The 111293-nt window shown below is 68.4% G+C and carries 110 protein-coding genes, 3 tRNA genes and 1 pseudogene (2 of these 114 cut by a window edge); 47 read left to right on the top strand and 67 right to left on the bottom strand.

The annotated features are described in order from the left end of the window. The 3 genes in view from ACFVIV_RS04700 to ACFVIV_RS04690 are tightly spaced (each overlapping or abutting the next) and all read left to right on the top strand, a layout consistent with a single transcriptional unit that may run on beyond the window. On the top strand, window positions 1-834 hold the 3' portion of the coding sequence (locus ACFVIV_RS04700; protein WP_379193416.1) for an NADH-ubiquinone oxidoreductase-F iron-sulfur binding region domain-containing protein. Its footprint begins 756 nt before the window's first position; 834 of the gene's 1590 nt are visible here — the last part of the coding sequence; the start codon falls outside the window, past its left edge; its stop codon occupies window positions 832-834. Continuing rightward, the gene (fdhF, locus tag ACFVIV_RS04695; RefSeq protein ID WP_379193415.1) at window positions 834-3545 is read left to right on the top strand and encodes a formate dehydrogenase subunit alpha; all 2712 of its coding nucleotides are present in this window, start codon (window positions 834-836) and stop codon (window positions 3543-3545) included. The genes ACFVIV_RS04700 and fdhF overlap by 1 nt, the downstream gene beginning before the upstream one ends. After that, window positions 3542-4462: a 1-phosphofructokinase family hexose kinase gene (locus tag ACFVIV_RS04690; protein ID WP_379193414.1), complete on the top strand. Its 921-nt coding sequence runs from the start codon at window positions 3542-3544 to the stop codon at window positions 4460-4462. Before fdhF ends, ACFVIV_RS04690 begins: the two co-directional genes overlap by 4 nt. A 9-nt stretch (window positions 4463-4471) precedes the next feature. On the opposite strand, the gene ACFVIV_RS04685 is transcribed toward ACFVIV_RS04690, so the two are convergent. Beyond that, the gene (locus ACFVIV_RS04685) at window positions 4472-5119 is read right to left on the bottom strand and encodes a response regulator (RefSeq protein WP_379193413.1); all 648 of its coding nucleotides are present in this window, start codon (window positions 5117-5119) and stop codon (window positions 4472-4474) included. Between the two features lie 126 nt (window positions 5120-5245). Next, window positions 5246-6241, bottom strand: coding sequence for an Acg family FMN-binding oxidoreductase (locus tag ACFVIV_RS04680; RefSeq protein ID WP_379193412.1), 996 nt, complete (start codon window positions 6239-6241; stop codon window positions 5246-5248). A 166-nt stretch (window positions 6242-6407) separates the two neighbouring features. On the opposite strand from ACFVIV_RS04680, the gene otsB reads away from it, so the two are divergent. Next, the gene (otsB, locus tag ACFVIV_RS04675; RefSeq protein WP_379193411.1) at window positions 6408-10088 is read left to right on the top strand and encodes a trehalose-phosphatase; all 3681 of its coding nucleotides are present in this window, start codon (window positions 6408-6410) and stop codon (window positions 10086-10088) included. Here otsB and ACFVIV_RS04670 read toward each other — a convergent pair. Beyond that, window positions 10073-10279, bottom strand: a complete 207-nt coding sequence (locus tag ACFVIV_RS04670; protein WP_379193410.1) for a hypothetical protein — start codon at window positions 10277-10279, stop codon at window positions 10073-10075. The two genes, otsB and ACFVIV_RS04670, sit on opposite strands and share 16 nt — an antisense overlap. A 249-nt stretch (window positions 10280-10528) precedes the next feature. On the opposite strand from ACFVIV_RS04670, the gene ACFVIV_RS04665 reads away from it, so the two are divergent. The 5 genes from ACFVIV_RS04665 (at window position 10529) to ACFVIV_RS04645 (ending at window position 16367) form a co-directional block, all read left to right on the top strand. Then, window positions 10529-11470 (top strand): universal stress protein, encoded by a 942-nt coding sequence (locus tag ACFVIV_RS04665; protein ID WP_379193409.1) that lies wholly within the window; start codon window positions 10529-10531, stop codon window positions 11468-11470. Between the two features lie 16 nt (window positions 11471-11486). Beyond that, window positions 11487-13850, top strand: coding sequence for a phosphoketolase (locus tag ACFVIV_RS04660; protein ID WP_379193408.1), 2364 nt, complete (start codon window positions 11487-11489; stop codon window positions 13848-13850). Between the two features lie 216 nt (window positions 13851-14066). After that, on the top strand, window positions 14067-15131 hold the full coding sequence (locus ACFVIV_RS04655; RefSeq protein WP_379193407.1) for a methyltransferase domain-containing protein: 1065 nt from the start codon (window positions 14067-14069) through the stop codon (window positions 15129-15131). A gap of 106 nt (window positions 15132-15237) precedes the next feature. Further along, window positions 15238-15867 carry a class I SAM-dependent methyltransferase gene (locus ACFVIV_RS04650; RefSeq protein ID WP_379193406.1) on the top strand — a complete coding sequence of 210 codons (630 nt, stop codon included), beginning with the start codon at window positions 15238-15240 and terminating at the stop codon, window positions 15865-15867. 2 nt (window positions 15868-15869) lie between these two features. Further along, window positions 15870-16367, top strand: coding sequence for a hypothetical protein (locus ACFVIV_RS04645; RefSeq protein WP_379193405.1), 498 nt, complete (start codon window positions 15870-15872; stop codon window positions 16365-16367). 5 nt (window positions 16368-16372) lie between these two features. Here ACFVIV_RS04645 and ACFVIV_RS04640 read toward each other — a convergent pair whose 3' ends face one another. Together ACFVIV_RS04640 and ACFVIV_RS04635 are read right to left on the bottom strand one after the other, a co-directional pair. Then, window positions 16373-16756: an acyl-CoA dehydrogenase gene (locus ACFVIV_RS04640; protein ID WP_379193404.1), complete on the bottom strand. Its 384-nt coding sequence runs from the start codon at window positions 16754-16756 to the stop codon at window positions 16373-16375. Window positions 16757-16800: 44 nt separating this feature from the next. Beyond that, window positions 16801-17031: a hypothetical protein gene (locus tag ACFVIV_RS04635; RefSeq protein WP_379193403.1), complete on the bottom strand. Its 231-nt coding sequence runs from the start codon at window positions 17029-17031 to the stop codon at window positions 16801-16803. A 158-nt stretch (window positions 17032-17189) separates the two neighbouring features. Here ACFVIV_RS04635 and ACFVIV_RS04630 point away from each other — a divergent pair, with 158 nt between their 5' ends. Continuing rightward, a complete protein-coding gene (locus ACFVIV_RS04630) occupies window positions 17190-17966 on the top strand; it encodes an HNH endonuclease family protein (protein WP_379193402.1) in 777 nt (258 codons plus the stop codon). Between the two features lie 35 nt (window positions 17967-18001). Next, window positions 18002-18226: a hypothetical protein gene (locus ACFVIV_RS04625; RefSeq protein WP_379193401.1), complete on the top strand. Its 225-nt coding sequence runs from the start codon at window positions 18002-18004 to the stop codon at window positions 18224-18226. 49 nt (window positions 18227-18275) lie between these two features. Here the strand turns inward: ACFVIV_RS04625 and ACFVIV_RS04620 are convergent, their stop codons facing one another. Further along, entirely contained in the window at window positions 18276-18725 is a 450-nt protein-coding gene (locus ACFVIV_RS04620; protein WP_379193400.1) for an SRPBCC family protein, read from the bottom strand. Window positions 18726-18892: 167 nt separating this feature from the next. Between ACFVIV_RS04620 and ACFVIV_RS04615 the strand changes: the two genes are divergently transcribed. From ACFVIV_RS04615 to ACFVIV_RS04605, 3 genes are read left to right on the top strand one after another with little or no spacing between them, the layout of a single operon-like run. Then, window positions 18893-21529, top strand: coding sequence for a PEP/pyruvate-binding domain-containing protein (locus ACFVIV_RS04615; RefSeq protein WP_379193399.1), 2637 nt, complete (start codon window positions 18893-18895; stop codon window positions 21527-21529). After that, window positions 21529-22032 carry a hypothetical protein gene (locus tag ACFVIV_RS04610; protein WP_379193398.1) on the top strand — a complete coding sequence of 168 codons (504 nt, stop codon included), beginning with the start codon at window positions 21529-21531 and terminating at the stop codon, window positions 22030-22032. Before ACFVIV_RS04615 ends, ACFVIV_RS04610 begins: the two co-directional genes overlap by 1 nt. Window positions 22033-22044: 12 nt before the next feature. Then, entirely contained in the window at window positions 22045-22416 is a 372-nt protein-coding gene (locus tag ACFVIV_RS04605; RefSeq protein WP_379193397.1) for a hypothetical protein, read from the top strand. Between the two features lie 130 nt (window positions 22417-22546). Here ACFVIV_RS04605 and ACFVIV_RS04600 read toward each other — a convergent pair whose 3' ends face one another. From ACFVIV_RS04600 to ACFVIV_RS04585, 4 genes are all read right to left on the bottom strand, one after another. Beyond that, on the bottom strand, window positions 22547-23806 hold the full coding sequence (locus ACFVIV_RS04600) for an MFS transporter (protein ID WP_379193396.1): 1260 nt from the start codon (window positions 23804-23806) through the stop codon (window positions 22547-22549). Between the two features lie 75 nt (window positions 23807-23881). Beyond that, window positions 23882-25084, bottom strand: a complete 1203-nt coding sequence (locus ACFVIV_RS04595; RefSeq protein ID WP_379193395.1) for an ABC transporter permease — start codon at window positions 25082-25084, stop codon at window positions 23882-23884. After that, window positions 25081-25959: an ABC transporter ATP-binding protein gene (locus ACFVIV_RS04590; RefSeq protein WP_379193394.1), complete on the bottom strand. Its 879-nt coding sequence runs from the start codon at window positions 25957-25959 to the stop codon at window positions 25081-25083. The genes ACFVIV_RS04595 and ACFVIV_RS04590 overlap by 4 nt, the downstream gene beginning before the upstream one ends. A gap of 260 nt (window positions 25960-26219) precedes the next feature. Then, window positions 26220-26786 carry a TetR/AcrR family transcriptional regulator gene (locus ACFVIV_RS04585; RefSeq protein ID WP_379193393.1) on the bottom strand — a complete coding sequence of 189 codons (567 nt, stop codon included), beginning with the start codon at window positions 26784-26786 and terminating at the stop codon, window positions 26220-26222. A gap of 40 nt (window positions 26787-26826) precedes the next feature. Here ACFVIV_RS04585 and ACFVIV_RS04580 point away from each other — a divergent pair, with 40 nt between their 5' ends. After that, entirely contained in the window at window positions 26827-28071 is a 1245-nt protein-coding gene (locus ACFVIV_RS04580) for a KasA/KasB family beta-ketoacyl-ACP synthase (RefSeq protein ID WP_379193392.1), read from the top strand. A gap of 67 nt (window positions 28072-28138) precedes the next feature. Here ACFVIV_RS04580 and ACFVIV_RS04575 read toward each other — a convergent pair whose 3' ends face one another. Continuing rightward, window positions 28139-28552: a hypothetical protein gene (locus ACFVIV_RS04575; protein WP_379193391.1), complete on the bottom strand. Its 414-nt coding sequence runs from the start codon at window positions 28550-28552 to the stop codon at window positions 28139-28141. After that, window positions 28549-28830, bottom strand: a complete 282-nt coding sequence (locus ACFVIV_RS04570) for a hypothetical protein (protein WP_379193390.1) — start codon at window positions 28828-28830, stop codon at window positions 28549-28551. Before ACFVIV_RS04570 ends, ACFVIV_RS04575 begins: the two co-directional genes overlap by 4 nt. A gap of 235 nt (window positions 28831-29065) precedes the next feature. On the opposite strand from ACFVIV_RS04570, the gene mtnA reads away from it, so the two are divergent. From mtnA to mtnC, 3 genes are read left to right on the top strand one after another with little or no spacing between them, the layout of a single operon-like run. Continuing rightward, window positions 29066-30784, top strand: coding sequence for an S-methyl-5-thioribose-1-phosphate isomerase (gene mtnA, locus ACFVIV_RS04565; RefSeq protein ID WP_379193389.1), 1719 nt, complete (start codon window positions 29066-29068; stop codon window positions 30782-30784). A gap of 18 nt (window positions 30785-30802) precedes the next feature. Continuing rightward, a complete protein-coding gene (locus ACFVIV_RS04560) occupies window positions 30803-31378 on the top strand; it encodes an acireductone dioxygenase (protein ID WP_379193388.1) in 576 nt (191 codons plus the stop codon). Further along, window positions 31375-32067, top strand: a complete 693-nt coding sequence (gene mtnC, locus ACFVIV_RS04555; protein ID WP_379193387.1) for an acireductone synthase — start codon at window positions 31375-31377, stop codon at window positions 32065-32067. The genes ACFVIV_RS04560 and mtnC overlap by 4 nt, the downstream gene beginning before the upstream one ends. Before the next feature lie 63 nt (window positions 32068-32130). Here the strand turns inward: mtnC and ACFVIV_RS04550 are convergent, their stop codons facing one another. After that, window positions 32131-32715, bottom strand: a complete 585-nt coding sequence (locus tag ACFVIV_RS04550) for a TetR/AcrR family transcriptional regulator (protein WP_379193386.1) — start codon at window positions 32713-32715, stop codon at window positions 32131-32133. A 96-nt stretch (window positions 32716-32811) separates the two neighbouring features. Here ACFVIV_RS04550 and ACFVIV_RS04545 point away from each other — a divergent pair, with 96 nt between their 5' ends. Next, entirely contained in the window at window positions 32812-33987 is a 1176-nt protein-coding gene (locus ACFVIV_RS04545) for a cytochrome P450 (protein WP_379193385.1), read from the top strand. Between the two features lie 5 nt (window positions 33988-33992). Here ACFVIV_RS04545 and ACFVIV_RS04540 read toward each other — a convergent pair whose 3' ends face one another. After that, window positions 33993-34586, bottom strand: a complete 594-nt coding sequence (locus tag ACFVIV_RS04540; protein ID WP_379193384.1) for a TetR-like C-terminal domain-containing protein — start codon at window positions 34584-34586, stop codon at window positions 33993-33995. A 95-nt stretch (window positions 34587-34681) separates the two neighbouring features. Here ACFVIV_RS04540 and ACFVIV_RS04535 point away from each other — a divergent pair, with 95 nt between their 5' ends. Beyond that, a complete protein-coding gene (locus ACFVIV_RS04535) occupies window positions 34682-35911 on the top strand; it encodes an FAD-dependent monooxygenase (RefSeq protein ID WP_379193383.1) in 1230 nt (409 codons plus the stop codon). A 27-nt stretch (window positions 35912-35938) separates the two neighbouring features. On the opposite strand, the gene ACFVIV_RS04530 is transcribed toward ACFVIV_RS04535, so the two are convergent. The 7 genes from ACFVIV_RS04530 to ACFVIV_RS04500 form a co-directional block, all read right to left on the bottom strand. Beyond that, window positions 35939-36529: an ATP/GTP-binding protein gene (locus tag ACFVIV_RS04530; protein WP_379193382.1), complete on the bottom strand. Its 591-nt coding sequence runs from the start codon at window positions 36527-36529 to the stop codon at window positions 35939-35941. After that, on the bottom strand, window positions 36510-36884 hold the full coding sequence (locus ACFVIV_RS04525) for a DUF742 domain-containing protein (RefSeq protein ID WP_379193687.1): 375 nt from the start codon (window positions 36882-36884) through the stop codon (window positions 36510-36512). Before ACFVIV_RS04525 ends, ACFVIV_RS04530 begins: the two co-directional genes overlap by 20 nt. Next, complete coding sequence (locus ACFVIV_RS04520) at window positions 36884-37309, bottom strand: roadblock/LC7 domain-containing protein (RefSeq protein ID WP_379193381.1); 426 nt, start codon at window positions 37307-37309, stop codon at window positions 36884-36886. Before ACFVIV_RS04520 ends, ACFVIV_RS04525 begins: the two co-directional genes overlap by 1 nt. Beyond that, a complete protein-coding gene (locus ACFVIV_RS04515) occupies window positions 37287-39785 on the bottom strand; it encodes a nitrate- and nitrite sensing domain-containing protein (RefSeq protein WP_379193380.1) in 2499 nt (832 codons plus the stop codon). The genes ACFVIV_RS04520 and ACFVIV_RS04515 overlap by 23 nt, the downstream gene beginning before the upstream one ends. 101 nt (window positions 39786-39886) lie before the next feature. After that, the gene (locus ACFVIV_RS04510; protein WP_379193686.1) at window positions 39887-40285 is read right to left on the bottom strand and encodes a roadblock/LC7 domain-containing protein; all 399 of its coding nucleotides are present in this window, start codon (window positions 40283-40285) and stop codon (window positions 39887-39889) included. Beyond that, complete coding sequence (locus tag ACFVIV_RS04505) at window positions 40263-42812, bottom strand: nitrate- and nitrite sensing domain-containing protein (RefSeq protein WP_379193379.1); 2550 nt, start codon at window positions 42810-42812, stop codon at window positions 40263-40265. The genes ACFVIV_RS04510 and ACFVIV_RS04505 overlap by 23 nt, the downstream gene beginning before the upstream one ends. A gap of 290 nt (window positions 42813-43102) precedes the next feature. After that, the gene (locus ACFVIV_RS04500; RefSeq protein ID WP_379193378.1) at window positions 43103-43888 is read right to left on the bottom strand and encodes a VOC family protein; all 786 of its coding nucleotides are present in this window, start codon (window positions 43886-43888) and stop codon (window positions 43103-43105) included. A gap of 285 nt (window positions 43889-44173) precedes the next feature. Between ACFVIV_RS04500 and ACFVIV_RS04495 the strand changes: the two genes are divergently transcribed. After that, a complete protein-coding gene (locus ACFVIV_RS04495; protein WP_379193377.1) occupies window positions 44174-45730 on the top strand; it encodes a succinic semialdehyde dehydrogenase in 1557 nt (518 codons plus the stop codon). Between the two features lie 34 nt (window positions 45731-45764). Here the strand turns inward: ACFVIV_RS04495 and ACFVIV_RS04490 are convergent, their stop codons facing one another. The 4 genes from ACFVIV_RS04490 to ACFVIV_RS04475 form a co-directional block, all read right to left on the bottom strand. Next, window positions 45765-46373, bottom strand: coding sequence for a hypothetical protein (locus tag ACFVIV_RS04490; protein ID WP_379193376.1), 609 nt, complete (start codon window positions 46371-46373; stop codon window positions 45765-45767). Between the two features lie 190 nt (window positions 46374-46563). Next, window positions 46564-46971 carry a DUF779 domain-containing protein gene (locus ACFVIV_RS04485; RefSeq protein WP_379193375.1) on the bottom strand — a complete coding sequence of 136 codons (408 nt, stop codon included), beginning with the start codon at window positions 46969-46971 and terminating at the stop codon, window positions 46564-46566. A 41-nt stretch (window positions 46972-47012) separates the two neighbouring features. Beyond that, on the bottom strand, window positions 47013-48530 hold the full coding sequence (gene adh, locus ACFVIV_RS04480) for an aldehyde dehydrogenase (protein ID WP_379193374.1): 1518 nt from the start codon (window positions 48528-48530) through the stop codon (window positions 47013-47015). A 120-nt stretch (window positions 48531-48650) separates the two neighbouring features. Then, window positions 48651-49868 carry a transcriptional regulator gene (locus ACFVIV_RS04475; protein ID WP_379193373.1) on the bottom strand — a complete coding sequence of 406 codons (1218 nt, stop codon included), beginning with the start codon at window positions 49866-49868 and terminating at the stop codon, window positions 48651-48653. Window positions 49869-50075: 207 nt separating this feature from the next. On the opposite strand from ACFVIV_RS04475, the gene ACFVIV_RS04470 reads away from it, so the two are divergent. The 4 genes from ACFVIV_RS04470 to ACFVIV_RS04455 all read left to right on the top strand — a co-directional run bounded on the left by ACFVIV_RS04470 (window position 50076) and on the right by ACFVIV_RS04455 (window position 52885). Then, the gene (locus ACFVIV_RS04470; RefSeq protein ID WP_379193372.1) at window positions 50076-50957 is read left to right on the top strand and encodes a TIGR03621 family F420-dependent LLM class oxidoreductase; all 882 of its coding nucleotides are present in this window, start codon (window positions 50076-50078) and stop codon (window positions 50955-50957) included. 76 nt (window positions 50958-51033) lie between these two features. Further along, window positions 51034-51600: a hypothetical protein gene (locus ACFVIV_RS04465; RefSeq protein WP_379193371.1), complete on the top strand. Its 567-nt coding sequence runs from the start codon at window positions 51034-51036 to the stop codon at window positions 51598-51600. A gap of 9 nt (window positions 51601-51609) precedes the next feature. Continuing rightward, a complete protein-coding gene (locus ACFVIV_RS04460) occupies window positions 51610-52251 on the top strand; it encodes a hypothetical protein (RefSeq protein WP_379193370.1) in 642 nt (213 codons plus the stop codon). 73 nt (window positions 52252-52324) lie between these two features. After that, window positions 52325-52885 (top strand): dihydrofolate reductase family protein, encoded by a 561-nt coding sequence (locus tag ACFVIV_RS04455; protein ID WP_379193369.1) that lies wholly within the window; start codon window positions 52325-52327, stop codon window positions 52883-52885. Between the two features lie 4 nt (window positions 52886-52889). Here the strand turns inward: ACFVIV_RS04455 and ACFVIV_RS04450 are convergent, their stop codons facing one another. Beyond that, window positions 52890-53327 (bottom strand): nuclear transport factor 2 family protein, encoded by a 438-nt coding sequence (locus ACFVIV_RS04450; protein WP_379193368.1) that lies wholly within the window; start codon window positions 53325-53327, stop codon window positions 52890-52892. A gap of 277 nt (window positions 53328-53604) precedes the next feature. Between ACFVIV_RS04450 and ACFVIV_RS04445 the strand changes: the two genes are divergently transcribed. Together ACFVIV_RS04445 and ACFVIV_RS04440 are read left to right on the top strand one after the other, a co-directional pair. Beyond that, window positions 53605-54585: a terpene synthase family protein gene (locus tag ACFVIV_RS04445; RefSeq protein ID WP_379193367.1), complete on the top strand. Its 981-nt coding sequence runs from the start codon at window positions 53605-53607 to the stop codon at window positions 54583-54585. Between the two features lie 376 nt (window positions 54586-54961). Continuing rightward, on the top strand, window positions 54962-55900 hold the full coding sequence (locus tag ACFVIV_RS04440; RefSeq protein ID WP_379193366.1) for a polyprenyl synthetase family protein: 939 nt from the start codon (window positions 54962-54964) through the stop codon (window positions 55898-55900). A 7-nt stretch (window positions 55901-55907) separates the two neighbouring features. Here the strand turns inward: ACFVIV_RS04440 and ACFVIV_RS04435 are convergent, their stop codons facing one another. Together ACFVIV_RS04435 and ACFVIV_RS04430 are read right to left on the bottom strand one after the other, a co-directional pair. Continuing rightward, complete coding sequence (locus tag ACFVIV_RS04435; RefSeq protein WP_379193685.1) at window positions 55908-56678, bottom strand: amidohydrolase family protein; 771 nt, start codon at window positions 56676-56678, stop codon at window positions 55908-55910. A gap of 77 nt (window positions 56679-56755) precedes the next feature. Continuing rightward, window positions 56756-57730 carry a hypothetical protein gene (locus ACFVIV_RS04430; protein ID WP_379193365.1) on the bottom strand — a complete coding sequence of 325 codons (975 nt, stop codon included), beginning with the start codon at window positions 57728-57730 and terminating at the stop codon, window positions 56756-56758. Between the two features lie 262 nt (window positions 57731-57992). On the opposite strand from ACFVIV_RS04430, the gene ACFVIV_RS04425 reads away from it, so the two are divergent. Continuing rightward, on the top strand, window positions 57993-58883 hold the full coding sequence (locus tag ACFVIV_RS04425; RefSeq protein WP_379193364.1) for a class I SAM-dependent methyltransferase: 891 nt from the start codon (window positions 57993-57995) through the stop codon (window positions 58881-58883). Here ACFVIV_RS04425 and ACFVIV_RS04420 read toward each other — a convergent pair. Then, window positions 58861-59439: a TetR family transcriptional regulator gene (locus tag ACFVIV_RS04420; protein ID WP_379193363.1), complete on the bottom strand. Its 579-nt coding sequence runs from the start codon at window positions 59437-59439 to the stop codon at window positions 58861-58863. The genes ACFVIV_RS04425 and ACFVIV_RS04420 overlap by 23 nt on opposite strands. Before the next feature lie 87 nt (window positions 59440-59526). Here ACFVIV_RS04420 and ACFVIV_RS04415 point away from each other — a divergent pair, with 87 nt between their 5' ends. Further along, a complete protein-coding gene (locus tag ACFVIV_RS04415) occupies window positions 59527-59928 on the top strand; it encodes a nitroreductase family deazaflavin-dependent oxidoreductase (RefSeq protein ID WP_379193362.1) in 402 nt (133 codons plus the stop codon). Between the two features lie 12 nt (window positions 59929-59940). Here the strand turns inward: ACFVIV_RS04415 and ACFVIV_RS04410 are convergent, their stop codons facing one another. The 9 genes from ACFVIV_RS04410 to ACFVIV_RS04370 all read right to left on the bottom strand — a co-directional run bounded on the left by ACFVIV_RS04410 (window position 59941) and on the right by ACFVIV_RS04370 (window position 66814). Further along, entirely contained in the window at window positions 59941-60231 is a 291-nt protein-coding gene (locus tag ACFVIV_RS04410) for a hypothetical protein (RefSeq protein ID WP_379193361.1), read from the bottom strand. 29 nt (window positions 60232-60260) lie between these two features. Beyond that, window positions 60261-62051, bottom strand: a complete 1791-nt coding sequence (locus ACFVIV_RS04405) for a hypothetical protein (protein WP_379193360.1) — start codon at window positions 62049-62051, stop codon at window positions 60261-60263. Continuing rightward, complete coding sequence (locus ACFVIV_RS04400; RefSeq protein ID WP_379193359.1) at window positions 62033-62416, bottom strand: nuclear transport factor 2 family protein; 384 nt, start codon at window positions 62414-62416, stop codon at window positions 62033-62035. Before ACFVIV_RS04400 ends, ACFVIV_RS04405 begins: the two co-directional genes overlap by 19 nt. Further along, window positions 62413-62883, bottom strand: coding sequence for a hypothetical protein (locus tag ACFVIV_RS04395; RefSeq protein WP_379193358.1), 471 nt, complete (start codon window positions 62881-62883; stop codon window positions 62413-62415). Before ACFVIV_RS04395 ends, ACFVIV_RS04400 begins: the two co-directional genes overlap by 4 nt. 281 nt (window positions 62884-63164) lie before the next feature. Next, window positions 63165-63240: transfer RNA gene (locus tag ACFVIV_RS04390), tRNA-Glu, on the bottom strand. A 1-nt stretch (window position 63241) separates the two neighbouring features. After that, a tRNA-Glu gene (locus tag ACFVIV_RS04385) sits at window positions 63242-63320 on the bottom strand. 1 nt (window position 63321) lies between these two features. Further along, a tRNA-Arg gene (locus ACFVIV_RS04380) sits at window positions 63322-63398 on the bottom strand. 272 nt (window positions 63399-63670) lie between these two features. Beyond that, a complete protein-coding gene (locus ACFVIV_RS04375) occupies window positions 63671-65299 on the bottom strand; it encodes an amidohydrolase (RefSeq protein ID WP_379193357.1) in 1629 nt (542 codons plus the stop codon). Continuing rightward, window positions 65300-66814: an APC family permease gene (locus ACFVIV_RS04370; RefSeq protein WP_379193356.1), complete on the bottom strand. Its 1515-nt coding sequence runs from the start codon at window positions 66812-66814 to the stop codon at window positions 65300-65302. 92 nt (window positions 66815-66906) lie between these two features. On the opposite strand from ACFVIV_RS04370, the gene ACFVIV_RS04365 reads away from it, so the two are divergent. Beyond that, complete coding sequence (locus ACFVIV_RS04365; protein ID WP_379193355.1) at window positions 66907-67665, top strand: TetR/AcrR family transcriptional regulator; 759 nt, start codon at window positions 66907-66909, stop codon at window positions 67663-67665. 211 nt (window positions 67666-67876) lie between these two features. Next, on the top strand, window positions 67877-68110 hold the full coding sequence (locus tag ACFVIV_RS04360; protein ID WP_379193354.1) for a hypothetical protein: 234 nt from the start codon (window positions 67877-67879) through the stop codon (window positions 68108-68110). On the opposite strand, the gene ACFVIV_RS04355 is transcribed toward ACFVIV_RS04360, so the two are convergent. Both ACFVIV_RS04355 and ACFVIV_RS04350 read right to left on the bottom strand, forming a co-directional pair. After that, entirely contained in the window at window positions 68095-68631 is a 537-nt protein-coding gene (locus tag ACFVIV_RS04355; protein ID WP_379193353.1) for a GNAT family N-acetyltransferase, read from the bottom strand. The genes ACFVIV_RS04360 and ACFVIV_RS04355 overlap by 16 nt on opposite strands. A gap of 134 nt (window positions 68632-68765) precedes the next feature. Continuing rightward, window positions 68766-69929 carry an MCE family protein gene (locus ACFVIV_RS04350; protein WP_379193352.1) on the bottom strand — a complete coding sequence of 388 codons (1164 nt, stop codon included), beginning with the start codon at window positions 69927-69929 and terminating at the stop codon, window positions 68766-68768. Window positions 69930-70171: 242 nt separating this feature from the next. Here ACFVIV_RS04350 and gndA point away from each other — a divergent pair, with 242 nt between their 5' ends. Together gndA and ACFVIV_RS04340 are read left to right on the top strand one after the other, a co-directional pair. Beyond that, window positions 70172-71614, top strand: a complete 1443-nt coding sequence (gene gndA, locus ACFVIV_RS04345) for an NADP-dependent phosphogluconate dehydrogenase (protein WP_379193351.1) — start codon at window positions 70172-70174, stop codon at window positions 71612-71614. Between the two features lie 120 nt (window positions 71615-71734). Next, entirely contained in the window at window positions 71735-72676 is a 942-nt protein-coding gene (locus ACFVIV_RS04340; RefSeq protein WP_379193350.1) for an MBL fold metallo-hydrolase, read from the top strand. A 15-nt stretch (window positions 72677-72691) separates the two neighbouring features. Here the strand turns inward: ACFVIV_RS04340 and ACFVIV_RS04335 are convergent, their stop codons facing one another. The 5 genes from ACFVIV_RS04335 to ACFVIV_RS04315 form a co-directional block, all read right to left on the bottom strand. Then, a complete protein-coding gene (locus ACFVIV_RS04335; RefSeq protein WP_379193349.1) occupies window positions 72692-73069 on the bottom strand; it encodes a hypothetical protein in 378 nt (125 codons plus the stop codon). An 83-nt stretch (window positions 73070-73152) separates the two neighbouring features. Beyond that, a complete protein-coding gene (locus ACFVIV_RS04330; RefSeq protein WP_379193348.1) occupies window positions 73153-73596 on the bottom strand; it encodes an SRPBCC domain-containing protein in 444 nt (147 codons plus the stop codon). A 36-nt stretch (window positions 73597-73632) separates the two neighbouring features. Next, window positions 73633-73983 carry an ArsR/SmtB family transcription factor gene (locus tag ACFVIV_RS04325; RefSeq protein WP_379193347.1) on the bottom strand — a complete coding sequence of 117 codons (351 nt, stop codon included), beginning with the start codon at window positions 73981-73983 and terminating at the stop codon, window positions 73633-73635. Next, a complete protein-coding gene (locus ACFVIV_RS04320; protein WP_379193346.1) occupies window positions 73980-74432 on the bottom strand; it encodes an SRPBCC domain-containing protein in 453 nt (150 codons plus the stop codon). Before ACFVIV_RS04320 ends, ACFVIV_RS04325 begins: the two co-directional genes overlap by 4 nt. Before the next feature lie 101 nt (window positions 74433-74533). Continuing rightward, a complete protein-coding gene (locus tag ACFVIV_RS04315; protein ID WP_379193345.1) occupies window positions 74534-75034 on the bottom strand; it encodes a CGNR zinc finger domain-containing protein in 501 nt (166 codons plus the stop codon). A gap of 25 nt (window positions 75035-75059) precedes the next feature. Between ACFVIV_RS04315 and ACFVIV_RS04310 the strand changes: the two genes are divergently transcribed. Continuing rightward, the gene (locus tag ACFVIV_RS04310; protein WP_379193344.1) at window positions 75060-75254 is read left to right on the top strand and encodes a hypothetical protein; all 195 of its coding nucleotides are present in this window, start codon (window positions 75060-75062) and stop codon (window positions 75252-75254) included. 9 nt (window positions 75255-75263) lie between these two features. On the opposite strand, the gene ACFVIV_RS04305 is transcribed toward ACFVIV_RS04310, so the two are convergent. Then, window positions 75264-75782, bottom strand: a complete 519-nt coding sequence (locus ACFVIV_RS04305; protein ID WP_379193343.1) for a L,D-transpeptidase — start codon at window positions 75780-75782, stop codon at window positions 75264-75266. A 500-nt stretch (window positions 75783-76282) separates the two neighbouring features. Between ACFVIV_RS04305 and ACFVIV_RS04300 the strand changes: the two genes are divergently transcribed. The 6 genes from ACFVIV_RS04300 to ACFVIV_RS04275 all read left to right on the top strand — a co-directional run bounded on the left by ACFVIV_RS04300 (window position 76283) and on the right by ACFVIV_RS04275 (window position 82953). Then, window positions 76283-77215 (top strand): glucosyl-3-phosphoglycerate synthase, encoded by a 933-nt coding sequence (locus ACFVIV_RS04300; protein WP_379193342.1) that lies wholly within the window; start codon window positions 76283-76285, stop codon window positions 77213-77215. A 34-nt stretch (window positions 77216-77249) separates the two neighbouring features. After that, window positions 77250-78668, top strand: coding sequence for a condensation domain-containing protein (locus ACFVIV_RS04295; RefSeq protein WP_379193341.1), 1419 nt, complete (start codon window positions 77250-77252; stop codon window positions 78666-78668). Between the two features lie 10 nt (window positions 78669-78678). After that, window positions 78679-80361 (top strand): MFS transporter, encoded by a 1683-nt coding sequence (locus tag ACFVIV_RS04290; protein ID WP_379193340.1) that lies wholly within the window; start codon window positions 78679-78681, stop codon window positions 80359-80361. Window positions 80362-80432: 71 nt separating this feature from the next. Continuing rightward, on the top strand, window positions 80433-80906 hold the full coding sequence (locus tag ACFVIV_RS04285; protein WP_379193339.1) for a carboxymuconolactone decarboxylase family protein: 474 nt from the start codon (window positions 80433-80435) through the stop codon (window positions 80904-80906). An 86-nt stretch (window positions 80907-80992) separates the two neighbouring features. Continuing rightward, a complete protein-coding gene (locus ACFVIV_RS04280; protein ID WP_379193338.1) occupies window positions 80993-81877 on the top strand; it encodes an endonuclease/exonuclease/phosphatase family protein in 885 nt (294 codons plus the stop codon). 41 nt (window positions 81878-81918) lie between these two features. Next, a complete protein-coding gene (locus ACFVIV_RS04275) occupies window positions 81919-82953 on the top strand; it encodes an alpha/beta hydrolase (protein ID WP_379193337.1) in 1035 nt (344 codons plus the stop codon). On the opposite strand, the gene ACFVIV_RS04270 is transcribed toward ACFVIV_RS04275, so the two are convergent. Then, window positions 82954-84453, bottom strand: a complete 1500-nt coding sequence (locus ACFVIV_RS04270; protein ID WP_379193336.1) for an MFS transporter — start codon at window positions 84451-84453, stop codon at window positions 82954-82956. It abuts the gene before it with no gap. 75 nt (window positions 84454-84528) lie between these two features. On the opposite strand from ACFVIV_RS04270, the gene ACFVIV_RS04265 reads away from it, so the two are divergent. Together ACFVIV_RS04265 and ACFVIV_RS04260 are read left to right on the top strand one after the other, a co-directional pair. Further along, the gene (locus ACFVIV_RS04265) at window positions 84529-85473 is read left to right on the top strand and encodes a LysR family transcriptional regulator (RefSeq protein WP_379193335.1); all 945 of its coding nucleotides are present in this window, start codon (window positions 84529-84531) and stop codon (window positions 85471-85473) included. A gap of 84 nt (window positions 85474-85557) precedes the next feature. Further along, window positions 85558-86490 carry a fatty acid desaturase gene (locus tag ACFVIV_RS04260; RefSeq protein ID WP_379193334.1) on the top strand — a complete coding sequence of 311 codons (933 nt, stop codon included), beginning with the start codon at window positions 85558-85560 and terminating at the stop codon, window positions 86488-86490. 18 nt (window positions 86491-86508) lie between these two features. Here ACFVIV_RS04260 and ACFVIV_RS04255 read toward each other — a convergent pair whose 3' ends face one another. Then, window positions 86509-87291 carry a DUF899 family protein gene (locus ACFVIV_RS04255; protein WP_379193333.1) on the bottom strand — a complete coding sequence of 261 codons (783 nt, stop codon included), beginning with the start codon at window positions 87289-87291 and terminating at the stop codon, window positions 86509-86511. 178 nt (window positions 87292-87469) lie between these two features. Between ACFVIV_RS04255 and ACFVIV_RS04250 the strand changes: the two genes are divergently transcribed. Beyond that, a complete protein-coding gene (locus ACFVIV_RS04250) occupies window positions 87470-89053 on the top strand; it encodes an FAD-dependent monooxygenase (RefSeq protein WP_379193332.1) in 1584 nt (527 codons plus the stop codon). A 13-nt stretch (window positions 89054-89066) separates the two neighbouring features. Here the strand turns inward: ACFVIV_RS04250 and ACFVIV_RS04245 are convergent. Both ACFVIV_RS04245 and ACFVIV_RS04240 read right to left on the bottom strand, forming a co-directional pair. Next, window positions 89067-89253, bottom strand: a pseudogene (locus tag ACFVIV_RS04245) (D-galactonate dehydratase); the annotation flags it as partial. Between the two features lie 117 nt (window positions 89254-89370). Beyond that, on the bottom strand, window positions 89371-89805 hold the full coding sequence (locus ACFVIV_RS04240; RefSeq protein WP_379193331.1) for a VOC family protein: 435 nt from the start codon (window positions 89803-89805) through the stop codon (window positions 89371-89373). Between the two features lie 46 nt (window positions 89806-89851). Between ACFVIV_RS04240 and ACFVIV_RS04235 the strand changes: the two genes are divergently transcribed. From ACFVIV_RS04235 to ACFVIV_RS04225, 3 genes are all read left to right on the top strand, one after another. Beyond that, on the top strand, window positions 89852-90724 hold the full coding sequence (locus tag ACFVIV_RS04235) for a helix-turn-helix domain-containing protein (RefSeq protein ID WP_379193330.1): 873 nt from the start codon (window positions 89852-89854) through the stop codon (window positions 90722-90724). Window positions 90725-90731: 7 nt separating this feature from the next. Then, window positions 90732-91850: a serine hydrolase domain-containing protein gene (locus ACFVIV_RS04230; RefSeq protein ID WP_379193329.1), complete on the top strand. Its 1119-nt coding sequence runs from the start codon at window positions 90732-90734 to the stop codon at window positions 91848-91850. Between the two features lie 128 nt (window positions 91851-91978). After that, window positions 91979-92458 carry a VOC family protein gene (locus ACFVIV_RS04225; protein WP_379193328.1) on the top strand — a complete coding sequence of 160 codons (480 nt, stop codon included), beginning with the start codon at window positions 91979-91981 and terminating at the stop codon, window positions 92456-92458. Window positions 92459-92464: 6 nt separating this feature from the next. Here ACFVIV_RS04225 and ACFVIV_RS04220 read toward each other — a convergent pair whose 3' ends face one another. The 16 genes from ACFVIV_RS04220 to ACFVIV_RS04145 form a co-directional block, all read right to left on the bottom strand. Then, window positions 92465-93676, bottom strand: a complete 1212-nt coding sequence (locus ACFVIV_RS04220) for a sensor histidine kinase (RefSeq protein WP_379193327.1) — start codon at window positions 93674-93676, stop codon at window positions 92465-92467. Between the two features lie 43 nt (window positions 93677-93719). Then, window positions 93720-94556: an ABC transporter permease subunit gene (locus ACFVIV_RS04215; protein ID WP_379193326.1), complete on the bottom strand. Its 837-nt coding sequence runs from the start codon at window positions 94554-94556 to the stop codon at window positions 93720-93722. Further along, window positions 94553-95446, bottom strand: a complete 894-nt coding sequence (locus ACFVIV_RS04210) for an ABC transporter ATP-binding protein (RefSeq protein WP_379193325.1) — start codon at window positions 95444-95446, stop codon at window positions 94553-94555. Before ACFVIV_RS04210 ends, ACFVIV_RS04215 begins: the two co-directional genes overlap by 4 nt. Before the next feature lie 81 nt (window positions 95447-95527). Then, window positions 95528-96727: an FAD-dependent monooxygenase gene (locus ACFVIV_RS04205; protein WP_379193324.1), complete on the bottom strand. Its 1200-nt coding sequence runs from the start codon at window positions 96725-96727 to the stop codon at window positions 95528-95530. After that, window positions 96724-98115 carry an acetyl-CoA carboxylase biotin carboxylase subunit gene (gene accC, locus ACFVIV_RS04200; protein ID WP_379193323.1) on the bottom strand — a complete coding sequence of 464 codons (1392 nt, stop codon included), beginning with the start codon at window positions 98113-98115 and terminating at the stop codon, window positions 96724-96726. Before accC ends, ACFVIV_RS04205 begins: the two co-directional genes overlap by 4 nt. After that, on the bottom strand, window positions 98112-98600 hold the full coding sequence (locus tag ACFVIV_RS04195) for an acetyl-CoA carboxylase biotin carboxyl carrier protein (protein ID WP_379193322.1): 489 nt from the start codon (window positions 98598-98600) through the stop codon (window positions 98112-98114). The genes accC and ACFVIV_RS04195 overlap by 4 nt, the downstream gene beginning before the upstream one ends. A gap of 25 nt (window positions 98601-98625) precedes the next feature. Beyond that, entirely contained in the window at window positions 98626-100296 is a 1671-nt protein-coding gene (locus tag ACFVIV_RS04190) for an acetyl-CoA carboxylase carboxyltransferase subunit alpha (RefSeq protein ID WP_379193321.1), read from the bottom strand. Next, the gene (locus ACFVIV_RS04185; protein ID WP_379193320.1) at window positions 100293-101069 is read right to left on the bottom strand and encodes an alpha/beta fold hydrolase; all 777 of its coding nucleotides are present in this window, start codon (window positions 101067-101069) and stop codon (window positions 100293-100295) included. The genes ACFVIV_RS04190 and ACFVIV_RS04185 overlap by 4 nt, the downstream gene beginning before the upstream one ends. 2 nt (window positions 101070-101071) lie before the next feature. Beyond that, window positions 101072-102160, bottom strand: a complete 1089-nt coding sequence (locus tag ACFVIV_RS04180) for a 3-oxoacyl-ACP synthase III family protein (RefSeq protein WP_379193319.1) — start codon at window positions 102158-102160, stop codon at window positions 101072-101074. A gap of 33 nt (window positions 102161-102193) precedes the next feature. Next, window positions 102194-104530: a beta-ketoacyl synthase N-terminal-like domain-containing protein gene (locus ACFVIV_RS04175; RefSeq protein WP_379193318.1), complete on the bottom strand. Its 2337-nt coding sequence runs from the start codon at window positions 104528-104530 to the stop codon at window positions 102194-102196. Between the two features lie 36 nt (window positions 104531-104566). Continuing rightward, the gene (locus ACFVIV_RS04170; RefSeq protein WP_379193317.1) at window positions 104567-105835 is read right to left on the bottom strand and encodes a beta-ketoacyl-[acyl-carrier-protein] synthase family protein; all 1269 of its coding nucleotides are present in this window, start codon (window positions 105833-105835) and stop codon (window positions 104567-104569) included. Next, window positions 105832-106311 (bottom strand): 3-hydroxyacyl-ACP dehydratase FabZ family protein, encoded by a 480-nt coding sequence (locus ACFVIV_RS04165; RefSeq protein WP_379193316.1) that lies wholly within the window; start codon window positions 106309-106311, stop codon window positions 105832-105834. The genes ACFVIV_RS04170 and ACFVIV_RS04165 overlap by 4 nt, the downstream gene beginning before the upstream one ends. Continuing rightward, window positions 106308-107561, bottom strand: coding sequence for a beta-ketoacyl-[acyl-carrier-protein] synthase family protein (locus ACFVIV_RS04160; protein ID WP_379193315.1), 1254 nt, complete (start codon window positions 107559-107561; stop codon window positions 106308-106310). The genes ACFVIV_RS04165 and ACFVIV_RS04160 overlap by 4 nt, the downstream gene beginning before the upstream one ends. Further along, window positions 107558-108004, bottom strand: coding sequence for a hypothetical protein (locus tag ACFVIV_RS04155; protein ID WP_379193314.1), 447 nt, complete (start codon window positions 108002-108004; stop codon window positions 107558-107560). The genes ACFVIV_RS04160 and ACFVIV_RS04155 overlap by 4 nt, the downstream gene beginning before the upstream one ends. A 3-nt stretch (window positions 108005-108007) precedes the next feature. After that, complete coding sequence (locus ACFVIV_RS04150; protein ID WP_379193313.1) at window positions 108008-108406, bottom strand: acyl carrier protein; 399 nt, start codon at window positions 108404-108406, stop codon at window positions 108008-108010. 145 nt (window positions 108407-108551) lie between these two features. Then, on the bottom strand, window positions 108552-109346 hold the full coding sequence (locus ACFVIV_RS04145; protein ID WP_379193312.1) for an SDR family NAD(P)-dependent oxidoreductase: 795 nt from the start codon (window positions 109344-109346) through the stop codon (window positions 108552-108554). A gap of 612 nt (window positions 109347-109958) precedes the next feature. On the opposite strand from ACFVIV_RS04145, the gene fabD reads away from it, so the two are divergent. Then, window positions 109959-110927, top strand: a complete 969-nt coding sequence (gene fabD / locus ACFVIV_RS04140) for an ACP S-malonyltransferase (RefSeq protein WP_379193311.1) — start codon at window positions 109959-109961, stop codon at window positions 110925-110927. Here fabD and ACFVIV_RS04135 read toward each other — a convergent pair. Then, window positions 110924-111293, bottom strand: the 3' portion of a protein-coding gene (locus ACFVIV_RS04135; RefSeq protein WP_379193684.1) for a PadR family transcriptional regulator. The gene runs 119 nt beyond the window's last position; 370 of the gene's 489 nt are visible here — the last part of the coding sequence; its start codon lies beyond the right edge, outside the window — the gene reads right to left on this strand; the stop codon is at window positions 110924-110926. The two genes, fabD and ACFVIV_RS04135, sit on opposite strands and share 4 nt — an antisense overlap.

The raw sequence follows: 111293 nt of genomic DNA, 5'->3' as shown, positions 1-111293 counted from the left end.
CTGCGCAAAGCTGTCGAAAGAGCCCGGGCCGCAGGCTATCTCGGTGAGAACCTGTGCGGCAGCGGTATCGATTTCGATATCACGGTGCACGACGGCGCCGGATCGTATGTGGCAGGGGAGGAGACCGCGCTGCTGCGCTCCCTGCAGGGACTGCGCGGCACCGTCCAGGCCCGGCCGCCGTATCCGACCGGCGGCGGATACCGGGGCCGGCCGACCGTCGTGCAGAATGTCGAAACCCTCGCCGCCATCCCGTGGATCGTGCGCCACGGCGGCGAAACCTATGCGCGGCTGGGCCGCACGATCGAAACCGGAACCAAACTCGTCTGCCTGAACTCGGAATTCAGCACGCCGGGGGTCTACGAGGTGGAATTCGGCACGCCGCTGCGGCATATCGTCGAGGACCTCGGCGGCGGGTTGCGGCGGGGGCGCCTGCGCGCGGTGCAGATCGGCGGCCCGCTCGGCGGCTTCCTCGCCCCCGATGAGCTGGATGCCGGCCTGGCCGGCGCCGACCTCGCCACCTACGGTGTCAGCCTGGGACACGGCAGTCTGGTGGCCATACCCGACACGGTGCCGCCCGCCGCGTTGCTGCGGCAGCTGTGGTCCTTCGCGCGGCGCGAGAGCTGCGGCGCCTGTGCGCCGTGCCGGGTGGGCACCCAACGCGGGCTCGAGCTCAGCGCCGGGGTGGATGCGCAATTGCACGCTGCCGGACAACGTTTCGATGCATTGCTGGACATCATGCAGACCGCGAGCCTGTGCGCGTTCGGGTCGGGAGTGGCGAGCGCTGTGCGCAGCCTGCTGCGCGTGTACGGTACGGAGACGATCGGGGGACTGTGATGGCTCGGGTGTTCGTGGCCGCCAAGGCGATCGAGATCGGCGATACGGCAACGGTTCTGGACGCCATCCGCGCGGCGGGCGCACGGGTGGACACCCTGTGCCACGACGACCGGCTCACCCCGCGCGGATCCTGCCGGGTGTGCCTGGTGCGCGCCGATCACCGGGTGGTGGCCGCGTGCGCGACCCCGGTGCGCGACGGCATGATCATCGAACCGGACAACGAGCAGGCGCGGCGGGCGGCGCGCGGCGCGCTCGAGCTGATCGTGTCCGAACTGCCGCCGCGCGCCCTGGAAATCCCCGCCCAGCACAGCGAACTGGTGCGATTGTGCGAGCAGTTGGGTGTCCACGGCGGTGAATTCGGCGGAGCCCACCGCAGCGGCGGAACCGACGACTCCCATCCCTACATCAGTTTCGATCAGGACCTGTGCATCGCCTGCGGCCGCTGCGTGGCCATGTGTTCGGAGGTGCAGGGCAGTTTCGTCCTGGAACTGTCGGGCCGCGGCTTCGGCACGGTCGTGGCTCCGGGGCACGGCGGTTCGTGGGCGCAGTCGCCGTGCGTGTCGTGCGGGAGTTGCGTCGACTCGTGCCCGACCGGCGCACTGTACGAGAAGCGCGCGGGGCGGCGTACCTTTACCGGCACCACGACCACCACCTGCGGCTACTGCGGGGTCGGCTGTGCCCTGGATGTGCACACCGACAGCGCGGGCATCGTCTCGGTCACGCCCACCCGCGACGCCCCGGTCAATCGCGGGCACGCTTGTGTGAAGGGCCGATTCGCGCACGGCTTCGTCAGTTCGGGGGACCGGCTCACCCGGCCGCTGATCCGCTCGGCCGGGCGCGGCTCGCCGCTGCGGCCCGCCACCTGGGACGAGGCGCTCACCGTGGTGGCGCGTGAACTGGCCCGTATCCGCGATACCTACGGCGGCGCGGCCATCGGCATGATCAGCTCGGCGCGCGCCACCAACGAGGAGAACTACCTCGCGCAGAAGTTCGCGCGAACAGTGCTGGGCACCAACAGCATCGACAACTGCTCGCGGCTGTGCCACGCGCCCACCGCGGCCGGGCTGAGCGCCTCCTTCGGGTACGCCGGCGGCACCGGATCCCTGGACGACCTGGATCGCGCCGATTGCATCCTGGTGGCCGGAGCCAATCCGACCGAGGCCCATCCGGTGATCGGCTCGCGCATCGTGCACCGCGTCACCGCGGGCGCGTCGCTGATCGTCGTCGATCCGCGCCGCACCGAGCTCGCCGACCTCGCTGAGGTGCACCTGCGCGGTGCGCCCGGCTCGAATGTCGCGGTCTTCAACGGCCTGGCCCATGTCCTGGTCGACGAGGGCTATATCGACGACGACTACCTCGAGCAGCGCACCAGCGGATTCGCGGAGCTGATGCGGCTGCTGCGGGATTGCCCGCCCGCGCGGGTCGCCGATATCGCCGGTGTTCCGGCCCAATCCATCCTGGAAGCCGCCCGCTTGTTCGGGCGCGCCGAACATCCGGTCATCGTGTACGGGCTGGGCGTCACCGAGCATGCGCACGGCACCGACGGTGTGCGCACCCTGGCCAATCTGGCTCTGCTGCGCGGCACGGTGGGCACCCCGGACGGGTGTGGCGTGCTGCCGCTGCGCGGGCAGAACAATGTGCAGGGCGCCTCGGACATGGGCGCGCTGCCCGATGTGCTCCCCGGCTATCAGAAGGTCGCGGATCCCGCTGTGCGGCAACGCTTCACCCGGGACTGGGGAACGCCGGTCCCGGAGCGGCCCGGTCTGCGCATCCCCGCCATGTTCGGCGCGGCGCTCGATGGCGGCCTGCGCGCGCTCTATGTGATCGGCGAGGACCTGATCACCTCCGATCCCGATGCCCACCACGTCCGTTCGGCGCTGGACGCCTGCGAGTTCGTCATCAGCCAGGACCTGTTCTTGTCCCGGACCGCCGAACAGGCCGATGTGGTACTGCCCGCCGCCGCCTTCCTCGAAAAGGACGGCACCTTCGTCAATTTCGAGCGGCGCTTCCAGCGCGTGCGCCCCGCGCTGGACCCGCCCGGCGAGGCCCGCTCCGATTTCGCCATCCTGCACGCGCTGGCCGGTGCCATGGGCGTGGACCTGGGCTGCCGCACCCCCGCCGCGGCCATGGACGAATGTGCGCGTCTCACACCACTTTTCGGCGGCATATCGCACAGCAGGCTGGACGCGCTCGGCTCCCTGCAATGGCCGTGCCCCGACCATGGTCACCCTGGCACCCCGTCGCTGTACCAGCATCGCTTCGCCACCCCGGACGGCCGCGCCGCGCTGGCCGCCCGCCCCTACCTGCCGCCGGGCGAGAAAGCCGATGCCGAATACCCCTTCATCCTGGTGACCGGACGCCGCTTGCAGCACTACAACACCGGCTCCATGACCCGCCGCACCCCCAATGCCGCACTGCTGGACGCGGAGACCCTCGATCTGGCGCCCACCGACGCCGCCACCCTCGGCGTCGCCGACGGCGATCTCCTCGAGGTCCGCAGCCGCCGCGGCCGGATCGTGCTGCCCGCCCGCGCCACCGACGAGGTCGTACCGGGCCAGCTCTTCGCCGCCTTCCACTTCCCGCAGGCACCCACCAACGAACTGACCTCGCGCCGTACCGATCCCGTCACCGACTGCCCGGAATACAAGGTCACCGCCGTCGCCCTGCGCCCCGTCCCGCGCCACCCCGGAGGTGAACCGTGTCCATCGTGACACTGACGATGAACCCGGCGATCGATATCGCCTCCAGCACCGGCCAGGTCCGGCCGACCGACAAGATGCGCTGCGCGGCACCGCGATTCGATCCGGGCGGCGGCGGGATCAATGTCGCGCGCACGGTCGCGGCGCTGGGCGAGCCGGTGCGCGCGGTGTTCCCGGTGGGCGGCCCCTCAGGCGCGTTGCTCGCGGAACTGGTGCGCGACGCCGGGGTCCCGGCGCGCACCGTCGAGGTGGCCGGCGCCACCCGGGAGAGCCTCGCGATCACCGACACCAGCTGCGGCGCGCAATACCGCTTCGTCTTCCCGGGCCCGCGCCTGACCGCGCCCGAACAGCATCGCTGCCTGGCCGCGGTGGAACGCGCCGCGCAAGGCGCGCGGTTCGTGGTGGCCAGCGGCAGTCTGCCGCCGGGCGTCGCGGTGGACTTCTACCAGCAGCTGGCCGAACTGCTCACGGATCTGGGTATCCGGCTGATCCTCGACACCTCGGGCGCTCCGCTGCGCGCCGTGCGCGGCGGGGTGCACCTGGTCAAACCGAGCGTGCGCGAACTCGCCGAGTACGCCGGTCATCCGCTGCCCGATCGGGCCGCGCAGCTCGCGGCGGCGCGGGCGCTGATCGCGGCCGGGGTGAGCGAGATCGTGGTGCTGTCGCTGGGCGCGGAGGGCGCCCTGGCGATCACGGCGGCGGGCGCGGAGTATTTCGCGCCCATTCCGGTCACCGTGCGCAGCGGAATCGGCGCCGGCGATGCCATGGTCGGCGGAATCAGCGTCGGTCTGCTGCGCGACTACGCACTCTCGGATGCGGTGCGCTTGGGCATCGCCGCCGCGACGGCGGCGCTCGGTACGCAGGGGACCGGCCCCGGGCATCCGGCGCGCATCGCGGAGCTGTTCAGCGCCGCCGCGCCGGTGCGCTGACGCGCACCGCTACTCCGAAGAATGTTGTGTCGTACGCAGTTTCGACGCCAGCACGGCGGCCTGGGTGCGTCGCTCCATGCCGAGCTTGGCCAGCAGCCGGGAGACGTAGTTCTTGACGGTCTTCTCCGCCAGGAACATGCGTTCGGCGATCTGCCGATTGGTCAGGCCGTCGCCGAGCAGGTCGAGGAGTTTTCGTTCCTGTTCGGTGAGCCCGGCGAGCGGGCCGTCGGGCTGGGTGCTGCGGCGCAGCCGCTCCATGAGCGCGGCGGCGGCGCGATTGTCGAGCAGGGAGCGCCCGGAGCCGACTTCCTTGATGGCCTTGGCCAGTTCCATGCCCTTGATGTCCTTGACGACGTAACCGCTGGCGCCGGCCAGAATGGCGTCCATCATGGCCTGTTCGTCGGTGAACGAGGTGAGGATCAGGCAGCGCAGGTCGTCGAGGCGGGAGAGCAGCTCGCGGCACAGCTCGATGCCATTGCCGTCGGGCAGCCGCACGTCGAGGACGGCGACATCGGGTCGCAGCGCGGGAATGCGGGCGAGCGCCTGGGCCACATCCGAGGCTTCGCCCACCACGGTGAGTTCGGGATCGCCTTCGAGCAGGTCGACGAGACCCCGGCGGACGATCTCGTGATCGTCGACTAGAAAAACCTTGATCATGGCCGCATCCGATCTCGTGACAAGTGGTTGTGACGTCCAACATATCGCGCGGTGCGGCACGGCAGGCATGGCCGAAAGTCCCTACCTGCGGCGGTCGAACTCCCCCCGGGTCGAGCCGGAGATTTGCTAGCGGCCGGGCGCCGCGGTCACGATCTCGAGGATCTGGCCCAGCGGTAGGCGCGGAGTGGGCCAGGCGGGCGCGTCGCCGTCGGGAATCATCCCCACCCGGACCAGGGCCTGCGGTCGCTGCGGGAGGCCGGTGAGCCTACGCACAATGGCGCGGCTGTCCGGCAGTTCGATCACATGGGTGAGCGTGCAGGTGGCGTACCCGGCGACCGTGCACTCCAGCAGCAGCGTGGACAGGGCCTCCCCGCAGTGCACCAGCTCCTCTCCTGTATCGCCGGTCGTGGACAGGACCAGCACGACCGACTGGTCGGCGGTCACCGCGGTCCGCCGGGACAGATCGGGGACGGTGGGCAGCGTGCGGCCGACATCGACGCGCTCGCGCTCCGCCGCGGAGACCAGAGCGCTCGGCGGCACGCCTGTGGTGGCGAAGGAATGCCCTGTCCACCAACGCAATTCGGCCTGGTACGCGTGATCGTAGCGGCGGATCGCGGCGGTGAGCCGGGAGGCGCGCGCCAGGTCGGACCGGGCCTGGTCGGGCAGCGAGGTGAGCACGGCGTCGTCGCGCGGAATGAGTGTGCGCATGACGATGTCGAAGTCGGGCCAGCCCGCGGGCGGGAGGAACGGCAGCCGGTCGGTGTGGCGGCGCTCGATGGCCGCGGCCCGGTCCCGGTCGGCCTCGGTGACAATGGGGGAGGGCTCGAAGACGACCGTGGCCAGGTGATCGTGGCGGGTGGGATTGGGGAAATACGCCACCGTCGCACACCAGCCGGCCGCTGCCAGCGCGGCCCGCAGATGCCCCAGCGCGATGCCGCAGCTCAGCAGCAGCTGCCTGCCGGAGCTGTCGGTGGACGAAAGCATTCGCGCCGGAACGGAATACAGCTGCAGCACGGCGCCGTCGAACACCCAGCGCCACGGCTGGCTGTTGTGCAGCGAGGGCGCGCGCCCCGCGAGCCGCACGGCCGTTTTGATCGTCTCCACGCCGGGTATCTGGCTCATATGCTCACGCTAAGCGGCGGAATCCCGTGTGGGAGGGGTCCTTGGTCCCTGCTACGCCGGGCTTGGACCCGAGTTCGACAGCCATCGGCGCAGCTGACCCATGGCGATGGGGTCGGGGACCTGCGGCACTTGCCTGCTCATGTCTGATCGTCCCAGGCTGGAAATCGTGCGAGACAGCAAAACGGCGGGCCCGCTGATCGATTCACGTCGCTACGACGCGGTGATCTTCGAGATGGACGGCGCGGCCACCGCCGAGTCGACGATCGCGCTCATCCGGGAGGTGCAGGCCGCGGATCTGGCTACCGCGGTCCACTCCGCGGGGCATGCGGCCGCCGAACTCCTGACCGGCGCCGATATCGGCGACCTGCCGGCGCCGGTGGGCGAACCCGAGGCGGCGCTGCTGCTCGACGCCGCCCGCCGCATGGGAGCCGATCCGGGCCGCACCGTGGTCGTCGAGGACACCGAAGCAGGCGTGACGGCCGGGCGGGCGGGTGGATTCGGCCTGGTCATCGGTGTGGCCCGGGACGGGGACGGCGCTCGGCTGCGGGACCGCGGCGCGGATGCCGTGGTGGACGATTTGGCCGACGTGCGGCTGCGCAGCGGCTTCCGCCGGGTCGCGCGGCTGCCGGACGCGACGGAATGCTGGTCGCGGATCGGCGATCTGCTCGATGCCAGAAATCCCGCGGTCCTGCTGGATTTCGACGGCACCCTCGCCGATATCGTGCCCGAACCGCACGCCGCCGCCCTGGTGGACGGGGCCGCCGATGCGCTGACCAAGCTTGCCGCCCAGTGCCCGGTCGCCATTATCAGCGGCCGCGAACTCGCCGACCTGCGCGAGCACATCGGTGTGGAGGGCATCTGGTACGCGGGCTGTCACGGCTTCGAGTTGCTCGCGCCCGACGGCACCGAGCACCTGCACGAGGCGGCCCCCGCCGCCGAGCAGGCCCTGGCGAAAGCGGCGGGCGAACTGCGGGACCGATTGTCCGCGGTCGCGGGTATCCGGGTGGAGCACAAGCGATTCGCCGTCGCCGTGCACTACCGGCAGGTCGCCGAGGCGCAGGTGGGGGAGGTCGTGTCGATCGTGCACGAACTCGCCCGGCACTCGGGCCTGCGCATGACCGGCGGTCGCAAGGTGGTCGAATTGCGCCCGAATCTGGACTGGGACAAGGGCACTGCGCTGCGCTGGATCCTGGACCACCTCACCGTGCCGGTGCTGCCCATCTACATAGGCGACGATCTCACCGACGAGGACGCCTTCGACGCCGTGGAATCCGATGGCCTCGGCATTGTGGTGCGCCACGACGAGGACGACGGCCGGCGCACCTCTGCGCGCTTCTCCCTGGCCGCGCCCGCCAGGGTGCGCGACTTCCTGGACCGGCTGTCCGGGCTGCTGCGGGCCGAGAACGACACCGCCGCTTCGGATTCCTGGATGCTCACCTACGACGGCTACGATCCGGACCGGGAACGCCTGCGCGAAGCGCTGTGCACCGTCGGCAACGGCTACCTCGCCACCCGCGGCGCCGCCCCGGAGTCACGCGCGGGCGACCGGCACTATCCGGGCACCTACGTGGCCGGGGTGTACAACCGGCTCTACGACGAGATCGCCGGGCGCACCGTGGACAACGAGAGCATGGTGAACCTGCCGAACTGGCTGCCGGTGACCTTCCGCATCGGCGACGGCGACTGGTTCGACATCGATGCCGTCGAAATCCTGTCCTACCGGCAGCAATTGGATCTGCGTCGAGCAGTGCTGGTGCGGCGCTTGCGATTCCGGGACGCGGCGGGGCGGATCACCCAGGTGAGCCAGCGGCGCTTCGCCGCCATGCACAATCCGCACCTGTGCGCGCTGGAGATGTCGGTGACCGCCGAGAACTGGTCCGGGACCATGGTGATGCGCTCGACCATTGATGGCGGGGTGCGCAATGCGGGGGTCGCCCGCTATCGCAGTCTGGCCGATGCGCATCTCGAGCCGGTGCGCGCCGCCGCGCTGTCGGCCGAGTCGGTGCTGCTGACCGTGCGCACCACCCAGTCGCGGGTCACCGTGGCGACCGCGGCGCGCAGCACACTGCACCGCGGCGGCGCACCGGTCGCGAGTGCCGCCGAACTCGTCGAACACGACGGGCTGATCGGCCAGGACCGGACGGTCGAGCTGAACACGGGGGAGACCATCACCCTGGAGAAGGTCGTCACCGTGGTGACCGGGCGCGATCACGCCGTCTCGGCACCCGATGAGCAGGCGGCGCGCTGGCTGGAGACCGCTCCGGATTTCGCCGGCCTGCTGGCCGCGCACACCGCGGCCTGGGAGCACCTGTGGGACCGGCTGCGCATCGATCTCGACGGGGCGGACCGCCCGGTGCGGGTGCTGCGGTTGCATCTGCTGCATCTTGCGCAGACCCTCTCACCCCACACCACCGACCTCGATGTCGGCGTTCCCGCGCGCGGCCTGCACGGCGAGGCGTATCGCGGGCACGTCTTCTGGGACGAGCTGTTCGTCTTCCCGGTGCTCAATCCGCGCTTCCCGGCTTTGACCCGCGCGCTGCTGCGCTACCGGCATCGCCGCCTGCCCGAGGCGCGTCGCGCGGCGGCCGCGGCCGGGTTGAAGGGCGCCCTGTTCCCGTGGCAGTCCGGCAGCGACGGGCGTGAGGAGAGCCAGCGCCTGCATCTGAATCCGCTGTCGGGACACTGGCATCCGGATCCGAGCCAGCGTGCGCATCACATCGGCAGCGCCATTGCCTACAACGTCTGGCAGTACTTCCAGGCCACCGAGGACATCGAATTCCTCACCGAGTGCGGGGCCGAACTGCTGGTGGAGATCGCCCGGTTCTGGGCGAGCCTGGCCGAATACGATCCGCGCCAGGATCGCTACCACCTGCGCGGCGTCATCGGACCCGACGAATTCCACTCCGGCTACCCGCACGCGCCGCGGGACGGGGTGAACGACAATGCCTACACCAATGTCATGGCGGTGTGGGTGATCGAGCGCGCCCTCGAGGCGCTGGACCGGATCGCCCCGCGTGCTCGCGCGGAACTGCTGGAGTCGCTGGGGGTTTCGCCCAGCGAGCCCGCGCACTGGGAGGTCGTCGGCCGCCGGATGTACGTCCCGTTCCACGACGGCGTGATCAGCCAGTTCGATGGCTATGATCAACTGGCGGAACTGGATTGGGAGCGCTACCGGCAGCGTTATGACGATATCGCGCGCCTGGACCGCATCCTCGAGTCCGAGGGCGACGACATCAACCGCTACCGCGCCGGCAAACAGGCCGATGTGCTCATGCTGTTCTATCTGCTCTCGGCCGACGAATTACGCGAAGTGCTGGGACGACTCGGGTACGAGCTGCCCGGCGCGATGATCCCGCGCACCATCGAGTACTACCTGGCCCGTACCTCGCACGGCTCCACCCTCAGCGCCCTCGTGCACGCGTGGGTGCTGGCCCGCGCCAACCGCCCGCAGGCGATGGAGTTCTTCCACCGCGTCCTCGACTCCGATATCGCCGACATCCAAGGCGGCACCACCGAGGAGGGCATCCATTTGGGCGCCATGGCGGGCAGCGTCGATCTGGTGCAGCGCTGCTTCTCCGGCCTGGAGATCCGCGCGGACCGCCTGATCATCGACCCCGCCTGGCCCGCCGCACTGGGCGAGCTGACCTTCCCGATCACCTATCGCGGGCATCGCCTCACCGTGCGCATTCACGCCGAGGAGGTCGAGGTCCGCGCCGACCCCGGCAATGCGGCGCCGGTCGAAATCCATTGCCGGGATTGCACCGAGGCGCTGCCGGCCGGATGGACCATGCGGCTGCCGCTGCCGCCCAAACATCCGGTGTCGCCGGAGGTTCACGACCGGAGCTGACCGACGCCCCAGCGCACCAGACCCGCCGCCACCGCGATGTATTCGAAGAAGGCGAGATAGACCAGCACCGCGCCGTATAGATCGGCCCAGCCGGCCAGCCGCGTGAGCGCGGCGGGCACCGCGATGACCATGAGGGTGCCCAGCGTTATCGCCGGGATCCCGAGCGGATTCGCGGATGCGTGCGATTTCATGGTCGACAGCCTGCTTCCCCGGTGTGCTGCCGGTCAGAGTCCATCTGCCCGACCGCGGTGGGACCAAGGGCTGTTACTAGCCCGAACCGGGATGCAGACGATAACCGGCTCACCTCGGATTTCATCGCGGACCCGGCGGTCTTTCGGCCCTGCGGCCGGTGACGATCGGCCGCAGTGGCGGGCCCGGCGGCATTCCTACCGTGAGGTAGGAGCCCGACCGGGCGTCCGGAACCGCACACGGAGGTCGCGATGACACAGCAGGACGCGATGACACGGCAGGACTATGACGATCCGCATCGATTGGCCTCCGCGGCCGTGGTGGTGGGCGTGGACGGGACGCCGGGAGCCGAGCTCGCCCTGCACTGGGCGGCGCGCTACGCGGCGCGGCACGGGCGGGAATTGCAGATCCTGCACGGACTCGATCTGGTCGGCGTCAGCAAGGTGCTGGGCACCTACGAGGTTGTCATTCCGCGCGTGGTCGACACCATGCGCGCGCACGGCAAAGCGCTTGTCCTGCATGCCGAGCGGACGGCCCACGAGCTGGAGCCGGAGCTGCGCGTCTCCGTGCACCTGTCCGCCGACAGCGGCACCAGTCTGCTGCTCGAGCGCAGCGCCACGGCCAATGCGGTGGTGCTGGGCGCGACCGGTGACCTCGGCACGCTGGCGCATCTCGGCTCCACGCTGCTCGCGGTGACCGCGCACGCGAAGGGCACGGTGATCGTGGTGCGCCCGGATCCGGACGCCGACAATGCGGTTCGCGATTCCGGCCCGGTCGTCGTCGGCATCGACGGCAGCCCGGTCAGCGAGGCGGCCATTGCCGCGGCTTTCGCCGAGGCGTCCGAGCGGCGCACCAATCTGGTGGCCGTGCACGTCTGGAGCGACTGGAGTTTCGGCAAATTCGCCGGTGACGACGCCCTGCTGTCGCTGACCGAGCTCGAGGCGGTCGAGGAGATCATCCTCAACGAACGGCTGGCCGGCTATCAGGAGAAATATCCGGAGGTCGAGGTGAACCGGCGGGTGTATTTCTCCGGCCCGGCCGCCCACCTGCGAGAATGGTCGAAGTCCGCGCAAATGGTGGTGGTCGGCAACCGAGGCCGCGGTGGTTTCCTCGGCATGCTGCTCGGTTCGACCGCGCACAACCTGGTACAGCATGCGCAGTGCCCGGTGATGGTCGTCCATTCCGCACGCTGAAGCGAGGAGTCCTCCCATGACGCGAACCATGACCGGCGCCGGCACCGAGATCGGCGGCGAGCTGGCCGATCTCGATGCCTGGTGGCGGGCTGCGAACTATCTGGCGGTCGGGCAGATCTACCTCATGGACAATCCGCTGCTGCGCGAGCCGCTGCGGCCCGAGCACATCAAACCCCGCCTGATCGGGCACTGGGGGACCGTGCCCGGGGTGACGCTGACCTACGCCCATCTCAATCGGGCGATCATGCGCACCGGTCAGCGCATGCTGTTCGTACTCGGTCCCGGTCACGGCGCGGCCGCGCTCAATGCGGCCAGCTGGCTGGAGGGCACCTACTCGCTGCGGCATCCCGAGGCCGCGCAGGATCTGGACGGCATGCGAGAGTTGTTCCGGCAGTTCTCTTTTCCCGGGGGAGTGCCCAGTCACGCATCGCCGCATCTGCCGGGGTCCATTCACGAGGGCGGTGAGCTGGGCTATTCACTGGCCCATGCCACCGGTGCGGCGCTGGACAATCCGGATCTGGTGGTGGCGTGCATGATCGGCGATGGCGAGGCCGAAACCGGGGCCCTCGCCACCAGCTGGCATGCGCCATTGTTCCTGGATCGCATCACCGATGGCACCGTGCTGCCGATCCTGCACCTCAACGGCTACAAGATCGCCAATCCGACTCTGCTGTCGCGCATGCTGCGCAGTGATCTGGACGCGTTGCTCAGCAGCCATGGCTGGGAGCCGATCTACGTCGAGGGCAGTGACCCGGCGAAGGTCCACGAACGCTATGCCACCGCCCTCGACGACGCGCTCGAGCGGATCCGGCAGATTCGCGAGGACGCCAGTCTCGGTGCCGGGCCGCGGGATCCGTGCCGGCCCATGATCGTGCTCGTCACCCCGAAGGGCTGGACGGGACCGAAGGTGGTCGACGACATTCCGATCGAGGACACCTTCCGCGCCCACCAGGTGCCGCTCTCCGGGGTCCGGGAGGATCCGGAACACCTTGCGCAACTGGAACAGTGGCTGCGTTCCTATCGCCCCGAGGAGCTGTTCGACGCCGACGGCGCGCCCGGGGACCGGATCGCGAGCCTGCACCCCGACCACCTGCGCATGAGCGCCGACCCCGCCGCACACGGCCACACCAGTGTGGACCTGCGCCTGCCCCGGCCATCCGACTATGCCGTCGGATTCGACGGCCCCGCAACCGAATTGGCCGAAGCCACCCGCGTGCTCGGCGAATACCTGCGCGACGCCCTGGTCGCGAACCCACGCAACCTGCTGTTCTTTTCTCCGGACGAGCACACCTCCAATCGCCTCGACGCCGTCCTGGAGGTGACGGGCCGCCGCTGGCGCATTGCGCGCCGCCCCGGTGACGATCGGCTGGCTCCGGACGGCCGCGTCTTCGAGGTGCTCTCCGAACACCTGTGCCAGGGCTGGCTCGAGGGGTATCTGCTCACCGGCCGCCACGGCGTGTTCTCCACCTACGAGGCGTTCGCCCACATTGTCGACTCGATGGTGGTCCAGCACGCCAAATGGCTGCACATGGCCGCCGAATTCCCCTGGCGTGAACCGATTCCCAGCCTCAACTACCTCATCACCTCGCACGTGTGGCGCCAGGATCACAATGGCGCCTCCCACCAGGACCCCGGCTTCATCGACCACGTCCTGAGCAAACGCCCCGAGGTCAGCCGCGTCTATCTCCCCCCGGACGCCAACTGCCTGCTGCACGTCTTCGACCACTGCCTGCGCAGCCGCGGCTATGTGAATGTCGTCGTAGCGGGCAAACAACCGGCCCTGCAATACCTCGACGACGAACAAGCCCGCATCCACTGCGAGCGCGGCCTCGGCGTCTGGGACTGGGCGAGCTCGGACACCGACCGCCCCGCCGATGTGGTCCTGGCCTGCGCCGGCGACGTCCCCACCCAGGAAACCCTCGCCGCCGCAGCCCTCTTGCGCGAACTCGCCCCCGAGGTGGCGGTACGCGTGGTGAACGTGGTCGACCTGGCCCGCCTCTTCCCGCCCGACCGTCACCCCCACGGCATCCCCGACTCCGAATACACCCGCATATTCACCAGCGCCCCGGTAGTTTTCGCTTTCCACGGCTACCCGTGGCTCATCCACCGCATCGCCTACCGCCGTCCCGGCCACGACGTCCTGCACGTCCACGGCTTCACCGACAACGGCACCACCACAACCCCGTTCGACATGTGCGTCATGAACGGCATCGACCGCTACCACCTGGCACTGGCGGCCCTCGAGGAAGTCCCCGCCCTGTCTTCCCGCCTGGACTCCCTCCGCGAGCACCTCCTGTCCCGCCTCGACCACGCCCACACCCATTCCCGCCGCTTCGGCGAGGACCCACCGGAGATCACCGACTGGCATTGGCAGACCTGAAAAGGGGCAAGCGAATACGGCTCCGACAGCGATGGCCGACCGTCCATGTCGCACGGGCGCTCGGTCCGGGTCGGCGAATCGCGCTGATATGATGCGGACATGATGTTCTTCCACCTGCGCTGACGGTTCCGTCGGCGAAGCGAGGATTCCCGTTGCCGACGAGGCGGGACGACGTGGTGTCGTCCCGAACCGTCCTGTGGGAGAAGAACCTTCATCATGTGTGTCCACCTGGTGGCGCGGTGCCTGCGCGGGCTGGAGTCCGTCGTCGCAGCGGAGATCCTGCGACTGGAACTCGGCACGATCACCGAAATAGGCCATCGCGAAATCCATTTCCGTAGCGTGCGACCGGACCCGATGATCACACGTCTGTCGACAGCCGACGATGTGTTCCTGTCGGTATCCCGCGGACTCGACGTCGGCCCGGCCAAATCGTCGATTGCTGCTCTGGCCGACCTCGTTTCCGATCTCGACGCACCGGCGCTGCGGGAATCCAGACGGTTGAGCGGAGGACCGGACGGATTCGGCCGCGGTATCGAGGTCTCGGCGTCATTCCTGGGAAGACGCAACTTCAACCGCTACGACGTGGAGGACGTCATCGGGTCGGCGTTGCGCGGTCGTCTCGGTCTCGAATACCAGTCGAGGCGAAACGCCCACCGCCCCAGCCGATTCTGCAGCGCCTGGCGACTGGCCCTCGACGGAATCCGATCTCACCTCATGCTCCGAATCGCCGACCGACCCCTCCACCGACGCACCTACCGGCAACACACGATCCCCGGCAGCCTGCACCCCCCGCTGGCATCGGCAATGACCCACCTCGCCGACATCCGAGCCGGCGACCAGGTACTCGACCCCTGCTGCGGCGCAGGAACCCTGCTCCTCGAAGCCGCCCAGCGACAACCGAACGCCCACTACATCGGATTCGACCTGTCCCACACCGCCATACAAGCCTGCCGCTCGAACACCGCACACATCGCGAGCACCCGAAAGGCCGACGCGGGCAACCTACCCACAGCGACAGCAAGCGTAGACCGGATCCTCTGCAATCCCCCCTGGGGAACCCAAGTCTCGCCACGAGGACTCCTCACCACCGGCCTGAAACCCCTGTGGTCCGAACTACGCCGAGTACTCAAACCCGAAGGCTCAGCCGTCGTCCTGATCCCCGACACCAGAGAACTCGCCACCGCAATCCACACCGGATTCACCCCAACCCACATCCAGCAAGTCCGCGTATCCGGCAAACCCTCCTTCACCGTCCGCCTCACCCCACAACCCCGACCATGACAGTTCCTCGTTCGAAGTTGTTCCAGCAGTGTGGATTCGATCACGCAGCACCGGAGAAGGCCGGCAAACCACCCCCAGCTCACGCCCCCGGGCCTAGCGTCTGACCATGAGCTGGTCTTCACCAATCTCCTCGCCGGATGACCCGCACTACACGCTGCCGAACGACTGGGATTCCGCCGCCGCCCGCCTCGCCCTCCTCGGCGCGGCCTACGACCCCGCAAGCATCGCCCTCGCCCAACGCCTGGGCGTACGTCCCGGATGGCGCTGCCTGGAAGCCGGAGCAGGCGGCGGCTCCTTCGCCCGATGGCTCTGCAGCACCGCCCTACCCGGCGGCCGAGTCCTCGCAGTCGACACCGACCCACGCCACCTCACCGACCGGCCACGCCGCGGCGGCGAAGTCGCCCAACTCAACCTCGTCACCGACGACATCCCCCAAAACGCCTTCGATTTCATCCACACCCGATTCGTTCCCCTGCACATCGCCGACCGAGACCTCGTCATAGAGCGATTGACCCGAGCACTAGCCCCCGGCGGCGTGCTCGTCCTCGAAGAAGGCGACACCCTCGGCGTACTCAATGAAATGTCACCTGGACGCGCAGTGATCTTCCGGCGTGGTGGATCCCGGCCAAAAGCACGCCGGGATGACGGGTGGGATTTCTGTCGACACGTTGATGGTGGGTGGACTGATGGCCGCACGCTTCGGTGGTCTTCGATGATCGCGGCGCTACGGTGGTGATCGTGGGCAGAGTTCGGAGTGTGCTGCGGTCGGCGTATTTCGCGGTGCTGGGATTGCCGATGGCCTTCGGCTCCCCGCCGGCGCGGGCGCGGGTGACGCGGCGGGTATTGCGGATGCCGTTCGAATTGCGGGGGCCGGGAGTGGTGCGGGCGGTGGCGCATTCGCTGCTGTCCGCGGCGGTGGGGGTGGTCGCGTGGTTCGTGGTGTTCCTGGCCGGGATCGGGCTCGTGCGGGGGATCTTCTATCCGCTGGTCGCGGCGAACGATTACGAGAATTCCTGGGGCGGGCCGACTTTGGCAGGGGCGTGGGCGGTACACGCCGGGCTGGCGGTGGCGCTGCTCCCGGTGTGGGCGTTGCTGCTGGCGGGGATCGGCGCGGTGGAGCTGCGGCTGGCGCAGCGGCTGCTCGGCCGGAACGGGCCGTGGTGGCCCATTCCGGTCGCGCTGGTGCTGTTCCTCGTAGGAATAGTGTTTTTCATGGCCTGGCTGCACCAGGCCTGAGGTGATCAGCTCGCCGCAGGTGTGCAGCGAGCGTCCCACGCCGCCGGGAGATCCTCGGAAAGCACTGGTGCGCCAAGGATTTCATCGTTGAGCTCGAAGGCGTCCAGCACCTGTGGCAGGTGGGTGGCGAGGGTGTCGATAGCGGCGCGCAGCTGCTGCTTGATCGCGGTGACCCCGGCGATGTCGAGCAGGCCGCGGGTGAGGTACCAGGCGGCGTGCTGGTCGAGGTAGTGCAGTGCGAAAACATCACGCACGGCCGCGATCTCGGCATGATCGGCATGCTGGTGGAGCAGCTGCAGCGCCTCTTCGGCGCAGTGAGCCTCGGCGAGGCTCAGCGCGTCCGGATAGTACCCGGGGGCCGAGTGGTCGGGGAGACCGATCCGCCTCACGACGCTCGTGCGACCGCCCGCCGCGGCCGACCGTGGCGACCGGCTCAGCAGAGCGGGTACTTGGATCCGGTGAAGCCGCCCTTGAGCAAGCAGACCAGCAGTTCCACGCCTTCGGCGGAGTAGGTGGCCGAGCCGGTGGCGGAGCCGCTGTCGTCGATCTGCTCGGCCTCGACCAGCGTGAGCGGTTCGGCATTGGCGGGGGCCGCGAGGAGTGCGGCGGGGGCGAACAGGGCGGTCGATACGGCGAGTGCGCCCAGCAACTTTTGCGAATTCATGTGGCCCTCCATTGTTCTCGATCTTGACGGGCCTCAGTATGGAGATTGCGTCGCGTTCGCCGACAGCCCTGCATTCCGGGGGCTCGGTGTGAGACCCGTCTCCGAACCGACCGTGCGGCTTGCTGTTTGAGGTAGTGGATTGTGATGGTGGTCGGGATATGTTGCAGAAGAAGCCGTCACGCCGAGGACTGTCCACCATCGCCGGGCTCTGCCTGACCCTGGCCTTGATCATCGTCTACGTCGTCCTAGAACAGCGGGGCGGCGGCGACGGTCAACCGGCCGGGCCCTCCGGCGGGACCCCCGCCGCGGTCGGCAGCGAGGTCACCGCCTCGCTGTCGAAACTGGTTGTCGCGCAGGAACTGGCGATGACCGGCTACAGCCGCGAGAAGTTCCCGCACTGGGACACCAATAAATCCGAGCACGGCTTCGGCCCGGAGTACGTGCAGTACGCCAAGTGCACCACCCGCGAGGTGATGATGCTGCGCGATGCCGAAGGCGCGGTCACCCTCGACGCCAAGACCTGCGATCTGAAGGTCGGCAAGGACGGCGGCTGGCGCGACCAGTACGGCGTGCTGGATCCGAAGACCGGACAGCTCAAGCCCTACAAGTTCATTACCGACCCGTCGAGCGTGGACGCGGAGCATATTGTCGCGCTCGCCGAGGCCTGGCGCTCGGGCGCCGCCAAGATGGACGAGGACACCCGCCGGCGCATCGCCAACGACGCGATCAACCTCGTCGCGTCCGACCCCACGCCCAACCGGTCCAAGGGTGATCAGGACGCGGCGCACTATCTGCCGCCGGGCGCCTTCCGGTGTGGCTATATCGACCGCTACATCAAGGTCAAGATAAAATACGGTCTGTCCGTTGATTCCGATGAGCAAGCCGCACTGCGTACCGCGGTCGATGACTGCATCGCGCAAGGAGGGTTCAAATAATCGACGTCATCGAGCTTCTCACCGAAACCGCCGTCATGACCCGGGAGGAAGGGACGGTGTCGGGCGAGCTCGATATCGCCGTCGACGCCGACGGCACCGGCCTGGTCCGCTATCGCGATACCGACACCTGGTACACCATCGGCAATCTCGAGGACCGGCCGCCGCTGCGCTGGTCCTCGGTCGAGGACCTGGCGGCGGCCGTCACCGCCGTGCAGGGCCAGCGCGACGCCGCCGGGAACACCATCCCGTTCGAGGCCTGACACGCGGTGCGCCTGCCCGGCGCTCGGTGCGCCTGTGCGGGGCCGAGGCTCAGTGTGCCGCGGCCCGCAGGGTTTCCGCGCGCCGCTTGACCGCGGTCGTCATGCCGTCGAAGCCGCGTCGCAGCGCCGAGCCGAGCAGCGTGCTGACCACGACGCTGAGCGGTCCGTCGAGCTGGAAGTGCGAATCGTAGCGGGTGCGGCCGTCGCTGAGCGGGGTCAGGGTGTGCGAGCGCTCGCTGCGCAACAGGCCCGGGATCGGCTTCATGCGGTAGCTGAATTCCTTACCCGGCGTGTGCGAGTGGATGAACTCCCGCTGCGCCTTGGGTTTCGAGCCGATCAGCCGCACCCGCATATCGATGGGCGCGCCCGGTTCCAGGGTGGACGAGCAGGACGCCACGAAGGGGTTCCACTCCCCGTAGCTGCCGAGGTCGGTGAGCACCTGCCACACCAGCTCCGCGGGGGCGTCGATATCGACGCGATAATCGAGAACGAAAGCCATGGCGGACACAATACTGAAACGTGTTCTATGGCCGCATCCTGTGACTCACTCGTCATCTCAAGACGAACGGACGTTCTTGACACCACCTGAATCCGAGGTGAACACTCGAAGTTACGCGGAGGGAATCTCTCCAGATAGGGAAATCGCTTCTGTAAGGCAGTGTTTCGATGACGCTCACCGCCACTCAGCAACCCGGAGTCGTCTCCCTGCGTGATCCGCGGGCCCACGATTCCGCCCTCACCGGCGCGAAAGCGGCCGCCCTGGCCCGCGCGCGAGCACACGGCATCCCCGTGCTCGATGGGTTCGTGCTCACCACCGCCTGGCCCGATCTCGGCAAACCACCCGAATCCGAATGGCTGCGCCTGACCCGGCACGGCCTGCGCCCGCTGGTGGTGCGCTCGTCCTCGGTGGCCGAGGACGGCGCCGAGCATTCCATGGCCGGGCTGTTCACTTCCGTGCTGGGCGTGCGCGGCTGGGAGAACTTCCGCACCGCCGTCGCCGAAGTCCGCGCGTCGGCCTTGAACGCGTCGGCCACCACCGCCGGATCCGGGCTCGACGGGCCCTTGGCGCTGACCGGTGTACCCGAGGACATGCCCGGCGCCCTGGTGCCCCGCGCGGCGGCGAACATGGCGGTGCTGGTCCAGCCGTTCCTCCGGGCCGCCTGGGGCGGAGTCCTTTTCACCGCCGACCCGGTCAGCGGGCGGCGCGACCGCATGGTGCTCACCGCCGTCCAGGGCGGGCCCGCCGCGGTCGTCGGCGGCATCGACGCCGGGTGGACCGCGACTATCACCCGTGGCGCCCGCGTGCGCCGCGTCCTCACCGCCGAGGGCGAGGAACTCCCGAAGCAGTTGCGCCGCAGAATCGTCCGCATGGCCGTGCGCGCCGAGGCGGTCTTCGGCGGCCCGCTCGACATCGAATGGGCCATCGACACCGGCGGCCGCCCGATCCTGCTGCAAGCCCGCCCGATCACCGCACTGCACGGTCCCGGCGAAGGCCCGATCCTCGGCCCCGGCCCACTGGCCGAAACCTTCCCCGACCCGCTCGCCCCACTCGAACAAGACCTCTGGCTGACCCCGCTCGACCAGGGCCTCCGTGCGGCCTTGGAACTATCCGGCACCGCCTCGCCCCGCCGGCTCCGCACCCCGATCGCCCGCCCCGTCGCCGGTTTCGCCGTCGCAGATCTCCAGGCACTGGGCGTAATCCGCCGCGCTGGACCACTGCGCTGGTTGGACCCCCGCCCCGCCGCGCGCCGGCTGTCCGCCGCCGTCCGCGTCGGCCGCCTCACCGCGGCCCTCCCGGAACTGAGCCGCCGCGTCTGCGAACGCGTCGACGCCGACCTGGCCGAAGTCCCACCCCTCCAAGACCTCTCCAACGACACCCTCCTGGACCTGTTGCACCACACCACAACCGCCCTCACCAGCCTGCACGGCTACGAGGCCCTGGCCGGCATGCTCAACCGCGACCCCCGCCCCGCCCCCACCGCCGCCGCCGCGGCCCTGACCGCCCTCGCCGAGGCCCGCGCCGCCCAAACCCCCACCCACCGCATGATCGAGGAATACCCGGTCCTGCTCGCCCTGACCCCGCCCCGCATCGGCTCCGACGCGGTCACCGTGGCCGAGGGGAAGATCGCCACGAACCCTGGCGGTGGGTACATCAGCCCGCCGGATGGTGAGATCGCCAACGCGCCCGACGGCGAGATCTCCAGCGCGGCCAACAGTGGGATCGCCAGCATGGCCGAGAGAGAAATGGCCAGCGCGGCCGACAGCAAGAACCCCAGCGCAGCCAACAGTGAGATCGCCAGCGCGACCAACGGTGAGATCGCCGGCGCGGCTGACAGCGAGTTCCCCAAGGCGGTCAACGGTGGGAGCGCTAGCGCGGCCGATGGTGAGTTCCGCAGGGCGGCAAACGGTGAGATCGCCGGCGCGGCTGACCGTGAGATCGCCAGTACAGCGGGTCTCTTCGGTGCGCGCCCGCCGCGGTCCTCGGACGAGGCAGCGTCGGACTACCCGGACCGGAGACCGAGCCCGGGACTGGCTGGCGTCGGCAAGCGTGGCGGTGGCCGAACATCGGAATCAGTCGGCGACGCGGGTGGCGAGCCGGTGGTCAGCGCAGCGGATGCGGTGGGGCCGTTGGGACAGACCGGGTCCGAGTCGTTGCGAGCCGGCTTCGACGAGACTGGGCGGTCGGACGGATTCAGTGAGCTGGCGGTGCTGCGGGAAGCGCTGCGGCTGCGGGCGCGGTGGGTGCAGGAGCTCGGGGCGCGGGCGGCTGGGGAGCTCGGCAGGCGGCTGGTGGATCGGGGGGTGGTGGAGCGGGCGGGGGATGTGGCTTTGCTGCGGCTGGTGGAATTGCGGGCTGCGGTGCTGCGGTGGAGGGTGCCCGTTGATCTCGCGGATCGGCGTGGGGCGGAGGCGGTCTCGCTGCCGACGGCGTTCCGGTTGAGTGCGGAGGGGGTGCCGGTGGCGACGGTGCGGTCCGGTTCCGCCGTGCGGCAGGGTGTCGGGGCCGGTGGGGGCAATGGGCGCGGGATCGTGCACATGGGGGATCGGCCGCCGCTCGGGTCGGTGCTGGTGGTCCGGCATTTGGATCCGCGGTTGGCGGCGGTGGTGCCGGGGCTCGGCGGGCTGGTGGCCGAGACCGGTAGTCCGCTCAGCCATCTCGCGATTCTGGCGCGCGAGCACAAGGTGCCGACCGTGGTCGGGTTTCCCGAGGCGACGCGGCGGCTGCCCGATGGGGCGCTGGTGGAGGTCGACGGGCGTACCGGTGAGGTGCGGATCGTTCCCGAGAGCGAAGGAGGACTGTGATGATGGCTCGCCGAATCGGAGTGTTGCTCGCACTGGGCACCGTGATCGCCACCGGAACCTACGTTTTCGTCTATCTGTACCGGTGGGAATGGAATCGGGCGATCCTGTCGGCCACCTTGTTCATCGCGGCGGAGGTGGCGCTGGTGGCCATGCTGCTCACCAACCGGCTGCGTACCGTGCAGGCCCGGTTGGACGAGGGTGGCGGTGATCGGCATTCGCCCGCACGCATCGTGCGGGCGGCCGCACCGCGCTCGCGCGTCACCTTCGACTGGCTGGCGAGCCGCCCGGACCGGATGACGGTCTTCGTGCCGGTCCTGCTGGCGGGCGGTGTCCTGCTCACCGGAATCGCCTGGGTGGTCGAACGGGTCGCGCGCGTCACCGCCGGACCCGCGGTGGACCAGCGCATCATCTCCGGCCTGGACCGACTGCAGCTGCCCGCCAACGGATTTCTGGCTCCCGTCGACGATGGCACGCGACTGCTGCGCGGCCCACTCGTGCGATAGGAGGTGCCCGGCATGCGCGCCGCCCTCCTGGCGCTGATCCTCGCCGTCCTCGTCGTCGTGGGTGTGGGCGCCATGTCGGATGCCATGAAGTTCCACACCGACACCGGCAGGCCCGGCAGCCGCACCGTGGTCACCTTCGACGCGCAAGCGCGCGACGGTTCCACCGACCCGGATCCCGCCGTGAAGCTGTGGCAAGAATGCCGCAGCCACGTCAACCACGTCCGCCTCACCGCCGGGCCGGTCGAACACGACGGACTCTGGTCCGTCACAGTCGAACCCGCCCTCGGCACCCACACCGAACGCCGCCTGCTCGGCTGCCTGCGCGACCTCACCGCCGACGGAATCAGCGGCCACCTGATCGGTGCCGAGCGCACCGGCGGGTGACGGCCACGGAATCGGCGGTCACGTGGTCGGCGTCGAGCGCACCGGCGGGTGACGGCCACGGAATCGGCGGTCACCTGATCGATGTCGAGCACACCGGCGGGTGACGGCCATGGACCCACTCGCCCATTCTTCAGCGGGGAGCAGGGACGGGTGCCGGTGCCGTGTCGGTGCTCGCTCGCATCAAAACCTGCTTGCGGGGGAGCAGAAATGGCGTGGCGAGGATCAGGACGCCGGCGATCGCTATCGCGGGGCGGGTGCCGACCGCGGCGGCCAGCAGACCCCAGCAGGCGGTCAACGCGGCCACGGTGGCATTGCTGGTGATGGACCAGGCCGACAGGACGCGAGCGGCGCGATCGGGCGGGGTGTGCTGCAGACGATGGGTGGCGAAGACGGGGGTGAAGACGCCCATGCAGGTGATCAGGGCGAATTCGACTGCGATGACGAAGATCAGGCCCCAGGGCGGAGGCGGGGTGAAGGCCAGGGCCACGAGCCAGGGCACCCGGACGATTCCCGCGATGCGCACGACGCGAGATTGGCCGTAGCGGGCGACGAGGGGCCGAGACAGGCGCGCGCCGAGCAGGCCGCCGAGGCAGGGCAGGCCGAAGGCCAGGCCGTATTGCCATGGGGCGAAGCCGAGATCGCGCAGGAACACGATGGCGCACAGCGGCGCGGTGGCCATGATCAGGGCGCTGACCAGGACGGTGTTGAAGAACAACGGGCGCAGGTGGGGGTGGTGGAGGATAAAGCGCCAGCCCTCGGCGATCTCGGGGAGGGTCGGGCGGGAGGTGGTGCGGGCGGGGGCGGTTTCGGGGCGGCGGATGGCGCGCAGGCCCAGGGCGGACAGGAGATAGCTTGCGGCGTCGAGGATCACGGTGATGACGGGGCCGAACAGGCCGATGGCGGTGGTGCCCAGGGGCGGGCCCAGTGCCGTCGCGGTCCAGAGGGTGGATTCGAACCGGCCATTGGCGACCAGCAGATCCTCCTGCCGGACAAGCGTTTTGAGATAAGCGCCGCTGGCCGCGGTGAAGACGATATTGGCGGCCGCGACCAGGATCGCGACCACGATCAGGTGCGGGTAACTCAATCGGTCGAGGACATAGGCGGCGGGCACCGACAGCAGCGCCAGCAGGCGGAAGAGGTCCGCGCCGATCATGATCGGCCGTTTGCGACGGAATTCGACCCAGGCGCCCAGCGGCACCGCGATCACCGCACCGACCGCGAGCCCCGCCGCCGCCAGAGCCGAGACCTGGGCCGCGCCCGCGTGCAACACCAGAATGGCGATCAGCGGGAACGCGTCGAAGGCGAGCCGGGTCCCGAAGGTGCTGACCGCGTAGGAGGCCCACAACCACCCGAACTCCCGGCCCAATCCGGCCGTGCGTGAGCTGGTCATGCGATCACCGGGAACTGGTGGCGGCATTGTGCGAGAAGCGGCCGCCACCAGTTCCCGGTCGTTGCTGTTTCACTCTCAATCTTCTACAGCCAGCGCCTGTCTCATGGTCAGGCGGCCCTGGGTTTGCATGAGCGAGCGGCGGTAGATCTTCTCCGCCACCACGACGACGGCGTAGGTCGCCAGGGCCATGATCGCCAAGGCGATGAGGGGCTCCCACCAGGCGGCGGTGCCGTCGGCGAGGCGGGCGGGCATGGAGACGATGGAGACGATGGGCACGTAGGAGGCGACGACGCGGGCGGTGCCGGTGAGGAAGATGCCGGCGAACAGGACCAGCATGATGAACATGGACAGGGGAGTGGCGGTGGATTGCAGGTCCTCATTGCGGGTGGCCAGGGCGCCGGCGACGGCCCAGAGGCTGGCGAGGGCCAGGAAGCCGACGACGAAGAAGACCACGAACCAGCCTGCGGCGCTGCCGATCTGGGTGATCTGATCGCCGCGGCCGGTGGCGGCCAGGCCGATGAGGCCGGCGGCGACGAACAGGACCAGCTGGCCGAAGGCCATGACGGTATTGCCGGCGACCTTGCCGATCAGCAGCTGGCGCAAGGGGATCGCGCTGGCCAGGATTTCGACGATGCGGTTCTGCTTCTCCTCGATGACGCTCTGGGCGATGGCCATGCCGAACAGCACCGAGGCCAGGTAGAACAGGAACGCGAAGACGAAGGCGACGACCTTGGCCAGGCCCGGATCGACCGCGGCCTTGTCGAGCAGGTCGTAGGTGACGGCGCCGCCTCGGGCGAGCTGCTCGAGCGACGTGCCCGCCGCGGCGGCGTTCTGCCGCATGGCGAGCTGCTGGGCCGCCGCGGTGATATAGGTGGCCGCATCGGTGTTCTCGGCGGAGCGGCCGATGAGCCGCCACCCGAATTCGTCCGGCGCCAGGCCGATATCGACGGTTTCGTCGCGGACCTGCTGTTCGGCGGCGGCGGTGTCGGCGACCTCGTGGGCGGTGAAATCGATGTTCTTGCCGGCGCTGTCGGCGAGCGTGTCCGCGGTGGCGATGACCTGCCCGGCATTCGTGCCCGCCACCGCGACCTCGATGGTCTCGGTGCGGCTGCCGATGAACCCGCTCAACGCCAGCGAGGCGACAATGGCCACGATGGTGATGGCGGTGGAGATGAGGAAGTTGCGGTCGCGCAGCTTCACCGCGATCTCGCGCTGGGCGACAATGCGCCACACCCCGCCGGGCGCGGCGTCGGTTGCGGGGGAACTCGACTCGGTCATGCCGTCACCTCTCGATAGATCTCGGCCACGGAGGGACGCACCTCGGCCAGCTCGCGCACCGAACCGCGTTCGAGCGCCGCGCGCAGCAGGTCGTCGGTGCTCGCGCCGGCGAGTTCCACTACCGCCCGCGCGCCATTGGTCTCGAGCACTCGCACCCCCGCGAATCCGTTGAGCCAGGCCGGATCACCGCCGAGCACCAGCCGGTAACGCAGGGCACTGCCGGCGCGCAGTTCCTCGACCGAGCCCTGCCCGACCACCTTGCCGGCGGCGAGAATCACCAGCTCATCGCACAATCGCTCCACCAGATCGAGCTGATGGGAGGAGAACAGCACCGGAACACCTTGTGCGGCATACTCTCTCAACAGCTCCGCCATCGAGTCCACCGCCACCGGATCCAGCCCCGAGAACGGTTCGTCGAGGATCAGCGCCGCGGGCTCGGCGATCATGGCGGCCGCGATCTGCACCCGCTGCTGATTGCCCAGCGACAGCGATTCCAACTTGTCCTTGCCCCGCCCGCTGAGATCGAACCGCCGCAACAGCTCATCCGCGCGCGCCCGCGCCGCCGCCGCGGACATGCCCCGCAGCCGCGCCAGATACACCAGCTGATCGACCACCGGCTGCTTGGGATACAGACCCCGCTCCTCGGGCATATACCCGAACGACCGCCGATCCGCCGCCGTCACGGCCCGCCCATCCCAGCGCACCTCACCGCCGTGCACGGCCAGCACACCCATGATCATCCGCATGGTCGTGGTCTTCCCCGCGCCATTACCGCCCACGAACCCGGTCAACGCCCCGGGCGCCACCGCGAACGACACATCGTCCACCGCCACGTGCTCCCCGAACCGGCGCACCAAATGCGCGACTTCCAACATCGAGCTCCCCTCTCCACGGTCCGAGAAACACGCTACCGACAATCGGCCACCGCACGGTGGAGGCGGCGAGCACTCAACGCGGCGCGCGGGTCAGCGTTAACCGGTGGACCGGGCCCGGCGGACCGAGCGGTGTGCGTGGCGCCCGGGTGCTGGAAGGGGCAGCAGCGCACACAACGAGACCTGCTGCGGCCACGGTTCGGACAGCTCCCTGTCGCTGCGCGGTCGCGGCCGACGCCTCGGCCGAGGGAGCGGCGTGCCTGTCAGTTTCGGGCGACGGCGCCATCCACCAGTTTGCGCACGGCGCGTTCCACTCGTGCGGTGTCGCCGGTGATCCACCAATCCTGGATCAGGCCGCGCATTCCCGAGACCAGCAGGGTCGCCGCCGACTCCGGATCGTCCAGGCGGGGTTCGATGCGCCGCAGGGACTCGGCCAGCGGAGTCACGACGGCCTCGATGGCCTGGGTGGCGAAGGGGCGCAGCGGACTGTCCGGAACGGTGGCCGCGCCCAGGACTTGCAGCAGTACGCGCAGGCTGGCGGCGCCGTCGCCGGTGGTGTTCAGGGTGAAGGATTCGAGCAGCCGTGTCCGCAGGGTGTCCAGCGAGTCCACGTTCGCGAACAGGGCGCCGATGTCGGGGCGGTGGGTTTCGAGTGCGGCGACCATCATGGCTTCTTTGGTGCCGAAGTAGTGGATGAGCATGCGGGAGCTGGTGCCCAGGTAGTCGGCCAGCGGGCGCAGTGAGACCTCGGCGAGGCAGTGGTCGGCGATGTAGGCGATGACGCCGTCGAGCAGTTCGGCGCGTCGCGCGTGGTCGAGTGGGCGGGGCACGAGTTGACTGTAGCGGGTGCTACAGGTATTCCTTGACGGCATGGGTGTAACAACTGCTTCAGAAACTGCCCGTCGCGTTGTCGTCACCGGCATGGCCGCCACCACCTGCCTCGCGCCGGACCTGGAGGGCACCTGGGCGCGGCTGCTCGCGGGGGAGAGCGGAATCGCCGCGCTCACCGACGATTTCGTGAACGAATACGAGCTGCCGGTGCGCATCGGCGGGCGGCTGACCGCGCAGCCGGGGGAGCAGTTGACCCGGATCGAGCAGCGGCGGCTGTCGTTCGTGCAGCAGCTGGCCCTGGTCCTGGGGCGGCAGGTGTGGCAGACCGCGGGTGCGCCCGAGGTGGATCCGGAACGACTGGCGGTGGTGATCGGCACCGGTCTGGGCGGCGGTGATTCGCTGGTGCACGCGGTGGACGTCATGCGCGCGGGCGGGTACCGCAAGGTGCCGCCGCTGACCGTCCCGATGGTCATGCCCAATGGGTCGGCAGCCACCATCGGCCTCGAACTCGGCGCCAAAGCCGGTGTGTACGCACCGATCTCGGCGTGCGCGTCCGGCACCGAGGCGATCGCGCACGCCTGGCGACTCATTGTCACCGGCGAGGCGGACGTCGTGGTGGCGGGCGGCGTCGAGGGGCACATGGACGCGGTCCCGATCGCCAGTTTCGCCATGATGCGCGCGCTCAGCACCCGCAACGACGAACCCGCCCGCGCGTCACGGCCTTTCGACCGTGACCGCGACGGCTTCGTCTTCGGCGAGGGCGGCGCACTGCTGGTCCTGGAATCCGAACAGCACGCCCGCGCCCGCGGCGCCGCCATCGAGGGCCGCGTCCTCGGCGCGGGCATCACCTCCGACGGCTACCACATCACCGGCACCGCTCCCGACGGTGAAGGCGCGGCCCGGGCCATGCGCAAGGCGATCGCCACCGCGGGCCTGGAATCCGCCGACATTCACCACATCAACGCGCACGCGGCCTCCACCCCGATCGGCGATGCCTCCGAAGCCAAGGCCATCATGTCGGTCACCCCGCACGCCTCGGTCTACGCGCCGAAATCGGCGCTGGGCCATTCCATCGGCGCGGTCGGCGCTTTGGAAGCCATCCTCACCCTGCGCACCCTGCGCGAACAACTCGTGCCGCCCACCCTCAACTTCGAAAAGCTCGACGAGGACGTCGAATTGGATGTCGTCGCCGACCGCCCGCGCCGCCAGCGCCTGGAATACGCGCTGAGCAATTCCTTCGGATTCGGCGGCCACAACGTCACATTGGCGCTCGCCCGCGCCTGATCGAGCGCCGGCCCGCGCCTGATTGGACACCGGCCCGCGCCTGATCCGGGCGGCCTTGGTGCGCGGATCAGGGCAAGATATCGGTCTGCACGCGCGGATCGAGCTTGCGCAAAGTATCCGGGCGATCGGTCAGACACGGCCAATCGCGGCTGACCGCCTCGATGGTGGCGTGCCCGGCGGGAATGAGCGCATCGGCGTCGGGCCGGTCGGCCAGGGCCGCGCCGAGGTGATCGCTGGCGGGCCGATCGAGCGGCTGGATCACCGTATTGGGCAGATCCAGCAGCACCGAGAGAATGTCGTGGCGGCCGGGCGAGATCAGCGCGCGGGCGGCGGCGAGCGTGGTGGCCGGAATGATGATGGTGTGCCCGGCATCGGCGGTCGCCCAGACCACCGACTGCACATAGGCCACGCGATGCGCCCACGCGGTGAGAGCGGCCGTATCGAAGACGACGCCACCGAGGGTCGCGCCGGGGGAGGTCATGCCGCGCCGGCGTGGTCGCCGGCGGCATCCTCCTCAGGTAAAGGGGGCAGACCCTGCACGGCGCGGGCGCGATTGATCAGGTCCAGGGGTGGGCGGCCGCCGAAGATCTGCTCGATGCGGGCCAGCGATTCGGCGCGGTCGACGCGGGCCTTCACCGATTCCGCGACGAACGCGGACACCGATTCGATCCGGCCCTTGCGCCGCCAATCATCCAGGGTGGCGGCGATTTCCTCGGGCACCGATACGGTGATCTTGCGGGTGCGCCGTTCTCTCGCCATACCGAGATCGTAGTCGGGTATGGGCGGGCGCCGGGAGAGGACACCGCGGGCATCCCGGAGACCGGGACCCGCGCCCAGCGCGGAGACCGGGACCCGCCCGCGGCCCGATCCGGGCGTTTCGGATTCGCTTGATCCGAAACCTACCGGTCACGCGGGGATCCTGGTTCGATACGGTGAGCGTGCGTCCGCAGTCGGCGGGCGCGCCGACATACGCCAGCCGAGGGGTCACATCTAGATGGATCAGAGTTCGATCGAGTGGGTCGACGGGGCCCTGGTCACGATCGATCAGCGGGTGCTGCCGCAGGAATTGCGACAGTTACGGATCACGACGGTCGACGAACTCATCGAGGCCATCCAATCCCTGGCCATTCGGGGCGCGCCCGCGATCGGCGTGTCCGGGGCCTTCGGCGTGGTGATCGCGGCGCTCGCACACACCACCGACGGGGTCGTGGACGCCGCGGCCGTGGCATCGGAGGCGACGCGCATTGCCGATGCCCGCCCGACCGCGGTGAACCTGGCGTGGGGCGTGCAGCGCGCCCTGGCCAAACTGCCCGAGGGCGTGGCCGCCGTACTCGCCGAGGCGCAGGAGATGCAGGCCGAGGACGGCCGCGTCAACCTGGCCGCCGCCACCCATGCCGCCGATCTGCTGCAGCAGCTGTGCGGGGATCGTCCGCTGCGGCTGCTCACCCACTGCAATACCGGCCGCCTCGCCACCACCGCGTGGGGCACCGCCATCGGCGCGCTGCGCGTGCTGCATCAGCGCGACGCCCTGGCCGAGGTGATCGTGGACGAGACCCGCCCGCTGTTGCAGGGCGCGCGCCTGACCGCCTGGGAAATGGCCGAAGCCGGTATCCCGCACCGGCTCACCATCGATTCCGCCGCCGCGTGGGCCATGGCCACCGAAGAGGTGGACGCGGTCATCGTGGGCGCGGACCGGATCACCGCCGACGGGTCGGTCGCCAACAAGATCGGCACCTACATGCTGGCCATCGCCGCCAAGCGGCACGGGATTCCGTTCATCGTCGTCGCCCCCGAATCCACCCGCGACATCGCCACCGCCCGCGGCGGCGACATCGTGGTGGAGCAGCGCGCCGCCGCGGAGGTCACCGGATTCGGCGGGGTGACAACGGCTCCCGAGGGCACGCGCACCTTCAACCCCGCCTTCGACGTGACCCCGCCGGAGCTGGTGACCGCTGTCGTCACCGAGCACGGCGTGCTCACCGACCCGGCCGGCGCCCGCGCCGCCGGGGATGGCGGCGTCGGCACGGCCTCCGACGAGGTGCTCACCGCCATGGAACGTGTCCTGCGACTGGCCGAGGCGGACGCCGCCCTGCGCGCCGGGCGGGAGATCGCCGATATCGCACGCGGGCTCTACGCCAACGGGTGGATGCCCGGCACCGCGGGCAATATCTCGGTGCGCCAAGGCGATTCGGCCGTGATCACGGCGAGCGGACTGTCCAAGGGCGAACTCACCGAGACCGACACGGTGACCGTCGCCGTCGCGGATTCGACGCCTGTCACCGCGGGCGGCAAGCGGCCCTCGGCGGAGACGACCATCCACACCGCCGTGTACCGGGTGCGCGCGGCGGGCGCGGTGGTGCACGTGCATCCGCCGCACGCGACGGCGCTGTCGATCGGCGCGGGCGGCGCGGCGGTGCGGACCGTGCGCTTCGCCGGCTACGAGCTGATCAAGGGCCTGGGCGGACAACGCCCCGACGCCATCGATATTCCGGTGTTCCCCAACCACGCCGAGGTGCCGCGCATCGGTGCGGACATCGAGAAATACCTGACCGAGCATCCCGATGCCCCGCCCGTGCTGTTCATCGCCGGGCACGGCATCACCGCCTGGGGCGCCGATCTGGCGCAGGCGCGCGACCGCGCCGAATGCCTCGAGGCGATGTGCGAGCTGACCACATTGACCGGACACCGTGAGATTCCGGTGGGCGACAATTAGTTCCGAGGAGGAACCCCGATGACTCTGCTACAGATCATGTCCGACCAGGACGCCACCGACGTGAAACTGCGCACGAGCGACGACGCCGAGATCGCCGCCGAACTGGGCAAGCGCGGCATCACCTTCGAGCGCTGGCCGCTGCTGGAAGGCCTGTCCGCCGCCACCTCGACCGAGGACATCCAGGCCGAATACGCCGACCGCATCGCCGAACTCAATGCCGACGGCCGCTACAAGTTCATCGACGTGGCCCGCATCCACCCCGACGACGCCGACCCGGAATGGCCCGCCAAGGCCGTCGCCGCCCGCACCAAATTCCTCGACGAGCACCGCCACGCCGAAGACGAGGTGCGCTTCTTCGCCGCCGGCCAGGGCTGCTTCTACCTGCACCTCGGCGACGAGGTCCTGGCCACCGTCTGCACCGCCGGCGATCTCGTCTCGGTGCCCGCCGGGACCCTGCACTGGTTCGACATGGGCACCCGCCCCGAATTCGTGGCCGTGCGCTTCTTCGAGGAAGAGGACGGCTGGATCGGCGACTTCACCGGCGACAAGATCTCCAGCGGCTTCCCCACCCTCGACGACCTGCTCACCGCATGATCAAGGCCATCGTCCTCGACATCGAGGGAACCACCAGCCCGACCAGCGCGGTCCGCGAGGACCTCTACGGCTACACCCGCGACCGCCTGCCGGGCTGGCTGGCCGAAAACCAGGGCGGCGCAGCCGATCCCATCCTCACCGCCACCCGCGCCCAGGCCGAACGCCCGGACGCCGACGCGGCCGAGGTGGCCGACATCCTCATCACCTGGCTCAACACGGATGTGAAATCCGAACCCCTGAAAGCCGCCCAGGGCATCATCTGCGCCGAGGGCTTCCGGGCGGGAGCCCTGTTCGGCGAGTTCTTCCCCGACGTCCCCCCGGTCCTGCGCGCCTGGCGCGAATCCGGCCTGGAGCTCTACATCTACTCCTCGGGTTCGGTCCGCAACCAGAAGGATTGGTTCGCCTTCACCCGCGAAGGCGACCTGTCTCCTTTGCTGAGCGGCCATTTCGACCTCTCGACCGCAGGCCCCAAGCGCGACGCCGCCTCCTACGAGAAGATCGCCGGCGCCATCGGCGTTCCCGCACAAAGCATCCTGTTCCTGTCCGACCACCCCGACGAACTCGACGCCGCCGTCGCCGCCGGCTGGCACGCCCTCGGCGTCACCCGCCCGGGCGAACCCAACAGCCCCCGCCCACCCCACCGCTGGATCAGCGACTTCGCCGACGTCGACCTGCCGCACCTGCGGTAATCGCCTGCACGGCAACCACTCTCCCGGAGCCCCGGCCGCACCCCGGCCGGGGCTCCACTCGTTTCAGTCCGCCCGCGCGGCCGCCTCGATAATGCCCTGCACGGCCAGTTGAATGCGTTCCGCGGCATGGGCCGGGTCGGGACAGCCCCCGTCCAGCCAGGCGATGACGGCATCGAGAGTGAAGGCCGGGACGACGCGTGACGCCCAGTCCCGCCACGGGCCCGGCGGAATCGCCGCGGCCAGGTGCCGGTCGGCGATGGCGGTCGACTCCGCGCTGATCGAGTCGATCACATCGCGGAATTCCGGTTCCCGCGCCGCGTGCCGGAACAGCAGGCGGAAGCCGTCCGGGTCGGCCGCGGCCGCGCGCAGCAACGCGGGCAGGGTGTCCTCGTCGAAGTCGTCGGTGCCGACGGAGTCATCCAGCCGTAGGCACGCCCGGTCCAGAACCGCCCGGTACAGCTCGGTTTTCGAGGCGAAATGCCGATACAGGATGACATGGGTGACACCGGCCGCGGCGGCGATGTCCGCCAGCCCGGTCGCCGCGAATCCGGTCCGCGCGAAGGTGCGGGTGGCCGCGTCGAGGATCTGCTCACGCCGCTGCGCCCGCGGCATGCGCCGGGCACGTTCCGGACGATTCACCGCCGTCACCGCGACAACCCTCCTCTTGTTCAAGTCAGACTATACAAGTAGCCTTGTTTAAGAGCAGTTATACAAGTTCGATTGAACATCCACTGGGAGGCCGCGATGGCATCCGTCGCGCAATTGCCCTTCGATCAGACCGATCCCCTGCGCGCCGCGCCCGAACTGCGTGTCTTGCAGGCCCGTGGACCGATCCATCCGGTCCGCACGGCGGTGGGCGATGCCGCCTGGCTGGTCACCGAGCACGCCCTGGTGCGCCGCTTCCTCGACGACCCCCGGCTCGGCCGCGCCCACCCGGCTCCGGAAACCGCTGCCAGAACCGGAAAGTCGGCGCTCTTCGGCGGCCCGATGGGTGAGTTCGACACCGAGCACGCCGACCACGCCCGCATGCGGTCGCTGCTGCAACCGCACTTCACGCCCAAACGCATGCGCGCCCTGCGTGGACATGTCGAGGAACTGGCCGCGCGGCTGCTCGACGACCTGGCCGCCCACGGCTCACCGGCGGATCTGCATGCCGCACTGGCGGTTCCGCTGCCGATCCTGGTGATCTGTGAACTGCTGGGCGTGCCCTACGCCGATCGCGACCGATTCCGCGGCTGGACCGCCGACGCCGCCAATATCCGCGATCAAGCCCGATCCGAACAGGGCCTGGCCGAATTGTTCGGGTACGGACTGCATCTGGTGGCCCGCAAGCGCGCCGAACCGGCGGACGACGTGATCTCACGCCTGTGCGCGGTCGCGGACGTCACCGATGCCGAGGTGGCCGAACTGTCCATGGGGCTCCTGTTCGCCGGACATGAAACCACCGTGGTGCAAATCGGTTCGGGCGCCCTGCTGCTGTTGACGAACCCGGACCAGTGGCGGGCCCTGGTGGACGATCCCGGACTCGTTCCGCGGGCGGTCGAGGAGATCCTGCGCGCGCCGGACAAGGGCGGCGTCGGCATTCCGCGGTACGCGCGAACGGATATCGAGCTCGGCGCGGTGACGATCCGCGCGGGTGACCTGGTGCTGCTGGACACCGGCGCCGCCAACCACGATCCGGCCGTCTATCCCGACCCCGACCGCGTCGACATCACCCGGCCCGGCCCCGCGCATCTCAGCTTCGGGCACGGCGCCCGCTACTGCCTGGGCGCACCTCTGGCCCGCATCGAACTCCAGGTGGCCTTCACCGGGCTGGTCACCCGATTTCCCACCCTGGAACTGGCGGTCGACGTCGCGGAACTGACGATGCGGCGCGATGTCCTCACCGGTGGCGTCACCGCGCTGCCGGTGCGCTGGTGACCGCGTCAGCGGTTGCGGGCGGCGGCGGTTCGGTGGTCGCGGACGGCGATGAGGTTGTCGACGAGGCGGGGGGCGTCGGCGGCCGGGTCCAAGGGCATGGAGACCAGGGCGCGGATATAGGCGGGGGACAGGATCAGCTCGACGATGTCGCGGCTGTCGAGGACCGTGGCGCCGCTGGCGTCGAGGGTGGCCTGGAACTGGTGCATGCGTGGCGCGGTGAATTCCGCCATGTCGATGAGGCCCTGCTCGGCGCTGCTCGCCCGGGCCATCGCGCGGAAGAAGGCGCGCTGTCGGGGCCGGGTCAGGTCGGTGAGCATGTTCGTGGTCCAGGTGAGCAGGTCGGCGCGCAGGTCGCCGGTGGCGGGCACGGGTGACTGGGCGGTCAGTTCCGCCATGATCGTGTCGATGATGAGGCCCTCGACCGTGCGCCAGCGGCGATAGATCGTGGCGAGGTGGACGCCGGAACGGGCTGCCACCGCGGCGATTTCGATGCTGCCGTCGGCGGATTCGGCCAGCAGCTGCCGGGTGGCCTCGTGCACGGCCGCGCGGGTGCGGGCGGTGCGGCCGCCGGGACGCGCTGTTCCTGTCGCCTGTGCCATGAACCGAAGTCTAACGCGAAACTCTTGCAATTAGCGTGTCGACGGCTCTACCGTTAATGCGAAATCTTCGCATCAGAGGGCAAGGGGAGCGGGTCATGGCACGAGTGCTCATCGTCGGGGGTGGCATCGCGGGGGACATGCTCGCGCTGTTGCTGGAACGAGACGGCTGGGAGGTGACCGTCGCCGAGATCGCCCCGGCCGTGCGCACCGGTGGTCAGACCGTCGACCTGCGCGGCGACAGCCGGGAGGTGCTGCGGCACGCCGGGCTGCTCGAGCAGGCGCGGAATTGCCTTGTGCCGCAACGCGGTGCGGCATGGATCACCGCTGACGAGCGGCGGCTCGCAGCGATGCCGGTGACGGCGTTCGGCGGGCGGGGCCTGGTGTCGACCGAGGAACTGCTGCGCACCGACCTCGCCCGCATCATCCACGACGCCGCCGGACCGAGCGTCACGCACCGATTCGGCGAAACCGTCGAAGCGCTCGCGGATTCGGGAGATCGCGTGCGGGTGCGGTTCCGCAGCGGCGGATCCGAGGAGTTCGATCTGGTCGTCGGCGCGGACGGCGCGCACTCGCGGGTCCGTGCGCTGCGATTCGGGCCGGAGGAGAACTACCGCAAGCCGCTCGGCCTCGCGCACGCCTGGTTCACCCTCGTCGAAGGGCCGGGCACGCCGAAGCTGGACGGCTGGTTCCTGCTCTACAACACTCCCGGACGGCTGGCGCTGGAAGCCCGCCCGGGCCATCCCGGCGAACAGGAGATCGGCCTGACCTTCGCCGCGGACACACTGCCCCGCGGCGGTGATCGCGAGGCCCGGTTCGCCTTGCTCGAGCGAACTTTCGCCGGTGCGGGCTGGCGTGCGCGCGAGTTCCTGACCGCGGCTCGCCACGCCCCGGACTTCGCGCTGGACACCTACGACCAGGTGCACATGCCCCGCTGGCACGACGGCCGCGTCGTGCTGGTCGGCGACAGCGCCTGGTGCGCCAGCCCCCTCAGCGGCCTCGGCACCGCCCTCGCCCTGCGCGGCGCCGCCGAACTGGCGTCGGCCCTCCGCTCGGCCGGCGCCCTCGACGCCCCCGCCCGCCTGCCCGGCGCGCTGGCGGCATTCGAACAAGCCATGCGGCCCCGCGCCGCCTCGGCCCAGCAACTCCCGCCGGGCCGCGTCGCGGCCGCGGCCCCGCGATCGGCGCTGGGAATCCGATGCAACGCCTGGGTGATGCGCGCGGTGCAGTCCCCGCTGCTGCGCCCCTTGATCCACCGCGCCTTCGCCGCCACCGAACACGGCCGGGCGGCAGCCGAAGCCGATGCGGTCCAGTCGAATCCCGTGTGAGCACGCGCGAAGCTGCCGGGCGCCCTGCTAGCTGACGACCTTGGCGGCGGCGCGGTCGATGAGGTATTCGACCAGGGTCATCAGGACGTTCTTGCAGGAGCCGCGGTCGCGGGCGTCGCAGAGCAGGACGGGGATGTGCTCGTCGAGGTCGAGGGCGTCGCGGACCTCGACCGGGGTGTAGAGGGGGGCGCCTTCGAAGCAGTTCACCGCTACCGTGAACGCGACTCCGCGGCGTTCGAAGAAGTCGATGGCGGCGAAGGAGCCCTCCAGGCGGCGGGTGTCGGCCAGGACCACCGCGCCCAGGGCGCCGCGGGCCAATTCGTCCCACAGGAACCAGAAGCGATCCTGGCCGGGGGTGCCGAACAGGTAGAGAACCAGGCTCTGGTCGATGGTGATGCGGCCGAAGTCCAGGGCCACCGTGGTGGTGGTCTTGCCTTCGACGCCGCGTAGATCGTCCACGCCCGCGGAGAGCTCGGTAATGAGCTCTTCGGTGCGCAGCGGGGTGATCTCGCTGATCGTGGACACGAGGGTCGTCTTGCCGACGCCGAAACCGCCCGCGATGAGGATCTTCACCGAGGCGGCCAGCGGCGCGGAATTGTCAAAGTTTTCGGATGCCATCGAGAACTGCTCGCAAAATGTTGAGGTCACCGGGTGTGGTCTCGGGGGAGGCCGGTGCACGGAAGTTGAGGATGCCGTCTGAGATGAGGTCGCCGACAAGGATTTTGGTCACCGCGAGCGGTAGCCGCAGGGCGGCCGACACTTCGGCCACCGAGAGCGGGAGCCGGCACAACCGCACGATATCGGTGTACTCCGGCTCGACACGGCGCAGCGGCGGGGCGGCATTGGGGACCACCACCACCGTGAGCATGTCCAGATCGTGTCCCGCGCCCATGGTTCGGCCGCCGGTCCGGGCGTAGGGGCGCACCAACGGACCAGCAGCCTCGTCGAACCAATGTTCCCCCGGCCTGGCCATCATGACAGTCGGGGATTGACCTGTCCGGCCAGATGGTGGCGCGGGGTGGTGGACAGATAGGTGCCGACACGCTGCACCGTCAGATTCATCTCGTAGGCGACCATGCCGAGATTGGCCTGCTCGGTCGCCTGTAAGGCGAGGCAGGCGTGGCTGCCGGCCGCGGTCACGAACAGCACCGCCCGATCCAGCTCGATGACCGCCTGGCGCACGCCGCCGCCGTCGAAACGCGTTCCCGCACTGCGGGCCAGCCCGTACAGGGTGGAGGACATGGCGCCGAAGTGCTCGGCGTCCTCCCGGCTCATGGCGGAGGAGCGGCCCAGCAGCAGGCCGTCGGTGGAGTGCACAACGGCGTGTCTGACACCGGCTAGCCGATCGACCAGATCGTCGAGTAGCCAGTTGAGATCACCAGCGTTTGAGGTGGTCACCGTCGCCTTCCTGTCGGTCGGGGAATGGGTTGGACACAGGCTCGGACACACCGGGATCGGCCCGGCGGCCCTGCCTGGTTCCGTTTTCGATGGCGGACATGAGGTCTCGGGCCTGCTCGGCCGTGCGGGTGGGCTGGGACGGCGCCTCGGGGGACGTCGTGTCCTGCGCCAATTCCGGTGCGAGACTTGCCTGCCGGCGCCTACGCGGGAGCGCGGGCCGGACGTCGGAGCCAGTGTACTGGGCGCGCATGAATTCTCGAGGCCGGAAACCGATTTCCGGTTGCGGGGCCGGAACGGTCTGCCGATGCGGGGGATTCGGCTCGGTGGGCGGCTCGTAGGGTTTGGCCTGCTCCTCGAACGAACGCGGCGGGGCGGCGAAGGCGTCGAACGCCGGGGCGGGGGAGTAGCGGGGCGTGAGCGGGCGTTCGGGCGCCGTCGGGCCCGGACGCGCCGGCAGCGGCGGCGGGGCCTCGAGCTGGCGGGCCGCGCGCGGCTCCTCCGGCTGCGCGGCAACGGGTTCGAGCTGCTTGGCCACCACCGGGATCTCCCCGGTGCCGGCGGCGGTCACGGTCAGGCTGGAGGGAATCAGCACGATGGCGCGCACCCCGCCGTAATCGGACTCGGTGAGCCGCACCGAGATCCCATTGCGGACCGCCAGCTGGGCGACCACGAACATGCCCAGCCGCGAATCTTCCGACAGCGTGTTGACGCCGAAATCCGGGGGATTGCGCAGCATCTCGTTGACCCGCGCCAGCTCGGACTCGGGCATACCCATGCCCTGGTCGACGATCTCCACGGCAATGCCCTTGCCGACCACATTGCCGCGCACCTCGACCTGCGAGGTCGGCGGGGAGAAATGCGCGGCATTGTCGACCAGCTCGGCGATCAGGTGCACCAGGTCGGCCACCGCGCTGCCGGCCACCGCCACCTCGGGCAGTCGGGTGATCTTCACGCGCGTGTAGTCCAGGGCCTCACCGACACCCGAGCGCACCACCTCCACCAGACTCACCGGATTGCGCCACTGCCGGCCCGGCTGCCCGCCGGCGAGAATGATCAGGTTCTCGGCATTGCGGCGTTCGCGGGTGGCGAGATGGTCGAGGCGGAAGAAGATCTCCAGCAGCGCCGGATCCTCCTGTTTGGACTCGGCGTCGTCGAGCACCTCCAGCTGCCGGTGCACCACCACCTGGGAGCGGTGGGCGATATTGAGGAAGACCGCCTTCACACCCTCCCGGGTGCGCGCCTCGGTGACGGCGGCCTCGACCGCGGCCTCGTGGGCGTGGCTGAAAGCCTTGGCCACCTGGCCGATTTCATCGCTGCCGAAGTCCAGCGGCGGCGTCTCCGCGGCCACGTCCACGTCCTTGCCGGCGCGCAGCCGGTTCATGGTCTGCGGCAGCCGGTCGTCGGCCAGGGCCAGGGTCTGGTCGCGCAAGCGCTTGAGGCGGCGGATGATCCGGTTGGCCAGCACCAGTGCGACACCGAAGGCCGACACCGCCACCAGGAACATGCCGCCGCCGGCGAGCAGGGAGTTGCGGGCGTCCTCTTCGCCGGCTTCCTCGGACAGGCCCTGCGCGTGCAGGCTCTGCACGTCCCACAGGGTCAGCAGCGTCTGGTTCACGCTGTTGACCGTGTCGCGCCATTCCTGCTCGGTGAACGCCAGCGGCACCGGTTTCGGATCGGGATTGGTGACCGGGTCCAGGGCGCGGGCCATCAGGGAGTTCTCCATGATGATCAGCTTCTGCCAGTTCTGGCCGGTGATGAGCGCGGCGGCATTGATGGTGGTGGCGTCGTCGGCGTCGCGCGCCAGGGCCTCGACGCCGATGCGGTAACCGCCGGTCAGGCGCGCGTATTCGATGCCGAGCTCCGGCGGCAGGGTGCCGTCGTGCAGCAGCACCTCGGCCAATCCCGCACTGCGGGTGAGCATTTCCGAGGCCGAGATGAGGGTCAGGGTTTCCCCGGTCTCGACCGCGACCTCGGAGGTGGGCGCGGTGACCATGACGACGCTGGTGCCGACCGACACCAGATCCAGCAGATGGCCGTAGAACTTGTACGCGTCGGCGAACGGCAGCGCGCCCGCGTCGACCTGGGTGCGGATGGCCGACAGCTGCCGGGTCAGGGTCTGGAAGCCGCCGACGTCACCGGTGACCCCCTGCGGGCCCAGCGCCTCCATCTGCGCGGTGATCGGCTCCAGCAGGATGATGGCCGCATCCATCCGTAATCGCGCCTCGGCCAAGGCTTTCGGATTCGGGGTCTCACCGGCCAGCTGCGCCAGCGTCACCTGCCGCTCCCCTTGGACCGCGTTCACCAGTTCCCGGGTCGTCGGGGTGGCGTCCTGCAGTGCGGCTCCCCACTCACGTGCGTGATTGCCCTGTGCCACCAGATATCCCGCGCCACCCACACCGATGACGAGCAGCGCCGCGCTCGGAACCAGTGCGATGGCGAGAACACGGGTCCGGACACCGAGCCTCGCTCTGAACATTTGCGCAACGTATCGGGACGTAGGTCACACTCGCCGCTTCGATCCCGTTGAGCGGGAGAGCAATTGACAAGCGTCGCTATGCGTGCACCGGAATGATCGGCTCATCCGGATCGCCGGGCGCTCGTGGACAAGAAGGCGCCGACCCGCTGCACGGTCAGATTCATCTCGTAGGCGACCATGCCCAGATTGGCCTGCGGCCCGGCTTGTAACGCCAGGCACGCATTCGAGCCCGCGGCGGTCACGAACAGCACCGCCCGCTCCAGCTCGATCACCGCCTGCCGCACCCCGCCACCGTTGAACCGATGTCCCGCACTGCGCGAGAGCCCGTACAGCGTCGAGGACATGGCCCCGAAATGCTCCGCATCCTCGCGATCCATCCCGGCCGACCGCCCCAGCAGCAATCCGTCCGTGGAATGCACCACGGCATGGCGAACCCCCGCCAGCTTGTCCACGAGATCATCCAGCAGCCAGTCGAGGTCACCGGCGGGTGAACTGCTCACCATCACCTTCCTGTCGATAGTCGTTCGGGGAAAACCCACCCACATCGGCCTGCCGACCCTGCCGGGTCCCGATCTCGATGGCGGACATGAGATCTCGCGCCTGCTCGGCACTGCGCTGCACAGTCGTCGGCGGCGCGTCGGCCTGAGGCCGCGGATCGTGCGCCAACTCCGGCGCCAGATTCTCCTGCCGCCGACGCCGCGGCAACACGGGCCGCGTTCCGTCGCCGGTCCCGTTGTGTGGCCGGCTCTGCGGTGCTTCCGGAGTGGAGCCCTGTGGAGTGTGGCCACCGAGCTGCTTCGGTTCGCCGGAATGCGGATGTGGGGCCGCCGCCTCGTAAGTCGTGGCGTCGGACGTTGGGTACGCGGCCGGCCGCGGGCGGTCGCGTGCTCGACGATCGGCGCCGCCCGGCCCGGAGTCCGGTATCGGGGCGGCGGGCAGTGCGGGCTGCTCGGCGTATCGTCCGGGCGATTCGCCTGTGGCAGGGAAGAACTCGGTGGTGTGCGGCGAATCGGCGGCCCTCGCCGCCTCGGCGGCGCGCTCGGCGGCGGCCCTGGCCGCGGCGCGGCGGCCGATGGCGAGCTGCTCGGAATCGTAGTCCGCGGGGGCGAATTCGCCCGGGATGAGGGCGGCGGGGATGAGGACGATGGCGCGGATGCCGCCGTAGTCGGATTCGGCGAGTTTGACGGCGATGCCGTGGCGTTCGGCCAGCAGGGAGACGACGAACAGGCCCAGGCGGGAGTCTTCGGAGAGGGTGGTGACGCCGAAATCGGCGGGGGTGGCGAGCAGGGCGTTGACGCGGAGGAGGTCCGGGTCGGGCATGCCCATGCCCTGGTCGCTGATTTCGAGAGCCACGCCGCGGCCGACGGTGTGGCCGGTGATCGACACCTGGGATTGGGGCGGGGAGAAGGCGGTGGCGTTGTCGATCAGTTCGGCGAGCAGGTGGATGAGGTCGCCGACGGCGAGGCCGACGACGAAAACCTCGGGGAGGCGGCCGGTTCGAACGCGCTTGTAGTCGATCGTCTCGCCGACGGCGCTGCGGACGAGTTCGAGCAGGGGAACCGGGTTGCGCCATTGGCGGCCGGGGCGGCCGCCGGCGAGGATGACCAGGTTCTCGGCATTGCGGCGTTCGCGGGTGGCGAGATGGTCGAGGCGGAAGAAGATGTCGAGCAGGGCCGGATCCTCTTGCCGGGATTCGGCCTCGTCGAGGAGCTCGAGCTGTTTGTGCACGACCACCTGGGAGCGGTGGGCGATATTGAGGAAGACCGCTTTCACGCCCTCGCGGGTGCGGGATTCGGTGACCGCGGCGGAGACGGCGGCCTCGTGCGCGTGGTTGAACGCCTTTGCGACCTGGCCGATTTCGTCGTTGCCGAAGTCGAGCGGGGGTGTTTCGGCGCGGATGTCGACAGCTTCGCCCGCGGACAGCCGGCGCATGGTCTCGGGCAGCTGCTCGTCGGCGAGGGCGAAGGTCTCATTGCGCAACCGCGTCAGGCGCCGGATGATCCGATTGGCCAGCGCCAGGGCCACCAGGATCGCACCGAGCGCGATCACCAGCATGCCCGCGCCCGCCCACAGCGACTTGCGGGTGGTTTCGGAGGCGGCGTCGCTGGCCAGCCGTTGCGCGTGCGCGCTCTGGGACTGCCACAGTTCGGCCAGCGCGCGATTGACCTCATCGGCGGCGCTCTGCCATTCGCCCACGGTCATGGGCAGCTCCGATTCCGGAGCGCCGGCGCCGGCGGGGCGGGGGAGGGCGCGTTGGGCCAGCACGGTTTCCATCGCACCCGTGCGCTGCCAGGCCCCGCCGGTGACCAGCGCCTGCACCGCGGCCACCTGGCCGGGATCGGTGTCGACGACCATCCGTTCGATGCGCGTGCGGTAATAGCCCACCAGGCGGATGAATTCGGCCGACAGCTCCGGGGTGAGACCGGTCTCGGTGGCCAGCGCCGCGCCCAATGCGGTTGCGCGGCTCATGGATTCCAGACCGCGCAACACCTCGCTGGCGTCCGAGAGTTCGGTGGCGGTGGCGGCATCGGGCGCGGTCTGCTGGGCGATCTCGGTGCCCGCGGCCACCAGCGCGGGCATCTGGCTGTAGAAGGCGTCGGCCTCGGCGATCGGCAGTGTGCCACCATCGATCCCGGCGCGAATCCCGGTGAGGCGGTTGCCCAAGGCGCTGAACGCGGCGGTGGCGTCACCCATTTCCTCCGGGCCGATGCTGGACAACCGTGATTGCGCGGGCGCGAGCAGCCGCAGCGCAGTGTCGAGGCGCAGCCGCGCCGCCGTGAGCGTGCGAATGTCGGGTTCGGCGCCGACGGTGTGCCACACCGAGATTCGGCGTTCGGCCTGTACGGCCTCGATGATCTCGCGGGTGGGCGCGATACCGGCCTGCAGTTCATCGGCCCAGGTGCGCGCCTCATCGGAGCGATCCACCAGGGCGCCGGCCGCACCCACGCCGATGACCACCAACGCCAGGCTCGGCACCAGCGCGATCGCCAGAATCCGGATCCGGACACCGAGCCGCCGTCTGAGCATTGCCCGAGGGTAGCCATCCCATGCCGGCCGTCGCCTCACGAGTCCTTTTGAGCAGGATGGGATTTGACGCGACGGCGGTGATTCCGCTAGCCCCGCACGCGACCCCTCCGGCGCGTGCGGGATTCGGCGGTCACGGATCAGGAGGCGAGCACGGCGGCCGCGGTCACACCCGCGGCCTCGTGCACGACAGTACGCATCGGACAATCCCTTTTCCGAACTATGAACTCGATGGTTGCTATTCGGTAATGCCGCTGGGGATTGTTCGTTGCCGGACGGCCCATGGCGGGGATCTATTCGGGTTGCAGGATGGCGAACGGCGCGCCGGCCGGATCGGCGAACATGGCCAGGCGGCCCACACCGGGTGTGTCCATGGGCGGGATGAGCGCGGTGGCTCCGGCCTCGACGGCCCTGGCGAAGCTCGCATCGCAGTCGGCCACGGCGAAGTACGGATGCCATTCCGAGGTCGACCCGGCGTCCAGATTGTCCTGCTGCAGTTGCATGATCCCGCCCTGCCCGGTGTCGGCGCCCTCCGCGCCCGGGCTGGATACGACCGTGTAGACGATCTCGGGGGTCAGCTGCGTGTCCGCGGTGTTCCACGAGAACACCGCGGCATAGAAGTCCGTCACGGCCTTCGCGTCGGTGGTGTACAGCTCGGTCCAGCACAGCGCGCCGGGCTGGGAGACCACCTCCATGCCGCGCGTCTCACCCGGCTGCCAGACCGCGAATTCGGCTCCGGCGGGATCGGTGTAGGCGGCCATCCGGCCGAAGGAGAAGACATCCATGGGCGGGACGCGGACCGTGCCGCCCGCCTCCTGCACCAGTTTGGTCGTGGCATCGGCGTCGGGCGTGTGGAAATACAGTGTCCATGCCGAGGACGCGCCCTCCTCGGTGAGCGGGCCGATACCGCCCAGCATCTTGCCGTCCAGCAGGAAGAAACCGTAGCCGCCGGATTCCGGACCGGCGCTCTGGTACTCCCAGCCGAACACCGAGAAATAGAAGGCGGCCGCGGCGCCGGGATCGGGAGCGCCGAGATCGAGCCAGGTGGGTGTGCCGGGAACGTAATTCGTCGTCAACATGGCAGGTCCTCCGGTTACCGAGAGTGATGCGCCAGCGCGTCCTCGAGCCGGCTCGAGCACTTGCCCCTCCGACGGTAGGGGATCCGGCGGCCGGGGTGTCCGGTATCGGCCCGGACGCGGCGAGTCTCGCGGCGGGGCGGCGAAACCGACCGCCGTGGCCGACGCGGGACCGATATTTTCGGCCGGAAACCCGACTCGAGCGGCCCGAATCCCGGACTCGGCGGCCCTGGTCCCCGCATCGGGGTAGATTGTCTGTACCCGCAAGTAACTTGTAAGCAGGAGGCGATGATGCCGGTGCCGGCACCCGCGGTTTTCGAACGGTTGAAGTCGTTCGCGGCGGTGGACACGAGCGAGGATCGCGAGACCCGCGCCATCACCGAAGTGTTCACCGGCGACACCCTGGGCAGCGTGCCCGTGGGCATCGCCGCCGATGTCACCGCCGCTGTCGCCAAAGCCCGTGCCGCCCAGCGGGAATGGGCCGCCCGTCCCGCCAAGGACCGGGCCGCGGTCTTCGAGCGCTATCGCGCGCTGGTGGTGGAGAATCGCGAATACCTCATGGACGTGGTGCAAGCCGAGACCGGCAAGGCGCGCTGGGCCGCCCAGGAGGAGATCATGGGCCTGATCTTCGCGGCCCGCTACTTCTCCCGGGTCGCGCCGAAACTGCTGTCCGCGCACAGCGTGCCCGGTGCGTTCCCGGTGCTCAATCGCGCCTCGGTGCGCGCGGTGCCCAAGGGCGTGGTCGGCGTCATCGCGCCGTGGAACTATCCGATGCTGCTGTCGGTGGGCGATTCCATCCCCGCTCTGCTCGCCGGCAATGGCGTCGTGGTCAAGCCCGACAGCCAGACCCCCTACTCCTCGCTGGCCAATGCCGAACTACTGGCCCGCGCCGGCCTGCCGCGCGACCTGTTCGCGGTGGTCACCGGCCCCGGCACCGTGGTGGGCACGGCCATCGTCGACCAGTGCGACTACCTCATGTTCACCGGTTCCTCCGCCACCGGCCGCACTCTCGCCGAACAGTGCGGCCGCCGCCTCATCGGCTTCTCCGCCGAACTCGGCGGCAAGAACCCCATGATCGTCACCCGCGACGCCGACCTCGACAAGGCCGCCAAAGCCGCCGTGCGCGCCTGCTTCTCCAACGCCGGCCAACTCTGCATCTCCATCGAACGCCTCTACGTCGACAAGACGGTCGCCGCCGACTTCACCGAAAAGTTCGTCGCCGCAGTCCAATCCGCCAAACTCGGTGCGGCCTACGACTTCTCCACCGACATCGGCAGCCTCATCTCCGAATCCCAACTCGAAACCGTCACCAAGCATGTGGCGGATGCCGTCTCCAAGGGCGCCAAAGTCCTCGCCGGCGGCAACCCCCGCCCCGACCTGGGCCCCCTCTTCTTCGAACCCACCGTCCTCACCGACGTCACCGACGCCATGGAATGCGGCCGCAACGAAACCTTCGGCCCCCTGGTCTCCATCTACCCCGTAGCCGACGTCGAAGAGGCCATCACCCGAGCCAACGACACCGAATACGGCCTCAACGCCAGCGTCTGGGCAGGCAGCAAAGCCGAAGGCGAGCGCATCGCCGAACGCCTGCACGCCGGCACCGTCAACGTAGACGAGGGCTACGCCCCCGCCTGGGGCACCACAGGCGCCCCCATGGGCGGCATGGGCATCTCCGGCGTAGGCCGCCGCCACGGCCCCGACGGCTTGCTGAAGTTCACCGAACCTCAAACGGTCGTCGTGACCCGCTTCCTGAACCTCGATGCGCCCCCACTGGTTTCGCAGGACAAGTGGCAGCCCTTCCTGATGGGCGTAGCCCGAGCCATCCGCTTCCTCCCGGGCCGCTGATCCGCTGTCCGCCATTCCCGCGGCGGACAGCTCGTCAGCGATGTGCCGATGTGACGGCGGGCTGGGCGCAAAAGTATTCGCGGGCTTCGGTGAAGGTCATGCCGGTGCGGTAGAGGCCGCCGTCATCAGCGAGTACGCAGTCGGTGCCGGCGATAGCCGTGCCGGTGGCGTCCGGGGTGACGTGCACCTCGGCAGTGGCAATGGGCACCAGTTGATCGTCGTCGTAGGTCCAGAAGCTGTAGGAATAGCCCTGGTAGCCCGGCAGCTTGCCGTTGGTGACGGTGTAGCCGTCGTCGGCGGATTCGATTCCGAGGCCGGTGAATTCACCGGCTCGGACGAACTCGCGGTTGGTACCGGTGGCGTGGTACACGGCGGTTCGAGCCCAGTACGGGCCGAGGGTCAAGGGGACGAGCAGTTCTTCGCGGCCATCGCCGTCGGTGTCGAGCAGCGATGGTTTCGACCAGTCGATGTCGACATTCTCTTCGGTAATGGTCTGCGCCCACGAGCCATCCGATGCGGCGACATCGATCGTGAGCACGCCGTCGGTCCCGCTGCCGCTGCGCCGCACCGCCAACGTAACCGTGGCCGGATCGTCCGCACTGGTGGTGGAAGTCGTTGGCGCCGTGGTCGTTTGAGTTGTCACCCGCGGCGATTCGACAAAGTTCGTCGTCGTCGCGGACGGCGCCGATTCCTCCGGCAGCCCACTGACACTGTCACACCCCGAAACACCGGCGACAGCAGCAGCAACCAAGAACCAGACCGCGGAGTTCCTCCCCATGCGGCACAGCATAACGACAGCGCGGCCGGCCCGGAGAAACCGGCCGCGCCATCTCTCATCCGGTCAGGTCCGCGCCGCGCGGTGGGGCGGGAGCCGCTTCCAACGCCGCCGCTTCGGCATCGGTGAACAACCAGGACCGGATGATGAATCGGACTCCCTCGGGGGCTTCGAGGGAGAAGCCGCCGCCGCGGCCGGGGACCACGTCCACGGTGAGGTGGGTGTGGCGCCAGTATTCGTATTGGTCGGCGCTCATCCAGAACGAGGTGTCGGGGAAGACGCGGCCGAGCAGGACGTCGGCCGCGCCCACCCGGAACTCGCCCAGGGGATAGCACATGGGCGAGCTGCCGTCGCAGCAGCCGCCGGATTGGTGGAACATGACCGGGCCGTGGTGGGTGATCAGTCCTTGCAGGACATCGGCGGCGGCCTCGGTGATGCCCACCCGGGAGACGGAACCCGTTTTCATACGACTCCTCCACGTGTGTAGTGCGGCAACACGATTCGATGTCAGAAGAATCCGAGCTTCTTGGGGGAGTAGCTGACGAGCAGGTTCTTGGTCTGCTGGTAGTGGTCGAGCATCATCTTGTGGGTTTCGCGGCCGATGCCGGACTTCTTGTAGCCGCCGAAGGCCGCGTGCGCGGGGTAGGCGTGGAAGCAGTTGGTCCACACCCGGCCGGCTTTGATGGCGCGGCCCAGGCGGTAAGCCGCGCCACCATCGCGGGTCCAGACGCCCGCGCCCAGACCGTACAGGGTGTCATTGGCGATGGTGACCGCCTCGGCCTCGTTGTCGAAGCGGGTCACCGCTACCACCGGGCCGAAGATCTCCTCCTGGAAGATCCGCATGTCATTGCGGCCCTCGAAGATGGTCGGCTCGATGTAGTACCCATTGGGCAGGCCCTCGACCTTGCGCATCTCGCCGCCGGTGAGCACCTTGGCGCCCTCTTTGCGGCCGATGTCGATGTAGGACAGGATCTTCTCGTACTGATCGTTGCTGGCCTGCGCGCCGATCATGGTCGAATCATCCAGGGGATTGCCGCCCTTGATGGCCTTGGTGCGCTCGATGCAGCGGGCGATGAACTCGTCGTAGATGGACGAGTGGATCAGCGCGCGCGAGGGACAGGTACACACCTCACCTTGGTTCAGCGCGAACATGACGAAGCCCTCGACCGCCTTGTCCAGGAAGTCGTCGTCGGCGGCGGTCACATCCGGCAGGAAGATATTGGGGCTCTTGCCGCCCAGCTCCAGGGTGACCGGAATGATGTTCTCGCTGGCGTACTGCATGATCAGCCGCCCGGTGGTGGTCTCCCCGGTGAAGGCGACCTTGGCCACCCGCGGGCTGGATGCCAGCGGTTTACCGGCTTCGACGCCGAAACCGTTGACCACGTTGAGAACTCCCGGCGGCAGCAGATCGGCGATCAACTCCACGACCAGCAGCAGCGAGACCGGGGTCTGTTCGGCGGGCTTGATGACGACGCAGTTGCCGGCCGCCAGTGCGGGCGCCAGCTTCCAGGCCGCCATGAGAATCGGGAAGTTCCACGGAATGATCTGCCCGACCACCCCGAGCGGTTCGTGGAAGTGGTACGCCACCGTGTCGGCGTCGATCTCGGCCAGCGAACCCTCTTGCGCGCGAATACATCCCGCGAAATAACGGAAGTGATCGATGGCCAGCGGCAAGTCCGCGGCAAGCGTCTCGCGCACCGGTTTGCCGTTCTCCCACGTCTCGGCGACCGCGAGCTTCTCCAGATTCGCTTCCATGCGGTCGGCGATGCGGTTGAGAATATTGGCACGCTCGGTCACCGAGGTGGCACCCCAGGCGTCGGCGGCGCGGTGCGCGGCCTCGAGGGCCATATCGATGTCGGCGGCGCCCGAACGCGCTACCTCGCAGAAGGTTTCACCGTCGACGGGTGAGGGATTGTCGAAGTACCGGCCCTCTATCGGGGCTTTCCACTCCCCGCCGATGAAGTTGTCATAGCGGCGGGCGAAACTGACAATGCTGCCGTCGCTGCCTGGTTTGGCGTAGATCATGGCGCGGCTCCTGATCGCAGACCTGTGGGTGACGGGGGTCACTATGAACCGCGAAGGTTGGCGTAGGGTTGGCGCGAGGTTGGTGAAACGTCGGCTGGTCACAGCCGTGGGTTGGCTGATCTACGCGCGCATCGCGGTGTGCAGACGAGCGGTCGCCAGGGCGCGCCGGCTGTCCCCGTGGGGTAGCAAACGCATGGCGTGCTCATGGATTTCGATATCGTCCGGGCAGCGTTGCCCGAACCGGAGCGCGTGTTCGGGATTGCGATCGGCCAGCACGGCGGTGCGCAGGCAGACGTCGAGGTGTTCGCGCCACTGCACGATGCCCGGCACATCCGAATCCGGCAGCAGCGGACCGCGATACAGGCGCACGGCGGTGGTCATATCACCGGCCTCGAGGGCGGCGAGCAGTTCGAGCGCATCGCAGGCCATCGGCTCGGTGAGCATGTAGCGGCGACCGGCGACCTGGCCGTCGGTGGCCCGGCGTAGTCGGGAGACATCGGCCTTCAAGGTGCTCGACGACACCGAGCGTTCGCCATAGACGGCCTCGTGCAGGCGTTCCGGGGTGAAGCCCTCGGGTTCGAGGGCCAGCAGCGTGAGGATCTCCAGCTGCCGCGGCCGCATCGGCACCTGCTTGCCCTCCTTATAGAGCCGCGGCACACCCAGGCACTCCAGCCGGGTGCGCGACGCGGGCTGCGCCTGCTCGGCGTGTAGTCGCGCCTCGATGGCGGTGACCAGCGCCCGCACCGTGGTCAGGATCATCGGATGCGAGCGATCCCAATACGTCGACAGATCCAGCACGCCCAGCTGCCGCCCGTCGGCCGCGCGGATCGGCGCGCAATAGCAGACCCACCCGTGCAGCGCCTCCACCAAATGCTCTGCGGCCCACACCGAACACGGCTGCCCGGTGTGCAGCGACAGCGCCACGCCGCTGGTGCCCATATACGGTTCGTCCCAGCAGCCGCCGGGTGCGAGGTTCACCTGCTCGGCCCGCCGCCGCACGCCCCGATCGCCGCAGCAGAACAGCACGGTGCCCGCCTCATCGGTGACCACGGCGATCATGCCGGCGTCCTCGGTGATCGCCCGTAGCTCACCGGCCAGTTCGGTCACCGGCGTCCGCAGCGGCGATTCCGCCCAGCGCGAACCCAATTCGTCCCGATCGGTGGCCGGTGCGACCGCGCGCGCCGGATCCACCGTGCGCAGCGAGCGCTCCCAGGATTCGGCGACCTCGTGCCGCAGCGCGATCTCCCGCCCCGGCGGCCGGCCGGCGGCGGTGGCCCAGCGCGCCCACACCTTTTCCAACTCCGCACGTTGCTGCGAGAGAACGGGCAACCGGGCCATCGTGCAAACTCCTCGCAGCGGTCGACGAAGTGCGATATCTCATGATGGCGCGCGGCGCGAGCGCGCGGAGCCCATTCGCCGCACTCGCCGCGTTAATTCATTCGATGCCGCTTCGCAGTATTCGCTGACCGCCCATTTCACCCCGCCGCCGCGACGGCCCGTGCGCGGTGCCGAGACGCCGGCGGATTCGACTGGTAGACAAGAACTATGGTCCTCCCATTCCGCTTCGGTGTGAATCTGCTGGCCCCCACTTCGCGCGCGGCGTGGGTCGAGAAGTGCCGCCGCGCCGAGAAACTGGGCTTCGATGTCATCGGCGTGCCCGACCATCTGGGACTGGTCGCCCCGTTCCCCGCGCTCATGCTGGCCGCCGAGGTGACCGAACGGGTGCGGCTCAACACCTTCGTACTCAATACCCCGTTCTACAACCCGACCCTGCTGGCCCGCGATGTGGCCGGGCTCGACCAGCTCTCGGGCGGGCGCTTCGAGCTGGGGCTCGGCACGGGCTACGTGCAATCCGAATTCGAGTCGGCCGGAATACGGTTCCCGTCCGCGGGCCGCCGCGTCGAGCACGTCGCGGAGACGGTGCGCACCCTGCGCCGCCTGTTCGCCGACCCGGACTATCAGCCCCGTCCGGTGCAGCCGGGCGGCCCGCCGGTGCTCATGGCCGCCTGGGGTGAACGCGCCCTGCGCGTGGCCGCCGAGCACGCCGAGATCATCGCCTTCGTCGGCGGCGGCACCGCCGACAGCGGCCACATCACCGTCGCCGATTCGGCGACCACCGCCAAGAAGGTGGACTTCGTGCGCGGCCTGCTCGGATCGCGCGCGGAGACGGTCGAATTCAACCTGCTCATCCAGGGTCTCACCGGACACGCCGACCGCGCCGCGTTCCTCGAACAGCTCGCCCCGCACCTGCCGCCCGGCAACACCGACGACCTCGAGGACATCCCGGTGCTGCTGGTCGGCACCCCGGAGGAACAAGCCCGGACCCTGCGCGAGCGCCGCGACCGCTTCGGCTTCAACTACCTGACGGTCAACGAGTTCAACATCGACAAATTCGCCCCGCTCATCCCACTGCTGCGCGGAACCTGACCCGGCGCGCCGGCGTTTGGTGTCGTCCTGCCGAGGCATTCCGTCCAAAACGACGGACTCGACCAGGAGGCATCAGATGTCGGGTGCAGTACTCACCATCATCATCGTGGCGGCGGTGATCGCGCTGGCCGCACTGCTCGCGGTCGCGCTGATACCGCGCCTGCGCAGTCGCCGGCTGCGCGACCGCTTCGGCCCGGAATACGACCGGACCGTCCAGCACGCCCAGAACCGGCGGGTGGCCGAACGCGAGCTCACCGAACGCGAAAAGCGCCACGAGCAGCTGCAATTGCGTGATCTATCGGAGGACGAGAAGCGCCGCTACACCATGCAGTGGGCGCAGGTGCAGGAACAGTTCATCGACGACCCGGTCGCCGCGCTCACCAATGCCGACCATCTGGTCACCGCGGTCATGACCGATCGCGGCTATCCGGCCGAGGACTACAACCGGCAGCTGGAAACCCTCTCGGTCGAGCACGCCCAGCCGCTCGAGCAGTACCGGATCGCCCACGACATCACCGGGCGCGCCGGGCAGGGCCAGGTGACCACCGAGGACATGCGCACCGCCATCGTGCACTACCGCGCCCTGTTCGAGGACCTGATGAACGGCCATCGCGCCGAATCCACCACACGCCACAACCAGTGAGGCACCGCCATGAGCATCGAATCCGAACGCGCCAAGAACAAGCACACCCAGGCCGATTCGCCCGCCGACACCCAGGCGACCGATCCGTCCACGCCGATCGTCACCGACCGCACCGCACCCACGAGCCCCAATCCGGCGGTCCCCGGCGCGGAGTCGTGGTCGCCCCAGGACGCCCAGCAGCGGCAGTCTCGCGAGGCGGAGTCGTGGTCGTCCCAAGACCCCCGGCAGCGGCAGTCCCGGGACGCGGAGCCGGGCTCCGGCGAAGGCGGCCGGCGGATCGTCCCCCCGACTCCGGAACAGCGCACCACGCCGGAGACGGACTCGCACGACACGGGCCGGCCCGAATCCGCCGCGCCCGAGCGCAACCGGCTCTTCGCCGAGAAGGATCTCCGCCAGCTGCGCGAGCAGTGGCGCGAGGTGCAGACCCAGTTCGTCGACGACCCGCAGAACTGTGTCGCCCACGCCGACGAACTCGTCGGCGACGCCATCCGGCAGCTGGCCGACACCTGCGCCCAGCGCCGCCAGGCCATCGAGCGCCGCTGGCACCAAGGCGAACGCGCCGACACCGAGGACCTGCGCCAAGCCCTGCGCGGCTACCGCGATCTGTTCGATCAGCTGCTCGCCACCGCCTCGGGCCCGGCGAACGGATAATCGGCGCCGATGAGTTTCGCGCGCTCGCGCGGTCACCACAGCGAGGCGCAAATCCGAGCGAAGAGGTGATCGCATGCGCGCGTTGCTCTTGCACATGATGGTGTCGGTGGACGGGTTCACCCAGGGACCGGGCGGGGTGATGGATTGGATCGAGATCGATGATCCCGACTTCCACGAGTATCTCGCCGCGCTGCTCGACAGTGTGGACGGCCAGATCTTCGGCCGGGTCTGCTACGAGGAGCTGGCGCAGTACTGGCCGCAGGCCGAGCGCGAGCCCGCCGCGCCCGGGGACGAGCTCGCGCCCCGCGTCAACGGGCTGCCGAAATATGTTGTCTCGCATCGGCGCCACGAGCTGCCGTGGCAGCCGGCGGTGCGGATCGGCGCCGATCTGGCCGAGGAGGTCGCCGAGCTGAAGGCCCGGCCCGGCAAGCCGCTGGTGCTGTTCGGCGGCGCCACCACGGCGCAGGAGTTCCTGCGGCTCGGGCTGGTGGACGAGTTGTGGCTGGCGGTGTTCCCGGTCCTGCTCGGGCTCGGGCAGCGGTTCTTCGCGCCGGGACCGCGCAGCGAGCTGCGCCTGCTGGAAACGCGCGAGTTTCCGAAATCGGGAGTGGTGCTGCAGCGGTACCGGCGCTGAGAACTCAGTTGGCGGTGGGCGCGACGAACATGTAGCTCTTCTCCTCGACGCGCTGGTGGATGCGCCAGCCGCCGCCGAGGCGCACGAAGGTGTCGTGATACCAGAGCCCGCACAGCATGAGCCGGCTGTGCCCGTCGGCCCCGGCGACCAGCATGGGGTTGTGGCACATGGTGCGCGCCGTGGCGTGGTCGCCGTCGACGCGAATGGACGAATTGCTGATCAGATGTTGGAAGGCGGAGAAGTTCGGCATGACGGTGGCCAGGAAGGTCTTGGTGGACGCCAGGTCACCGGCCGGGCCGCCCATGGCCGTGTAGTCGATGTGCGCGTCGGGGGTGAAGATCTCGTCCAGCAGGTCCCACTGGTGGGTGTCCACCGCATGTGAATAGCGGACCATCAGGTCCTCGATCTCCAGGCGGTCCGAAATCTCCTGCAGGGACAGCATGGTGCCTCCGGGTTGTGCCGATACGTGGGTCGGTGGGCCAGCGTACGGCGGCCGGGGCTCTGATCTTGTGGTTTCCGAAAAGTATGGGGATGCAAACGATCTCGTTCAGACCGGTCGTGATTGGATGATCTTGCCGCCGGAGGGCCGGATTCGCGTTCTCTAGTGAACAGCTGGTTCCCCTTCCCGCCCGGTTCGGGCTACCTTTGAGAGAAGCTGTCCGAAATGTCGCAATGATTCCAAATGGGTGGGTAGAGTAGTTGGGGGATAGGTAGTTTCGATGGAACCAACCGAATTCTTCATGCCCTTCGATTCGGCGGGCCTCAACCCCGCGGAGATCGAGGCAGAGGCGGCAATGTGGGCCTGGCTCGAGACCTTCGAGCTGGTGCCGTCGGAGCTCACGCGCCGGCGCATGGAACGCACCCGCCCCGCGCGCATGTACGCCCTGTGGTGCCCGCGAGTCGGAGTGGACGATCTCGCACTGCTCTCGCAGTACACCGCATGGGCTTTCATAGTGGACGACCAGTTCGACATCGAAATCCCGGATCCGCGCCGATGTTTGGACACGATCACCGCCTTGAGCGCGGTATTCGACGGTGCGGGGCAAACATCCGGCGTTCTCGGAATCGCATTCACCGACCTGTGGCGGCGGCTGTCGGAGGGCCGCTCGGCACAGTGGCGGGTCAGCGTCGAGGCCGAGATCCGCGCCTGGCTGTGGACCTACTACACCGAGGCCGTCGGGCGACTATCGGGCAGCCTGCCCGATCTGCAGACCTATCGCGCCCATCGCCGAGATGGCGTGGCGCTGTTCGTCTTTCTCGACATCAGCGAGATCGCCGAGGGCGTGGACCTGTCGGCGGGCGCGCGGCACCTGCCGTCCATGCGCGGGCTGCGCGAGGCCGCGGTGGAGCACATGGGCCTGTTCAACGACGTGCTGTCGGTGGCCTCCGACGAGGCCTCCGGATATCTCTACAACTCGGTGCTGCTGGCCGAATACCATTACGGCTACGACCGGGCACAGGCCTACGACCTCGTGAACGGGATGCTGACCGAATGCATCCAGCGCATGACCGACGCCCTCGAACGCCTACCGGCGGAACTCGACGACGCCGGGATCACCGGACGCGATAAGGACGACACTCTAGCTACTGCCAGTAATTACACCGTCTATGTACGCGCGAACCTCGACTATCACTATCAGGCCGCGCGCTACACGAGCGCCCCGATCGAGGCTCTCGAACACGGATTGCCGCTCACTTGAACAGCGGTCACCAGGCTGTTGCCGAACTGAAATCCGCAGGCCACCCGATCCTTTCGCATGTCGATGGGACCATGAGCTACCTGCTACGCATGGCCGCCCGTCTGTCACCGGGTGGTCGGGAGGCCGTGTCCGAAAGTGAACGGGGCCGATTATGCGAGCGTCGAAACACACCAATTCCACAGCGGGACAACGTCATGAGGGTCGGCGGCGGTGGGGCCTGTCGCGGCCGGCGGTGGCCAATCTGGCCGGGCACAGCGAAATCTGCCCACGCGCAGCAGAATCCGGGCAACATTCCTTCGATTGCCGAATAGAGCGGCTGGCACGCAAACAGTTAACCGAGGCCAGACAGGCGATCGAGCCCGTCCTGCGGTCGGCGGTGGCGCTGCTGGCGGAGCCGCTGGATCGCATGGCGGGCTACCACTTCGGCTGGTGTGACACCGACGGAAACGAGGTCTCCGGTGTCCAGGGCAAGGCGCTCCGCCCGGCCCTCACCTTCGCGGCCGCCACCGCCTGCGGGGGCGCCACCGAGCAGGCCGTGCACGCGGCGGCGGCCGTGGAACTGCTGCACAACTTCTCCCTCGTGCACGACGACGTCATGGACACCGACCCGATGCGGCACGGGCGGCCGACGGTCTGGCGAATCTGGGGCGAAACCAATGCGACGTTGCTGGGAGACGCCTTGCAGGCGTTGGCACTCGGCGTGCTATCGGACGGGGTGCCCGAGGAGGTGACCTCCGAGGCGGTGATCCGGCTGGCCCGCGCGACCGTCACGCTGTGCCGGGGGCAGTACGCCGACTGCGCGTTCGAGACGCGTTCCACGGTGAGCATCGACGAGTATCTGACCATGGCGGCCGGGAAGACCGGGGCCCTGCTGGCGTGCGCCTGCGCGCTGGGGGCGCTGTGTGCGGGGGCCGATCATCGGGTGGTGTCGGCCATGCACACCTTCGGGGCCGAGTTGGGGCTGGTGTTCCAGCTCATCGACGACGCGATCGATATCTGGGGCGATCCGGCCGTCACCGGTAAGCCCGCGCACAGCGATCTGATTCACCGCAAGCAGTCGTTCCCGGTCGTGTGCGCGCTCGCCTCCGATACCGGGCCCGGCCGGGAGCTCGCGCGGCTCTACCAGGCCCGCAATCCGATGACGCCGTCGCGGGCGGCGCGGGCCGCCGATCTCATCGAGGAGGCCGGTGGCCGCCATCGCACGCTGCGGCGCGCCGAAGCGGCATTGCGGGCGGCGCTCAACGCGCTGCCGCCGGAATTGGCGGTCGGGGACCTGACCGCGCTGGCGCAACTGGTCGCGCACCGGGATCGGTGAGCTGCCCTCACGCCGGGTGTTCGGGCTCGAGTCCGAACACCCGGCGGGCATTGCCGGACAGGAACAGCTCCCGGGCCTCGTCGTCGAGGCCGAGTTCCTCGATGCCGGTCAGCGCCCGGTCCGGCGTGATCATGGGAAAATTGGTGCCGAACAATACTTTTCGACGCCCGTGCGCCTTCATATAGGCGATGAGTTCCGGCGGATAGCGGCGCACCGTGTACGCGGAGGTGTCGATGTGGACATTCGGGTACTTGGTGGCGAGCGCGATCATTTCGGTCGTCCACGGATAACCGATATGGCCGCCGACAATGGTGAGCTCCGGGAAGTCGAGAGCGACATCATCGAGATAGGGGATGGGACGCCCGGTCTCGGAAGTGCGCAGCGGGCCGGTGTGCCCGACCTGCGTGCAGAACGGGATGCCGAGCTCCACGCATTCGGCGTAGAGCGGATAGTAGCGCCGATCATTGGGCGGCAGTCCCCACAGCCACGGCACGATGCGCAGCGCCCGCATTCCCAATTCGGTGACGGCACGGCGCAATTCACGCACGGCGGCGACCGGCCTGCGCAGATCGACGGAGGCCACACCCACCAGTCGTCCATCGGAATCCGCCACGAAGCTTGCGACTTCGTCATTGGAGATCAGCACGCCCTCCGGGCCGTACCACGCGCAGATCAACGCGGTATCCACCCCGGCGGCATCCATGAGCGCGAGCGTCGCCGCCACCGGCGGCTGCTCGGTGGGCAGCGGCGCACCCCACCGGCGCAGCGAATCGAACATGTCGTGCTGCACCAGGCGCAGCGTCGGATGTTGGGCCCAGACATCGATAATGGACAAGGTTCCTCCTCGTTCGAAGGTCATCGCCGAGGTGCCCGCAGCCATAGCCGGCTGGCCTCGTCTTCGGTGGTCGCCAGCAGCAGCCCGCCGCCGGGCAGCTCCACCATCCTGGCCCGAAACGCGGCGATCGGCATCGAAATCTCCTGCCAATCCGTGCAATTCGACGCGGTCGACGCCAGGTGCACGACCCCGTCGAGCTTGAACGCGGTCACCGCCCGAGCATCTCGCGCGAGCACCTGCAACACGTCCACCGTGCTCGCCGTGGGCCCGCCCACCGCCACCGCACCGACACCCGGCCAGCACATGATCTGCGCCGGCGTCCCCGTCGTCTGCCCGAAGACCGTGCAGCCCGCCGAACCACAGCCCACCCGCGTGGCCAGCACCCCCACCCCGCCGAGTTCCCGCCGCTCCCACCCGAACCCATCGCCCGACACCCACTCCAAGGGCCGAGGAGCCCCGTCCCGCAGCGTATGCCCCACCACCACAAACCCTTCCGGTCCCGTGGTCACATCGGCCGCCCCGGTCTGCTCCCCGACCGCGGACGCCAGGGCCGGATCATCGGCCCGCCGTGCCCACGTGGCCCCATCCCGGGAAGTCCACACGGCCGCCCCGTAGCCCTGCGGCCCGCCCCACCCGCCGACCAGCAGATCCACACCTCCCAACGCCGCCGCCCCCGATACCGCGATCGCTCGCGGACCCCCGAACATCTCGACCACCTGCGGATGCTCCACCAGCCCACCCACGCCCCCACTCCACACGGTCATCCGCGGATTACTGTGCGCCCCACCGAATGCCTGCCCCAGCACCACGATCCGTTCGCCCACCCCCGCCGAAATCAACTCCGCCACAAACCCATACCCACTCTTGGGTTCCACTCCCACGGCCCGCCACTCGCTCCCGTCGCCGGTCACCCAGGCCGCCGGCGCCCGCCCCTCCGCCCCCGGCACCGATCCCAGCGCCAGCACCTCGTCCCCGACCCGCACGAATTCCACCACCCGCGCACCATCTCCGGGCGACTCCAACTCTCGCCACTCCGAAACAGATTCCGCCCCAGTGCATCCGGCTGCCAGCACAACCGCCGACACCACAACGAGCCACCACCGCCGCATCCGCTCACTCTGTCAGAAGACCGCCCACCGGATCACCGATTCGCGCCCACCGCGCCGCTGACAGCGTGCTACCGCGACAGTTCGCGGGTGGGCAGGCACCAGGAAAATCATTCGCCTCGAGGCGCGGCGGGCCACTAGCTTGGCGGCCATGGCATATGAACATGCGCTGGCGTATGTCCTGGGGCTGGAAGGGGTTGCGCTGCTGCGGGCGTTCGCGGGGGAGCACGATCGGGCGTTCACCGAGGCGCGCATCGCCGAGATCCGGAAGATCCTGGACGACGGGTCCCTCGACGAGGCCGGGGAGCAGGTCGAGCATGTGGATGTCGTCGAGGGCTACGGCATCTGGGCTGCGGCCTACGACAGTCCCGGCAATCCGGCATTCGACTACGACGCGCCCCTGATTCGGGCGGTGGCAGCCGAGTTGCCGACCGGCGTCGCATTGGACGCGGCCTGCGGCACGGGGCGGGTCAGCGCCACGCTGGCCGAGTGCGGGTATGCGGTGCTCGGGGTGGATCGGTCGCCGGAGATGCTCGAGCTCGCGCGGAAGCGATTGCCGGAAGGCGACTTCCGAGTAGGCGGCCTCGAGGAGCTACCGGTCGGCGACGACGCGGTGGACATCGTGACCTGCTCCCTGGCGCTGAGCCATGTGCCCGATCTGCGGCCGGTTTTCGCCGAGTTCGCCCGCGTCCTGCGGCCCGGCGGTCACCTCGTCATCGCCGATGTGCATCCCGAACAGGTTGCTCGCACCCATGTTCCGACGGTCCGCCGCACGGACGGCACGGCCGGACGGGTGAGTTCCCACCACCACCGCACCGGCGACTACGTGCGCGCCGCACTGGCCGCCGGATTCCGGATCCGATCCTGCGAAGAGCCGACCATACCTCCGGCCGCACCCCAGCCCGCCGCCGAACCCGGCCCCTGGGAGATCTGGCCGTGGTCGTTGACCGCCCTGGTCCCGGAGGCCGCTCGTGCAGCGAACGCCGGCGTCCCGGGGATGCTCCTGTGGCACATGCAGCTCACCCGTCCAGATGGCCGCTGATCACCGGCGCGAGGCGAGCCGTCAACTCCGCCAGCGATTCCGAGGCCACCGGCTCGACCCGCAGGATGTAGCGCAGATATGCGACACCCAGCAGTTGCGCCATGGCCAGATCGATCCGCAATTCCGCATCCGGACCCGGGAGCACGGCCGCGATCTGCGCATACACCTGTCCCTGAATGAACTGCCGCACCAGCGCCGCCGACTCCTCGTGGGTCGCCGCCCCGCGCAGGATCGCCAGCAGCGGAGCGCGTGATTCCGGCCTGTCCCAGGCTTCGAAGAACACTCGCGTGAGCCGCTCGCCGATCTCGCCGCGGTCACCCGCGGTGATCCGCGCGGCGATATCGGCCGGTTCGAACGGCCACCCCATGGTCGCCCGGAACAACTCCGCCTTGCTGCCGAAGTAGTGCCTGATCAATCCGGGATCGACCCCGGCGGCCGCGGCGATCTCCCGCACGGTCGTCTTCTCGTATCCGCCTTCGGCAAACCTGCGCCGCGCCGTCTCCAGCAGCACGTCACGCGTATCGGTCTTGCCCGGCCGTCGTCCAATCGGTGGCATAGTGCCAGGAATTCTACAAGCGTTGACTTCTCGTTGGCCCCGGCGCTAGCCTGGGAAGAGAAATTCCACAACTGAGGAGTTCTTGCAATGCCCGCTCCCCGATGGCTCGCCCGCGCCAACCGCAACGGCCTCAACCGCCTCACCAAGTTCATCGCCCCCTGGGCCCCCGGCTGGGCCGTCGTCATCCACCGCGGCCGCAAATCCGGCAAGACCTTCCGCACCCCGCTGTGGGCCTTCCGCCGCGCCGGCGGCTACGTCATCGCGCTCACCTACGGTCCCGAATCCGATTGGGTCCGCAACGTTCTGGCCGCCGGCGGCTGCGAACTCCAGACCCGCCGCCACCGCTACGAAGTCCGCAACCCCCACCTCTACCGCGACGAAACCGCCGCCGCCATGCCGATATTCATCCGCTTCATGCTGCGTAACGTCCTCAACGCCCCGCATTTCCTCAGCGTCGACGTGGTGCGCGAACTGCAGCCCGCGCACTGAGGCGTGCCCGTACTACTTGGTGGCGCAGAAGCTGTCCCACTCGGTTACCCGGACGATCGGACCCGCCCCGGCGGATTCGCCGCGACCAGTCGAGGTTGCGGCGAATGCTATGCCACTCACGCAGACCCGCGCGATATTCGGAAAGCTGTCGGTGTTGCGATAGACCTCGACGTAGTCGACGTCGTGGATGGCATCCGATGGTCCGCTCCGGTCCTCGAGTTGCTCCTGGGTGCACCCGGCGAGTGCGAGCATTATCAGGGCGAACAGGTACATTGTCCTCGATCGCATCAAAGTGCTGCTCATCGTGCTGCCTTTCGAATAGGGCGTCGATGTCAGGCCCGTTCTCGGAGTCTGATGTGATGGACGCCGTTGACAATCTCGTGAGTGAGAACTTCGAACCGCGTGCCCCGATCGAAGAGAACCTCATTCTCCAATGTCGGAATCCCAAGCGGGACAAGGTACTTTCCGTTTCTCGATTCGATGGTGAACTGGGTGTTTCCCTGGCGGGGTCTGTCGATCGAGGAGCTTGTGAAAGCAGGCTCGAGAATCACAGCTCCGGGTTTGTATTTCTCCAGGAGCTTGTCCGACAGATTGATTCCCCGAAGTACGACACCCGTGTACGGCGGTAGTTTTGCCAAAGCAGTGGAGATGGCTCGCGAGCGCTGCTCCAGATCCAGCCTGGCTTCCGCCCGGGGCACGCTGTGGTTGTCATGGTTGTATCTATTGATCCACCAATGGTTCGTCGAGATGTAATCGTCGATCGCGCGGAGGTCCTCGGCGGTGAAATCCCCGGGGACACCGGATGGTGCGTCCACATGTGTCGGCGAGCTCGGTTCATCGACGCGGAACTGCCGGCTGTCGAAACCGACGAGCAACTCGTTTGTGACGACTCCATTGACCTTTATCCGAGTGACCAGTGCTCTGACCAGTACGTACTCGATCTTGCAGGTGCCGGGGTCGGTCAGGCGGTTCGCGAGAGCGCGATCGACAGCGGATTCCGATGTCGTCATCGCCTCGATCGTCGCGTCGAGATACCCGCGCGTCCCTTCTTGGTAGTGCAGGCCCTGCGCCCCCGGGCGTACGTTCAGTTCGTCACCGGGTCCCTTTTCGGCGATGATCAGGATCGTGCACCCACCGCTTGCCTTGTCGACTATTTCGTAGACACTGTCGAAGCCGCCACGCCTCTTCGTGACAGGGTCATCGATCTGCTCGACGTAGAAGGCTGTGCGGGGATATTGATTGCGCAGCATGTGCTGGCGTGCGAGGGTGCCGAGCTCGGCGAGCGCCTGACTTCGCGCATCGTAGACCTCTTTCATCTGCGCCGCGGTTTCCGGCGATACCCGTCCGGTCGTCGTGATCTCCGCATCGCGCTGTGCGATCAATGCCGCCCACTGCCGATTCGTAATCGCGTGCAATGCCAGAACCGCGGCGTCTTGAAGGGTTCCGAGCTCGATCTGTTCGATGGGTTCGATGCCGGCACGCTTGTCGCTGCCAGGCACATACCCGGGTGGCTGGCCCTCCTCGACGACCGTGATGAAGCGGGAAGGATCGCTCGGATCAATTCGGATCGGCGGTACGACCATGCCGTTCTCGTCGATCGCGAAGTTGTTCCTGGGGCGGATGACACCATTGACCTCGTCCGGGAGCAGGTATTTGGCGCGATACTCGGGCGAGTTGATCTTCGTGTCGATCGGTTCGTTCTCGGCTTCGGCCGCGGTGGTCCCCGGCGGAGAGTAGGCCGCCGCAGCGGTTTTCGCGCTGCTCGGTGCGGAGCCGGTGGACGGTGCCGCTGTCGGCCTCGTCGCGCCCGCCGTGGCCGGGGCGTCGATTGTGCAGCTCAGAGCCTTCGACATGATCTGGATACCGCGTGCGTTTCCGGCGGCCGCGGCGGCGTTGTATGCCTGGACCGCAGCGTAATTGCGCGGGTTCGGCGGATTCGCGTTGTGGACGGCAGCCTCTCGATTGTGTGCCTGTGCCGCACGCAGCAAGCTGACGCAGTCGTCGGGTAATGGCGAAGCGGAACCAATGCCTGTGACGAGCGTCGTCCACAGAACGACGACCAGTGGGATACCGAGTCGCCGCGGCAGGGCCTCCGGCGGTCGCTTCAATGCAGGTACCGCCATCTCCCGTCCTCCCTCCGCAGGAAGAAGATGTCGGTCGCCTCATACCCGTCATTCCACTCGATGGTTACCTCGGCATTGGCGAGATCCCCTGTTATCACGATGTTCTCAATATGTGTGACGATGCCGCGGTCCGCCTGCCGAACGGCATCCAGTGGATTGTTTTCGTACCGCTCGCGTAGTTCCGTGCTGTAGTGATCGATGACGACGAACGGGTCCGGCGCGGCGAGCACCTCGCGCAGCACGGTGTCGATTTCCTTCTCATCCTGAGGTCCAGAGCTGCTGCCGAACAGTACGGCCATCGTCCCGGCGAGCATGAGCACCGAAGATCCGGCGATCAGCCCGAGGCGCTTCCGGTTGTAGGTCAAGGTGCCAAATCGTCGGAGCAGAGCTTCCATTCGTCCCCCTCCCGGCGCAGCAACACTTCGCCCGTCGATTCCATTCCGGCACTGACGGTCGTCACCTCCGCGGTGGCGGTGTCGCCCTGGATCTCGATCTTGGCGATCTTGGTCAGCTCGATGTTCTCGGGCACAGCGGGCAGCGCCGAATACAAGGCATCGAGCTCAGCCTTCAGTGTGTCCTGCTCCACCTGGAATTCCGGTGGCAGCGAAACGTCCGCCGGAAGCGTAGGCATCGGCGAAGCGGCGTCGAATATCTCGCGAATCGCGGCACACATGAACGGCCTTCTTGCCGATATGTCCTCGGCTTCCGTCACGGCCCGCAGCGTCTGCTCGATCTTCTGTTCATCGGTTGCAGATTCCGCACCACTGCAACCGATGATCGACATCGCGACGAGCACGAAGCCGACGGCGAGACCGAATCTCCGGCATTGCATATCCGACTTCCTTTCAGCGGACCGAGATCACGCGACTGCGGCGGTGCCACCCGGCGGGATGTACGTGAAATCCATTTCCACCCCGAGGAGTCGGGCCCGATCGCCGTGCGGCCGGTTTGATCGACGCTATCGAGTTTCGACTGCCGTTCATGATGATTCGGGCGTGCCCGAATGATTCGGTGCTGTCCTCGCGGGGAGGGGGCTGCGGTCGTCGGTGCGACGGTTGCTGTGGGCCGAACCCGCAGTGCGGCCCGTGAGAGCGGTCATGAGGTGAGAGTCCGTGGTGACCTCGACGGGAATCGAACCCGCGTAGTCCTGAGTGAGAGTCAGGGTGCCCGACCAGCGGAGCACGAGGCCTTGGTGACGCAGATCGGAATCGAACCGACGTGGATTCTGGGTGAAAACCAGACCGCCCGTGCCAGCAGAGCAACTGCGCCGTGGAGCCCTCGAGAGGATTCGAACCCCTATCTGCGTGACTCGAATTCACGAGCTCTATCCGGTTGAGCTACGAGGGCATTGTTATGAAATGAGAAAGGGCCGCTCCGTTGGCGGTTCAGCCAGTGGAGCGACCCTTCGACGGGGGAGAAGGCCCCCTGTTACGGATCACCCCGCAGGCCGGCATAGCGCCGCGAGAAAGATTCGAGTGCGCAGCGTTCACGGGTAACGCGCGACCACGTGAGCGTGGTGTACGAATACCGGTTCATCACTGTGCCTTTCGTGATCGTTGTTGCCGAGAACGCTAACAAGCGCTGCGGGGTGTGCGCCACTGAATTTCGAGAGGCGAGGATCAGCCGAATACCCGGGTACCTCCCACGTAGGTTTGGGCGACGGTGATGTCGGCGATCTCGGTGGGGGAGACGTGGAATGGATCACGGTCCAGGACAATAAGATCCGCGAGGTTTCCGGGGAGGAGACTGCCGGTGTCGTCGAGGTGGTTGACGTGGGCCGAGCCGGCCGTGTAGGCCGCGAGTGCGGTCATGAGGTCGAGGCGCTGGTCGGGGAGTAGCGGGGGCAGATCGGAGCCGGGGTGGACGCGGTTGACTGCGACGTGGATGCCTGCCAGGGGGTTGGGGTCGCTGACGGGCCAGTCGCTGCCGCAGGCCAGGGTTGCACCGGCGCGGGCGAGATCGCCGAAGAGGTACTGGCGGGCGGAGAGGTCGCCGCCGAGGAAGGGGAGGGTCAGGTCGTCGAGCTGGGGTTCGTGGGCGGCCCACAGGGGTTGGAGGTTGGCGATGGCGCCGAGGCGGTAGAAGCGGTGGATGTCATGGGGGTGGACGACTTGCAGGTGGGCGAGGTGGTGGCGATTGCCGCGCCGGCCGTTGGCGCGGACGGCGGCTTCGAGGGCGTTCAGGGCCTCCTGGACGGCGCGGTCGCCCAGGGCGTGGAAGTGGACCTGGAAGTCGTTGGCGTCGAGTTCGGTGACGTAGTCGCACAAGGCGATCGGGTCCACGAAGCTGAGGCCGCTATTGGCGGTGCAGCAGCCTTTCTGGTCCTTGTAGGGCTCGGTCATGGCGGCGGTGAAGTTCTCGGCCACGCCGTCCTGCATGATCTTCACCGTGTCCAGGCGGAAGCGGCCGGCGCTGAACTGCTTGCGGCGCAGGATCATTGCGGGAATCTGCTCGGAACCCTGCTCGCGCTCCCACCATTGGGCGCCGACCACGCGGGCGGTGAGCAGGCCGCGGCCGGCGGCGGTGTGATAGGTGGCGGCATGGTCCATGGGACCGCCGTCGGCGCTGACAATGGCCTCCTGCCACGCGGTGATGCCGAGCGAGTGCAACCGGGCCTGGGCGCGCAGCAGGCCGGTCAGGCGCTCCTCGGCGGTGACCGGCGGGATGATGCGGTCGACCAGGTGCATGGCTCCCTCCTGGAGCATGCCGCCGGGAATGCCGTCGGCGTCGCGCTCGATGCGCCCGTCACTCGGGTCGGGGGTGTCGGCGGTAATGCCCGCCAGTTCGAGCGCGCGAGTATTGGCCCACGCGCCGTGATGGTCGCGATTGACCAGGTACACGGGCCGGTCGGCGACCACGGCGTCGATCTGCTGCCGGGTCGGGATGCCACCGGGAAAGCTCTCCATCGACCACCCGCTGCCGGTGATCCACTCCCGCCCCGGATTGGCCGCGGCATACGCCGCGATCCGGCGCAGATACTCCGCGAGATCGGTCGTCCCGGTGAGATCGCATTCGCCCAGCTCGATGCCCGCCGAGGCCGCGTGCACGTGCGCGTCCTGGAAACCGGGCAGCAGCGCCCGCCCGTCCAGGTCCACGACTTCGGTCTGCGGCCCGATGTAGTCGCGCACCTCCGCATGCCCGACGGCGCTGATGCGGTCGCGGGTGACCGCCAGCGCCGTGGCGCGGCTGCGCGCGGCATCCATGGTGAGGACACTGCCGCCGGTGAAGACTAGGTCGGCGTAGGACATTCAGTTACTCCTGACAACGGTGGTGGGAGGCAACGCTGCGGCGGGCGATGATTCGATAATGCCTGGTTCGCCGCCGACCAGGATTCCGGGCGCGGGGCGCCGGAAGTACGGGGATTTGCGGACCCATTTGGCCCACGCGCCGACCACGACGCCGGAGAGCACCATGAACGCGGGCACCGACAGTACGAACCAGCCGTTGCCGGCCGCGATTTCGTAGTGGTCGGTGCTGGTGGCGTAGCTCCAGCACAGGTAGCCGGCGAGGGCGAAGAGCATGGCCGCGCCGAGGACCGGCAGGATCACCGCCGCCAGCGCGTCCCGCGCGCTCGTGCGCAGCAGACCGCGGAAGCGGGCCGCGGCGGCCAGGGCGGTCGAGCCGTAATACAGGGCGACGACGATGCCGATCGCGCTCACTGTCGCGTTGATCAGATCCGGCACCTTCGGAATCGCCAGCGCCACAACGCAAACCAGCAGACCGAGCGCGCCGAGCGCAATGGTGCCCGCGGCCGGGGTGCCGTAGCGCGGGTGCACGCGCGACCACACCGGGCCCAGCGTGCGATCACGGCTCATGGCGAACATGCCGCGCACCGTGGGCAGCACACTGGACTGCAGCGACGCCACCGTCGAGAAGGTCAGCGCCATCATGGGCAGCAGCGTCAGCGGCGCGGTGGTCAGGGCCGAGCCGAAATACACCAGCCCCTCCGCGCCGTGCCCGGCCAATTCGTCCAGCGGCAGCACGCGCTGAAATGCGAAGGAGGCCAACAGGAAAAGCCCCAGTGCCAGCAGCAGCGTGGTGGCTCCGGCGCGCCCGGCGGTCCGGCTGTCGTGGCATTCCTCGCTCATGCTGAACGCGGCGTCGAATCCCCAGTAGCAGAACACGGCGGTGACCATGCCCTGCGCGAAGGCCGTCGCCGACGGAATATCGAAGGGGTTGAGCCACTCCAGGCTGAACGGCTGCGTGCCCGCGACCAGCCCATAGCCGCAGAACCCCAGCAGCACAAGGTATTCGAAGATCAGCAGCACCCGCTGGAACTTCGCGGCCAGGCTGACGCCCACCGCCGCGGTCAGCACCGCCGCCACCAGCACCAGCAGCCCGGCGAGCGTGGATTGCAGCGTCGATTCCGGCCGCAGTTCCAGCCCGCCGAGCCGCTGCAGCCCGGCCTCGCCCGCCAGCGCCAGCATCGCCGATCCGGTGACGGTGGTGGTGTAGGCCAGGAACAGCACCATGCTGAACGTCATCACCCAGCCGCACAGGAATCCGAGCCACGGATTCAGCGACCGCCCCACCCACACATAGGTGCTGCCCGCATTGGGTTCGACCCGATTGAGCCGCGCGTACGCCCCCGCGATACAGGCGACCGGCACGATGGCCAAGGCCATGACGATCGGCAGATGCAGCCCCACAATGGCGGCCGTGAGCCCGAGCCCGATTCCGATGCTGGTGGTGACGGCGGTGGTGGACGCGGCGATCACGACGTTGTCGAGTACGCCGAGGGATCTTCGCATGTCTGTGGCCATGAGCTTCAACTTCCGAAATATGCCGTTTTGATTAGCACATGAGAAATGTCGACGTATCTTTAGGTCAATACTGTTGACATAAGGTGCCCCGCATGAGCGACTCCCGCAGTCCCGGCGCTCCCCGCCGCCGACGCCGACCCAGCAAACAGGGCGCGATCCTCTCGGAGGAGTTGATCGTCGAGACCGCCCTGCGCCTGATGAAGGAGCACGGCACGGGCGGCCTGTCCGTCCGCCGCCTGGGCGCCGCCCTCGGCGCCGACCCCACCGCGCTCTATCGCTACTTCGCCGGCACCGACGATCTCCTGCTCGCCGTCGGCGACCTCCTCATCGGCCGCTCCCTCGCGGGCTGGCAACCAACGGGCGACTGGCGGCAGGATTTACGCGCCATCGGCCACCGCATCCGCGACAGCTACCTCGACTGCCCCCAGGTCGCCGCCCTCACCATGTACCGCACCACCGGCCGCCGCCACGAGGCCACCGCCATCAACACGATCCTGGGAGTGCTTCGCGGCGCGGGCTTTCCGGACGAGGAGGCCGTCCGCCTCTACCACGTCCTGGTCGAACAGGGCATGTCCAGCGGCACCCAGCAGGCCTGCTGGGCCGCCCTACCGCCCGCCGCGAAACAGGCCGACTTCCGCATCTGGGACGAGATCTACCCGGCCCTGCCCACCGAAACCCACCCCCACCTGACCGCCCTCTCCCCGCTGCTGCAACCCGAAATGCGCCGCAACTCCTACGATTACGCCCTGGAACTGTTCCTCGATGCGGCAGCGGCGCGATTAGAAGCCGTGCGGCGCGGTAGAGCTCGAACACGCCGTACGCGTAGCGCACAACCGCTTTCGGCGATATAGGATAAGAGCGTCCGGATTTTCATAGAAAGAACCAGAAACCATACTGGGCAGTTGAATGAAATGATCACCCTTGAAATCCCCTGGCTCATAAATCTTCTCGAGGCCTTCGAAATGTTCAGAGACTTGTTGTATCCCCCTCCGATCATTATCGATCCTCCGTTTTGCCTGACTTGCCCTCCTTATCCGTTGTGATTCAGCAAATGAGAATCCAATGTCCTTCAACATCAACCCCAGTGGCGTCAACCCTGGAGCTCTAGGGGCCGACAGCACGGGTTACGGAACCTTCGATGGCGGCTCCTTCGGAACGTTCGGCAACAGCACGGTCCCGGGCTTCGACGGTGGCGGCTATGCCGGCTGGGGGTCCATGGGCGACTTCGCCGGTGTCATTGTCAGCGGCAGTGTCGACGCGCCCTACGTGGGAGCCCTGATTCAGATCGTCTGGTGAGCTGCCGACCCGAACAGCTCGGCGAACTCCTCCGCGAGCAACGCGTACAGCGCGACATCCGCCGGTATGCCGTTGACCAGCCGGGCTTTTCGGGCGATGCCCTCGCGCACCGCGCCGATGGCCTCACATGCCGCGATAGCCGCGATATTCTGCGTCAGCACCCAGGAGTACATCCTGCGTAACCCCATCACCTCGAACCCGAACCTGCCGAGCAGCACTCCGGCCTCGGTGCCCAACCCGTGGTGGTGCTGACCCACGTCGCCGAGGGCGATGCTGAATTCTGCCGCGCGGTCTTCCGGATTCTGATTCCTGAGCGTGCCGAGTCCGATCGGCCGCATATCATCGATCGAGCAGATCATCAGGACAGCCCCACCGAACGATATCTGCTCATTGCTCGTCACCCATTGCGCCCACATCCTTCGTGATGAGGGATATCGGTATCCGACCAATGTGCGAAACCACTCTTGTTGGAACCATTCGTACAAAACACTCGAATCGCTGTCCTCGAGAGCGCGCAGCATGACACGAGTTCCTTTGATCATCGTGAACCTCCCGGTCGCCGATTCAGATTCGCATGAGGTCGGCTCGGCAGTTGCCGATTCCCCGGCAATGGCCACGACGCACCGTGTGGCGACACGATGGCCCGATACGAGCTTCAGCGGGAGAGAGGATAAAGGAATTCGAAGACCGTTCCGGCGACCGGGCCGGGGTGGGTCGGTGGGTGCCAGATGTGGCCTGCCGACGTATCGGTGACCAGGTAGTCGGCGTTGGTACCCGGAATGTGGTCGAGGACGCCTTCGCAGTGCGGGCCGCCGGTGGCGTTCACGAGCGGGAGGTCCTCGGGGTATTTGTAGGGCTCGCCCGCGGGCATGAGGCTGGCGTTGAAGAAGACGGCGGCGTCCGGGCCGCCGCCGAACAGGTATGCGATGAGGGGCATGTTCGTGCCGAGGCCGACGATGGTGCAGTGGAGGGCCGGGCGGTATTCGTAGAGGGTCTCGGTGGTGGGGCGCAGCAGGCGTAATGCTTCGACGAGGGGCGATCCGGTGTCGGCGAGGATGGGAGTGGCGGTGTCGGCCAGGCCGATGAGGTTGGCCAGCAGCGCGTCGAGACGAGAATGACCATCGACCAGCGTGGCGGCGGTGACGGCGGCATTGTCGGTGGTGTGCAACAGGTCCGGGACGGTGTCGCTGTACAGACCGGTCACCGCGGTGGTGGATTGCAAGTCGTGACGCAGCGCGGGCAGGACCGGGTTGAGCTCGCGCAGAACGGCGTCACCGGCGGTGAGGATCTGGCCGAGATCCTCCCCGCGCCCGTCGAGCGCCGCGCCGAGGGCTTGCAGTGTGGCATTGAGCTTTTCGGGTTCGACCTGCGCGAGGATGTCCGAAAGATGCTGGAACAGCGTGTTGAACTCCACCGTCACGCTCGAAGCGAGAATGGCCGCACCGGGTTTCAGCGACTCCCGTGACGGCTGCGCGGGCGCCATGAAGTTGATGTACTTCGCGCCGAACACCGTCGTGGAGCGAATATCCACGGAAACGTTGGCGGGCACCAGCTTCAGCATCTCGGGATCGATATCCAGCACCACCCGAGCGCCGCTCGCCGTACTGTCGACCGTGGCCACCCGCCCGATCTCCACCCCGCGAAACTTCACCTTGGCCTCGGGATCGAGCACCAGCCCACTGCGCGGCGCGGTGACCGTCACCTGTGTGGCGTCCTCGAACCCGCCCGCGAAACTCACCAGGCACAGCGTGATCACCGCCGCGATCACGGTCACCAGTCCCAGCCCGGCCGACCTGACGACCCACCTGTGGAATCTCATCCTCGCGCCCCCTGTCTTGCCATAGCGCACCGGATCCAAATGTGATCTAGGTCAAAGAATTAGAACACGTTCCCATAACTGCCCGCGGCGCTTTCCATCGGACCGAACCGCACCACCGTCACCGCACCCCGGAGGCGAGGTAGTAGAAAAGGGGGCGAGGCGTCACGGGAATCCCGCCCGGATGCCGCCCGCCGATTCACCTCGCGCGGTCCCGCAACTACCGAACGGAGAGAGGCCAAGTCATGGCGACCTCTACAGCGCGTGCCCAGATCGGAGTCACCGGCCTGGCGGTCATGGGCAGCAATATCGCCCGCAACTTCGCCAAGCACGGCTACACCGTGGCGTTGCACAACCGCAGCGTCGGCAAGACCGACGCGCTCCTCGAGGCACACGGCGACGACGGCGACTTCGTGCGCACCGAGACCATCGAGGAGTTCGTCGCGGCCCTCGAGAAGCCGCGCCGGGTGCTGATCATGGTCAAGGCGGGCGAGCCCACCGACGCCGTCATCGAAGAGCTGGCCGCGGTCATGGAGCCGGGCGACATCATCATCGACGGCGGCAACGCCCTCTACACCGACACCATTCGCCGCGAGGCCGCCATGGCCGAGCGCGGCCTGAACTTCGTGGGCGCGGGCATCTCCGGCGGCGAGGAGGGCGCGCTCAACGGTCCCGCCATCATGCCGGGCGGCCCGAAGGAGTCCTACGAGTCGCTGGGTCCCCTGCTGGAATCCATTGCGGCCCAGGTCGACGGCACCCCCTGCTGCACCCACATCGGCCCCGACGGCTCCGGCCACTTCGTGAAGATGGTGCACAACGGCATCGAGTACGCCGATATGCAGCTCATCGGCGAGGCCTACAACCTGTTCCGCGACGCCCTCGGCTTCGACGCCAAGCAGATCGCGGACGTGTTCACCCAGTGGAACTCCGGCGACCTGGAGTCCTACCTCGTGGAGATCACCGCCGAGGTCCTCAACCAGGTCGACGCCAAGACCGGCAAGCCCCTCGTCGACGTCATCGTCGATGCCGCCGAGCAGAAGGGCACCGGCCGCTGGACCGTCAAGTCCGCCCTCGACCTGGGCATCCCCGTCACCGGCATTGCCGAGGCCGTCTTCGCCCGCGCCCTGTCCGGCTCCCGCGCCCAGCGCAAGGCCGCCCAGGGCCTGGCCTCCGGCACCCTGGCCGAAAAGCCCACCGATATCGCCCAATTCACCGAGGACATCCGCCAGGCCCTCTACGCCTCCAAGATCGTCGCCTACGCTCAGGGCTTCGACCAGATCGCCGCCGGCAGCGCCGAATACAACTGGAACCTCAACCCCGGCGACCTGGCCACCATCTGGCGCGGCGGCTGCATCATCCGCGCCCGCTTCCTCAATCGCATCAAGGACGCCTACGAGGAGAATCCGGAACTCCCCTCCCTGATCCTGGCCCCCTACTTCCGCGAAGCCATCGAAACCGCCATCGACAGCTGGCGCCGCGTAGTCTCCACCGCCACCCTCCTCGGCATCCCCGTCCCCGCCTTCGCCTCCTCCCTCTCCTACTACGACGCCCTCCGCGCCGAACGCCTCCCGGCAGCCCTCACCCAGGGCCAGCGCGACTTCTTCGGCGCCCACACCTACGAGCGCATCGACGCCGAAGGCAAGTACCACACCCTCTGGAGCGGCGACCGCAGCGAAATCCCCGCGTAGTCAAGGATTTTCGCCCGATCCACCCCTGAAGGCCCCGGCGCGCCGGCCGGGGCCTTCAGGCTGTGTGCCGGTCGCATATTCGATCGGTGATTCGGCGGTGGTCGTTTATGGTGTCCCCTTGTGCGTCAACCTGATCGGCTGGAGGCCGGGCATCCGTTCCGGCAGTGGAAGACCTGGCGGATCCCCGGTACGAAGTTCACGTTGACCGGGTATTCGCGGGCCAATGACAAGACGTTCTTTCATATCCCCGGCTTGCGGTGCAGCCTCGATGCGGGGCTGTGTGAAGGGCGGCAGGTGGATACGGTTTTCCTGACGCATACGCATCATGATCATGCGAAGGATCTCGACTTCCTGGCGGGGAAGGAGTCCGGTGTGGATATCTACCTGCCGGATGCGGCGGTGCCTTATGTGGAGTCCTATCTGCGGGCGAGTGCCGAGTTGAATCACGGGGCCGCCTATGACCCGGCGCTGGCCGGGCACCGGTTGCACGGTGTCCGAGGCGGTGATGAGTTCGAGTTCGGCCGCCAGGGTCATCATGTGCGGGTTGTCAAGTGTCTGCACAAGGTTCCCTGTGTGGGGTATGCGTTCGCGGAACGCGGCAAGGAGCTGCTGCCGGAGTACGCGGAGTTGCGGGACGCCCTGGCCGAGGAGGGGAGGGGCGGCGAGTTCGGACGCCTCATCGCGGCGAAGCGGAAGGCGGGTGTGCGGGTCGAGCGGGACACGCTGCGTCCGCTGTTCGCTTTTCTCGGTGACACACATGTGGACGTCTTCGCGCGCAATGCGTGGTTGTTCGACTATCCGGTGATCATCACCGAGTGCACGTTCCTGCATGACAGTGAACTCGAGCGGGCCGATCGCGTGGGGCACACGGTGTGGGGTCGGCTGCGGCCAGTGGTCGAGGCGCATCCCGAAACGCTGTTCGTGCTCACCCATTTCAGCTTGCGGCATTCCGATCGCGAGGTGCTGGAGTTCTTCGAGACGATGGCGGGGCGACTTGCCAATGTGCTGCCGTGGGCGCATTCCGAGAGTCTGCTGGCCGAGCAGCATCAGTCTGCGAGCTGATGGCGGTGGGCCCGATTACCAAGGGCCGACGATGAATTCCAGCACTGCCAAGGCGATCGCGCCGAGTAAGGCCGTGATTACTGCGATGAGCAGGGTGAGGCGGCGAGCGGGTCGGGGATTGCGGGGGAAGGCTCGGGATGCGATGAAACCGCCTGCGGCGCCGAGGAATCCGAGCAGGAATACGCCGCCCAGGGCTAGGTAGAAGAGGCTTCCGAGGGCTGCGACGGGGGCTTCGCGGAAGCCGCGGGCGTAGCCGGAGAGGGGGACCGGGAATCGGTAGAGGGTTGCGACCAGGGCGGCGGCGGCAGGTGCGGCGACGAGGGCGGTGAGGGCGCCGCAGAGGGCTTCTTTCCAGGCGAGCGGGGTGGGGTCGGGCTGCGGAGCATGCGACATGCTCCGCAGCGTATGGGGGGCCGTGCCGGGTGGACAGGGAGGAAACACCCGGCGTGGCGGGTAGAACTACGCGCGGTGGGCTCTCAGTCCCAGCTGTCGATCTTGACGTCGTCGGGGTGGGCGGCACCTGTGCCGGTTTCGAGCAGTTGCTTGAGGCTCACCAGGTAGGTGGCCCACTTGGTGCTGCAGTGGTGCATGAACTCGACCGGTTCCTTCCAGTCGCGATGCTTGAACAGCACGGTGGTGTAGTCGTCGGAGTGGGTGAGGGTCCAATCGACGTGGGTGCCGATCCACTCCTCGGGTCCGTCGACGACCTCCCACAGCACATGCCTGCCGGGGTCGAGGTCGCGGACGTTCATGTCGAATCCACCTGCGGCGAAACGGAATTGGAGTTCGCCGCCGATGTGCGCGCCATCGCCCTTGGTGTCGGTGGTCCACCAGCCGGCCAGGCCCTCGGGCGTGGTGAGGGCGGTGTAGACCGCGGAGGCGGGGGATTTGATGCCAACCTTGTGCAGGATGTCGACCATGGCAATTCTTCTTTCGAGAGTGATTACGGTGCTCTGCTATTCGGTGTCGCGCTGATCCTGGGCGCGCTGAATGGCCTCGGCGATGGTCTTGATGCGGCGCAGCCTGGCATCCCAGGCGGCCCCGACCGAGGACAGTTGCGCGACGGCCCGCGCGAGTTGCGCTTCGTCCACGCGGTACCTCTTTTCCCGCCCGGCGGGCGTGGCGTGCACCAGGCCGACCCGGTCGAGCACGCCGAGATGTTTCGCGATGGCCTGCCGGGTCACGGGCAGTTGCTCGCTCAAGCCGGTGGCCGTGCCATCGCCGGCCGCCAGGAGCAGGTCGAGCATGCGCCGCCGCGTCGGGTCGCCGACCGCGGACCACAGCTCGTCGTCGACCAGGGTGCTCATCGGGTGGACACCAACTCGGCGATGTACTCGCCCAGCCGGGGAACGAAGGTGTCCCAGCCGATGACGTGCTCGCGGTACATCTCCTCGAGCCGGGCGGCCTCCCAGCCGCGTTCGCGCCAGCCGGACTCGGTCAGCCGGATGCGGGTGCCCGCGCCGACCGGCGTGAGCTCGAAGGTGACCAGCAGCGATTTCGCGTCGTCGGCGACCGTGCTGTCCGGATAGCACCAGCGGAAGGAGAACAGCCGCGGCGGATCGACCTCCACCACCAGCATGGCCTCGACGTCCACGCGCGCACCCCAGACCAGCTCGCCGACCGCACCGGGCTTCACCTCGAACGAGGAGTCGTCGGACCACCATTCGTTGATGTGCTCGGGCTTGCTGACGACCTCGAACACCACGTCGGGGGAGGCGTCGACATAGATCTCACGTTCGATGCTGCCGTACTCCATGTTCGCGACCTTTCTCGATATGCAACCTTTTGTTGCACATTAAGGTAGTCGGCGATCGAGCAATGTGCAACCATTAGTTGCGTATCAGCTGAAAGGCCAGTTCAGGACACCTGCCGCCGACGATGGTCGGCCACGTGCACCCGGGTCGAGCAGCGGGTCGAGCAGAAGCGGCGGCGGCCGTTGCGGGAGGTGTCGACGAAGACGATGTCGCAGCCCTCCCGGGCGCAGCGGCCGATGCGGGACGGATCCTCGCAGAACAGTGCGGCCAGGCCGAAGGCGGTGTACGCCTTCACCCGCTCGTCCACGGGCGCGGTCTCGTCGGAGTAGTGCAGGTGCGGCGCCCGCCCGTCGTGGGTCGAGATGTACGGGCGGCTGGTCGTTTTCGCCAGCAGGGCATTGAGCAGCTCGACGGAAGGGTTGGTGAAGACCGCGTCGAGTTCCCTTGTCCAGGACCGCAGTTCGGCATGCTGGGCCGCATTCACGGGACCCAGTGGCTTGTAATCGGATTCGGCCAGCAGCTTGCCGAGATCCTGATCCGGGGCGGCGTTCACCAGCCGGGCGGCCAGTTCCGCTGCGACGCCCCCGTAAGGGTTGAAATGCACTAGACCATTACATCAGGGTGGAGACATGTCCGCTACCTGCCCCGCCTGCTCCTGGTCCGAACCGGCGATCGTGTCCACCCACGGCACCATTCGCTACCTGCGCTGCGTGTGCGGCAAGTGGCTGATCGAGGAGCGCGAGGTCGTGCTGGCCACTGCGGGCAGTAGCGCATTCGCTGACGCGCATCGCGAAACCCGCAGGGGCGCAGGGGAAGCGAACTGATCGGCGGCCTTACGGAACGACCTGCACGATATCGCCCGGGTTCAGATGGTAGAAGGTCTTCTCCGCACCTTCGGGCGTCATCCGGATGCAGCCGTGCGACTGCTCCTCGATGGGGCCGATGTGGGTGGCGATATCGCCGTCGAAGAACACCGCCCACTTCATCGGGACGTGGTGCAGGGTGCTCCAGTGGTCCTCGCGTTTGAAGTCGACGTCGAAGGTGCCCACATTGGTGAGGTAGCCGGGCCTGCCGTGGGAGATCGGGGTCGGGCCGTAGGTGACCCGGCCGTCCTCCACCAGCCACGCCTCGTTCGTGGACAACTGCAGGCACAGCCGCGCCTCGGGCGCGCAGGGCGCGACCACCAGGGGGGCCGGGAGCGGCGGAATGATCGAGGGGATGCCCGGGATATCGGGACCGCCGGGCCACAGCGGATCGGCCTGCGCGGGGCCTGCCATGGCGAACCCCGCGGCCGCCACACCTGCGAGAACCGCGACGCCCACCGCCCAGGTTCTTGATTGCTCACTGCCCATGACCCGTCCAGCCTTTCGCTCGGAAAAACCTCGGAAGCCGTTCAATCATACTGCCCGGCAGGCGCTTTCGCGCTCGTTCCGCGCCCGGGCGGGCTATTCGATCAAGAACTGTGATCAACCGCGGTGATCTCGCCTCTGTTAGGATTTCATCAAAATGATCAGAACGATTTAAATAACGCAGCGGCAATCACTTTTCGCCATTTCTGCGATTGCCGTCACTTTCATGCCGGGTGAACATGCCCGAATTGCCTGAGCTATACCCAAATTGGTTAATGGCAGGTTACTTCCACCTGAAAGATTCATATCTCAGATAGCTAGCCGAGCAAACGAGTTGTACTGTCCGATCATCGCAGCGCGGCGATTATCGAACCCCCCCATCCACCGGGTGGTGAAGTGATCACGACCACTTCCGAAAACCCTTGCCGTGGTTCGCAATGAGTGCGAGTCTGCGGTTCACCCGGTACCTCAACACAGTACATCTCTTCTGATAGGTGGTCGAAATGGCCGATCTGTTGGTAAATGAGTTCCACGGCGATATTCGCACCTGGTCAGCACCGCATTGGAGCGCGCACGACCTGATCGCCGCAAAACGCGGGCGGACCGTTTCGGTTGTTCTCCCCGCACTCAACGAGGAAGCCACCGTGGCCGATGTCGTCCACGCGGTCCGCTCCCTGCCACCCGGGCTCGTGGACGAATTGATCGTCATGGATTCCGGATCCTCCGATGCCACCATGCGCGTCGCCGCTGCCGCCGGCGCGACGGTGGTGAGCCGGGAGGAAGTGCTGCCCGAACATCCGCCGGTGCCCGGCAAGGGCGAGGTGCTGTGGCGGTCGCTGGCGGTGGCCTCCGGCGACATCGTCATGTTCATGGATTCCGATCTCATCGATCCGGATCCGCAATTCGTGCCCAAACTCATCGGGCCGCTGCTGCTCGATGAATCGCTGGTGTTCAGCAAGGCCTATTACCGCCGGCCCCTGCTCGTCGGCGAGACCTTCGACGAATCTGGCGGCGGCCGGGTGACCGAACTCGTGGCGCGGCCGCTGCTGGCGGCGCTGCGGCCCGGACTGCGCCATGTGGTGCAACCGCTGGGCGGTGAATACGCCGCGACCCGCGAGGCGCTCGAAAGACTCGCCTTCGCACCGCATTACGGCGTAGAAATCGGTCTGCTGATCGATGTGTACGACATGTACGGCGCCTCGGCCATCGGCCAGGTCGACCTGGGCGTGCGCAAACACCGCAACCGCCCGCTGCACGAATTGGGCGTCATGAGCCGCCAAATCATGGCGACGGCCCTGGAACGGTGCGGCCTGCCCGATTCGGGCGCCGGTATCGTCCAATTCCCGTTGGGCACCGAGGGTTTCGCGCCGCGCGAATCCGCCTTGCATACCGAGCATCGGCCGCCGATGAATTCGCTGCTGCGGATCGCGTCCTGAAAACCGCTCTGGAAAAGCAAGGAGGAAAACAATCATGATGCAGAGCGGGCTCATCGACGACTGGCGGCCCAAGGGCGGCCGGTTGACGATCATCCGTCCCACCGAGAGCGCACGGGCGGCGGCCATCCGCGCCCGCGCCGACGCCACCCCGCCGTCCTTCCAGCAGGATGCCTACCTGGAGATGGCGCGGACCGCCAAACAGACCGGCGGCCGCTTCGACCGGCTGATTCTGTGCGCCTTCACCCTCGACGGCGAACCCGATATTCCGGCACTGGTCCGCGCCACCACGGCGGTGGTGCGCCGCCACGACGCCTTCCACAGCTGGTTCGAAATCGACGGCGATCTCCATATCCAGCGGCGCGTGCTGGAGGCCGAGGACATCGATCTCGCCGCCGATTCCTGGGGTGAGATCGACGGCCTGCTGATCAGCCGCATTCTGCAGCGGGTCACCCCCGGCCCGACCAGCTGGGATTGCTTCACCTTCGCCATCATCGATCACGGCGGCTCGTTCACCGTGGTGGTGGCCTGCGATCACCTCAATACCGATGCCGTCTCCGGCGGCATCATCAGCGGCGAACTCGTGCAGCTGTATTTCGACCCGACCGCGGCGACGCGGCTGGCGGACGTCCCGGTGGGCAGCTACCGGGAGTACTGCGAACGCGAACGCGCGCAAGCGGCCGAACTCGCGGCGCATTCGCCCCAGATCACGCAGTGGGCCGACCGCATCCTGGCCAATGGCGGCCGCTTGCCGAGTTTCCCGCTGCCGCTGCAGGACCCCGACGCGAAGGTGTCCGCCTCGGCGGCCTCGGATCGGCGGGTCCTGCTGTCCGGACCGCTGGCCGACGCCTTCGAAGCCGAATGCGCCCGCGCCGGAGTGCGCCTGGTGTCCGGCGTTTTCGCCGCGGCCGCCTACGCCGACTACCAGCTGTCGGGCCGCACGCAGTATTTCAACCTGTCGCCGAAGAACACCCGCACCGGCGCGGCCGAGCACCGCACCGTCGGCTGGTATGCCAGCCTGATCCCCATCGCCTTCGAATTCGATCCCGCGGAAGGCTTCGCCGCGACGGCGCAGCGCGCCGATGCCGCCTTCTCCGCCGGGAAATGGCTGTCGAACGTCTCCCTGCACCGCGTGGTGGAGCTGCTGGAGTCGCAGGAGGGATTCCATGTGCGGCGCGGCTGGGTGGCTCCCATGCTGTCGTTCCTGGATCTGCGGAAACTGCCCGGCGCCGAGCTTTTCTCCGCCCTGGACTTCTCGTTCTTCGGCAGCCGCGGCACCTCCGAGGAGGTGTACACCTGGGTGCAGCGCACCGACGACATGATCTGGGCGGCCTCCCTGTTCCCCGACACCCCGATCGCCGGCGGCGCGATGACGCGCTACTGCGATGTCCTCACCCGGGTCATGGAATCCATCGCGCATTCCGGCACCGGTCCGCTCTCCCGCGACGTCGCGTGACGGGCCCTCCGTGAGCGCACTCGACATCCCTCTCGAAACCCCGCGCCCCACACGGAATTCCACCGTGTGGGCCGGGGTGGCGGCGGTCTTCATCGCCGTCTTCATGCAAATGGTCGATGCGACGATCGTGACCGTCGCGATTCCCGATATCGTGCGCGACCTCGGCGCGAGCTCGGCCGAATCCTCGCTCATGCTCACCGGGTACACCGTCGCGCTGGCGTGCGCGCTGCTGCCGAGCGCGCGGCTGGGAATGCGCTGGGGCCGTGGCGGTTTCTTCACCGCCGCCCTCGCGGTCTTCGTCGCCGCCTCGGTGCTGTGCGGCCTGGCTCCGACCCCGCTCGCGCTCATTGCCGCGCGCGTACTGCAAGGGGCCGCGGCCGGTGCGGTCTCGGCGCAGCCGATCGCCATTATCAGCGCCCGGTTCGCCGATACCGCGCGCCGCAATCTCGCCTTCGCGCTCTACGGCGCGACGGCGGGCACCGCGGCCATGCTGGGACCGCTCATCGGGGGAGTGCTGCTCGGCACGAATCCCCTTGACCTGTCCTGGCGTTCGATCTTCCTGGTGAATCTGATTCCCGGCGCGGTGGCGCTCGCACTGGCCGCCCGGCACCTGCGCGGATCGGTGGTACGGGAACGCTGCGCCCTCGACGCGGCGGGTGCGGTGCTGGCGACGGCCGGGCTGTTCCTGCTCATCTACGGGCTCTCGATCGGCCGTGAACATCGTTGGTCGCCACCGATTCTCGCCATGCTGGTCGGCGCGCTGGTGATCTTCGCGGCCTTCGTCGTGCACGAACGCCGGGTGGCCGCGCGCGGCGGATCCCCATTGATCGATCCCGGATTATTCGTCGCACCACGGTTTTTCGGCTGGATCCTGGCCTGTCTGGTGGTGTACGGCGTCTTCGGCGCCTACCTGTTCACCATGTCGGTGTCGCTGCAATTCGGGCTCGGCTACAGCGCGCTGCGCACGGGAGTGGCGACGCTGCCGTTCTCGGCGGGCGCGGTGATCGGCGCACTGTCCGCACCCCGATTGGCGGGCCTGCTCGGCAATCGCATGATCGGGCTCGGGTGCGCCCTGTTCGGCGTGCTGCTGGTCGGGTGGCTGCTGGCCCTGGACCCGTCACCCGCCACGCTGTCGTGGCCGGTGCTGATGATCCCGTTGGTCCTGGGCGGGCTGGGCGTGGGCGCGGCGGCCGCGCGCCTGCAGATCGCGGTCGTGGCGGCCGTTCCGCCGCGCTCCATCGATTCCGCCTCCGGCCTGGTGCCCACCGCCCAGCAGGTCGGAAACTCCCTGGGCGTGGCGCTGATCGGCATTCTGTTCTTCCACGCCATCGCCGTCGCCGCGCCCGCGGCCGTGAGCCAGGAGCGCGACCAGCTCCAGCAGCAGCTCACGGCGGTCACCCCGTTCGCCCCGACCATTGCCAATGAATTCGCCCGCTGTGCGACCCTGCAACTGCAATCGCCCACCCCGGAACGAACTCCGGACGGCTGTGATCATTCCGGGTCGTCGACGCAGCAGCCCGGGGCCGCCAAGATCGCCGAACAGGTGACGCCGACCGTCCAATCCGCCGCACGCAGCCTCTCGGGCACGGTCTTCGTCACCGCCTTCCGTGTCGCGGTGGCGGTCCTGCTCGTACTCGTCTCCCTCACGAGCCTCCCGCTGCTGATTCGACGGCGAAACAGCAACGCTCCCTGAGCGCCGGCCTCACATTCCGCCGGGCTGTCTCGTCGGAGGAATGTAGGCATCAACGACGCTAGGAGCACATTATGGAAGCTCGCCTGAATCTGTTGGAGAGCCCGGTCGCGGCCAAATCCCTGAAGTATCTCGTCTCGGCGGGAAAGGTGGTCTCGGATTCGACGCTGCCCCATGCGACACAAGAGTTGATGCGGTTGCGCGCCAGTCAGATCAATGGATGCGGAGCCTGCGTCGATATCCATACCAAGGAAGCCGCGCATGCCGGCGAGGACGCCGTGCGGCTGCATCTGGTGGCGACCTGGCGGGATGCGTCGGTCTTCACCGAGGCCGAGCGCGCGGCGCTGGAATTGACCGAACAGGGCACGCGTATCGCCGATGCGGCGGGCGGGGTGACCGACGCGGCCTGGGCGAATGTGGTGCAGCATTTCGACGAGGACCAGATCGGCGCGATGGTGGCGCTCATCGCCAATATCAATGCCTTCAACCGGCTGAACGTGATCACCCAGCAGGCCGGCGGTGAGTACCGGGTCGGGCAGTTCGGATAACGAGAAGTACACGCCCGGGCACCGTTCGACGGTGCCCGGGCGTTGTTCGTCGTATCCGCTCTCCCCAGGGAAGGTGAAGCAGACCAATGCATTTGCGAATCGTCACCATCAATGTCCAGAATCGCGAAGGCGATAAACGCCGTCTCGACCTGCTCAATCAGGAATTGCGGCGGCTGGAACCGGATTTGGTCGCACTCCAGGAAGTGGTCGACGACGGCCACCTCGACGAACTGCTGGAGGGCACCGGATTACACGGCACCCACCAGTCTGCCGGACTGCCCTACACACCGCCGTTCGTCGGCCGCTACGGCGGAAATGCGGTGGCCTGCCGCTGGCCGCATCACATTGTGGAAGTCCTCGATCTGCGCGTCGCGGGCGCTGCCGACGTGCCCTGGTGCACGGTGGCGGTCAAGGTGCCATTGCCGGAGGTGGGCGACGTGCTGTTCATTTCCGCCACGGCGGCATGGCGATTGGACGACGAGGCCGTGCGCGAACAGCAGGCGCTGGCGCTCACCGATCTGGATGCGCGGCACCGCACCGACCTGCCGACCATTATCGCCGGTGATTTCAATGCCGAACCGGACGCGGCGAGCATCCGCTATCTCACCGGCCGGCAATCGCTGTCGGGGCGCAGCGTGCACTATCACGACGCGTGGGCGATTGCCGGAGACGGCCCGGGGCATACCTGGAGTGTCGACAATGCGAACGCCGCCGCGCTGTTCGATCAGATCGTGCGCCAGCCGGGGCATCGGCGGCGGCTCGACTATGTGTTCACCGGATCGTGGCATGCGCATCCGCGGGCCCGCTGCGAGGTTCGCGCCGCGCGCCTGGCCTTCGACGAGCCGGTCGACGGGGTCTGGCCCAGCGACCACTACGGCGTGGTGGTCGATGTCGACATCGAGATCGACACACCGCTGCGGGCACTGTCTGCTGGAAACCCATCTGCCGGAAGTGGTTTCGTTGATTCGTGATTTCCTGGCCGGCTGCTGTGAAGCGGACTAGCGTGGGGTGGATGTTGCCTTGGTCTGCCGAACTTGCCGGACGTCTCGACGAGCACACCATCGACAGCGCGTTGCTGCGCGACAACCCGTTGAAGGATCCGCACGAGCGGCCGCTGTGGGTGTACGTGCCACCCGGGTACGACGACGAGGATCGGCGCTACCCGGTGGTGTATGTGATCCAGGGGTACACCGGGCATGTCGCCATGTGGCGCAATCGGATGCCGTACCGCCGCCCGTTCCCCGAGACCGCCGACGAGGTCTTCGCCGCCGGAACGGCGCCGCCGGCCATTGTCGTCTACGTCGACGCCTGGACCGCCTACGGCGGCAGCCAGTTCGTCGACTCCGCCGGCACCGGGCTCTACCACTCGTATCTGTGCAACGAGGTGGTGCCGTGGGTGGACGCCAACTACCGCACGCTCGCCGATCGGGACCATCGCGCCATCATGGGCAAGAGCAGCGGCGGCCTCGGCGCCATGATCACGCCCATGCTGCGCCCGGATCTGTTCGGCGCCTTGGCTACCCATGCCGGGGACGCGCTCTACGAGTTCAGCTACATCCCCGAATTCGCCAAGGCCGTACGGCATCTGCGCCGCTACGACGGCGATATCCACCGCTGGTGGGAGAACTTCAACGAGCGGGTGTCGTTCACCGAGCCCGGGGACGACGATCTGCTCACCCTCTACGGGGTGGCGGCGTGTTTCTCGCCCGCGGTGGACGGGCGGCCCGAGCTACCGTTCGATACGCGGACCGGTGTGCTGAAACCCGATGTGTGGCAACGGTGGCTGGCCTGGGATCCGGTGCGCATGGTGCCCGCCCATGCCGAGGCGCTGCGGTCGATGCGGGCGATCTGGATCGACGGCGGCACCCGGGACGAGTGGTATCTCGACATCGGCGCGAAAGCCTTCCACAATGCCCTGCTGACCAGCGAGGTGGATCCGGAGATCATCCACTTCGAGCTGTTCGACGCCGGGCACGGTGGCATCGACTATCGCTACCCGATGTCGCTGGCCTGGCTGGCACGCCGGCTCGGTGATGCCGAGTCCTAGTCAGCGCGACAGCAGCGACTGCGCCACGACCAGTGCGCCGAGGATCAGCACGGCCACGCCGATCACCTGCAGCCCGGCGTCCGCGGCTGAGACGAAGGCGGTGATCACATCGGCGGATCGGGGCGGGCTGGTTGCGGCGAGGGCCTGGGCGACGGTGTGTGGATCGTGGGCGGCGCGGATATCCGAGGGCAGCGCGTCGACGAAGCGGGCCGTCAGGATGGTGCCGATGACGGCTACGCCGAGGGCGCTGCCGAATTCGCGCGTGGTGGCCTGCAACCCGGTGCCGACCCCGGCCTGGGATGCGGGCAGTGAGCCCGCGATGACGCCGGACAGGGTCGGAAGGGCCAGTGTCACACCGATTCCGGTGACCACCAGCCACGCGGCGTAGCCGAGGTAAGGGGTGTGCGCGCCGGTCGTGGACAGGCCGAGCAGGCCGCCGCCCACGAACAGGAAGGCCAGCGCGATGGTGGCGTCCAGGCCGATGCGCTGCGACAGGCCTCCGACATACCGCGCGCCGACAATGATGGGCAGCGTGAGCGGGATAACGCCCAAACCGGTTTGCAGAACGCCGAATCCCTTGCCGTACTGCAAGAACGAGGCATTGACGTAGAACAGCGCGAACATGCCGAAGAAGACCGTCGTCATACCCAGGCAGGCACTGCGCAGCGCCGGGATGCGCAGCAATCGGGGATCGAGCAGCGGATGCTCGACCTTCAACTCGACCAGGGTCCACACCGTGAAAAGCACGGCCGCGCTGACGAACCCGGTGATGACGACGGTGCTGCCCCAGCCCGCTTCCGGGCCTTCGACAATGCCGACCAGCAGCGCGACCGAGGCCGCCACGAGCAGGATCGTGCCGAGCGGATCGAGGCGGCGGTCGTGCCGCGCCGACACCGGCGCGATCCGGGCGGCGAGCGCGGCCAGCAGCAGTGCGAGCGGGACGGCGGCGGCGAACAACCAGCGCCAGGATCCACTCGTCAGCACCGCACCGCCACCGGCATTGCCGGCGACTCCGCCGATACCGGTCATCGACGCCCAGGTCGCAATGGTCGCGGCCTTCCGGTCCGCGGGCACGGCGTGCAGCAGGATCGCGAGGGTATTGGGCAGCACCGCCGCCGCGCCGACACCGGTGATGGCGCGACCCGCCAGCAGCACGGCCACATTCGGCGCTACCGCCGACAGCAGCGCGCCCGCCGCGAACAGCAGCAGCCCGATGAGCAGAACACCCTTGCGGCCGAAGCGGTCTCCCGCGGCACCGCCCGGAATCACCAGGCAGGCAAAGCAGATCACGTAGGTGTCGACGATCCAGATGAGCGCCGAGGCGGACGGATGCAGAGCGCTCGCGGCGAGCATGGGCACGGCGAGGTTGATGGCGGCGACCATGCCGACGACGAGGGCGACGCAGGCGCACATGACGGTGAGCAATCCGCGCCGGTACAGCGGCGCGGGCCGCTCGCGCGCCGGCGTCGAGGGCTTGCTGGTCAAGACATTCCATGACATGGCTACGACGGTAGAAATCCCCGCATTGTTCATGCGACGCAACTTTGGCAATCGAGAGTTGCATACGATGCAACTATGGCCGCCGACCAGCTCGACCTGAATCTCCTGCGCGTATTCGACGCACTGCTCCAAGAGGGCAGCGTGACAGCGGCGTCCGAACGCCTGCACCTGTCCATCCCCGCCACGAGCCGCGCGCTCGGCCGGCTGCGGCGGGCCATGAACGACCCGATCCTGGTGCGCGCCGGTCGCGGCATGGCCCCGACCCCGTTCGCCCTGCGCACCGCGCCGCGAGTGCGCTCACTGCTCGACGAGGCGGCCGCGCTGATCAGCGCCGATCGGACGATTCCGATCGCGGAGCTGAAGCGCACCTTCACGATCCGCATCAACGACGGCGTGGCGGCCACCCTCGCGACCGCCGCCGTCGACGCCACCGCAGCCCTCGCCCCCAATGTCACCCTGCGGTTCGTGGCCGAAGGCAGCGAAAGCCCCGAAGCCCTGCGCGACGGCTCGGTCGACCTCGATATCGGCGCGGGCGAGGTCACCGCCCCCGACATCCGCAGCGCCCTGCTCTATCGCGAACAGATGGTCGGCATCGTCCGCGCCGCCGGCCCACTGGGCCGCCATCGCCGCCCAACCCTCCGCCAACTGTCCCGGCACGCACACGTCTCGGCCTCGCGCCGCGGCCGCGCCCGCGGCCCACTCGACGACGCGCTCGAGGCCGCAGGCCTGCAACGCCATGTCGCCGCCGTCGTTCCCACCTACGCCGTCGCCATCCTGCTGGTCTCTTCCAGCGCCTACGTCGGCTTGGTGCCCCAACGCCTGGCCGAACAGTACGCACCCACGCTGGGCATCCGCTGGTTCCCCCTCCCGGCCGAACTGCCGGAAATCGAAGTCCGCCTGCTCTGGCACGCCCGCCTCGACGCCGACCCGGCCCAGCGCTGGCTCCGCGAGACAATCCGCACGGCTCTCGGCAAGGCCGGAAATCAAGCCGCCGGCAATTGCGTGTTCACCTCCGATTAGCGCCCTGAAAACCTTGTGCGACAGGCGATTATGGGGTTTCGCGCTCATCACGCCGGGGCGTCCGCGCGAACCTATTCTGGTGGCATGCCGAAGGCATCCGCCGCGACGCGCGCAGCTCGCGGGAACCGACGTCCGGAACGATCCGTCTCGCTGTGGCTGGCCGCTACCGCCATCGCGCTCGGGCTGCTGCAACTGTTCGCACTGCCGCTGATCCTGTTGCCGCGCACCGTGAGCTGGGGTTGGTTGCTGGTCCCGCTGGTGCTGTCGACCACGCCGTTCTGGTCGGTCGTTCACGAATCCATCCACGGCACGCTGACCGCGCGGCGCGGGCTCAACGATCGCTGCGGGCGGGTGCTGGCGGTGCTGTACGGCTCGCCGTTCACCCTGCTGAAGACCGGCCATCTGCTGCATCACCGCTACAGCCGCACCCGGGAGCGTACCGAGATCTACGATCCGGCGAGTTCGACGTGGGCGCGGAGCGCGCCCGGGTACTACCTGCGGTTGCTGGGCGGGCTGTATCTGCTGGAGGTAGTCGCGATCCTGCTCGCCGCCTTTCCGGCAGCCGCACTACGGCGGCTCGCTCGCCGCCTGGACTCACCCGACACCGTCTCCGGACCGCTGTTCGAGCGCCTCGCACAACCGAAGGTGCTCAGGCAATTCCGCGTCGACGCCGCCGCGATCGTCGTGCTCCACGCCGCGGCGCTCGCCGCCTACGGTGCGCACGCCTGGATGCTGCTGGCCGCGATCGGCGGGCGCGCGGTCATCATCTCGGTGTCGGACAATGCCTATCACTACGGCACCGATCTGGACGCGCCGCTCGAAGCGTTGAATTTGCGTCTGCCGCGGGTGCTCGAGCGATTCGCGCTGAATTTCAACCTGCACGGCGTGCATCATCGCCATCCGGGCCTGCGCTGGTACGAATTGCGCGCGGCATTTCTGGCCGAGGGCGGCCGATACGACCTCGGCTGGTTCGGTGCGGCGGCGCGTCAGCTACGCGGGCCGATCAAGTTGCCGTAGTGCGGATTCGGGCGCGCTTCAGCAGTAGTGATCGGGTCGTCCGAGTGTTTCGACCGGGGTCGCGCCGGGCCGGGTCCACTGCGGAACGGGGCGGCTGGTCTCATCCCAGGTGGCGTTGCCGTCCGCGTCAGAGCGCCAGTACCAGCATGATTCATGGCCCTCGGGCCAGCCGTGCGGATGGTCCTCCCATGCCTCGCCGCGGCCGTAGGGCGTCACATCGAGCAATGCCATGGACCCGTTGACCAGCTCGGTGCCGCGGCTGGTGGTGGAGTAGGTGAGGAATACGCGGTCCCCGTCGCGCAGGAAGCAACTGAGGTAACCCGGTGCGCCGCCGACCGGTTGGTCCAGGTCGCGGACCGAATACCAGGGCTGGGTGTAGCCCATGAACTCGACATACGGGGCGACCTCCTCCCAGCGGCCCGAGGTCAGGACGGCGAAGGAGACGCCGCGGGCATTGAGGTAGACCGCGTCCTTCAGATGCCAGACCGTGGTGGTGCAGCCCTCGCATTGCCCTTGGTGGGGTGCGCCGTCCCACCACATGTGCTGGTAGGTTACCAGTTCGTCGCGGCCCTGGAACAAGTCGAGGAACGGGGTCGGGCCGTCGGGTCCGACGACCTCGACCTTCCCGTCGAATTCCACCATCGGCAGCCGGCGGCGCTCCGCGGCCAGGGCGTCACCCGCGCGGGTGTGCGCCTTCTCGCGGACCAGCAGTTCATTCCGGGCGGCCTGCCAGGTGGCCAGGTCGACAATGGGCGGGCGGCCGGGCAGTTCGGTGGCCGGATCGTGCGGCGTGGTCGTCATGATGTCCTCCGTGGGTCTCGTACCGGCAGCGCCGTGCGACGTCGGACGACGCTCACTAGTACTGACCCGGATACCCGCGCGAACTCATCGCGATCACGGGCGGCGGGTGCGCGGGAGTGGGAAGCTATAGGCGGGGATTCGTTCGAAGCTTTGCCGTGCCGACGGGTGGGAGCTCGACATGCCGGAAATCAGCGATGAGGTCGACGTGTTGGTGGTCGGCGGCGGGCCGGTCGGACTGACCGCGCGGGCGCTGCTGGAGCGCTGGGGCGTGCGGGTGCTGCTGGTCGAGAAACACGGTGGGCTGCCGCCGTTTCCACGGTCGCGGCTGGTCAATATGCGGTCGATGGAGATCTTCCGGCGGCTCGGGCTGGCCGCCGAGATCACCCGGGTGGGGTTCGCGCCGGAGTTCGGGCGGGTGCGTTTCCGGGACACCCTGCGCGACAGCGATTTCGCGACGGCGACCATGGTCGGGATCCACGGGGGGATCGCGGAGAGCCCGGAGATCGGCGTGGTCACCTCCCAGGACCGCTTGGAACCGATCCTGTTGGGCGCGGGCGAGACGCCGGCGCGGTTCGGGGTGGAGCTCACGGATCTGATCGCGGACGACGACGGTGTGACGGCCGTGCTCACCGATCTGCGCGGAGGCGGGCGGTCGCAGCTGCGGGCGCGGTATGTGCTCGCCGCCGACGGCGCGAATTCGACTGTCCGGCAGCGGCTGGGCATCGGCACCAATGGTCCGGGCGCGCTCGGCCGGTTCACCACCGTGGTGTTCGACGCGGAACTACGGGACTGGTCGGCCGCACAGCCCGCCGGGGTGTACTTCACCAGGCACGGCTCGTTCGCGCCGCTGTATCCCGAGGGCGGGTGGGCGTGGTTCGGGCGCACTCCCGAGGATCCCGCGACCGCCGACTGGGCCGCGCTGGTGTCCCGCGCCGTCGGACCCGGCAGCGAGGTGAAGCCCGAGGTGCTGCGCGTGCAGCACTGGGTGATGAACGCCTTCGTGGCCGACCGCTTCGCCCGCGGGCGCATCCTGCTGGCCGGGGATGCGGCGCACGCGGTTCCGGTCAATGGCGGTCTGGGAATGAACGCCGGGCTCGCCGACGTGCACAATCTGTGCTGGAAGCTGGCGGGCGTGCTGCACGGCTGGGCCGGTCCCGGATTGCTGGAAACCTATGAGCCGGAACGGCTTCCCGCCGCCCACCAGACGCTGCGGCAGGCCGTGGCCAATGCGCGGCTGGCGATCCGGGTGCAGACCTCGCGCCGCGAACCGGATGACGGTACACCGGGCGCGCCGGAGGGCGAACCGCCGTGGACGACACAATTCTCCGATCAACGAAGTCTGCTCCTGGGCGTCACCTACAACTCCGCCGCCGTGCTGCCCGACGGCAGCGCACCGCCCGGTGCGGCCCTCCCCGGCGGCAGCGCACCCGCCACCGCCTTCGTCCCGGCGGCCATCCCGGGCCAGCGCCTGCCGCACCTGTGGCTGACGCCGGAACGATCGACACTCGACACCCTCGGCGACTGGTTCACGCTGCTGACCCCCGACCCGGAGCGCTGGGAACGCTGCCGCATCCCGCACTGGCCGTTGCGGATCGAACCGCTGGCGATCGAGCATGCGGCCCACTACGGGCTGGGCTTGCAAGGAGCCCTGCTGGTCCGGCCCGACGATCACATCGGCGCGCGCTGGCACGACTATCCGCCCAGCGACTCCGCCCTGCGAGACGCGCTGGCCGTGCTCACCGATGGTCCCGGAGGCCCTTGAGGCGCAGCAGGATTCACCATTCGGCGAACGAGCCGTCCTTGCGCTGCCAGACGGGGTTGCGCCAGCGGTGGCCGACGTCGGCGGCGCGAGCGACGGCCCGCTCGTCGATCCGGATGCCCAGGCCGGGTTCGCACAAGAGACCCGACATAGCCGTCGCGGTAATCGAACACCGTGGGATCGACGAGGTAATCGAGCAGGTCGCCCACAACCCGTCCAGCGTGGGCGCGGCGACCTTCGCCCTGGAAGGATTCCTCGCCGACCGTGAGCATTTCGGCTCGGTCGCCGCCCGCCGCGCCCTGCGCGCCTCCGCTACCTGATCAGTCGAGGCAGAATTCGTTGCCCTCGATGTCCTGCATGTTCAGGCACGACTCGTTCTCCTCATCGGCGAGCAGCAATTTCCCGCGCGTCGCGCCGAGCGGGATCAGCCGGGCGCATTCGGCTTCGAGTACGGCCAGGCGCTCCTCGCCCACCAGCCCGGTGGCGACCCGCACGTCGAGGTGCACGCGGTTCTTGACGACCTTTCCTTCGGGAACGCGCTGGAAATACAGGCGCGGGCCCACGCCGGTGGGGTCCATGGCCACGAACCATGCTCCCCGTTTCTCGGGCGGCTGCGCGCGATGGAAGTCGTCCCAGCCGGCGAACTCCTCCGGTGGCGGCGGTACGACATATCCCAAGACCTCGCACCAGAAACGCGCGACGCGCTCGGGGTCCGCGCAGTCGAAGGTGACCTGGACCTGTTTGACCGATGTCATCGGTCCACCGTAAAGGTGGGATGATTTGTCGTCTAGTCTATTTGGGGTGAGGACTGCGGACATCGATCGCGATTCGGATATGCGGTGGGATTTCGCGGGTCCGGCCGATGCCGTGCCGCTGGGAGCCCGGATCATCGGATATCGCCAGGTGGGCGGCGCCGCGCTGGATCTGCGGGTGGCCGCCGCGGCAGCGGTGACCGTGCTGATCGAATTCGGTGACGACGGGCTGACCATCGACGATGCGGTCGGGCGGCGCACCGTCGGCGGGCTCGTCGCGGGACTTCCCCTCGAGGCCATGCACATTCGTGCCGAGCGGGCGCAGTGCATCGAGGTGCGCCTGTCGCCGCTGCAGGCGTATTCGCTCTTGGGCATCGCCCCAGCCGATCTGGGCCGGGGCGCTGTCGCACTCGACGAGCTGTGGGGAGCGCGAGCCGGGCGACTGCGCGAACAACTCGCGTCCGCCTCGAGCTGGGACGAGCGGTTCGCGGTGACGACGTCGTTTCTGGCGCAGCAGGACCGGTCGTCGCGGGCGCCCGATCCGGAAGTGGTCGAGGGCTGGCATCGCATCCTCGGCTCCGGTGGTCAGGTGAAGATCGGCGGGCTCGCGGAATCGCTCGGCTGGAGCCACAAGCGGCTGTGGGCCCGATTCGAATCCCAGATCGGCCTGACACCCAAGCGGGCGGCCATGCTGGTCCGCTTCCGGTCCGCGGTCGACGGTCTGCTCGCGGACCGGCCCGCCGCCGCCGTCGCCATGGACTGCGGGTACACCGACCAGGCCCACCTGTGCCGGGACGTCTCGATATTCACCGGCCGCACACCGGGGTCGCTGACCACCCACTATCTGCCCGCCATCGCCCGGCGCCGCTACCGGGCCTGGGGAAGATTTTTCCAATACCCCGAGGCATCGCCCGGCCGATAGTGGTGGCGTGACCAACACATTCGATCCCGAGAAACTGCAGACCGCCCTCGAGAACATTCATCACGCGGGCATCCCCGGCGTCTTCGCCGAGGTGCGCGACCACGACCGAACCTGGAGCGGCGCAGCCGGAGTGGCCGATGTGACCACCGGACGCCCCGTCACGACCGAGATGCGGCACCGCGTCGGCAGTCTCACCAAAACCTTCACCGCCGCCGCCGTGCTGCAACTGGTCGACCAGGGTGAGATCGATCTGGACGACCCCATCGGCGGCTACCTCCCGCACCTGGTTCCCGGCGACCGGGGCGCGTCGATCACCGTCCGCATGCTGATCAACCACACCAGCGGTCTCGCCGAATACCTCCCCTACGCCTACCCGTCCCTCGCGGCCTTCCCCGCCATGGCGAAAACCACACCGCAGAGCCTGGACGACCACCGCTTCACCAGATTCCACCCGGCCGACCTCATCGCACTGGGCGTGGCAGCGCCCGCCACCGGCGCCCCGGGCAGCACCCCCGGGGTGTACTCGAACACCAACTACCTGCTCATGTGCGAACTCCTGGAATCGATCACCGGCATCCCGGCGGCCAAATACATCACCCGCAATGTCATCGAGCGCGCCGGCCTCCAGCACACCGAGCTCCCTACCGACCCGCCCATCACCGGCCCGTACTCCCATCACTACGAGTCCTGGTTCGGCATGATCGACCCCCCACGCGACTTCAGCATCTACGACATGTCCTTCGTAGGCCCCGCCGCCTCCCTGATCTCCACCGTCGCGGACCTGAACCGCTTCTACGGTCTCCTCCTGTCCGGCGACATCATCAGCAGCGCCTCCCTGTCCCAGATGCAACGCACCGTCCCGGTCATCGCCTTCGACGGCAAAACCCTCGACTACGGCCTCGGCCTCCAGAAGACCACCGTCCCCGGCCACGGAACCTATTGGGGCCACGAGGGTTCGGTCTGGGGCGGCGGCGCCGTCTCCATGACCCGCGCCGACGGCAACCGACAACTCTCCCTCGCGGTGAACCTGCAACGCTGGAACCGCCTCGACTCCGCTGGAAAGCCGCAACCCCACCCCATCGACGCCGCACTCCAGGCTTTCACCCAACTCGTGCTGTGCGGCTGACCCGGCGGTAGTGGTGCCGAATCGGCGGGGGGAGGGCTGCGGCCGATTATGATCGATGAATTTCGGGCGCTTCTTCCGTCTCTACTGGTGGCAACAGCCGTACCGGCACGAGTAAAGGAATGATTGCGATGAGCGGACTGGGAATCTGTCTGTGGTTCGACAATGAAGGTGAGGAGGCCGCGAAGTACTACACCTCGATCTTCAAGAACTCCAAGATCAATTCTGTCGTCCCGTACGGCGACGCCTTCCCCGGTAAGGCCGGGCAGACGATGGTCGTGGACTTCGAGATCAACGGCCAGAAGGTCACCGCCCTCAATGGCGGGAAGATGGACTGGGCCTTCAACGGCGCCATCTCGCTGATGATCGACTGTGAGGACCAGGCCGAGGTCGATCACTACTGGAACGCGCTCACCGCCGACGGCGGCCAGGAAATCCAATGCGGTTGGCTCACCGATAAATACGGCGTGAGCTGGCAGGTCACCCCCAAGCGCTACTACGAGCTCGCCGACCCCTCGGACCCGGCCCGCGCCGACCGCGTCAACAAGGCCCTGGAATCGATGAAGAAGATCGATCTCGCCGCCCTGGAACGCGCTGCGGCAGAAGAATAACCGCCCTCACCCGACGGCGCCGCCACCACCGGCGACGTGCCCGCCGTCTGACGCGCCGTGAGCCGGAATAACCGCGGCGACAGTGTATTTGCCGTGCCCGTTGGAGCCCGCGTCGAGGGTGCCGCCGAGCATGGTGACGCGTTCGCGCATGCCGAGCAGGCCGTGCCCGGAGCCGGGGGCGGAGCTAGCGGCGATGTGCGGGTTCTCGACGCGGATTCGGATCTCGTGGGTGGTGATCGTGATGTCGACGTCGACGGGGGAGCCGGGGGCGTGGCGGATGGCGTTGCTCAATGCTTCCTGGACTATGCGGTAGGACGAGAGTCCCACGCTGGCCGGGGGTTTCGAGGCGTCGCCGGTGATCGTCAGGTCGATGTGGGTGCCGCCGGCGCGGACGGAGGCGATGAGGTCGGGGATGTCGGGGAGGGTGGGCTGGGGGAGCAGGGTGGTGTCGCCGGTGCGGAGGACGCCGAGGATATGGCGCATTTCGCCGAGGGCGACGGTGGCGCTGGTGCGGATGGTGGCGAGGCGGGTCTTGGTGCGGGGGTCGATATGCGGGTCCTGGTGCTGGGCGGCCTCGGCCTGGATGGCGATGACGGTCATGTGATGGGCGACCACGTCGTGGAGTTCACGGGCGATGCGGGCGCGTTCCTCCCACAGGGCGGTGAGCTGGCGCTGGCGTTCGGTGGTGTCGCGTTCGCGGCGCAGGCTGGTGCTGGTGGCGGCCAGGTCGCGCACGGCGATGACCGTGGACAGCACCAATCCGGACACCAGGGCCGCGCCCAGCACGCCCATCGGCCATTCGGCAGGGCGCAGATAGAGGGCGACCGCCACCGCGGTGACGACGGTCGCGGCCCACGCGATGGCGGCGGCCCGGGGCGTCGACTTGATCGCTCCGACGCCGAGCACGACGAAGTGGCTGTTGAGCATCGGGTCGATCCACAGCTCCACCTTCGTATCGGTGAGCAGCGAGGCGGCGGCCAAGGTGGCCAGCGACAAGGCCCAGCCCGGATACGGCGAGCGGGTCGCGACGAAGACCGCGACACCCTGGACGACCGCGAGAGCGAGCACCAGGGGCACGGGCAGATCGGTGGCCGCCAGCACGGTCGTGAAGACCACCGCGGCGGCCGCTACGGCGGCCACGGTGGTCAGCAGCACGGCCTGCCACGGAGCGAGTCGGATGGGCCACGCCTCCAGCACGCGCGCCGCGATGCTCTTCATACGTCCATCCTTGTCCATCATGGGTTCTCGCCCGGGCACCTGATCAGGTCAAGTCGCGGCGGCGGACCAGCAATAGGGCCGCGAGCACGAAGGCGGGCACGTAGACCGCCAGCGCGGCAACCGCTTCCGGCCAGGACAGCAGGGTCAGCACGCCGGGGGTCGTCTCCCCGCCGAGCGTGCGCAGCTCGCCCGCCAGCGAGCCCGCCGCCGAACCGGGCAGATAGTCGGTCACCGCGCCGGCGCTGCCGAGCAGCTCACCGAAGAACCGAAGCACGTTCTCCAGCACCAGGACCCACACCAGACCGAGCCCGACCGCCAGCGCGGGGCCGCGCGCCAGGACGCCGATCAGCACGCCCAGCATGGTCCACATGCCGAGGATCACTGTGCCACTGCTGATTCCGGCCAGCGAGCGGCCGAGCGACGGCAGCGTGATCGGCTGGGACTCGACCGCGGCGATGACGGTGGCGACGGTCAGATCCGCGGCGAACGCGCCGAGCACGACGGCGACCGCGACCGTGAGCAAGGCGACCACGGTGCCGAGCAGCGCCGTGACACGCGAAGGGCCCTGGGTGAAGACGGTCTTCCAGGTACCCCAGCCGTAACCGCTGCCGGTGGCGAGCGCGCCCAGGATCAGCATGAGCGCACCGCCGAACAAGACTGTGCCACCGACGAATTCCTCCGGGACCACCGCCGGCATCAGCTGCGCGAGCAGCTGTTCCGGGGTCTGCTCGGCGTCCTCGCCGCCGCTGCCGGAGGTGTAGCTGATGTAGTTGAGCAGATACATGAAGGTCAGATTCAGCGTGAACCACACCGCGACCAGCGCCCACAGCACCGGCCATCGGCGCAGCCGCAGCATTTCGGCTCGGATGCTCTGTCTCATGACACCGTCTCCACGTCCATCGCGGTCATCTCGAAATACGCTTCTTCCAAGGATCTTCCGGTGGTTCGCAATTCGTGCAGCTCGGCGCCGGCGTCGATGATCGCCCGCGCGATGCGCGGGGCCGCCTCGGCGCTCGCATCGACCCGGATGCCGGCCACGGTCGGCGCGGCCTCGGCGCCGGCCGCGCGCACCGCTGTCAGGGCGACGTCCTGGGGCTCGGCCCGGACGAGAATCGTGGTGCGGCCCCGCATTTCCGCGACGGTGGATTCGGCGATGAGTTTCCCGCCGTTGATCACCCCGACGCGATCACAGATCTCCTGCACCTCGGCGAGCAGGTGGCTGGACAGCAGAATGGTGTGCCCGGTCGCGGCGAGATCCGTGATCAGCGCCCGCATTTCGGCCATGCCGCCGGGATCGAATCCATTTGTCGGCTCGTCGAGAATCAGCAACTCCGGATCTCCGAGCAATGCGCAGCCGACGCCGAGTCGTTGTTTCATGCCCTGGGAATAGGTGCGGAATTTATCGTCGCCACGCGTCGCGAGACCCACTCGCGCGAGCACGCCGTCGACGGCGGAATCCGGTATTCCGCGGTAGCGAGCCATGACTCGCAGATTGTCCCGGCCGGACAGATAGGGGTAGAAACCGGGGCTTTCGATGAGTACACCCAAGCGTGCGAGGGCAGCGGGATCGCCTGGCGCGCAACCAAGTACACGGGCTGTGCCGCCGGTGGGCTCGATGAGCCCGACCAGCATGCGCAGCGTCGTGGTCTTCCCCGCGCCGTTCGGGCCGAGGAAACCATAGATTTCCCCGGTCCGCACGGTGAGGCTCACATTGTCGACGGCTACTTTTTCGTCATAACTTTTGGTCAGTGATTCGGTGACCACGATCATGAGAACAACGGTATATTTCGGACCGTCCGAGCACATCCCGCGCGAGAGGGATATCCCGGCGTAGCCCTCAGGAGGGACGCGCTATTCCACCGGATGCGGCAGCGCCGGCACCACGACCTTGAATTCGTTGTGCATGCGCGCGACCTGTTGTTTGCCCACGACCGTCTTCATCATCAGATCCCGCGCCTTGGTCGCCGCATAGCTCTCCCAGGAGGAGATGGTGCCGATCTTCCACGAAGCCTTCTGCAGGGCCTCGGTTTCCGGCCGCCGCGCCGCCTCGTAGGCCGACAGCGCCCGGCCCAGCGCCGCCCGATCGCGCAGATCGATCGGCAGAATCTGTCCGGCGAGCACGATGGCGTCCACGATGCCCTCGCTCGCGCCGCGGCCCAGATTGGGCGTGACCGCGTGCACCGAATCGCCGAGGAAGACGATCCGGCCCGAACTCCACGCCGGCATCGGCCCCAGCGCCCGGACACCGTGGTGCAGCATCACCTCCGGCGGTGTATCGGCGATGAGCTCGCGCACCGGTTCCGGGAACACCTCGAACCGGCGCACCAGATCCTGCTTGACGACATCGTTGGATTCGTCCAGCGACAGCGTCGGCGTGGCCAGGCCCGCGACCCAGAAGATGTGGTTGTTGCCGCAGTCCTTGATCACGATGCGATTGCCCCGGCCGAACAGCAGCGTGAACCTGTTCGCCCCGAACGGCGGCTCGTGCCGCGCCACCGCGTGCACCAGACGGTAACTGGCCGTGCGGAGTTCGACCTGCGGGAAGATCTTCTGCCGGGTCTGGGAGTTGATCCCGTCGGCCGCGATGAGCAGCTCCGCGCGCTCCACACGACCGTTCTCGAACGTCACCGTGACACCCTCGGCATCCTGTTCGACGCTCACCGCACGATGATTCAGCTGGATCGGCCCCAGATCCGGTGACCCGGCCAGCGTTTCGATCACATCCGACCGCCGGATCATGACCGGCAGTGGCGCGCCGTACATCTCGGCCAGCTCCGCCAGGGGCGCGTGATAGAGCGGCGTGCCGTTCTGATTGAAGAACTGCTGGCGATGCACCTCCGCGCCGCGCCGGCGGATCTCGTCGGCCAGGCCCAGCTCGGCGAAGGCCTTCATACCCTTGACCCAGATCTGCAGCGAGGCGCCGACCGTGCCGAAGGCGGGCGCCTGCTCGAACAGGGGCGCCACGATCCCGACCCGCCGCAGCGCGATGCTGGCGCTGAGCCCGCCGATCCCGCCGCCGAGAATGATGACGCGGCCGTTCGATGTGGTCATGTGCGCTCCTGGTGTGTGATGCGGTTCACGAAGTCGAGATCGAAATCGCCGGAACGGAATTCGGGATCGGCCAGAATGGCGTCGCGATGGAATCCGGCGCAGGTGGTCAGCCCCGGGCCGGTCAGCACGAGCTCGTCGAGGGCCCGGGTCATGCGATCGATGGCGGCGGTGCGATCCGCGGCCCAGACGATGACCTTGGCCAGCATGGCGTCGTAGTAGGGCGAGATCGTCATGCCCTCCTCGAGATGGCTGTCCACCCGCACCCAGGGCCCCGCGGGCGGGCGGTAGCTGCCGACGCGCCCGGTCGAGGGCGCGAAGTCGCGCGCCGGATCCTCGGCATTGATCCGGCATTCGATGGCGTGACCGCGTAGGACGATGTCGGACTGCCGAATACGCAACGGCAGCCCCTGCGCGACCCGCAGCTGCTCGGCCACCAGATCCAGCCCGGTCACCATCTCGGTGACCGGATGCTCCACTTGCAGACGGGCGTTCATCTCCATGAACCAGAACCCGCCGTCGCGATCCAGCAGGAACTCCATGGTGCCCGCGCCCTCGTACCCGACCGAGCGCGCACCGGCCACCGCGGCCGCGCCGATGGCGGCGCGCTGGGCGTCATCCAGTGCGGGCGAGGGCGATTCCTCGAGCAGCTTCTGATGCCGGCGCTGCACCGAGCAATCCCGCTCGCCCAGATGCACCACATTGCCGTGCCGGTCGGCGAGGATCTGCACCTCGATATGGCGGGCGCCCTCGAGATACCGCTCCACGTACAGGCTGCCGTCGCCGAAGGCCAGACTCGCCTCGGTCTGCGTCCTGCGATAGGCCTCCGCGATCTCCTCGCGCTCGCGAACCACGCGCATACCGCGACCGCCACCGCCCGCGGCCGCCTTGAGGATCACCGGATAGCCGATGCGGTCGGCGATCTCCTCGGCCTCCTCCGGACCGCTCAGCGTCGCGGTGGTGCCCGGCAGCAGCGGCAGTCCGGCCGCGCTCATGAGCGCCCGCGTCACCGCCTTGTCGGCCAGGGCGGCCATGGTCTCCGGCGACGGCCCGACGAACACCAGGCCCTCCTCCGCGCACACCGACGCGAAATCCGAGTTCTCGGACAGGAATCCGTATCCGGGATGCACGGCGTCGGCGCCGGTGCGCAGGGCGGCCCCGATGACATTGGGAATGTTGAGATAGCTGCGGCCCGGTTCCGGCGGCCCGATGCACACCGCGTCGTCGGCCAGCCGGACCGGCAGCGTCTCGGCGTCGGCGGTGGAATAGACCACCACACTGCGCAATCCGAGCTCCCGGCAGGCCCGCACGACCCGCAGCGCGATCTCCCCGCGATTGGCCACCAGGACGGTCTTGATCGGCCGCTCGCTGTCGGTCACCGCCTCGGTCATGACGCGATCTCCATGCGCGCGGGTTCGCCCGGCTCCAGCAGGATCAGGCGCTGCCCGTACTCGACGACATCACCGTCGGCGGGCAGGATCTCCACGACCCGTCCCGCACCGGGTGCGGTAATGCGGTTCATCAGCTTCATCGCCTCGACGATGGCGACGACCTGGCCCTCCTCCACGTAATCGCCCGGCGCGACGAAGGGTTCGGCTCCGGGCTCGGGGGCGCGGAAGAAGTGCCCGACCAGCGGCGACTCGATGGCGAGGGTCGAGGTGTCGGCTTCCTCGACGGCCGGGGAGGCGGCGGGGATCCGCTCGGGGCGCGGGGCGGGGCTGGAAAAGTCTTCGGCCCACTCGATTTCGAGATCGTACTCACCGGCGCGGATCCGCAGCCGGCGCGGCTGCGGGTCCAGGTCGGCGACCATGCCGCGCACCTCGTGGATCATGTGGCTCAGCGATTTGTCTGTGGTCAGCGATTTGTCGGTGCTCATCGGTGTTCTCCAATCGACGGGTTTGTCACGATCCGAATTCGCGGAACTTGCGGTACCTCGCGTCGACGAGGTCGGGGCCGGGCACGGCGCAGAGCCGGTCCAGGGCATTGGCGAGCGCCGCCCGCAGGTCGGCGGCCATGGTCACGATGTCGGGTCCGGCGGCGTCCGGCTCCGGGATGACGCCGTCCACGACGCCGAGCCGAAGCAGTTCCGCCGCAGTTATTTTCAGCGCCTGTGCGGCCTCGGACGCGGCACTGCGGCTGCCCCACAGGATGGCGGCGCACCCCTCGGGGCTGATGACGGAGTAGTAGGAGTTCTCGAACATCAAGACCGTGTCGGCGACGCCCAGGGCGAGCGCGCCGCCGCTGCCGCCCTCCCCGGTGACGACGGCGACGATCGGCACGGCCAACCGGCTCGACTCCATGATCGCCTGCGCGATGGCGCCGGCCTGCCCGCGTTCCTCGGCGCCGACGCCGGGATAGGCGCCCGGCGTATCGATCAGGGTGATGATCGGCATGCCGAATTTCGCCGCGTGGCGCATGAGCCGCAGGGCCTTGCGGTAGCCTTCCGGTTCCGGCATCCCGAAGTTGCGGGCGATCGATTCCTTGGTGTCGCTGCCCTTTTCGTGGCCGATCAGCATGACCGTGCGACCGCCGAGGGTGGCCACGCCGCCGACGAGAGCCGCGCTGTCGGCGAACATCCGGTCACCGCGCAGCTCCAGGAACGAATCGAAGGCGACCGCCGCGAAGCTCAGCGTGGTCGGCCGCTCGCGTTCGCGGGCGATCTTGACCGTCTCCGCTGCCGGGCGCGCGTTCACGGCAGCCGGGTCGGTGATCGCCACCGGCGGCACCCGCAACTCCTCCGGTGAGCCGGCCGTATGCGCGGCAAAGACTTTCGCCAGGTACGACCGCAACTGCGCGCGCGGCACGACGGCGTCGAGCAGCCCGTGCTCGAGCAGGAATTCCGCGGTCTGGAACCCGGGCGGCAGATCCTCGCCGATGGTCTCCCGGATCACCCCGGGCCCGGCGAATCCGATGAGTGCGCCCGGCTCGGCCACCAGTACGTCACCGAGCATGGCGAACGAGGCGGTGACCCCGCCGAAGGTGGGGTCGGTCAGCAGGCACACCACCAGCAGACCTTCCTCGTGCATGCGGGCAATGGCCTGGCTGGTCTTGGCCATCTGCATGAGCGAGATGCTGCCCTCCTGCATCCGCGCGCCACCGGAAGCGCACCCGAGGAGCAGTGGAAGCCGTTGTTCCAGAGCGAATTCCGCGGCCCGGGTGATCGCCTCACCCACGGCGGCTCCCATGGAACCGCCCATGAACCCGAACTCCATGACCGCCGCCACCAGCGGCGTGCCGTCGATCGTTCCCGCCCCGAAGATCGCGGCATCGCGTTCGCCGGTCTTGGCGCGCGCCTGCTCGATTCGCTGCCGGTACGGCTTGTGATCGCGGAATTCGAGCACATCGCGGGTCTCGATATTCTCGAAATCGCCCGGCGCCCAGGATCCTTCGTCGAGCAGCAACTCCAGCCGCCGCCGCGCCCCGATCCGCAGGTGATGCCCGCAGCGGGCGCACACCCGCAGGTTGCGTTCCAGCTGCGGCTTGTACTGGTACTCCCCGCAGGACGGGCATTTCATCCAGGTGATTTCCTGGTCGCTGCCGCTCCTGCCGACGGCGTCGATCAATTCGGTCATCGGACTTCTCCGTTCAGCTCTGAGTTCTGCACCCGCTGCGCGATGAACTCCCGCAGCGCGTCGGCGACGGGACCCGGCGCGTCCGCGTGCACGGCATGACCCGCGCCCGGCACGAAGACATGCGACCCGTGCGCCAGCCGGGACAGCGCGCGCGGCACGTGCGCGGGCGCCATGAGCGCGCCCGCGGCCGGATCGCCCTGTATGAGCAGCACCGGACACCGCAGCCGGGACAGCATCTCGTCGGGATCCTGTTCGCGCTGGTTGCGCCCTTCCACCCAGCGCTGGTTCAACTCCGGATCCGCCAGGCGCAGCGATACCGCGATGGAGCGCATGGCGTGGTTCGGATTGGCGTAGGGGATCATGGCTTCGCGCTGGCCCTGACTGAGCCGGTACAGGGCGGAGTCCACGATGACCACGCCCCGCACCTGCTCCGGCCGGGCCGCGGCGACCATCGCCGAGATCCAGCCGCCCATGGAATGCCCGACCAGCACCACCGGCTCGGCGACCACCTCGGTGAGGAACTGCTCGATATCGGCGGCGAAATCGCTCAGCGCGTAATGGCCTGCGACCCAATCGGATCGCCCGTGCCCGCGCAGATCGGGCGCGTAGATATTCCAGCCGGGCCCCAGGGTGCGCATCAGCAGCCGGAAGGTCTGCCAACGTGCGCCCAGCCCGTGCAGCAGGCACAGCGCCGGTCCGCCGTCCCCGCTGACATGGGCGTATTCGAGCGTTCCCGCGCGGGTGCGGAAGCGACCCGATGCGATGGCCGTCATGGTCAGGCCCAGACCAGGGTCATGCCGGCGTACTTCCATTTGCTGGTCTCGATGGCCAGCAGCATGACCTTGTCCCCGGACCGGATGCGGCCGGTGCGCGCGGCCTCGTCCAGGGCCAGGGGCACCGCCGCCGAACCGGTGGCGCCGACCCGCTCGATGTTCTCGTACACCTTGTCGCGCAGGGCGAGCCACTCGTCGGTGAGCAGCCCGGCCGCTTCAAGTTCACTGGTCATGTACCCGGCATTGCCCTCCGGCACGACCCACAGCGCGATGTCCTCGGCCGCAAGGTCACTGGCCCGCAGCAGGTCCCGCAGCGAGCGGGTGATCATGTGCGGGATGTACTTTCCGGATTCGACGACGTCGACCTTCAGGTCCAGCAGTCGTTTGGCCTGCTGCTGCTTGTGCTGCGGTGCGTGGGTGGAGCCGCCGATGACCTGCATGCCCGGCTTCTTGGCGCCGCCCATGGTCAGGATCGAGGACCCGAGTACACCGGTGCGGGTCTCCGGCTCGGCCTCCTCGGCGCGCAGCACGATCGCGCCCGCGCCGTCACCGAAGGTGTAGGCCACCAATCGATCCCGCATCCGGATCCGCTCCGGATCGATGCCGCGATACATGGGGACCAGCAGGGGTGAGATGGCTTCGCTGCCGATCACCAGCGCGGTGCGGAAGGCCCCGCGCTCCAGATAGCCCCGCGCGATATCGGCGGCCTCCACGAAACCCGCACAGCCGGAACGGACTTCGATGGTGGCGCATTCCTCGATGCCCAGCCGCTGCTGGACGTAGGTGACCGCGGGCGGCAGCAGGTGCTCCGGGCTGGCCGTCGACATGACGATCAGGTCGACCTCGCCCGGCTCCAGACCGGCTCGTTCGAGGGCCGCCGCGGCGGCGCCCGCGGCCATTTCCGAGTTGGTCACCAGGTGTTCGCCGGTCTCCGGATCGATCATCCAGTGCCGCTGCTTGACCTGGATGCCCTCGAGAATGTCCTCGGGCACCGGGCCGAGCAGCACCTCGACCTGCTTGTTGTCGATGGCTTCGCCGTGCAGGTAGCTGCCGGTGCCCACAATGCGTGCGGAGAATACGTTCGTTGCCATATCCGTTGTCGTCCTTCGTCTCTCGGGCTGCCGTCAGCTCACCGGCGCCAGCACGATGCTGAAATGGGTGCCGCCGAGCGAGGAACTGTTGACCAGCACGGCGCCGGGCCGGGTGCGGCCGGGGTGGAATGCGGCCAGCGCCGCCGCGAGCAGCCCGCCCACGCCGATCTGCTCGCCCAGCGCCCGCTTGGCGGCAATGCGCTCCGGACCGCCGTCGCCGAAAACCCGCCGCAGCGCCCGCTGTTCGGGAGCGTCGACGGCGAGCAGTCCGACCTCGTTGGTCCACACCTGGGCGATATCGGCGACGGTCAATCCGGCGCTCTCGATCGCCGCCCGCATGGCGCGCTCCATGCCCGCGCCACTGGGATCGGTGCGGCCGACGCCCAGTGCATCGGAAGCGGCGGCATGCCCGAGCACCTCGGCGTACACGGTGGCGCCGCGGCGGCGGGCATTGTCGTAGCTCTCCAGGACGACGGTTGCCGCGCCCTCGGCGAGGGCGAACGAATCCTGGGCGCCCATGGGCAGACCCAGGCGCCGGTAGCCGCGCGCGACCAGCGGGGTGATGGTGTCCGCCGCGGTGGCCAGGATGGCGGTCGCGCGCCCGACCGACACCAGGTCGTAGCCGTAGCAGAGGGCGTTGGCGCCCGCCGCGTGACCGGCGGTGACCGTCGAGGTCGGTCCGAGCGCGCCGAGCAGGGTGGCGACGCTGCCGGCGGCGGCGTTGTACACCGTGTTCGGGAACACGGCGGGATTGGCCGCCGCCGCTCCCTCATCGCGCAGCGGGCGCACGAACTGCTCCATGGCCTGCATCGGCCCGAGTCCCGTGCCGAAGACCACGCCGACCTGATCGGGATCCGCCGAGATCAGTTCGGCCCCTGCGGTTTCCAGCGCCTGGCTCGCCGCGAAGGTGGAGAGCAGCCCGAGCCGATCCATCCGGCGGGCCTCACGCCGCGTCAGGTGATCGCTCGGATCGGTCTCGATCAGGCCGAGCCGGATGCCGTCCTCGAGGCGCGCGCAGTCGCGGCCCTCGGCAATCGCACCGAGTGCCGCCTGCACGCCGATGCCGGCCGCGCCGACCGCACCCGCGCCCGTCACCACCACCCGCGTCGACCGCACCGCCGGTCGCGCACCCGCAACCGGGCGGTCCGCGAAGACCACGCTCGCATTCGCGCCCGCGAAAGCGAAGTTATTGGAGATCGCGGTGTGCGCCTTGGCGATTCGTGGCTCGACGGGAATATGGTCGAGCACGCACTCCGGATCCGGCCGCAGCAGGTTCGCCGTCGGCGGCAGCACGCCATTGCGCAGCGCGCCGACGGTAATGATCGCCTCCACCGCGCCCGCGGCCCCGAGCAGATGTCCGATCATGGACTTGGAGCTGCTCACCGGCACCGCATCGGCCGCGTCGCCGAGGGCCAGCCGCGTCGCCTTGGCTTCGGCGCTGTCATTGCGCGGAGTGCCGGTGCCGTGGCTGTTGATGTAGCCGATATCGCTGTCGCGCAGCCCCGCCCACTCGATGGCGGACCGAATGGCGCGGGCGGCGCCCGTCCCGTCGGGCCGCGGCGCGGTCGGGTGGTAACCGTCCGCGGACAGACCGTAACCCCGCACCTCGCAGAGCGCCTCGATATCGGCGGCCGCCGCCAGATCGGCGCGCGCCAGCACCAGCATGCCGCTGCCCTCGCCGAGCGAGAGCCCGGTGCGCTTGTCCTGGTAGGGCGCGGCCGGCGTCGGCGACAGCGAACCGAGCGAGTTGAAGCCCGCGTACGCCACATCCGACAGCGCGTCGGTCCCGCCGGCGAGCACGATATCGGCGCGGCCGAAGGCGATGAGATCGGCGGCGTAGCCGATCGCGTTCGCCCCCGCCGCACACGCGGTATTGACCGACAACACCGGCCCGGCGCACCGGAAGTGCGCCGCCAGCGATTCGGCAATGGCTTGCGGCGGACCGTACATGGCCAGTTCCGCGGCGCCGTCGCCGCTGCCGTCGCCCAGCCATTCGAGGGTGCTCAGCAACCCGGCATTGCAGGTGCCGAGCACAATGGCCCGGCGCTCCGGCTCCACCTCGGCGACCAGCGCACCGGCCGCGTCCATGGCCTCGGAGGCGGCCGCGAACGCGAAATCGAAAGCGCGATCCCGGAATCCGCCCACCTCGGCGGCGATCGGCGACGGCGGCACGGGGGAGCGCACCTCACCGCCGATCCGGGTGCGGTAGTCATCCATCGGCAGGTGTTCCACCGGACGGATGGCGACGTGGCCGGTGCTCACGCCGTCCCACAGCGCTTTGGCCGTATCACCCTGCGAGGTCACGGCGCCGACGGCGACGACGACAACGGTCTGCAGCGGTGTCTGCGCGAAATCTTCTCGTTTCTGCACGGGGGCACTCCTGTTCATGATCGAGACGCGCCGTACTCAGAGGCGCTTCAAGGCCAGCGCCGCGGCCTGGCCACTGAGGCCGCGGCCGACCGCGAGGCTGTAGTCGGAGCGCAGTTCGCGCGCCGTGCCGGGCACCCAGTCGAGATCGCACTCCGGGGCGGCGTTTTCCAGGTTCAAGGTCGGCGGCACCGCGCCCTCGCGCAGCGCCGCGGCGGCCAGGGCGATGTTCAACGACCCTGCGGCGGACAGCAATTGGCCGACCGCGGGTTGCACGCTGCTCGCCAGCACGCGGTCCGCGCCCGCGCCGAGCGCGCTGCGCAGGGCCCGCGCCTCCGCGGCGTCCGCGCGCGGGACGGCCGCGCCGTCGGCCGCCACATAACCGACGTCGGCGCCGTCGATCCCGGCTTCCCGCAGCGCCTTGCGGACGGCGGTGGCCAGCGCCGAGCCGTCGCCCCAGATCCCGCCCGGCACAACGGGTTCCCAGCCGCCGCCGAAGCCGACGACCTCCGCGTAGGGTGCGGCGCCGCGCGCGGCGGCGGCCGAGTACTCCTCGAGGACGAGCACGCACGCCCCTTCGCCGAGCACCGTGCCGGTGGCGTTCCGGTCGTAGGGGCGCACGGCGGCGGCGTCCTCGCGATCGGTGAGCAGGGCGGTGCGGTCCAGCTTGGACATGCACCACCACGAGCTGCCGTCGTCGAAGGCGCCCGCGACAGCGATACCGGTCTCACCGCGCGCGATGGCGCGGTAGGCGTTGCCGATGGCGCTGATGCCGGCGTCCGCGGCGCCGGACTGGAAGGCGCTGGGACCGGCGAAGCCGTATTCCTCGGACAGGAAGTACATTTCGGCGGACGGCAGGCCCTCGACGAAGAAGAGGGGATACATTCCCGCCGCGGCCCGGCCCAGCCGGTCGATGTCGACCGACCCGTCGGGGTTGCGCGCCTCGATCGTCGGCTCCATCACCGGCAGCGGATCGGAGATCTGGTTCTCACTCGCCAGATAGGCCCCGACCATATCGTTGCCGGGTGTCGTCGGATCGATGCCCACCTCATCGGTGGCCAGCCGCAGCGCCGCATGGCCCAGCTGATTCGCCCGCGTCATGAGGCGCAGCGACTTCCGGTTCCGCACAAAGGGTTTCGCGTCGAAATCGAGGATCTCGGCGCCATAGGTGGTACGCAGCGAGGACGGGTCGTACCCGGCGATGCGGCGCACGGCGCTGTGCCCGGCCAGCAGGGCCTTCCAGGTCTGGGTGAATCCGATTCCCAGGGGCGACACCGCCCCGATGGCGCTGATGACAACGCGGTTCATGGGGTTTCCTTCCCTCGACCCGAGTCGTGGGTCATGGTGAGCTCACGCGCGAGCACCACCACGGTGTCCGCGCAGGTGATCCGGCCGGACAACCGCGCGTGCGCGTCCTCGCGGGCACGAATGTCCACCTCCAGCCGGAGCTGATCGCCGGGGCGCACATAGTGGCGGAACTGCATCCGGCGCGCGCCGGTGAGCTGCCACCGCCCACCGGCGGTGGCGGCCAGCAGGGTGCCGGCGAGATTCGCCAGGCCGTGCATCATCAGGACGCCGGGCAGCACCGGGAAGCGCTGGAAGTGGGTGTCGAACACGGTCAGCGTGTGCGGCACATTCGCCCGTGCGACCGCGCGGGTCCCGATGTGCAACTCGACGATCCGGTCCAGGCACAGCCCGCCCGCCAGGGCGAGCGCATCGGGCGGCACCCGCAACCCGGTGGCGCCGTCCCAGCGCGGCGCGGTCTCGATGGTGTCGACGCTCATGGCGCCTCCACCACGAGCGAGGCGTTGGTGCCGCCGAAGGCGAACGAATTCACCAGTGCGACGGACAGATCCGCTTCCCGCGCGCGATTCGGGACGTAGTCCAGATCGAGCTTGGGATCGGGTTCCTCGTAGTTGATGGTCGGCGACACCAGACGGGATTCGAAGCCGCACAGCGCGGCCAGCAGGTTCAGCCCGCCCGCGCCGGCAGTGAGGTGCCCGGTCATGGACTTGGGCGAGGTGACGAGCAATTCGTAAGCGTGCGCGCCGAACACCTTCTTGATGGCCGCGGTCTCGGAGATGTCGTTGCCGTGGGTGCTCGTGCCGTGTGCGTACACGCAGTCCACCGTGTTCGGATCCACGCCCGCATCGGTGAGGGCATTGGCCATGGCGGTGATGGATCCGCCGCCGTCGGGCGGGGAGTCGGTGATCCGGTAGGCGTTCATGGTCGCCGCATATCCGGTGAGCCGTGCGAGGATTCGCGCGCCGCGCGCCTCGGCCAGCTCCCGGTTCTCCAGCACCACCAGCACCGAGCCCTCGCCGAGTACGAAACCGTCGCGGTTGGCGTCGAAGGGCTTGGAGGCCTTGGTCGGATTGTCGTTGTACTTGGTGGTCAGCGCGCCCAGCAGGGTGAACCCGGTGACGTCGAGCCAGGTGGTCAGGGAGTCCTGACCGCCCGCGATCGCCATGGTGATCTCACCGACCTGGATGCGGCGGAACGCCTCGCCGATGGCGTGGGTCGCCGACGCGCACGCGGTGCTGATGCCGCTCATCGGCCCGCGGCAGTTGCCCACCTCGGCGATGGCGGACAGGTCGACGCCCTGATCGCAGCGCCAGGTGCTCTCCGGATCGCGGCGGTAGATGACCGCGCCGTCGGTTTCCCGGCGCAGGCGGCCGGTCTCGGCCAGTTCTTCGGCCTCGGGCCGGCCGACGTGGCCGCCCACGAACACACCCCGGTCCGCCGGATCGTGCGATTCGATGTCACCGGCCTGCACCAGCGCTTCCGCCGCCGCGACGACACCGAATCCGCCCGCCCGGGTGAGCAGGTCCCAGCGCTGGGTGCGCAGCAGGTGCGGTGCGGGGGCCAGACCGCGCACCATGCCGGCGATCTGCACGACGAACGAGCTCGGATCGAAGGTCTCGATCCGCCCGACCCCGCTGCGGCCCTCGGTCAGCGCCGACCAGGTGTCCGCCACCGTATTTCCCACCGGGGTCACCGCCCCGATGCCCGTGATGACTACCTCGTTGTTCATGGTTGGTTCCCGCTTCGCAGTAGTTCTTCGCGGCCGCGCACGGAGTCGAGATCCTCGAGCGTCTCGGCGTCGACCAGCGCGCACATGAGGTCCTCGACCTCGACGACGATCCGATCGCCGACCCGCAGCTGGCCGGACAGCACGATCGTGTCTCCGGCCGAACGGATTTCGGCCGTGACGACCACGTCGTCGCCGGGACGCACGCGCGAACGCGCCGTCACCGCACCCACCGACAGCAGCACGGCCCGGTGCTTGCGGTCGGTGCTCAGATAGACCAGCCACGCCGCGCTCTGGGCGAGCACCTCGAGCTGGATGGGCACCGGCATGTGACTGCCGTGATCATCTGTGGCCCAATAGGGTTCGCTGGAACTGGTGAACTTGACCGCCTCGATGCGAGCCCACGGCTCGACCGTGTCGATGCGGTCGACCAGATGGAATCGCATGGCTCAACTCGCCGCGGGCACGTGCTGTTCGACCATATTCGCCAGGTTGCGCACCGTGAACAGGCTCATGACGTCCTCGGCGGGCAGCTTGCCGCTCAGCTCGGCCGGATCGATCTGCGGCATCACCTTTTCCAGCTGCGCCAGCCCGATATCGGAGACGAGCCCGTCGTCGGTGCCGAACTGCTCGTCCGGAATACCGCCCTGAATGCGCTCGCTCAGTTCATTGGTGGTGATCTTGACGCCGAGGCGGCGCTCGATCCGGAACAGAATGTCGAGCAGATCGATCGACTCCGCGCCGACCTCCCCGAACAGCGTCGCATCGGCGCCGACCTCGTCGACATCCAGCGCGACGGCCTCGGCGACGATTTCGCGGACGGTGTCGATGACACTGGTTTCGGACATGGTTGTACCCCTTATCGGTCATGGATCGTTCGCACGGTTCGATGTGCGCGATCGCCGGAACTCCGCGCCGGTCCGGCGGCGGAACGAAATCGGTTGCACCCTCGCGGTTTACGAGTGGCGTACCGGGTGTCGGTAATGGATCCCGCTAGCGGCGGGCATTCTTCTTGAGTGGTTTGCCGAGCATGAGGACGCCGCCGCTCATGCCGTCGATCGGTATGGTCGCGCCGCTGAGGTGCTCGGAGTGCGGCGCCGCCAGGAACGACACCAGTTCCGCGACCTCATCGGGCCTGGTGGCGCCCGCGATGGGCACCTGGCCGAGCACGCCGTCGCCGGCGCTCGCGGTGAGCACGTCGGCGATCAGCTCGGTCTCCACGAATCCGGGTAGCACGGCGTTAACTCGGATCCCGAATCGGGCGAACTCGAGCGCCGATGCCCGAGTGAAAGAGTTGATGGCCGCCTTGGAAGCGGCATAGGCGGAGGCGCCGATCCAGGCGCGCTCGCCCATGACCGAGGAGACGTTCACAATCGCCGCGCCGTCCTGCCGCGCCAGTGCGGCGCAGGCGGCCCGGGTGCCATTGAAGACGCCTCCGAAATTGACCCGCATGACGTCGAGCCAATCGCTGTCCGTCATCTTCATGATCAGTTGATTGCGGGTGATACCGGAATTGTTGACAAGGATGTCGAGGCGTCCGGCATTCGCCAGCACCTCCTCGACGATCGCTTCCGCGTCGTCGTAGTCGGAGATATCGCCGCGGACCGCGATGGCCTTTCCACCGTCGCGCTCGATCTGGTCGACGACTTCTCGAGCGGCCGCTTCGCCGCGAAAGTAGTGCACGGCGACGAATGCGCCGTCCGATGCGAGCCGGCGGCAAATTGCGCGCCCGATCCCACCCGATCCACCGGTGACCAAAGCAGCTCTGCCGGAATGACTTGCTGACATAAGAGCCCTCCCCAGGGGTCAGCTACGGAAAGGTGGCACAGTACGGATCGGACGATCGCATCCACACTTTCCGAAACCGATGATCCATTGCGAATTAAGGTGCTGCAACCGGATAAAACGTGACGCTCGTCACAGGAGGTGGCCGATTGCGAGCGATGAATTCACAAGCGCTACTTGGCATCTCATTGTTCCCGTCGCGGCGACGGCGCTGGTAGCCGACAGTATCGGGGGCAAACCGCGCACGCCGGTGAAAGCCATGGTCTCGCGCTCGGCGCCGTTGATCTCGAACCGCTGCGATACCTGAAATTCACCGAGTTGTATCAAGGCCCATTAATTGGTCGGTCGTACGACTTGTTTTCGATCATGCGATTATTCGCAATGAGAAATACAGACCAGCTGGAATTGTTTGAGTCACATGACGTGACAGGTAAACAGCGCTCGCATCACAGTGCGTACTCGCCGCAATTCTGGTAGCAATTGAACTACTGCCACCGGGCGCGCATAATCGCCTTCGGGGGGAGTGGTCTCGATGGCGCGACGAAAAGCCCCTCTGCCGTGCGGCCCGCAGCCGCCGGAGTTTCTGCTACCCGTAGTATCGGTTGGAGTATCGACATGCAATCGACGTCATTCTTGTTTCCGGGCCAGGGCTCACAGCGCGTCGGGATGGGACGTGATCTGCGCGACACCTATGCGGATATCGTCGCCCCCTTGTTCCGCGCCGCCGACGACATTCTCGGATTCGAGCTCTCGCAATTGTGCTTTGCCGGACCGGAGGATCGGCTGGAGCGCACCGACATCACCCAGCCCGCGATTTTCATTGCGAGCCTCGCCGCCCACCGGGTGCTAGCCGAGATGTTGCCGGCGCCGGTGGTCGTGGCCGGGCACAGTCTCGGCGAGTACACCGCGCTGGTAGCCGCCGGCGTGCTCGACTGGACCGACGCGCTCACGCTGGTGCGGCGGCGCGGCATGCTGATGGCGGAGGTGAACGAGTCGACCCCCGGCGCCATGGCCGCCGCGCTCGGATTGCCAGGCGCCGAGGTCGAGCGGATCTGCGCCGCCGTCCGCGACGACACCGGGGAGGTGGTCGAAGTCGCGAACTACAATGCCGACGATCAGACCGTGGTCTCCGGCAGCGTCGCCGGCGTCACGGAATTCACCTCCCGGGCAACCGGACTCGGCCTGCCCGAGGTGAAGGTGAAGCGCCTCAAGGTCGGCGCGCCGTTCCACAGTTCGATGATGGCCGCCGTCGAGGCCGAGTTCGCCGCGGAGCTGGGCCGGGTCCGATTCGCCGATCCGGTGATTCCGGTCATCGCGAACGTCACCGCGCAGCCGGTGACGACGGGGGAGCGGGCGCGGGAGGCGCTGCGCGCGCAGCTCGCCGGATCCGTGCGCTGGAGCGAAAGCCTGCGCGCGGTCCACGGTTTCGGCGTCGACGCCTTCATCGAAGTCGGCCCGGGGCGGGTGCTGACCGGGTTGTGCAAGCGCGCCTACCCCGAGATCGCGAACTACTCCGCGGGCGACGCGCGCCGCATCCAGTCGCTCGTCGCCGAGGCGGATGCGGTGCGCGCCGAGGCCGTTTAGCGGCGTTGTTCGATGCGGTCCCAGAATTCCACGGCGAGAGATTCGTAGCGTATGCCGAATTCGAGCACCAGCAGTTCATTGGCATCGCTGTCGGGATCCCGGGACAACGAATTGTGCGCGTTCTGATAGCGATCCAGGCGTTGCTGATGCGCCAGCTTCTCGCCGTCGGCGACCTTGGCGACGTCCTGCGGAGAGGACAGACTCCCGAAATACAGTTTGAGCAAACCACTGTCGCGCAGCTCGTGCGTAGGCGTGTCGGCGCCGCACGTGAGCCATTCTTCCAGTTCTGCCCTGCCGAGATCGGTGATACTATAGATTCGTCGCCGGCGGCCCGTCGGCTCCTGATATCCCGACAGCAACTTCTTC

This window comes from Nocardia sp. NPDC127526, assembly GCF_042672265.1.
In the GTDB taxonomy this organism is placed as follows: Bacteria; Actinomycetota; Actinomycetes; order Mycobacteriales; family Mycobacteriaceae; genus Nocardia.
This window is presented reverse-complemented; position numbering and strand designations above follow the sequence as displayed.

Excerpts from the sequence above, each read along its gene's own strand:
- ACFVIV_RS04320 (WP_379193346.1), bottom strand. The coding sequence starts at position 74,432 with ATGGAGTACGGCAGCATCGAACGTGAGATCTATGTCGACGCCTCCCCC.
- ACFVIV_RS04465 (WP_379193371.1), top strand. The coding sequence starts at position 51,034 with ATGTCGGGTGCAGTACTCACCATCATCATCGTGGCGGCGGTGATCGCG.
- ACFVIV_RS04580 (WP_379193392.1), top strand. The coding sequence starts at position 26,827 with ATGGGTGTAACAACTGCTTCAGAAACTGCCCGTCGCGTTGTCGTCACC.
- ACFVIV_RS04500 (WP_379193378.1), bottom strand. The coding sequence starts at position 43,888 with ATGTTGACGACGAATTACGTTCCCGGCACACCCACCTGGCTCGATCTC.
- adh (WP_379193374.1), bottom strand. The coding sequence starts at position 48,530 with ATGATCTACGCCAAACCAGGCAGCGACGGCAGCATTGTCAGTTTCGCC.
- ACFVIV_RS04260 (WP_379193334.1), top strand. The coding sequence starts at position 85,558 with ATGCCGAAGGCATCCGCCGCGACGCGCGCAGCTCGCGGGAACCGACGT.
- ACFVIV_RS04445 (WP_379193367.1), top strand. The coding sequence starts at position 53,605 with ATGGAACCAACCGAATTCTTCATGCCCTTCGATTCGGCGGGCCTCAAC.
- ACFVIV_RS04300 (WP_379193342.1), top strand. The coding sequence starts at position 76,283 with ATGGCCGATCTGTTGGTAAATGAGTTCCACGGCGATATTCGCACCTGG.
- ACFVIV_RS04190 (WP_379193321.1), bottom strand. The coding sequence starts at position 100,296 with ATGACCGAATTGATCGACGCCGTCGGCAGGAGCGGCAGCGACCAGGAA.
- ACFVIV_RS04650 (WP_379193406.1), top strand. The coding sequence starts at position 15,238 with ATGAGCTGGTCTTCACCAATCTCCTCGCCGGATGACCCGCACTACACG.
- ACFVIV_RS04150 (WP_379193313.1), bottom strand. The coding sequence starts at position 108,406 with ATGTCCGAAACCAGTGTCATCGACACCGTCCGCGAAATCGTCGCCGAG.
- ACFVIV_RS04595 (WP_379193395.1), bottom strand. The coding sequence starts at position 25,084 with ATGACCGAGTCGAGTTCCCCCGCAACCGACGCCGCGCCCGGCGGGGTG.
- ACFVIV_RS04435 (WP_379193685.1), bottom strand. The coding sequence starts at position 56,678 with ATGTTCGATTCGCTGCGCCGGTGGGGTGCGCCGCTGCCCACCGAGCAG.
- ACFVIV_RS04655 (WP_379193407.1), top strand. The coding sequence starts at position 14,067 with ATGTGTGTCCACCTGGTGGCGCGGTGCCTGCGCGGGCTGGAGTCCGTC.
- ACFVIV_RS04575 (WP_379193391.1), bottom strand. The coding sequence starts at position 28,552 with ATGACCTCCCCCGGCGCGACCCTCGGTGGCGTCGTCTTCGATACGGCC.
- ACFVIV_RS04350 (WP_379193352.1), bottom strand. The coding sequence starts at position 69,929 with ATGAGATTCCACAGGTGGGTCGTCAGGTCGGCCGGGCTGGGACTGGTG.
- ACFVIV_RS04535 (WP_379193383.1), top strand. The coding sequence starts at position 34,682 with ATGGCACGAGTGCTCATCGTCGGGGGTGGCATCGCGGGGGACATGCTC.
- ACFVIV_RS04685 (WP_379193413.1), bottom strand. The coding sequence starts at position 5,119 with ATGATCAAGGTTTTTCTAGTCGACGATCACGAGATCGTCCGCCGGGGT.
- ACFVIV_RS04225 (WP_379193328.1), top strand. The coding sequence starts at position 91,979 with ATGAGCGGACTGGGAATCTGTCTGTGGTTCGACAATGAAGGTGAGGAG.
- ACFVIV_RS04205 (WP_379193324.1), bottom strand. The coding sequence starts at position 96,727 with ATGACCACATCGAACGGCCGCGTCATCATTCTCGGCGGCGGGATCGGC.
- ACFVIV_RS04160 (WP_379193315.1), bottom strand. The coding sequence starts at position 107,561 with ATGAACAACGAGGTAGTCATCACGGGCATCGGGGCGGTGACCCCGGTG.
- accC (WP_379193323.1), bottom strand. The coding sequence starts at position 98,115 with ATGACCGAGGCGGTGACCGACAGCGAGCGGCCGATCAAGACCGTCCTG.
- ACFVIV_RS04215 (WP_379193326.1), bottom strand. The coding sequence starts at position 94,556 with ATGAGACAGAGCATCCGAGCCGAAATGCTGCGGCTGCGCCGATGGCCG.
- ACFVIV_RS04360 (WP_379193354.1), top strand. The coding sequence starts at position 67,877 with ATGTCCTTCAACATCAACCCCAGTGGCGTCAACCCTGGAGCTCTAGGG.
- ACFVIV_RS04545 (WP_379193385.1), top strand. The coding sequence starts at position 32,812 with ATGGCATCCGTCGCGCAATTGCCCTTCGATCAGACCGATCCCCTGCGC.
- ACFVIV_RS04415 (WP_379193362.1), top strand. The coding sequence starts at position 59,527 with ATGCCCGCTCCCCGATGGCTCGCCCGCGCCAACCGCAACGGCCTCAAC.
- ACFVIV_RS04470 (WP_379193372.1), top strand. The coding sequence starts at position 50,076 with ATGGTCCTCCCATTCCGCTTCGGTGTGAATCTGCTGGCCCCCACTTCG.
- ACFVIV_RS04155 (WP_379193314.1), bottom strand. The coding sequence starts at position 108,004 with ATGCGATTCCATCTGGTCGACCGCATCGACACGGTCGAGCCGTGGGCT.
- ACFVIV_RS04310 (WP_379193344.1), top strand. The coding sequence starts at position 75,060 with ATGTCCGCTACCTGCCCCGCCTGCTCCTGGTCCGAACCGGCGATCGTG.
- ACFVIV_RS04495 (WP_379193377.1), top strand. The coding sequence starts at position 44,174 with ATGATGCCGGTGCCGGCACCCGCGGTTTTCGAACGGTTGAAGTCGTTC.
- ACFVIV_RS04145 (WP_379193312.1), bottom strand. The coding sequence starts at position 109,346 with ATGTCAGCAAGTCATTCCGGCAGAGCTGCTTTGGTCACCGGTGGATCG.
- ACFVIV_RS04295 (WP_379193341.1), top strand. The coding sequence starts at position 77,250 with ATGATGCAGAGCGGGCTCATCGACGACTGGCGGCCCAAGGGCGGCCGG.
- ACFVIV_RS04405 (WP_379193360.1), bottom strand. The coding sequence starts at position 62,051 with ATGGCGGTACCTGCATTGAAGCGACCGCCGGAGGCCCTGCCGCGGCGA.
- ACFVIV_RS04220 (WP_379193327.1), bottom strand. The coding sequence starts at position 93,676 with ATGAAGAGCATCGCGGCGCGCGTGCTGGAGGCGTGGCCCATCCGACTC.
- mtnC (WP_379193387.1), top strand. The coding sequence starts at position 31,375 with ATGATCAAGGCCATCGTCCTCGACATCGAGGGAACCACCAGCCCGACC.
- ACFVIV_RS04265 (WP_379193335.1), top strand. The coding sequence starts at position 84,529 with ATGGCCGCCGACCAGCTCGACCTGAATCTCCTGCGCGTATTCGACGCA.
- ACFVIV_RS04605 (WP_379193397.1), top strand. The coding sequence starts at position 22,045 with ATGCGCGCCGCCCTCCTGGCGCTGATCCTCGCCGTCCTCGTCGTCGTG.
- ACFVIV_RS04170 (WP_379193317.1), bottom strand. The coding sequence starts at position 105,835 with ATGAACCGCGTTGTCATCAGCGCCATCGGGGCGGTGTCGCCCCTGGGA.
- ACFVIV_RS04540 (WP_379193384.1), bottom strand. The coding sequence starts at position 34,586 with ATGGCACAGGCGACAGGAACAGCGCGTCCCGGCGGCCGCACCGCCCGC.
- ACFVIV_RS04255 (WP_379193333.1), bottom strand. The coding sequence starts at position 87,291 with ATGACGACCACGCCGCACGATCCGGCCACCGAACTGCCCGGCCGCCCG.
- ACFVIV_RS04590 (WP_379193394.1), bottom strand. The coding sequence starts at position 25,959 with ATGTTGGAAGTCGCGCATTTGGTGCGCCGGTTCGGGGAGCACGTGGCG.
- ACFVIV_RS04670 (WP_379193410.1), bottom strand. The coding sequence starts at position 10,279 with ATGAAATCGCACGCATCCGCGAATCCGCTCGGGATCCCGGCGATAACG.
- ACFVIV_RS04165 (WP_379193316.1), bottom strand. The coding sequence starts at position 106,311 with ATGAGCGTCGACACCATCGAGACCGCGCCGCGCTGGGACGGCGCCACC.
- ACFVIV_RS04665 (WP_379193409.1), top strand. The coding sequence starts at position 10,529 with ATGACACAGCAGGACGCGATGACACGGCAGGACTATGACGATCCGCAT.
- ACFVIV_RS04620 (WP_379193400.1), bottom strand. The coding sequence starts at position 18,725 with ATGGCTTTCGTTCTCGATTATCGCGTCGATATCGACGCCCCCGCGGAG.
- ACFVIV_RS04365 (WP_379193355.1), top strand. The coding sequence starts at position 66,907 with ATGAGCGACTCCCGCAGTCCCGGCGCTCCCCGCCGCCGACGCCGACCC.
- ACFVIV_RS04335 (WP_379193349.1), bottom strand. The coding sequence starts at position 73,069 with ATGTCGCATGCTCCGCAGCCCGACCCCACCCCGCTCGCCTGGAAAGAA.
- ACFVIV_RS04450 (WP_379193368.1), bottom strand. The coding sequence starts at position 53,327 with ATGCTGTCCCTGCAGGAGATTTCGGACCGCCTGGAGATCGAGGACCTG.
- ACFVIV_RS04455 (WP_379193369.1), top strand. The coding sequence starts at position 52,325 with ATGCGCGCGTTGCTCTTGCACATGATGGTGTCGGTGGACGGGTTCACC.
- gndA (WP_379193351.1), top strand. The coding sequence starts at position 70,172 with ATGGCGACCTCTACAGCGCGTGCCCAGATCGGAGTCACCGGCCTGGCG.
- ACFVIV_RS04185 (WP_379193320.1), bottom strand. The coding sequence starts at position 101,069 with ATGACGGCCATCGCATCGGGTCGCTTCCGCACCCGCGCGGGAACGCTC.
- ACFVIV_RS04375 (WP_379193357.1), bottom strand. The coding sequence starts at position 65,299 with ATGTCCTACGCCGACCTAGTCTTCACCGGCGGCAGTGTCCTCACCATG.
- fabD (WP_379193311.1), top strand. The coding sequence starts at position 109,959 with ATGCAATCGACGTCATTCTTGTTTCCGGGCCAGGGCTCACAGCGCGTC.
- ACFVIV_RS04280 (WP_379193338.1), top strand. The coding sequence starts at position 80,993 with ATGCATTTGCGAATCGTCACCATCAATGTCCAGAATCGCGAAGGCGAT.
- ACFVIV_RS04680 (WP_379193412.1), bottom strand. The coding sequence starts at position 6,241 with ATGAGCCAGATACCCGGCGTGGAGACGATCAAAACGGCCGTGCGGCTC.
- ACFVIV_RS04570 (WP_379193390.1), bottom strand. The coding sequence starts at position 28,830 with ATGGCGAGAGAACGGCGCACCCGCAAGATCACCGTATCGGTGCCCGAG.
- ACFVIV_RS04275 (WP_379193337.1), top strand. The coding sequence starts at position 81,919 with ATGTTGCCTTGGTCTGCCGAACTTGCCGGACGTCTCGACGAGCACACC.
- ACFVIV_RS04600 (WP_379193396.1), bottom strand. The coding sequence starts at position 23,806 with ATGACCAGCTCACGCACGGCCGGATTGGGCCGGGAGTTCGGGTGGTTG.
- ACFVIV_RS04180 (WP_379193319.1), bottom strand. The coding sequence starts at position 102,160 with ATGGCAACGAACGTATTCTCCGCACGCATTGTGGGCACCGGCAGCTAC.
- ACFVIV_RS04625 (WP_379193401.1), top strand. The coding sequence starts at position 18,002 with ATGACCCGGGAGGAAGGGACGGTGTCGGGCGAGCTCGATATCGCCGTC.
- ACFVIV_RS04615 (WP_379193399.1), top strand. The coding sequence starts at position 18,893 with ATGACGCTCACCGCCACTCAGCAACCCGGAGTCGTCTCCCTGCGTGAT.
- ACFVIV_RS04250 (WP_379193332.1), top strand. The coding sequence starts at position 87,470 with ATGCCGGAAATCAGCGATGAGGTCGACGTGTTGGTGGTCGGCGGCGGG.
- ACFVIV_RS04325 (WP_379193347.1), bottom strand. The coding sequence starts at position 73,983 with ATGAGCACCCTGGTCGACGACGAGCTGTGGTCCGCGGTCGGCGACCCG.
- ACFVIV_RS04425 (WP_379193364.1), top strand. The coding sequence starts at position 57,993 with ATGGCATATGAACATGCGCTGGCGTATGTCCTGGGGCTGGAAGGGGTT.
- ACFVIV_RS04485 (WP_379193375.1), bottom strand. The coding sequence starts at position 46,971 with ATGAAAACGGGTTCCGTCTCCCGGGTGGGCATCACCGAGGCCGCCGCC.
- ACFVIV_RS04240 (WP_379193331.1), bottom strand. The coding sequence starts at position 89,805 with ATGACATCGGTCAAACAGGTCCAGGTCACCTTCGACTGCGCGGACCCC.
- ACFVIV_RS04610 (WP_379193398.1), top strand. The coding sequence starts at position 21,529 with ATGATGGCTCGCCGAATCGGAGTGTTGCTCGCACTGGGCACCGTGATC.
- ACFVIV_RS04410 (WP_379193361.1), bottom strand. The coding sequence starts at position 60,231 with ATGAGCAGCACTTTGATGCGATCGAGGACAATGTACCTGTTCGCCCTG.
- ACFVIV_RS04505 (WP_379193379.1), bottom strand. The coding sequence starts at position 42,812 with ATGCTCAGACGGCGGCTCGGTGTCCGGATCCGGATTCTGGCGATCGCG.
- ACFVIV_RS04305 (WP_379193343.1), bottom strand. The coding sequence starts at position 75,782 with ATGGGCAGTGAGCAATCAAGAACCTGGGCGGTGGGCGTCGCGGTTCTC.
- ACFVIV_RS04560 (WP_379193388.1), top strand. The coding sequence starts at position 30,803 with ATGACTCTGCTACAGATCATGTCCGACCAGGACGCCACCGACGTGAAA.
- ACFVIV_RS04630 (WP_379193402.1), top strand. The coding sequence starts at position 17,190 with ATGTTGCAGAAGAAGCCGTCACGCCGAGGACTGTCCACCATCGCCGGG.
- ACFVIV_RS04475 (WP_379193373.1), bottom strand. The coding sequence starts at position 49,868 with ATGGCCCGGTTGCCCGTTCTCTCGCAGCAACGTGCGGAGTTGGAAAAG.
- ACFVIV_RS04370 (WP_379193356.1), bottom strand. The coding sequence starts at position 66,814 with ATGGCCACAGACATGCGAAGATCCCTCGGCGTACTCGACAACGTCGTG.
- ACFVIV_RS04285 (WP_379193339.1), top strand. The coding sequence starts at position 80,433 with ATGGAAGCTCGCCTGAATCTGTTGGAGAGCCCGGTCGCGGCCAAATCC.
- ACFVIV_RS04460 (WP_379193370.1), top strand. The coding sequence starts at position 51,610 with ATGAGCATCGAATCCGAACGCGCCAAGAACAAGCACACCCAGGCCGAT.
- fdhF (WP_379193415.1), top strand. The coding sequence starts at position 834 with ATGGCTCGGGTGTTCGTGGCCGCCAAGGCGATCGAGATCGGCGATACG.
- ACFVIV_RS04355 (WP_379193353.1), bottom strand. The coding sequence starts at position 68,631 with ATGCTGCGCGCTCTCGAGGACAGCGATTCGAGTGTTTTGTACGAATGG.
- ACFVIV_RS04530 (WP_379193382.1), bottom strand. The coding sequence starts at position 36,529 with ATGGCATCCGAAAACTTTGACAATTCCGCGCCGCTGGCCGCCTCGGTG.
- ACFVIV_RS04270 (WP_379193336.1), bottom strand. The coding sequence starts at position 84,453 with ATGTCATGGAATGTCTTGACCAGCAAGCCCTCGACGCCGGCGCGCGAG.
- ACFVIV_RS04395 (WP_379193358.1), bottom strand. The coding sequence starts at position 62,883 with ATGCAATGCCGGAGATTCGGTCTCGCCGTCGGCTTCGTGCTCGTCGCG.
- ACFVIV_RS04515 (WP_379193380.1), bottom strand. The coding sequence starts at position 39,785 with ATGTTCAGAGCGAGGCTCGGTGTCCGGACCCGTGTTCTCGCCATCGCA.
- ACFVIV_RS04525 (WP_379193687.1), bottom strand. The coding sequence starts at position 36,884 with ATGGCCAGGCCGGGGGAACATTGGTTCGACGAGGCTGCTGGTCCGTTG.
- ACFVIV_RS04210 (WP_379193325.1), bottom strand. The coding sequence starts at position 95,446 with ATGATCGTGGTCACCGAATCACTGACCAAAAGTTATGACGAAAAAGTA.
- ACFVIV_RS04660 (WP_379193408.1), top strand. The coding sequence starts at position 11,487 with ATGACGCGAACCATGACCGGCGCCGGCACCGAGATCGGCGGCGAGCTG.
- ACFVIV_RS04420 (WP_379193363.1), bottom strand. The coding sequence starts at position 59,439 with ATGCCACCGATTGGACGACGGCCGGGCAAGACCGATACGCGTGACGTG.
- ACFVIV_RS04330 (WP_379193348.1), bottom strand. The coding sequence starts at position 73,596 with ATGGTCGACATCCTGCACAAGGTTGGCATCAAATCCCCCGCCTCCGCG.
- mtnA (WP_379193389.1), top strand. The coding sequence starts at position 29,066 with ATGGATCAGAGTTCGATCGAGTGGGTCGACGGGGCCCTGGTCACGATC.
- ACFVIV_RS04635 (WP_379193403.1), bottom strand. The coding sequence starts at position 17,031 with ATGAATTCGCAAAAGTTGCTGGGCGCACTCGCCGTATCGACCGCCCTG.
- ACFVIV_RS04195 (WP_379193322.1), bottom strand. The coding sequence starts at position 98,600 with ATGAGCACCGACAAATCGCTGACCACAGACAAATCGCTGAGCCACATG.